Source organism: Streptomyces sp. NPDC053426, from assembly GCF_055585405.1.
On the sequence record NZ_JBVJKE010000024.1, the window covers coordinates 1 to 106,427 of the forward strand.

Consider the following 106,427-nt stretch of genomic DNA (forward strand, 5'->3'; position numbering starts at 1 on the left):
CACGATCCACGGCCGCGACTGACGTTTCCCCACGACCCAACCAACGAGCAGACAGGCCGATGGTTATTTGATCAACAACTTCTGTTAGGACCTCTAAGTCGTGACCGGTCTGATCTGTGCCCAGGTGTGACACAGTGGCCGCACGAGGGCGGCGAGTTCGCACGGGAGTGGACGGCATGCTGGAGCTGAACAAGGGCGGGAACACCACTCTGAGCCCTGGGCCGGTGACAGTGACACTTTCCGTCGAGGGCGACACGGTCGACCTCAGCGCCCTTTTGGTCACCGCGGAAGGCAGGGTCAGGTCCGATGACGATCTTGTCTTCTACAACCAGCCCTCCGCCGAATCCGGGGCCGTGCGCCACCTGGCTGCCGACGCCGGCAGTCCCGAGCGGATCGAAGTGGACCCCGCCGCCCTGCCCGCAGAGGTAGACCGTGTCGTGCTGGTCGCCAGCTGCGACCCCGACGATGCGACGCGCACGTTCCGGGACGTCAAGAATGTACAGGTCAGCGCCATACAAGCCGATGGGAAAGTGGTCCTCTTCCGCCCGCCGGCCCTCACCGACGGCGAACGCGCAGTCCTGCTGACCGAGATCTACCGCCGCGGCCCGGCCTGGAAGCTGCGGGCCATTGGCCAAGGCTACGCTGACGGACTGGCCGGCCTCGCCACCGACTTCGGCATCGAGGTCGCCGAGGACGAGACGCCCGAGCCGCCGACGGAACATCCCACGCCCTCCGCCGCTCCAGCTCCTGCCCCAACTGCGACCTCGCCCACGCCCCCTGCGAACTTCTTCAAGCCGCCACTGGGGCGCATCAGTCTCGACAAGGGCAGCCAGGTCTCTCTCAGCCTGGACAAGGCCGACCGCGAACTGGTCGTCACGGCGGCACTGGAGTGGGACGGCGGAAACGAGCGGCGCCGTAGGCAGGGCGCCGATCTGGACTTGTACGCCCTGTTTGTTCCCGCCGGCAAGGCGCTGCGCGGCACCAAGGCACCTGGGACCCTGGTCAGATCCGGCCACGTACCCCAGGGCGAGCCGCTGCGGGCCGGCGGCACGGCGGCCTCCACCGCACCAGAGGCCGCGAACGCGAAGAAGGGCAAGAAGGCCGACGTCGTCTACTACCGGCGGCTGGGCTCACTCACCGGCCGTCCCTACATCCGTCTCGACGGCGACTCCCGCGTCCCCGGCCGTGAGGCCGTGCAGATCGTGCGCCCCGACCAGCAGGGCTATGTCCTGCTGTGCGCGTATTCAGCGCTCAGCAACGGTTTCGGATCCTTCCGCAGCTTCGGGGCCAAGGTCGTTGTCGACGACGGCTGCGGCTCGACCGTCACCGTCCCGCTCTACGAGAGCACCAGGACTCGTTACTGGGTGGCAATCGCGCTCGTCGACTTCACCACCGCCGACGGAGCGGCCATCCACCACGTCGAGGCGTACAGCGCTCGTATGACCGAGCGCCGACCGGTCCTGCACACGGACGGCACCATCGAAATGAACGCGGGGCCGGTGGAGTTCAAGCGCCGCTAGGCATACCTGGCTGCGGCCCGGGCGAGTGTGACCGTGGGCGTGGTCTTGTCTTCGCCGGGCCGGCTTTCTGTATTTATGTCGAAGGAAGACGGGCGTTATCACGTCCGGTCATTTCCGGTCAGAATTGGTCAGGAATGATGGCTACCCAGTAGTCACACAGCCCAGCCTCTGCAATTTGTCACCGCCACAAGATTCGAACTTTGCGCGATGAACCGTTTATATGGCGCGAGGCGTGATGGAAGCACTACCGTCCGTTGACGCGAGGAAACCCCGGGCAGGCTCGCTACCAACTCCGGGGTCCCTCATCGACGAGACCAAGAAAGGCAGGTAAGTGCTCAGTGCTTGACCCGTTTTCGGTTGCCGTTCTCATCCGGGCGGCAACTCGCGACGACGCTAGCATTCCGCGTCTTCCCCGGACTGAAACCCGTAGTGCCAGTGCCTGGGCTGTCACGGTGCAGGCGAGCGTGTTCCTGGCGGTCCTTGTACTGCCTGTGGTTCTGATCCGCGGCTGGTGGGCTGCGCCGGCTACCACCGCGTTGGTGGCAGGTCTGATGGTGGCGATGCGCCAGTCGCGTTGCCACTACCAGCGTGTTCGGCTGAGCTGAGCCGTTTTGGGGCGTGGCGGTGGGCCTGAGGGCGTGCCGCCGCGTGTTCAGGCGTCAGCCGCCACTGCGGCATTGGGAATAGCGAGTTCCTCTTCCGGGTGCGCAAGAGTCCGCGCACCCGGGAGAGAAACCGCCACAGCACGTGGGAGGAACGATGGCGGGCACCACTTCCCGCTATGACATCTGCCGTTACTGCCAGGAACGCTTCCCCCAAGCGGGCGGCCCTGGGCGGAAGAAGGAGTACTGCAGCGTCGACTGCCGGCGCAAAGCCCAGCGTGAACGGGACGGCCGCCTGGGACAGCAGCAGGCTCGCAGTGCGCTGCCGCTGGGTCGGCGGATCGCGGAGGATCTGCAGGCGTTGTCGGCGGCCTTGCTGGAGGCCGAGTACGACGGGCGTTCTTTGACGGAGCTGCTGCGCTGTGCGGGCGATGTGGCCCGTGAGGTGGAGTACTACATGACTGCAGCCGTGCAGGATGCCCGCAATACGGGGGCGAGTTGGGACCAGGTGGCCGAGGCCGCCCAAGTCAGTGCGACGACTGCCCGGACGCGGTGGTCGGAGGGTCGGGTCAAGGAGCGTCTGCAACGGCGTTCCACTCAGCGTGCTGCGGTGCGGCAGCCGGTTGCACCGCCGGTGGAAGGGCTGGACTCGGTGGGGGAACAGCCGCTGTCGCAGGCGGCTGAGCGGGCGTCGGCCAAGCTGGCCTCGGCGCTGTCGCATCTGCACCGGGCCAGTGACCTGACGATCAGAGAGGTGGCCGAGCACCTGTCGCTGTCGCCGTCTTATGTTTCGCGCATCCTTTCGGGCGAGCGCACACCGTCCTGGCCGACGACGTGCTCGCTGGTACAGCTCTGCGGTGGGGATCCGGCTGAGCTGAGCGTGTTGTTCGAAAGTGCCCATGGGCTGGTGCCGCCGGGACGGCATGCGATCCCTGATGCGGTGGCGCGTCTGCAGGCGGCGCTGCAAGGGCTGCATCTTGCTGCCGGGCGCCCGAAGTTGGGGGTGATCCGCAAGGCTTCGCGCGGAGCGCTGAGCAGCCAGGCGATCAGCGAGATCCTGGCGGGCGAGATGATCCCGGGCTGGGAGCAGACATCGGCGCTGGTGACCGCTCTGGGCGGCTGGCCTGCGGATGTGCGGCCGCTGTGGGAGGCCGTCCACTACACGTTCTTGCTCTGTCTGGATCCCGAGGAAGGGCCCCGGCAGCTTCCTGTTGCCTATCCCGAGTCCACATAAGGCCTCCTGTCCGGGAAATGAGGTGCCATGTCCGTGACGTTACGCCGCCGCAGTGGCCTGCCGGTGCGGGCGTTGTGTCCGCAGCAAGGACCGGAGGATCGTCCGCAGCCAGGGATCGAGGTGGTCCTGCCGCTGGAGTACACGGCGTTTTGCCTGCTGCACCAGGAGGGTTATCTGCGTTACGCGCGCGAGCGGGTGCGGGATGCCTGGATGAGCCGGCAGATCGTGGAGGTGGCTTTGGGTAATCTCGCCACGATCTGGCCGACGGTCATCAGCAGTCCCCGGCCGGCGGCAGTGGCCTGGCGGTTGCTGGACGCGTTGATTTCCTCCGCGCTGCGAGACCGCAGGGTCCAGGCCGCGCAGCCGGCGGATGCCGTGTACCAGCTGTTGCCGCCGGCTCAGGCGGATGCGGTGATCTTGTGCTGCAGGCTGCGCTTGAGTGAGGCACAGGCTGCCGACTTGATGGGCGTCGAGGCGCCGGCCGTCGCCTCTCAGTTGCGGATGGCGCAGCGGGCCCTGCCCGGTGAGTTGACTGCGGCGCCCGCTGGGGCCACGGGGGTGCGGTCACCGGCGGGCAGCGTGCGCCGGTGACAGAGGCCGGAGGGGCCTTGCTGTAGCGCACTTCGGGCCACTGGCGAGTGATTCTGGGCAGAACCTCCCCCTGCTGGGTACGGTCTTCCTACCATGGGCTGCCTGCGGCATGCAGCGTGCTGCAGGTGCCAGGACGGGGTGGGGTGCCGCATTGGAGCTCGGGCGGATGCCGCAGCGGGACGCCCTTGACGTCGCGTCGCCGAACAGAGCCCGGATGAGCAACTACCTGTTGGGCGGCAAAGATCATTACGGCGCCGACCGGGAGGCGTGCGAGCGGCTGCTGGAGGTTGTGCCCTCCGCGCGGACTGTGGCTGTGGCCGCGCACCAGTTCCTGCTGCGGGTCACCAGCCACCTGGCGCGGGAGCGCGGGGTACGTCAGTTCGTTGTCTTCGGTGTCGGGCTGCCTACCGCGGTGGGAGTGCACCAGGTTGCCCAGAGCATCGATGCGCGTGCACGTGTCGTCTATGCCGACGACGACCCGCTGGCCCTCGTGCATTGCCGCGCGTTGTGGGAAGACTGGCGGCGCACTGCGGTCCAGCGGGCCGGCCCGCTGGAGGCAGGGGATCTGCTGCTCGATCCCGAGGTGCGCAGAGTGATCGACATGAGGTTGCCGGTGGCGGTGACGTTCGTGTCCGCGTTGCACTCGGTTCCCGGGCCTGTCGCTGCTGCTGGGGTGCTGGAGGAAGTGGCCGGCCTGCTGCCCTCGGGGAGTTTTCTTGTGGCCAGCCACCTGGTCAGCGAGGAGGCGCAGGTACGCCGGCGCGCTGAGGCTGTCCTTCAGCAGGCGGTCGGCGGGCCGGGCGGACAGGTGTGGGCGCGCAGTGAGGTGGTGTCGTTGTTCGGTTCGCTGCGGCTGCTCATGCCGGGGCTGGTCGATGTCTCGCGGTGGCGGCCGGGCAGTGACCGTGTGGTTGCTGCCGGCAGTTCGGCGTGGTCCGAGTACGGTGCCGTGGCCGTGGTGGCCTGACGTATCAGGGCTGCGGGTGTTGCGGGTCAGCCGAGGGTGTATTCGAGGAGGTCGCGGCTGTCCTGCGGTGACAGGGCGGCGTGGGCCAGGTTGTCCAGAACACTGCGGTAGTGCTGGGTCTCCTCGGGCTTGTCGAGGTATTCGGCGTCGCGCAGCTGCTCGAGGTAGACGATGTCGGGAAGAGCGGGGAGATCGAATCGCAGGTGGGTTATCGGGAAGCCGCCCGCGATGCAGCCGGGGCGGTTGAACGGGGCGATCTGGATCGTGATGTGCTCGAGTTGCGACATCTTGATCAGGTGCTGGAGTTGTTCACGCATGACCTGCTCGCCGCCCATGGGCCGGCGTAGTACGGCTTCGTCCAGGACGGCCCACAGGCGGGGGGCGTCCTGGCGGGCGAGTACGTCCTGGCGGATGCTGCGCAGCTCCACTCGTTCGTCGACTTCCTCCTGTGACGCCAGCGGGTAGGCCTGGCGTACGACGGCCTCGGTGTAGGTGGCCGTCTGCAGCAGTCCGGGCACCAGTTGGACCTCGTAGGTACGGATGATGGAGGCGGCTTCCTGGAGGCCGATGAGCTTGCCGGCCCAGTCCGGCAGGACACCGTCGAAGCGGTGCCACCAGCCGGGCTGGCGGGAGATGCGCACCATCTCCTCGAAGTGGGCAAGCACTTGGGGGTCCTCGACGCCGTAGAAGCCGAGCAGGTCGGTCACGTCGTTGTGCTTGCAGGTGACCTGCGCGCGTTCCATCCGGGAGATCTTGGCCTCCGAGCCGCGGATGAACCGGCCGGCCGTCTCCGCGTGGATCCCTGCGTCCTTGCGGAGGGTGCGCAGGAGGTGCCCCAGGACCAGGCGCACGGCTATCGGGCTGCGCGCGGAGACGGCGAGGTAGTACTCGAGCGTGGGTACATCGACCGGACGGGCAAAGGCGGGCATGGGGTCTCCTGAAGGACAGACGACGAGCGTCAGTCTTGCAGGATGCCACCCGGCGGTGGGGGCCAATTAGCCTGTTCCTGGCTGGCGTTACGTGGCGATCAGGTCGAACTCGCCATCCTTCACCCCCGCGATGAAGGCGGCGATCTCGGCTTGCGTGTACACCAGCGCAGGGCCATGCGGGTCCCGGGAGTTGCGTACCGCCACGTCACCTCCGGCCAGCAGCGCCACTTCGACGCAGTTGCCGTCTGCGGTGCTGTGACGGCTCTTCAGCCATGTCACGCCGCGCAGTAAACCTGCTGAGACACCGTTGATGATCTGCGTCATGCCCACCCTCTTCCAAAATCTGTCCGACCTTTCCCGTTCCTGATCGGCGCTTCCTCCTTGCCGAAGACATGCTTTCCCCGGACTTCTCGTTTGGATGCAAGTCACCGATGCAATTGCATCTGGGGCGGGAAGGCGAGGATACTGACCATTCGGGGCAGGGTTCCGCGGCCCCTGAACTGGACGTCTTCCGGGGGGATGAACAGTGGCAGCACACGCGGCGACAGTAGTACGCCGGTCCTCAGCATTCGAAAACATGCTCCCATCCGCGGAACAAAGCACCGGTAGAGGCGCGGCGCCGACGTCACCCGTCCCACTGGATTGGGGACTTGCAGTGGGTATCAGCACCGCCGACTTCGCCGCCCGTGCGTTCACCTGCAACCCGGGAAGTCTGAAAAAAATCCGGCGTTTCATCCGCGAGACCATCAGCACCTGGGGTCTGACCGTCCTCGCCGACGACCTGACCACTGCGGTTAATGAGCTCACCACCAACGCCGTGCAGCACGCGCTTGTTGCACCGGAGGGGGCACGCGGCAGGGCCTGGCTGGGGATGGCCCGCACGGGCAACACAGTGGTGTGCGCCGTGGCCGATCCCAGTCCCACTCCCCCATCGCGTCATCACCCTGTCTGTTTGGCAGACGCAGGCCGGGGGCTGGCTGTCGTGGACGCTCTTGCCGACCAGTGGGGCTATGCCACAAGTGCCTCCGGCGGGAAGACCGTTTGGGTCCGCATCGCCGCTCCTAGCCGTTGACACGCCGCTCGTCGTAATTCCACGGCCGTCCGCCGCAAGTAGGGAGGACTCTGGCCCTTCTCTGCACTGGATTTGACGTGGCCGGAGCCGGCCGGGCGTGTCCTGGCACTCATCCGCAGACAGCAGACCCGCCGGCGCGACCACCGGATTCGAGTCATCCTCCCCCGTGTTCCCGTTTCGCCTGGCGTCTTCGGCGCCAGCTCAACCCATGCGTGACGAGGAACCGGTGTGCGCTTGCCGCAACCGGAAGCAGGTAGGTCTCGGCCAAGCGCTTTCACGCATGCCACGTACATGACTGAATGTGTCTATGGTGTGACCGCTCGTGCGTTGTGGGTGGGGTTCATGGGGCCGAAGGCGCCCTGTGAAGTGCTCTGGGGAGGGCGCGTGCGGTGGTCTCAGGGTGGACTTGTTCGTGCGGTCAGACATAGTCGGCATCGGCTGATAACGGTGGGCGCGCTCGTTCTCGCGCTGGCTGCGGGGGCCGTGTCGGCCGAGGCAGTACCACCAGAGCCTCAGCCTTCCAAATCCACCACTTCTGCGAACGTAACCCCCTCTCAAGGCACGGCCGAGTCCAAGCCCACACAAGCGGACGTGAGCGATGCTGCTGAGCCCACCACGGGCAACGCCGTCTATGCCTACGACGCGGCAGGCCGCCTGGTCGGCGTGACCGATCCCAGCGGCGAGACCGCCCGGTACCGCTACGACAAGGCCGGTAACCGGCTCGGCATCGACCGGTATGCCTCCAGCACCCTGTCGGTGCTGTCGGTCGTGCCCGTGCGTGCCGCACCGGGCGCGAAGATCACCCTGTCCGGTACGGGCTTCTCCCCCACCGCCTCGAGCAACACTGTCACTGTCGGCGGCAAGGCGGCCGCCATCGACTCCGCCTCGGCCACCCGCCTTGCCGTCACCGTTCCTGCGGACGCGGCCAGCGGGAAGATCGCCGTCACCATGGGCGGCACCACCGCCCAGTCTTCGGAGTCGTTCACCGTAGCTTCGCCTGGGCCCGTCATCACTGCGGTGGAGCCGTCCTCGGGTGCGCCCGGTACCGATGTCACTCTGTCCGGGAGCGGGTTCGCGCAGACAGCGACCGACAATGTGGTGCGCTTCAACGGCCTGGTGGCCGAGGTGAAGGAGCGTACCGCCACGTCGCTGACCGTCGTGGTACCGCCGCATGCCCGTACCGGGCGGGTGGAACTGGACACCCCGGACGGCTCGATCACCGCGCCGGGCGACTTCACCGTTGCCGAGGCCGGCGAGGAAGCTCTGTACGACACGACGATGCGCGCCTCGATCGGCGATCCTGACCCCTCGCAGGTGGCGGTCGTGACCGCGGAGCACAAGGCGCGGATTCTTTTCGATGCCGAGCGGGGCGATACGGTCGGCTTCGGTCTGCAGGGTGCGTCGTTCACGTCGTCGGCGGGCATCAGCGTCATCTCGCCGCAGGGGACGACCGTGGCGTCCAGCAGCTTCTCGGGGGTGTCGGCGGACTGGGAGGTCCCGGGTCTGCCGGAGTCGGGGACCTATCAGCTGGTGATCGATCCGCGCGCCGACGACACCGGCTCGGTGGCCGTGATGCTGTCCACGCCCGCGGGCGGGTCGTTGGCCTTCGACGGGCCGACGGTGACAACTGCACTGTCGCGGATGGGGCAGGACGGCAGCTGGACCTTCACTGCGGCCAAGGGTGAGTCGCTGAGTGTGGGCGTGGACGCCACGGCGGTGGGCGGCTACCTGCGCTGCTACGTGTACCGGCCGGACGGCACGCAAGGGGATTACCTGCCCGTCCCGGATGGGGACAGCAACTCGCTGGACATCGACTCCCTGCCGCAGTCCGGCCAGTACACGCTGCGGTGTGATCCCGACTCCGGCGGCACCGGCACGGTGAAGGTCACCGTCTCCCACTACGCTGCGGGCGGCACACTCGACGCGACCGCTGGGGCGGCGTCGGTGGATATCGCCCGGCCGGGGCAGGACGGCGTGGCGACCTTCACCGCCCAGCCCGGGGACTTCGTCAGCCTGGCCGCGGCCGGCACCACGATTTCGCCGTATGCGGTCATCACGGTCACCGGGCCGGACGGCGGCTACGTCACCAGCCTCACCTCGGCACCTGGCCGCGACGCCGACTGGGACAGCGCCGCCCTGACGGCGGCGGGCACCTACACGGTGCGGGTGGCGGCCAGGAGGCTGGAGACCGGCACGGTGTCCCTGACTCTGTCCAGACCGGCCGATGTGGGTGGGCTGGCCCGAGGCGGGGCTGCGGTGAAGGCGACGGTGGCCCGACCGGGGCAGAACATTCACGCCTCGTTCTCCGCGCAGGCGGGCGACGATCTGTCGCTGGAGGTCGGGGCTAACACGTTCACCAACAGTCTGTGGGCCGATGTTCTGGCCCCCTCGGGGACTGCGGTGGTCAGCTTCCGTCTGATCTCGGCCGGCGCCTCCGGGACCATTGCGCTGACCGACCTGGCGGAGAGCGGCACCTATCGGGTGCGGCTCAATCCGCTCAACGCGGCCACCGGCTCCCTCACCCTCAGCTTGAAAACGGCGGCGGCCACGGCCGCGTCCGATCGGATGTTCACCACCGAGATACCGCGTGTGCCGGTGGGCACCGCCTGCCGGCTGGAGCGTCTGGCACGAGGCGTCTTCTCTTTGCCGGACTGGCTGGTGGTCCGTGCCGACAAGTGCGACGCGCTGAAGGCACAGGCCACGGACAAGGCGGCCAAGGCCAAGAAGGCAGCCGGTGTGGTGCCCAAGGGGCCGGATGCCTGGCAGCCTTCGGCCGCCAACCTCAAGGGCCGCGACTGGATCACCGGCCGGGGTGCGGCACCGAAGGCGCCTGCCAGGCTGCGTGCCCCGCCCGGTGAGACGGTCCTGACCGGGCATGTGCTGAAGCTGGACGGCAAGCCGCTGGCCAAAGTCACCGTCCGTGTCGGCGCGAAGCGGGCACAAACCGATAGCCGGGGACGTTTCCTGCTGGCCGGCATCAGCCCGCAGGCCACCACCTTGATCGTGGACGGCGCGAGCGCCAACACCGCAAAGCGCAGCTACGGCCGCTATGACATCCGGATCCGCCCGGTGGCGGGCCGGAGCACCGATCTGGGCTTCCCCGTCTGGATGAGCCCGCTGGACACCAAGCACACCGTCAGCTTCGACGCGCCGGCCAAGGCGGACGTCACCTTGACCACTCCGCAGATCCCGGGGCTGGAGGTGCGCATCCCCAAGGGCTCGGTGGTGCGCGACGAACACGGCAAGCCGGTCACGGAGCTGGGCATCACCGCCATTCCCGTCGACCGTCCGCCCTTCCCGCTGCCCAAGAACAGCGCCGTGCCGATCTACTTCACCGTCCAGCCGGGCGGCACGTACCTGTTCCCCGAGGGCGCGCAGATCGTCTACCCGAACTACACCGACGAGGCCCCCGGTACCCGCGTCGACTTCCTGGCCTATGACCCGGAGCGCAAGGGCTGGCACACCTACGGTCACGGCACCGTCACCCGGGACGGCAAGCAGGTCGTGCCCGACCGCAAGACCCGGGTGTGGGCCTTCCACGGTGCCATGCTCAGCGTCTCCGACGTGATCCCGTTCGACATCTCGGCCATCGCGGACCTGTTCGACTGGTTCTCCGGCGACCCGGTCGATCTGCAGACCGGTCTGCTCACCGACGCCCGCACCGACCTGGGCGTGGCCGACCCGCTCGGTCCGGCGGAGGTCACCCGTACCTACTGGCAGGGGGACAGCCGCTCCCGCGCCTTCGGGCTCGGACGTGATCTGTCCTACAACATGTACCTGCACTCCAAACGCCTGTACTCCGAGGTGGACTTGTATCTCCCGGGCGGAAAGAAGGTCCACTTCGTGCGGACCTCGCCCGGCACCGGCTACGGGGATGCGGTCTTCGAGCCGGAAGGCACTCCCACGGCTCTGAACGGAGCCAAGATCACGCAGGAGTCGGGAGGCTGGCACCTGCGGCTGCGGGACGGCACCGACTACGTCTTCCCCTGGTACGGCCCGCTGACAGAGATCCGTGATCGCCACGGCAACGCGGTGCGCCTGACCCGATCCAACGGCTCCAAGGGCGACATCACCTCCGTCACCACCCCCGGCGGGCGCTGGATCTCCTTCACCTACGACAGCGCACACCGCATCACCCAGGCCCGGGACAACACCGGCCGCACCACCTCCTACACCTACGACGAGACCGGGCGCCTGAAGACGGTCACCGACCCCGCGGGCAAGGTCAGTTCGTACACGTACGACGGCACCTCCAACCGCATCGCCACCGCCGAGGACGCCCGCGGCATCGTCTACATGACGAACACCTTCGAAGGCGGCCGGGTCAAGAAGCAGACGCTGGCCGAAGGCCAGGAGTATTCCTTCGCCTACACCCAGACCGGCACCGGCCAGATCACCTCCACCGAGGTGACCCAGCCCGGCGGCTCGATACGCAAGGTGGAGTTCGACAGCAGCGGCTTCGGCGTCACCGACACCGAGGCCTACGGGACCTCCCTGGCCCGCAAAACCGTCTACGAGCGCGGCCCCAGCCATCGCATCACCGCCGTCGTCGACCCCTACGGACGCCGCACCGAGCTGTCCTACGACACGAACGGGCACATCACCTCGGCAAAGGAGCTGGCTGGCACCGCCGATGCCCGCACCAGTGGCACCACCATCTTCGACGGCCCTTACGACCAGCCCACCACGTCCGCCGACCCTCTGGGCAACGCCACCACCTTCGGCTATGACGCCGCCGGCGACCTGAAGACGGCCACCGACCCCGAAGGCCGCACCACCTCCTTCACCTTCACCGCGGACGGCCAGGTCAAGACGGTCACCGACAACGCGAACGCCACCACCGAGTACACCTACCGGCACGGCGACCTGACCCAGGTCAAGGACGCGGAGGGCCGCACCACCCGGCAGTTCACCGACGCGGCCGGCCGGCCCAACAGCATGACCGACGAGGCCGGCTCCCAGACCACCATCGCCTACGACGAGCTCAACCAGGTTCGGGAGGTCACGGACCCGCTGGGCCACACCACCGCTTTCGGCTATGACGCCAACGGCAACCTCACCACCCTGACCGATGCCCGCGGCAACACCACCACCTGGGCCTACGACAACGCCGACCGCCCTAAGTCCGCCACCGACCCGCTCGGCGCGCAGGCCCTGTTCGAGTACGACGCGGCCGGATTCCTGAAGACGGCCACCAGCCGTTCCGGCAAGGCCGCAACCGCCGAGTACGACCTGCTCGGACGGCCCAAGACCACCAAGTACGGCGTCAATCCTCTGGGGCAGGCCGAGTCCACCGTCACCTACGACTACGACTCCCGTGATCTGCTCAAGCAGATCACGGACAGCCAGGCGGGCACCCAGTCCTTCACCTACGACGCCTACGACCGCCCGGCCACCAGCACCGGCACCACCGGCACGGTCAGCTACGACTACGACGCCGCCGACCGCCGCACCCTGATGACGGCGGCCGGAATCAGCACCACCTACGTCTACGACAAGTCCAGCATCCTGACCTCCGTCAAGACCGGCACCCAGGACGTCGTCTTCGGCCTGGACGCCGCAGGCCGGGAGAAGACCGCCTCTCTGCCCGGCGGTATCGTCCGCACAACCGGCTACGACACCACCGGCGTCATCAAGTCCATCGCCTACGCCCAAGGCACCAAGGCCATCGGTGACCTGACCTATACACGGGATGTGCGCGCCCTGCAGACGGGGCTGGCCGGCTCCCTGGCGAAGGTGGCGCTGCCCGCTTCGGAGGCGGGCACGGAGTTCGGTAAGGACAACCGGATCTCCAGCTACAACGGCCGCACGTTCACCTACGACACCGACGGCCAGCTCAAGAACGACGGCCTCCGCACCTACACCTGGAACGCCCGCGGCGAACTCACCAACCTGGCCAAGGCAGGAACAGTCTCCTCCTTCGCCTACGACCCGCTCGGCGGCAGGGCGTCGAAGACCATCGGCGGCGCTACCAGCCGGTACCTCACCGACGGCAGTAACCCGCTGGTCGAGCAGGACAGTTCCGGGACGACGCAGGCGACGGTGGCCGCCTCGGGCCTGGACGAGTTCCTCACGCGCACCGAAGCCGGCAAGACACAGATCTACCTCACTGACGCCCTCGGCACCGTGGTCGGCCTGGCCAACACGGACGGCACGGTCGCCACGAGCTACGCCTACGACCCGAACGGCTCCCCCACTGCCTCCGGCACCGCGTCGTCCAACCCCTACACCTTCACCGGCCGGGAAGACGACGGCACCGGACTGCTCTACTACCGCAACCGCTACTACGACCCCCAGACCGGCCGCTTCATCTCCCAAGACCCCATCGGCCATGCCGGCGGCACCAACCTCTACCAGTACGCCCTGTCCTCCCCCACCACCTACACCGACCCCACCGGCAACAACCCCATGATCGCCGGATGCGTCGTCGGCGGCCTCTTCGACGGCGGCATGGACTGGCTCGCCCAGCGCCTGTCCGGCCGCAAAGTCAACTGGGGACAGGTCGGAACCGCTACCGCCACCGGCTGCCTTGGCGGCATGCTCGGCGCAGGACTCGCCGCTAAAACAGGTGCTCGAGCCAGTTGCGCAGTCCGCAACAGCTTCACCGGCGACACTCCTGTCCTGATGGCTGACGGCACCCGTAAGCCCATCAGGGACGTCAAGGTCGGCGACGCTGTCATCGCCACTGACCCCACCACCGGCAAAACCGGGTCACGTAAGGTCACTGCCCTCATCAACGGATACGGCGGCAAACAGCTCGTCGACATCACCGTTGACGCCGACGGACCCGTCGGCGGGGAAAGCAGCACCCTCACCGCCACCGACGGCCACCCCTTCTGGGTCCCGGACCTCCGGCAGTGGATAGACGCCGGTGACCTAAGGACAGGGCAATGGCTGCAGACCAGCGCCGGCACCTGGGTCCAGGTCACTTCCATACGCCACCGCACGCAGTCCATGGCGGTCTACAACCTCACCGTCAACGAGCTGCATACGTACTATGCGCTGGCCGACAATACGGCGCTCCTTGTTCATAACTGCGGACAGGCCAAGCCGGGCTTTTTCGCTAGGATTTTCGGGAAAAAGCCGAACGCTACGGTAGCCGACCTCAAGGGAGTCAATCTTCCCGATATAGGAGGAACGTCGGACAGCCCTGCGAAAGCTCGCGCACTCTCCATGCTGTCCTCTTCGAAGCTTTTGAACTCCACACTCAAACCCAAGGACGGGGGGTATTTGACCATTGGCAGGAACCGAGACATGCTGAATGGAAATCACCGAGCGGCTGAGCTGATTCGGCGCGCAGAGTATCACGAGCGCACTGGGCTGGGTGGGATCTCGTGGGATACGCCGATCTATATTCGGGGGCGCTGAATGAAGAGATGCACGGCACGTAAGGTACTCAGCGAGCTGTTGACGCAAGGAATTCTGGAGATTCGCTTGATGGCTCGCCCCGGAGCTGACATCACAACTGATGACCCTGGGGAGGTAGATCATCTGAGCGAGATCTATATAATCGCGGATATCTGCCACGGGTTTGCGAGCGCTCTGGGTGGCAGCGCGTTTACCCGTGAGCGCCGTTCGCGTCATGCTCTTTCCTGGCGTTGGGGGGTGCTCGACGAGCGCGGGAGACATTGGATCAGATCGAGACTGAAAGACCTTGGGCCTGATTATCTCCGAGTGTTGGATTCTTGCGTCGAAGACGAGCCTCTTGGGCGTGTGACTGAATGATGGGTTCCTTTCGCCGACCGGATTTCGAAATCAATCCGTTCGGCACATCGGCAGAAGTCGGTTACTGCCTTCCTCCAGCAGGCCCTCCGATGGCGATGAGGGACAAGATGCACGGAAGCCTGGGACGTTGACAAGGAATTGGAGCAGGCGGGTAGTCCTGCGCGCATCTGCCGTAGCAGGCCTGGGAATAGGTGGGCTGGCGGCTGTGGGCGCCGCTGCTCTGCGCGGCCAGTCAGCGGATGCGGCTGCGGCGCCGGCCCATCTGCGAGGAGCGGCACCTTTGCCGTATGCCCAACTCATCTCTCTTGATCTGTCTGTGGGCGCGGAAGAGCGCCACAGCGCGTTGCGCGCCGCATACGATGCTGTCGCATCGATCGACAGTGGCGGGACCGCTGCTTGGCTGGCGCTGGGTGAAAGCGTGCTTCCCAAAAGTGCCGACAAGCTGCGGCAGATCAAGCACATGCCGTCCTATTCCGGCGATGTGCTGGATCCGGAACAGTCGCATGGTGACCTTCTGCTTCAGGTCACCAGCGCTTCGAGTCGAGCCGCGGACGAAGCGGCCCAGCAGGCGTTACACGCACTGCCTCAGTGGAGAGTCCGTTGGCGTATGACGGGGGTCCGCCCCGAAAACCGTACGGAGGATGGGAGAGGCCTGGCACGCAACCCGTTCCACTTCACCGAAGGTTATGGAAACCCCGCCACCGAGGCCGAAGTCACCGACCATGCGACCGTCAAACCCGATCAGGGCGAGCCGCCCTGGGCAGTGGGCGGCAGCTATCAGGTGATACGGATCATCCGGCTCGCCACCGGCTTCTGGGACCGCGACACCGTCCACGAGCAGGAGCGCATCATCGGCCGTCGCCGGGACGGACGGTGGCTGGACGGCACCCCCAGCGATGAACGACCCGTCTTTGCCGCTGACCCCCAGGGCAAGATCACCCCGCTGGATGCCCACGTCCGCAGAGCAGCACCAGATCGGCGTAATCCTCCACCAATGGTCCGGCGCAGCTACAACTACCAGCGCAACCGTGACGACCAGGGCTTGATCTTCTGCTGTTTTCAACGGGACTTGGAGAAGGGATTCGAGGCAGTTCAGCGCAGGCTGCAGGGCGAGGCGATGGCTAAGTACGCCCTCACTGTGGGAGGGGGCTACTTCTTCGTCCCGCCGCCCGGTGACGCCTGGGTTCACGCGCTGGCAGAGCTCTGAAGCCCTGGCTATGCATAGCTGCTCATTCCAGTGAGCAGCGTCAGGTCATGCGCGCGTGGCTCTCACGGCTGGGCGCACATTTGTCGGCCGGCGTGTCTGTTTGCCCGCCGAGAGATCTTTCCACGAGTCGGCGTGTCTGAATTCACCTTGCCTCAAAGGGAGTTGGCTGGCGCTGAGCGGTCAGCGCGGGCGCCAGGTACGTACTTCGAGGTGGAGGATCTGAGCGTCCGGGCGGATACGCCCGGTCTCCATCAGCCACTGGTGCACGGCCGTGGTGACGTCGCCGCCGGCGGCGTCCACGCGGCGGGCGAAGTCGGCGGCGTCGAATCCGCCGGTCTGGGCGGAGCCGTAGGAGCGTTCCTCGGTGTGGTCGGTGCGCTGGATGACGTCGCGGCGGATACCGGGTGAGTCGGTGCGGCTGCCGGAGGGGTGCAGGTAGCTGGTCTTGGCGAGGCGGACGGTGAAGGCCAGGCGCAGACCTCGGCGGGCGGCCTCGGCGATGAGAGGGCGCAGGCGGGCGGAGCCGGAGGCGATGGCCTGGGCGCCGACGCGGCCGGTGCCGGAGCCGGTGGGGGTGATGAGGAGGGCTTTGGTGCGCACGCGGGCGCGGGCGCCGGAGGCGGTGGTGCGGCGGTGGGTGTGCCGGGCGGCGATGGCGGTGAGTTCGGGCAGGTCGGTGATGCCGCCGGTTTCGACGGCCGCGAGGACTTCGCGCAGGGCGGTGACGAAGGCGGCGCCTTTGTTGCGGGTGTAGAACTGCGAGACGAGGGAGGGATCGCGGTTGATGATGCGGGCGATGTCGCGTTTGGTGTAGCCGGATTGCTGGAGTCGGTCGGCCAGGCGGGCGGCCTCGTTCAACTGGGCTTGGGGGCGTGGAGCGTTACGGCGGGACCGGGGCGGCATCAGGTCTCCTGGTCGCTGGTGAGGGCGGTGCGTCCGGCATCCCGCAGGGTGAGGAGTTCCTCTTCGGTGGTGGGTGCGGGCAGGGGGCCGGTGAGTTGGCCCTTGAGGAGGTAGTCGCCGGGCTGGTGGTGGTGGGGCCAGTTCTGGGGCTGGGTGAGGTAGAGGGCGTCGGTACGGAAGGCGATGACGCTGCCGGGCGGGGTGTGGAGGGCGCCGGCGTAGGTGTCGTCGTCGCGGTGGCGCTGGGTGAGCAGGGCGGCGCGGGCGCCGGACCAGATGGCGGCGGCCCATTCGGGGTGGGCGTTGGGGTCGCGGGCGAAGCCCGTGGGCTTTTGCCAGGTGATCGACTCGTCGTCGAAGCCGATGATCTCGGCGTCCGTGGGGACGTCGCGTTCCATGGTGCGGGGTGTGGTGCCGGTGACCATGCGGGGGCGTTGGGCGAAGGAGCCGATGCCGTAGAGCAGGATGGAGCGCACTGCGCGGGAGGCGAGGTGGGCGGCACGGCCCTGCTGCGGGTCGCCGTGGAAGTGGGCTTGGGCGGAGAGGTTGGTCCAGGTGTCTTTGAGTTTCTTGGCCCAGTCGTCGAGGGGTTTGCCGTCGTCCCACAGGATGCCGTCGAGGATTTCGATCTTCCACGGCTGCAGGGGGTTGGTCAGGGCGGCGTGGAGTTCGGGGCCGCCGGCCCAGGTGGTGAAGGTGGTGCCGGGGGTGGCGGGGTAGTGCCAGGCGCGGTCACCGGGGGCGGGGGCGGGCAGGAGGCCGACGTGGTTCCAGGCGTCGGGGACGGTCACACGTACGTGCCAGTGGCCGCATCCGTACAGGGCGCGGATCTGTTCCTTCTCGCTCCAGGCGGCGAAGGTGTGGGCGGTGATGCGGCGGGGGGTGCCGACCGGGGACTTCCAGGTGTGCTTGGCGTAGGCGAAGGTGCGGTCGTACTCGATCAGCTGGGGCAGCTGATCGGGGACGCGGGGCGGGGTGATGAGTTCGTTGCGGCCCTGGCCCGCGGTAGCGTGGAGCAGGCCGCGCAGTTCTTCGGACAGGACGGGGTAGCCGTCGGAGTACTGGCCGCGGGTGGGGATGGTGCGGGTCCACAGGTCGCGGCCGGTCTGGGACGGGGAGCCCATGATGACCGCGTCACTCCAGTGGCGGCGCAGGGTCTGCCACAGCAGCACGAAGGCGTCCCGGATGGTGGCGGGGTCGTCCCTATCGGTGTCGAACCACTCCCCCACCGAGCGGATCTCCACGTGGCTGTCGCCGCTTGTGTGCTGGTAACGGCCGACGGGGTTGCGGGCGTGGACGAAGTGCCCGGCCATCCGGTCGCGGCCGCGGCCGGTGTCGGTGCGCCAGCCCGGTGCGGGGGCGTTCAGCCAGGCGGCGACCGCGTCGCGCAGGTAGGGGTAGCGGTCGGCGTCGCGGTGCCAGGGGTCACCGGCGGTGATGTAGATCCGCTCCACTCCCTCGGGGACGGTGTGGGAGACGGCGGTGAGGATGTCGGCGGCCGACCTGCTGCCGAGGTCGAGGCGGTGGGTCTGGTTGCGGTGGACCAGGACGCCGGTGTCGGTGTCGAGGAAGACAGTGGAGCGGGCCTGCTGGGTGAAGTTCGGGCGGGTAGAGGCCAGACCGGGCGTGTGGGCGAACCAGGCATCACCCGCCTCTCCTTCGGGGATGGAGGGCAGAGTTCGCGGCGTATCCTGTGCGGCCGTCATGGCCGGGGTATCGGCTGGGACAGCCTGCGGCTGCGCGGTGCGCATGGCAGGCGCCACTGCTGCGGGCTGCGCGGCCGGTTCCGGTTCGGTGTCCTTGGAGGGCGTGTGTGTGGTGGGAGCCGGTGACTGCGCCAGGGCCTCGGTGCTTTCTTCGGTGAGGCTGTCGGGGGCCAAGGGCGGAGCGAGAGCGACGATGTCGGCCACGCTCAGCCCGGCTGCCGGGGCGATCCGCTCCGCCTTCGCCTTCTCGTAGGAGGCCAGTTGGACGATCCGCTTGTCCCGGTCGCCTTCCAGCTTCGCCAGCGCTGCCCGGGCCTTTTTGATCTGGTCCCGCACGGTGCGCAGGTCGGCGAGCGCGGTGGTGTAGCTCTGTGCGTCCATCGGAGGATTCCTTGTCCGGGCCAGGGTCAGGCGGCGGCGTGGGTGGGGACGTAGGCGATCGCCCCGCCGGAGTGGGAGGCGAGCCGGGTACCGAGGAACAGTTCGGCAAGCCTTTGGTCGTCGTCCACGCGAGAGGTGATGGCGGTCGTCGGGGTAGCCAGATCGGTGACGTAGCCGGCCAGGCGCGCGTCGGGGAATGCGTGACGGCCCTCGCCGTTCCGCTCCCAGCGCTCCAGACCGGTCAGAATGGCCACCACATAGCCGGACAGGGTCACCGGGAGCACTCCCCCGGCCGCAATGCTGGCTGGGTCGCAACGCCACCAGCCACGTAGCGCCTTCAGGAGGTCCTCGGGTGTGAGGGAGGCGGAAAAGCCGAGCCAGTTCCGGTCGGGCTCGTCGACCGGTTGCGCAGTGTCGACTCTCAGAACAGCGATCTCGTTGACGCTCAGCCGGTCCAGGGCTGCGTGCTTACGTGTGCTGAGCGCCTGCACGACGGGAAGCGGGATCATGACCCGCACGCCACGCCGGGACAGGCCCGACAGGAGTTCGGCGCGGATCAGGCGACGGAAGGTGGTGATGGCGCAGCCTAGCTCGGCGGCTGCCTGCCCCGTGGTCAGCAGCACGGCCATGCCGGTCTCCTTGGTTGTGCCTGTCGGTGCAAGGCGACGCTATCGGCGCACCTCCCTCCCGTGCAACCTCGATCAAATATCTGATCGGGCTTGTTCGTGAGGTCGCAGTGTGTTGAGACGAGCCTGGTCTGCGGCGGGGCCGACCGCTCCGATCTTGACCAGGCGGGTTTCGATGGGTCTGTTCGCTGCGGCCGAACTCTTTGCTCAGGTCGGGGTCAGTACGCCTTCGGCGCAGCGCCCGGCCAACTGCGGGACTCGTCGGCCACCGCCTCACGGGAATCACCCATGCCGCGCTTGGAGACGGGTCCGCCGGGAGGTAGGCGGCGACTGCGTGAAGAAGCCAGCAGACGAACGCCTCCACCGTGCTGCCGAGCGGGCGACGCCGCGTACCGCAGCAACCGAAGAATGAGCTCGCGTCCCCGGGCGGCTCACTGCCGCGTGCGTCGTCATGTGAGACTGCGGTTACCGTCTCACGTGTTGGTCAAAGGAGTGAGCTTCGGAGCCGTTCCAAGGCCCGTCAAAAGGCTGATCCGGGGAACTGGCTTTCCGGCACCCAGGCGTTCCTGGCGCTCTTGCCTGAGCGCTTCAACAGTCGTGTCCGACCACTGGGCTTTGCTGGTGGCCAGGATGAGACCAGCCGCCCCGACGAGTGCGCATCCTTCCATGAGCTTGCCGGCCTCGCTTCGTCGCCCGCGAGGGCTGTTGCCGAGGGAATCGTTGCTCTTGGCCTCGCCCAGCCACAGTTCCTCGGTGGTGGCGAGGGCGAAGTCCAACTCCACGAAACGGCTGCCGTCTTTAAGAAGTTCGAACTCCTCGCAGACCAGGGCCTGGCGCGCCTCGTACTGGTTGCGCAGGTACTGCGTGGCCAGCAGCGGCACGTTCCCGTTGTTCGTGACGAGTTCCAGCACTGCCGGGTGCAGGTCGTAGAACCATCTGGGCTCGTCCGCAACCGGCCTCCAGCGGTCCTTGGCGAGTTGGTTGTCTCCTCCGCATCGCCTACAACGGTAACTCTGGCTGATCTCGGCAAGGGGGTAGAACTCCAGGATGGGGCAGTGACCGCACCCCAGGATTAGTCCACGGCGCAGCACGCCCTGTGACGTCCACTGGTCGATCTGCTCTCGGCGGGTCTTCAGGTCCCAGCCGCTGTCGTCATGTGCTGCTATGACCTCCCAGGACAGCACAACCGCGGACTTCAGCTTCCACCAGCTGCCCTCCGGATAGTTGGTGTTTGGCGCATTAGAGGTGAAGTGGTGCAGCAACCGCCATCCCGGACTTGCGGCCAGCGCTTCCAAGGCGGCGCGGGATCCAAGCAGCCGTTCAGTGATGGCAGCGCGTTTGCCGGCCGGGCTGGGAAGGAGGGCGATGCCGTTGGCCGAGGCCGAAGTCTGCAGAATGCGCTTGATGCCGGGCCAGGCCAGCCTGGGAGACGCGAGTGAGCCAGCCAGCGATGCCCCGCTGGGTACGAAGTCGTAGCGGTGGGACCAGTAAGTGATGCCGCCGTCGGCGGCACGGACAAAGGTCTCCCATGGGCTTTGACCCGGTGCCGTGACGGCGGGCGACCCCAATACGACGAGGGGAGGGACAGGGTGGTTGGTGGCGGTGAGGGTGACCTGCCAGCGGTGTTTGTCGGGATCGAGGCCGCGTGGGACTTCCGCAGCCAGAGAAAGCGATGCTTGGAGCGATCCGTCCGGTTCCACAGTCGCGGGAAGGGAGCGCGGCTGGTCCCAGGCATCCTTCAAGACCACCATGAACGGGTGGGTCAGGTCGATGTCTCCGGACTCCACTACCTCAAACGAGCGCTCCTCCGGTGTCGGCCCAACCTGCCTGACCGGACGCTCCTCCCACCGCGCATCCATGCGCTGCCGTGTCTCTTCCACGCTCAACGACGCGCTCGTCACCAGCAAACGGTCCGGGGCGCCGCCGGAAAACAACCACATGTCACTGAGCCCAGGCTCGGTCCAGGGGATCCACGTCACCGCGCCGCGAATTTGCCGAAGGATCTCGGCAAGCGCGAAGTCCTCAGGCCGGTCACCCAGAACAGCAACACGCTCGCGACGCCGGAAGCCTCTTGTGATCGCCACACACCGCCCGGCCTCATGCGACCGAGCCGCGTGGGCTCCGTCAGGCGCCCCCGGGTGTATCTGGGACAGCAGTGGCGACTCGGTGCCGCGGAGAGCCGCTTCCCGCCAATGCTCGGCCGGAACCTGTCCGCCGGTGTCGGGCGCCTCGATGCCGACATGCATCGCGTAGGCCAAGGCCTCTGCGGAGGTCACAAGGTTCCTCGGAACACCGAGAACAGGCGCCGGCGTCAGCGCAGACAGCGGCGTGAGTTCACGTGCATTGACATCGTCGAACAAATGACTGCACTGAATGTGACTTTCTCGCCGATTCGTTCCTATTTGTGAACGGAGGTTGTCAGCGACCGCCTCGGCGTCGCGCACGACGCGGCCGTTCCACGGTTCCTGGCGCAGCATCTCCTCGAACTGCTCAGCACCGGTCTCGTCAGAGATCCCCTTCGCGGCCAGCAGCTGACCGATGGCACCTGGATGCAGGGCGTCATACGTGGCCCACGACGGCGTGTAGGCGAGCACGTGGTCGGGGTCCAGACGTGCCAAGCAACGATCAACTGCAGGATGCCCGACTGCGCTTGAGGGGACCACGACACTCCCGCTGCAGCCCCACACCGTCGACAACTGAGCAAGAGCTGCTGCCGTCCACTGAACCCAATGCGTGTCGTCGAGTGGCGCCACCACAACGACCCGAGGCGGCCTGGCCGCATAAGACAGCGGCAGGAAGACGAAGGACTGATCAGGCATCCGCCCAGTCTCCCACCTCGGCCGGAAAGCCAGGGACAGCCGTGAAGGGCAGCCACTGCAGCCGGTCATCATCCGCAGGCGGTAGTCCTCATTCGCCAAGCAGACCTGACGCGATCTCATTGCATCTCAAGAAAGTGCGCAGCTGGGTTCACGGCCGGGACGTCTTGAGGCTCTTGTCTGGTGAGAGCCCATTAAGGGGTTGTCCTCATCAACGGAGGAATGACGCGTGGACCCGATAATCACTCTCGCCGCTGCAGCGCAGGTGTGCGGCCTGCTGGGCCTGTGGATGCGGCTGCGCTGGCGCACCCGTCAGGCACAGGCCGAACGGCGGTACCTGGACGGGCTCACCAACGTGGCTACGGGCGGACAATCGTGGGAGGTCGACGAGCTACAGGCCGACGGCAAACGGCTCCGCATCCGAGTGACCGCGGCATTCCGTGACGAGAGCGAAGCCGCGTGAGTGACTACGAAGCCGTCGAAGGCCGGCACATCAAGGCAGCGGCCGCGCAGCCGGGTGAGCGTCTGATCCGGACCGTGGTGGATGCCCAGTTCTCGGTTTTCTACCGTGAGAACATCCGACAACTCATAGGCTTCCTTCTCAACCACGGTGCTTCACTGCATGTGGCCGCCGACATCGCGCAGGAGACGATGGTCAAGGCCTACCGCCGCTGGCAAGAGATCAAGTCACCGAGACCCTGGGTGCACACGGTGGCGTCACGGTCTCTGGTCCGGCACGTGGCAGATGTACGCGAAGAGCCCACAGAGCACGTTCCCGAGCCAACGTCGTTGTTGCCTCACCCCGACGTGGCAGTGGCCTGGGAGACAAGGCAAGACACGCTCCGCATTCTGCGGAAGCTTCCGATGCGGCAGCGTCAGGTACTGGCATGGACCCTGAGCGAGTACACCCCGGCAGAGATCGCCGAAGAGCTCGGCATGACCTCGGACGCTGTGCGCAGCAGCCTCAAGAAGGCCCGTCGAGCGGCCGCGGACTACATCAAGCAGGAGGAGGGGCAGTGACCGGCACTTCTGACTACACAGGCAACTGGCCCGGTCACCGGCACCAGAACGCCCTTGATGCGGACCTGAGCAGGCTGCTCGATGTCGAGGCCGGCCTGCGTGAGGTACTCCTGGAATCCCGGCACCGCCAGCAGAGCGAAGCCCTCGCTTCCGTACTCGACGCCGAGGCCGGCCTGGCGGGCATCCTCCCGTCAGAGCCGACGGTCACCCGCACTCACACCACGCCAGCCAGCCACGACAGCCTTACCGAACTCGCCTTCGGGGAAGTCTCCCCTGTAGAGCGCATGTCCTTCCGCAGGATTCCCAGGGTCCTTCGAGTGATGGCCTACGCCGACCGTGCGCTGCAGCTTCAACAGGTCATGGAGGAGTACATCGCCGCAATCCGCCGCGAGCCTGCAGTTCTGTGCGGAGTCCTCGGGGACCTCCTCGGCCTTGCGTTCTCCATGGCCCCTTCCGGCTGGGACCAATTCCGATCCAACCTCGATGAAGCCTCACTGGACGTGCTCATACTCAAGGATCTGACCGCAGGACCGCAGCGACAGGACGGGAACCAGGCCAAACTGGCGGATTTGGTGAGCTCAGCGGCACAGCTTGCCAGACACCTGCTGACAGTGGGGCCCTCTCAGGAACCCATCACCGCACAGGCAACGACCCTGGAGCGAGAGATCCGCCATGCACGAAATGAAATCACTCATCACGGCGCGCTTCCCCTCCGGCAAGACCCGGAAGAGATGCTGCGCACGGCCCGGAACCACATCGCCCACGTGGTCAGCGAAAGCTACACACAGGCACTGCTGGCCATCGAACTGCGGCGCGGACAGCCGATGCGCCGCTTCGGCGTGTCACGGGTGCGCGCTCTGCTCGAAGACTTCACAGCAGCCGACCTCCAGCGGGCCGACCTGACCGGGATCGACCTGACCGGGGTCTGCTGGTCACTTACCAGCACGCGGTGGCCCGAGGCAGTGGACGTCGACGATCTCCGACAGCGCTCCGAGGAGACACCCCGCGGGAGCGGAATCTACGTGGTGCGGTCGGGCACCGCGACCGTACGCGACTACGCGGAACACCTCACGTAAGGCAAGGCCGAGGATTGCGTTATCGATGGTTGCGAGGTGATGGCCCCAGCAACCGAAGTAGGTCCACTGGAACTGAACCGCTCCGGGATCGGTGAAGGCTCTGACCTCGATTCGTCTGGAGCTTGATCGGTCTTGCTGTTCCGGCGTTTTACCCTGGTTTGTCCGACCGGTCGGTGCGGGGGTCTTCGCATGCGCTGCGAGGGTGTCGGGTTCCACGGGACCGAAGGTGGTGCGTCTGCTTCCTTTCCGGTGTCGTCGGGATGGTGTCCGGCCGTCAGGTCGCGGCCGGGAGTTCGGTGGCGCGTCACCAAGCGAGGGTGAACGCCGTGACCCATGGCCAGGTGTGGTCCAGGTGCAGGGTCCTGCGCCTGGCGTGGGCGGTGAGGCGGGCGGGCAGGTGGTAGAGCTTCATCCGGGTCGGCCTTGGCCAGGTCGGGCTCGTCGTGCAGGAGGAGGAGCCGAGTCCAGGCGTCGAGGTCGGTGGCGAGGGTGGCGGCCAGTGTCCAGGCAGTGTTGAGCTGCCAGGGCTCCGAGGACGTGCTGCGTCGCCACAGCTCCCCGGAGACGGTGCTGCTCCCTCTCACCGAGCGCCTACGCACGGACCTCGGAGGCAGACCTTCCTGGAGTGAAGCCTGGACCCGCCTGGTCCTGGCCCGACCGGAGGTCGGCCCGGCACTCGTGCGCGCTCTGCCGGCCTGGTCGGCACTGCGCGCCTGGAGCAACCGCCACGGAACCACGCACCCTGTTGGTCGCCGCCGTACGCAAGGCCCTGGGCACCGACCAGGACGCCTGGGGCCGCTTCGCGGTCTCCCCCGCCACCAGCTCCGGTCCCACCGCCTGGCTGCGTCTGGGCGACCTGCTGGACGCAGCCGTCGCAGGAGGCGCGTGGCCGAAGCCGCCGGGCAGCCGATGAACCCCTGCCGCGCTTTCCCAGGACCAGGCGAGGACTGGGCCACCCACTCAGCCAGCCGGATGTGGCAGGCGGGTTTCCCCTGCCCGGAACCATTGCCCGGTCCGTTGCCGCTGGGCAGGAAGGTCGCCAGCGCCGAGACTTCCGTGCCAGGGGGTGGCGAGCCCGCGCCCGCCGATGCCCCCCGACAGTTCGCTGGCCTTCTGGCCGACTTCGTGACCCGCGCAGAGAATCTGGATCCGCAGCCGCTGCTACGACCAGCTCCCGCATGGATCCACTGGTACCACAAGGAGAACGGCGTCTGGCCGGTCCCTGACGACCGGAACGTCGACCTCAATGCTGAACGGTGCTCCGCCACGGCGTGGCTCGACGAGCTCGGCACGGCCGTACGCGAGCGGCTGGAAGAGGTCCGCGACGCTGCCTGCGTGTTCGGACACGGAGACTGGGACGGCCGCAATGTGAAGTTCCGCGACGGCCGGCCGCTCGCGGTCCACGACTGGGACAGCGTGGTCTACGAGCCCGAGGTGGTGATCATCGGCCAGGCCGCCGCCATGTTCGAGGGCGGGCCCACCGGTGCAGGCGCCTCGGTCGAACGGACGGTGGCCTTCCTGGAGGAGTACCAAACCGCGCGCGGACGGGCGCTGAGCAACAACGAACTGCAGCTGTGCTGGGCGGCGGGCCTGTGGGTGCGCGCCTTCAACGCCAAGAAGTTCCATCTCGACGGCTTCGATGCGCTGGGACGCGACGAAGCCGAGACGAGGATGAGACATGCCGGGATCTGATGACGGTTACCTCGCAGGTGACAACACGCCTGCTCATGTAACAACTATCGCACTTCGGCCCACTTCGACTCAAGCGGGAAAATTTCAGTAGTAGAACTCCAGGAAGTCAATGCGGTCGAGGCTCACGCTCTCCCTGGGGTGTGCGGGCCGGCCGCGGTGGAAGTAGCAGGTGCTGAGGGCGTCGTTGAGGATGGCTTGCAGTTCTGATTCCGGTGCTCCGATGCGCCGGGCGGTGAACAGGCGTTCCAGATAAGGGGCGTCCAGGTGCAGGCTCAAGAAGCGCAGGCGGGGGTCGTCGCTTGATCCGGCTGTTGCGGTGAATCCCAGCCATGCGCGGAAGCTGAGTGTCATCTGGCCGCCGTTGGCGAGGATGGTGGCGTGGGCGCGGCGGCGGACGCGGGGCTGCCATATCCGGACGATTTCGCGTTCCACCGCGTGATGCAGCGGGTGGTCTTCCGGTACCTGCTGTGCGCCGAGCAGGGCGTCCAGGTAGGAGGGAGTCGTCTGGAGCCGGCGGGCCAGGGCAACAGGTTCGTAGTGCTTGAGGAGATAGGTGAGCCGGGCTCGCATGGAGCGGGGCGGGTTGCGGGTCCAGTGCCGGGAGTCGGCCCGGTCGAGTGCTTCCTGGACGGTGTCGGCGCTCAGCCTCAGGGGCACGGCGGGCAGCTTTCGTGGTGGGTGGCTTGTTTGTGTGGCGCCGGCGGCGGGGGTTGTGACGATCGCTTCATGAGGATCGAGGAGCCGCTCGCGCGGTTGCCGGGACGTGTGGTGATGGTGCGGGGCGAGACGATCGCGTCGTATCTGTGGCGGCTTGCAGTGCGCAATGGGATGGCCTTCGAGGAGCTGGCTCAGTACATCGGTGCGCCGAGGACCATCCGGGCGGTTGATCCGGGTGTTGAGGAGGTGCGTCTGGGGCCTGTGGCGCGTCAGCGTCTGGCGGAGGTCAGCGGACGGCCCTTGCCGCATCTGGAACGGGCGCTGGTGTCGCTCGGCGACAGCCGTATCGGTCCCCGGGCCCGCCACCAGGTGAAGGTGGAAGCCTGGCCGGAGAGCTGGATGCCGGTGCAGGCCTGTGGATTGTGCGCGGCTGGGCTCGGTGAGCGTCCGGTGTGGCGGGTGCCCGGTGGGCAGTGGGCGGTGTGTGTGCGGCACGGACGATGGACGGCTGTGGGCCGGGGGCAGTTCCAGGTCGGCCTCGGGCGGTTGCCGGAGGTGGTGGAGGCGCACGTGCGGCGGGTGGGTCTGGAGCGTCGTACGGGTCTGTACGCGCGGGCTCTGCTGGCGGATGCGCAGCAGGTGGCGGTGTATTGGTGGCAGTGCCGTCAGATGGCCTGGCGTGGGGTGTGGCGGGCGCGGCAGGAGGTTTTGGGGGTGGATCGTTCGGCGCTGTGGGCTGTTCCCCTGGTGGTGTATCCGGAGGCGGTCGTCGTGGCGGAGGCGATGGCCGTGCGGGAGCGGCAGCGGGCGGTGGGGCGCAGTTTCGCGGGCGGTCCTGCGGGGTGGTCGACGGGGCGGTGGGTGCAGTGGGTGGGTGAACGGCTGGGGATGGGTGAGGAGATGGCGGCCGGGGGGCATCGAGGGCTGGAGGCGTGGCTGATGTCGCACCGCAATACGGTGCCGGTCGTCGAGCGTCTGGCGCGGCAGGAGGCGCGGGCGCATCCCCGGAGTGTGCCGCTGGCGTTGCTGGAGCCGCATCGTGTGGTTCCGGTGCATGGTCCGCTGGAGGAGGCGTCGTGTCTTCCGTGGCGTTTGGGAGCGCGGATGACGAGCATGCCGTGGCGGCCGACGCAGTAGGTGTGGGGCAGGTGGCATCGGCGTGGGAGGGGTCAGGCGTCGGGGTTGGCTTTGATGTAGCGGGCGGGGTTGAGGCCTTGGGTGTGCTGGTGCTGGTACCAGGCCATGGTTTGAACGCCTTCTTCTTTGACGAAGCCGGGGTTGACGCCTAGGCACAGCAGTCCCTTGATGCCGGTCTGGTCGGGGCCGGTGGGGACGACGTCGAGGGCGGTCGGCTGGTGGGCGGGGTAGATGACGCAGTCCGAGAGGACGGCAAGCGGGCTGCGGCCGGTCTCGGTGAGCATCCTGCGCATTTTGCGGTGCAGGCTGACGCGGGTGCGTGAGATGACGGCGGCACGGATGTCGGGGCGCCAGGTGGGCTGGTTCAGTGCGGGCCAGCGTGTGTAGGGGGCGGCGGGGGCACGGGGGCCTTCGCGGAGTTTCCCGAGGCCGCCTTTTCCTGTGGCTTTGATCGCTGCGAGCAGGGCGAGCAGGGCGGGGTCCGCCGTCGAGAGTCTTTTCATGGCGGCCAGGTAGTCGGCCTGGGGGATGTCCTTATGCACGCCGAGGTCGGCCATGGTGGCGAGGTAGGCGTCTCTCAGCCGCGTGTACCAGGGGTCCAGATACGAGCCGTGATCGTCGCGGACGTAGGCCTCGATAGGCCGGACCTCGATGCTGAGTTCCTTGGCGTAGGCGAGGGTGACGGTCGTGTACCAGGCGGGTTTGGTCGGGGCCTGGCCGGTGGCGGTGAAAGGCGAGGGCAGCCGCGGATCGTGCGGGGCGTGGCTGAGGTCGCAGTACCAGGCGCCGGGAGTCTTCTCGTCGAAGGCGGGTGTCGTGACATGGCGGGGCGGAGCATTGCGGCCGACGGACAGCCTGGAGGCGGCGACGATAAAGGCCATGTTGGTGTCGAGTCCAACGACGTGCGGGAAGTCGGCTGTCTCCTGCTGATCGGGCGAGCGGCTCCAGTCCCAGGCTTCCTCCTCCATGGCCTGCTCCGGCGGGCGGCCTTTAGCCAGGGGGTGGGCGTCGGGAGCTTCTGGGGGCGCTGGCTCGAACGGCTTGTGCAGGGCACCGGGGTTGGGGCCGGACACCCCTTTACCCGTGGCCGGGTCGTAGGTCGCTTTGGTGGGTGGCCGCAGGGCCGTCATCAGTCTGACGCCGCAGACCGCGGTGGAGCCGCTGGGGGTCAAGAGCCGGTCCGTGTAGGTGCCCAGCAGCCGTGCCAGGTCTGACGGCGGCAGTGGTGGGAGGTTCCACCCGTCCTGGGACAGGGCTCCCCAGGCCATGACGGCGACGTGTACCGAGGCGCGCTTGTTGTTCACGACCGGCCGGTAGATCCCGGCCCACGGGCCGAAGCCGCGGCGGGTGAGGAGAAAGCCTGCCTGCCCTAGCTGCGTCAGGACGGGATGGCCGGCGGGAAGGCGCAGGGCGGTTCGGTCCTCGAGGTGGGCGGGCAGGTGCAGTGCGGCACTGGCTGCGGGGGTCAGGACGATAAGCGGGTCACTGTCCTTGCCGTGGGGGGACAGGCTCTCCTGGTGCAGACCGCTGCGCAGCGTCCACTCCAGCAGGCCGACGAGGTCGTCCGCGTCCAGGGGCAGGCGGGTGCCGTTGGTGAAGTGGGCGACCAGGAGGATGTCGTGGTCGATAACGGCCAGCGGTCCTGTGGGCGTGACGGGTGGTTCGCTGGCCACTGGCGGGCGTGGTGATGCTTCGGCGGATGCGGGGAAGAGCGCTGGCTGCTGCGGACCGGCGGGCAACGTGGGGGCTGTGGGCCGTGCGGGCCGTGCGGGCCGTGCGGGTGATGCGGTGCTCTCGCCGGGGGCGAGTTTGTCGTCCTGTTTCGGTTTCTCCATGTGCTTGAGGCCCTTGAGAAGCCGCGCGTAAGCCGTGCGACGGACACCGATCGGTTCCCGCTTCCCGGCCTCCCATGCCTCGACGTCCTGAGCCTGGCAGACGAGGGTGTCCGCTACCTGTGCAGGGGACAGGCCCGCGGCCTCGCGCAGCCGGGTCCGTTCGCAGGGCGGTGGCAGGGGGCTGCGCCGTGCTGCCAGGTCGGCGAGGAGCCCGTCCACGCGGGCGTGGAGATCGGAGGTGTCGGGGTGGTCTTCTCGCACGCAGCCGAATCTGGCAGGCCGGCGGCGTGCGGCGTCGGCATCCGGTCATCGTGGATCTTGTGTTGGCAGGTGCGGTCCGGGACAGGACGGATATGCGGCTGGCGTGGGGCCGTCCAGGTCAGCGGTCTGCAGGGAGAGGTGAGGGTGGTCATGGTCTCGCTCTGCGGGGCGTCACGCCGGCCGTCGGCGGGACGGTCGGCGGCTTTGAGGATGACGGTATTTGACCCTTGGCCTTCTCCCCCGCACTAAAGTCAACTCGCCGTGCAATATGGGGATTTGCAGAGTCCGGACAGATGCGGGAGCGCGATGGCTGAGGCGTTGATGGCGGTCCACCGCCTTGAGGACGGCAGCAGGAGCATCACGGTCCCCGTCGCCCAGGCAGGCTCTGTTCCGCTCACCCGCCGGGGCGAGGTGTGGCGTCCGGCCCGGCATCCCTCTCAGCGCAGCATTGCTACCTGGTGGTGGGCCGCCACGACCGGCAAGCATGTGGGCTGCCGGTCCATGAACGTGCTGGCAGTGGCCATGCTGCTGGATTTCAACCCGTCGGTGACGGAGTTCACCGCATGGTCCGCGAAGATCAAGTGGCGGGCGCGGGGCCGGGAACGCAGCGTCGTGCCGGACTTCTTCGTGCGCACGGATCAGGGGGCGACGCTGGTCGTTGCCTGCCCTCCGGCGAGCGGGCCGAGTCTGCGGTGGCAGCGCCAGCAGCTGGTGTTGCGCCAGGCCTGTCAGGAGACGGGCTGGGAGCTGGGGATGCCCCGGATTCCGGAACCCATGGCGCTGGCGAACCTGCGGTGGGTGTCGCGGTACCGGCACCCGCGGTGCGGCGACCGGGAGGTCGAGCAAGCCCTGAAAGCCGCGTTCCGGACACCTCGCACGCTGGAGGAGGGGGTACGGGCGACGGGGCTGCCGCGGCTGTCGACGCTGCCGCGCCTGTATCACCTGTTGTGGCGTCAGGAGCTGGGCATGGAGTGGAACAAGGCCATGAATCCGAGCAGTGTGATCAGGCTGTCGGGCCGGATGCCGTCGGCGATGCGTCAGCCCCTTGAGACGGAGGCCGTATGAGCGTGGTGCCGGAGAGCCGGCCCCCGGCAGCAGGCCTGGCACCGCGCGGCATTCTGGCGCCGGGCGACCAGGTGCGCTGGATGGGCAACCGCTATGCCGTGTCGGCCCTTGCGGGGACGACGGTGCATTTGGAGCCTGCCCGGGGCGGGGCGGCGCCTGCGGTGGCGGTGCCGATTCAGCTCCTGGCCGCGGCCGAGGACTTCGCCGTGCTCGACCGGTCGGGCCGGCCGGTGTCGGCGGAGCCGCTGCCGAACTGGTCCATGCTGGAGGGGGTCAGCCCTGAGTGCGCCCATGAGGCACGGATGTGGCGGCGGCACGTCATCGAGGTCGACACCGGTCTGCTGCCGGAGGCCCCCGAGGGCAGCAGACCGCGGGAAGGCTACGATCCCGAGCAGTTCACGCTGGTCGAGCGCTATGAACGCAAGGCTGCCGAGCTGCAGGCCGTGCTGGGTTGGAAGGTGTCGTGGAAGACGGTCCAGCGCAAGCGGCTGGCCTTCCTGCGCGAGGACATCTGGGGGCTCATCGACAAGCGGCGCACCCGCCCGACCACGGTGAACCGGCGCACCGACGCACGGGTGGTGGACCTGCTGCTGGCGCTGCAGGAACGCCAGGCGAAAGAGGAAGCCGCCACCGACGCCCGCACCCTGTTCAAGAACCTGCGGCGCACGGCACGGGCCAGGCTGGGCCCCGGCGTGAAGGTGCCGGCCGACCCCACGCTGTACGCGCTGTTGAAGCGGCTGGGGATCAACGCGCTGCAGCTGCGGGATCCCACCCGGCGCCGCAAGGACCGTCTCAACCGTCCGGCGCCGCCGTTCGGGGTGACCACCGCCACCGCGCCGGGCGAGCTCGTGCAGATCGACTCCACCGCGCTGGATGTCAAAGTGCTGGGCGATGACGGACGGCCCACCCAGGTGGAACTCACGGCGGCCATCGACGTTTTCACGCGCAGCATCATCGCCGCCGTGCTGCGGCCCAAGACTGCGGGCCGGCGCAAGACCCGGCAGCAGACGAGGGCGCTGCTGAGCACCGGCACCAGCAAGGGGCGGGCCACCAAAGCGGTGGACGCCTCGCTGCTGCTGGCGCTGTGCATGGTGCCGGCCCCGATGCGGCCCGGCTTCGACGCGGCCGCATCCGCGGCCCGTTCGGATCTGCCGTATGAGGAACTGCTGGAGGTCGACGCGCGGATGGAGCACGCCGCGGCCCGGCCGGTGATCATGCCGGAGACGATCGTGATCGACCACGGCACGGTCTTCGCCGGGCAGACCTTCTTCGACGCCTGTTCCTTCCTCGGAATCTCCGTGCGTCCGGCGCGCAAGCGCACCCCGACCGACAAGGCGATCGTCGAGCGGACCTTCGAGTCGATCAAGTCGCTGTTCAGTCAACGCGTCAACTCCTACACCGGGCGTGACTTCAGCCGCCGCGGCAAGGAGATCGATCCGGACCGGCTGTGGACGCTGCAGGAGCTGGACGATCTGCTGCAGGAGTGGATCGCGGTCGGCTGGCAGGCGCGGCCGCACGAGGAGCTGCGCAGCCCTTACGAGCCGAACCTGCCGCCGCTGACTCCGAACCAGGTGTACGCCGCGGGCGTGCAGGCGGCCGGCTACCTGCCGATCCCGCTGGGCTTTGCGGACTACCTCCAGCTGCTGCCCACCGCCTGGGTCGGGGTGCGCGATGACGGCATCCGGTTCAAGAACCGCACTTACGACAATTTCAAAGGGGAACTCGAGGAGGTCCGCAACACGCCGTCGGGGCTCAAGGGCAAGAAGCGTGACGGGTGGGAGCTGCGCTACAACCCCTACACTCCCGAGCAGGTGTGGCTGCGCGACCACCGCTCCGGCGAGTGGATCACTGCCGTCTTCAAGCACCAGCACCTGATCGGCGCCCCGTGGACACAGCACCTGTGGGAGACGGCCACCGCGGAGTACGTGGCGCGCGGCGGCCGCCACACACAGGACGAAGCCATCGCGCAGGTCCTGGCCGACCTGCTGGAGCGGGCGGGACAGGGTCCGGACGACCCGGGTGTGGTGAGCGTGCCCGACGGCTACGCGCCCGTGCCGGGGCTGGATGGCGGATGGGCGCCGACCAGTGACGGCGTCTTCGACCCGTTCGCCGACGCGGAGACGCTGGACCTGGACGCATTGGGACCGCTGACGGTGCTGGAGCTGGACGAGCCGAGCCTGTACGCCCCCGCTCCCTCCCTCACGGAAGAAGAGATCGCCCCCGGGCCGGACGCTTCGGACGGCGCGGACGCCCAAGTGCCCTCGCTCCTGGCGGATCTGGGTGACCTGGACGACAGCCTCGACAGCGCCGCGCGTCACCTGCTGGACCTGCCCTCCGAAACCAACCCCCCGCAGGAGGACAGGCCATGACGCAGCCACCGGTCATCGAGGAGATCGAAGACGACGACATCCGTCTGCTCATCGACTCCCCCGCCCCCACGCCGGTGTTCACCGCGCCCCGGCCGGTATGGCTGAACACCCTGAGCAACTGGCGCACCTTCGCCGCCCTGGACCGCACCCGACCCGACCTGGCAGACAGCCCGCCGCCCGGCACGAAAGTCGCCGACAACGACCTGCGGCTGCGCTATCACGCCCTGATGCCGACCGTGGTCACCCCCGCTATCGGCCGGGCCCTGGTCGTCGTTCACGAGCATCTGCTGGCCAACCGGGAACGCATCCACGGCAAGACCGGGATCATCATCGAAGGCCCCCGCGGCACCGGCAAGACCGAGATCCTGCAGTACATCGGCCGCCACTACGAGAACAAGATCGCCCGTCTGTATGAGCCGGACGAGAACCGCATCCCGGTGATCGCACTGCGGGTGCCTCCCCTGGCGCGCGGTGGGCGGCGGAACTGGCCGGCCGCCTTCGCCTCCTTCCTCGGTCTCAAGCACGACGGCGGCAGCGATCCCACCCGCTCCATCTGCCATGTGATGCGCAACAGCTCTACCCTGCTGGTCCTCGTCGACGGTATCGAGCAGCTGCGGGCCGGCGCGGACGCCGAGGAGTCGTTCGCCTATCTGGAAGAGATCAGTGAAAGCACCGGCGCCACCTTCCTCTTCGGCGGACGTGCCGCCCGTTCCATTGTCGACCCCCTGACCCGAGACCGGGAGACCGCCCTGGCCGACAACGAGGAAATCTGGGGCGACTACGCCAGCCTGCGCACCAGCCGGATCGGCTACGACACAGACGGCCACAAGCTGTTCACAAAGATCGTCCGCAAGTTCGACAAGAACCTGTGCCTGCACCACCACCAGCCGGACGACCTGACCAATCTGCACGAGTACCTGCACCGCCGCAGCAAGGGCTACCTGCGGGCCCTGTCCCAGCTCGTCAGCCAGGGTGCCCAGAAAGCGATCTGGAACGGGCAGGAGCGCATCACCGAGGAGCTGCTGGAATCCCTGGCCATCGGCCGCAGCCGCACCATCTGACACCGCCCACAACCGCCCAGGCAGTCAAGCAGCCCAGGGCGCGGACTCTGGTCACAGTTCACCTAGCAGGGGAAGAACAGCCGTGGAGTACGACGACGTCGGGGAGGACGAGGACAGCGGCAAGACGAAGGTGACCGTCCGAGTGCCGCTGGGCACCCGCCTGGCCCTGACGAGCGGCCTGGAACGCCACCAGGCTTGGACACAGCAGTTGAAGGCACACCATCGGATGTAACAACTGAAGGTGCTGACACCTCCGCAGCGGGACACCCTGCGGGCCGAACAGCGCCAAGCACTGCACGTCCTGCGCAGCCGCGGCAGCCTCCTGGACAAGAGGGGCCTTCTGATCGGCTTCGGGGCACGCCAGGAACTGCAGGCCAGGGGCTGGGACCGCTCCTGGACCGGCATGGACTGGGAGGAGATACCCATGGGGCTCCTCCCTGCCGCCATCGGCAATAGTTACCCCGAAAGTCTCTCGCTGTCCCTGCTGGCGACTCTCGTGGAGCAGGCGCGTGCCGGATGCTGGTCCTCCTCGAGGGAGTCCATCCGCCGACTCCGGCAATGGCGGGCCGACCGCTCCGCCGCCGTCCTGCAGTCGCGCGACAGGCCACGGGAGCAAACCACAGCGGAGTACGAGCGCCTGGCCGCCGGTGTCACCACGGCGGGAGAGGTCTACCGGGTGGGTATCCGGCGGGGGCTGCACGCGGCGCTGCATGCCCCAACGCCGCCGTCGATCACGGCTCTTGCGCCGCGTTGACGGGCCGGTACGCCAGCCTCTGCAGGGCCTCCTGGAAGGCGGCGAAGTCGTCGATCGGGTCGCGTGGCTCCTCGTCGAGAGCGAAAGTGCGACGCACCGTGAGGAGCTGGCCCCGAAGGTCGTCGGCGTCCACGGAGTTGTCGAGACTTGCGTCGATGTCCTCGAGCAGGAGGGTGGCCTGCTCGCGGGTGGCACCGGCGGGGTGGTCCAGCAGGAAGGAATTCCTGAGCCGCTTGATCTTGGATGTGGTGCGTTCGGTGGTGATCTCGCGCAGGGCCTTGCGCTGTCGGCTGCCCAATTCGCGGAACAGGACACGGAAATTGTTGTCGAGGATGGCGATGGCGTCGGCAAGCTCGTCCTCCTCGTGGGTGAGGACGTCAAGGATGTTGCGGGCCAGGCCCACCTTGTCCAGATGGAAGCCGTCCAGCTTGCGCGCAGCAGCGTTTTCCAGCGCGTCGTGGGTTCCCTCGTCGCCGTCGAAGGCCACGTCGTCGACCTGCAGGTCGCTGAGCTTCTCGGCGTCGTCTGGGGGGAGGAAGGCGCGGGCGTACTGCTTGACCGCGGCCACGCCGACCTGAAGCGGGATGAGGTCCTCGATGGCCACCACGCCCTGCGGGCGGGGGCTGGTGAGCTGCTGGGCGGGCAGTTGGTTGAGCTGCAGCACGAAGCCGTCGTCGATCAGCGGTTTCCCGTGGGGGCCGCGGCGCAGCTTCTTGCGGGCGTCGTCACCGGAGCGGTCACCGTCGAGCAGGACGATGACGGCCGGCCGGTCGACGTCGCGTCCACGGGCGAGATACACCAGGTAGGGGACGTGGGGTGCGGACCCTGCCGGGACGAGGGTAAGTGTGTTGAGGTCGAGGTGCTCCAGTGAGGACGTCTTCAGGCGGCGCAGGCGTGTGGACATGCCGGCCAGCAGGATCTGATCGGACATCCCCTCGCACATGAGGTTGCAGTTGCTGATGAAGGTCGTCTCGCCGACGAAGCTGCCGAAGGCCGATCTCAGCGGCTCGTAGTGGTTACGGGAGGCGTTGCGTACGACGCGGGTGCCTTCGTCGCCTTCTCCCTTTTCGAGGACCCGGATGCGTTCACCGTGGTTTTTGTCGATGAGGAAGGGTGAGTGCGTCACGTACACGACCTGGCAGGCCAGGCGGTCGGGGTCGGCTGGGTCGGCGAAGTCTTCGAAGATGCGCAGCAGGTCTTGCTGGCCGCTGCCGGAAAGGTATGCGTCGGGTTCGTCCATCAACAGCACCTCGCGCTGCCCTGACGCGGGGGGCTCGTGGGCCAGGTACTGGATGAAGTAGCTGAGGAAGTACTTCAGCCCGTGGCTGCGTTCATTGGCTGAGTACTCGGTGCCGGTCCGGTCCCTGATGGTGAAGACGAGGTCCTGGTCGCGTAGGGTCATCTGGAGCTGGAACTGGTTGTCCTGGGTCCACCACTTGGGGAAGTTCAGCGACTGGGCCAGCTGCCGGTTCATGCGTTCGACGATCCCGTTGGCGAAGCCTTCCTTGCCCTCCTCTACAGCCAGGAGGAGCTCCTGGAACGCCGTACGGTCGATCTTCGCGACCTTCAGCAGGAGCTGGTCGGCCAGGGCGAGTTGCTTGTCGTGGCTTTCGTCGGGTTGGTTCGCCGTGGAGAACGCCGACGTCAGGTTCGGCACGGCCGTGGCGAGCTGCTCGGGAGAGGTGAAGAAGTCGGCGTTGTCGAAAATTGTCCGAACGAAAGCACGTCGGGCGGAGCGGGACCTGGTCCGTAGGGTGCTCTGCCGACCGGCAAGGTGCTCAACGGGCACGCTCTGGGGCAGCGCCGTGTGCGCGTCGATCTCGAACGATCGCGGCAGGATGTCCTCCAACGGTCCGCTGTCCTCGACGGGGTAACTGCTCCAGCCGCTGCCTTCGGGCAGGTAGACGACGGGCTGATGGGCGCCGATGCGGAACATCAGGAACGTGTCGAAGTCGTCGCCTCCCTCCTTCCCGCATGCCTGGAGCACCGCGTCACGGTCGCTGGGCTGCAGGCGCTCGAACCGCAGGCCGAAGTCGGGATAAGCCATGGCCTTGTTCACCGCGAAGAACTGCGAGTAACGGCAGAAGTCACCGCGTTCGATGTGCCGTCCGGTCAGCGCACGCTGGATGGCGGCCAGGAGTTGGCTTTTGCCGGATTCGTTGGCGCCGACGACGGTGGTGACGCCCTCCTCGAGGGACACCTTGACGAAGGGGTATTTGAGGTCGTCGCTGTCCAGGACATCCCAGGGGTCCGGCTTGAAGGTGTCGCTGGCCTTGCGGAGGTAGTCGAAGTTGAACGAGCGGAAGAAGCGGATGTAGACGGCGGAAATGAACATGCGGTCCCCCGGGTTGTGGCGCATGGTGCTCAACAGGCGGTCATGCTACTGCCGGGGTCCGACAGTCCCGGGCGAACCTCACCGGGGGGGCGCATAGTCCGAGCGTTCGTTCCGCGTGCGCGAACGGTCTGCCGCCCGGCACCGTTACGGCTCTTCTGTGGCCTTGGGCGTGTCCCAGGCCATGCGGAGGATGTCGAGGGCGGCGCGTTCTTCGTTGGTGAGTTCGTTGGGGGTGCGGCGGATGTGGTCGACCCAGGAGCCGAGCCGGAAGGGGCCTATCCAGTCGGTTTCGGTGTGCCGGCGGGGGACGTCGAGGTGGCCTTCGCGGGCCAGGTAGCAGGAGGCGGCGACCAGGCCGCGGCGGAAGGCCCGGCCTCGTTCGGTGCGGAATGCTTCGGGGTGGATGCTGTCGACGTGCGGGGTGATGCCGATGCCGGTCAGGAGCTGGGCCTGTTCGGCGCGGAGCGTGGGGAAGTTGTTGCGCTGGCAGCTGAGCCACTGCCCGAGCTTGAGTCCGTCCGCAGTGGTGAAGGAGCGGGGGGAGTCCGAGCTGCCGCCCGCGTCGATGTGGGCTTTGGCGTGAGTGTAGGCCCGTCGCCAGGTCAGTGGCCAGCTTGGGTTCCACCAGCGGTCGAGGGCGGCAAGCTGTGCGGCGTGGCCCGTGGGGAGGGTGTCGGCGTTGTCCTTCTTGCGGCATTCGGTCGGGGCGGCACAGATCCCGGTTGGCGTTCGACTCCCCCAACGTGGACACCAGCTTGGAGTACATGGCTTTGACGTATTCGCGGGTGAGGTCGTCGCCGGCCTCTAGTAGGACTCCGTCAGGTCTTCGGATTTGGCCTGTTCCTGGGCATGGTGGGTGGATGGACGCACATGAAGTGAACCGTGTCCGGGCGAAGTTGGCGTTGTACGTGGCTGATGTGTTCGCTTCGGTGCCGTGCAAGGGCCAGCGGGCCAAGGACGACTGCTACCTGCGGGGACTGATGCTGGACGGCCGCCGCAAGTCGGTCCAGGCCCTGGCCTCGAGGCTGCCGGACGGCAACGAACAGAACCTGCAGCAGTTCGTGAACCAGTCCACCTGGGACCCGGTGCCGGTGCGGCGGCGGATCGCAGAGCGCATGCTGCCACTCATCGCCCCGACGGCCTGGGTGATCGACGACGTGTCGCTGCCCAAGGACAGAAGAATGTCGGTCGCCGTGGCCCCGCAGTACTGCGGGGCCCGGGGCAAACGCGCCAACTGTCAGGTCGCGGTCAGCGTCCACGCCGCCAGCTACACCGCCTCCTGCCCACTGCAGTGGCGCCTGTTCCTGCCCAAGGAGTGGGACGCGGACACCGACCGCCGCACCATCGCCCGTGTTCCGTCCGAGGTCGCCCACCGTGAGAAGTGGCGGCTGGTGCTGGACATGCTCGATGAGCTGGCCGACTGGGACATGCGGCCGCCGGTCGTGGTGGCCAATGCCGCCTACGGCGCCGATGCCCACCTGCGGGCCGGCCTGGCCCAGCGGGGAATCAACTACGTGCTGGCCGTCCGCGCGGACGTGAGTGCCCACCCGTTCGACGCGAAGCCCGTGGCTCCGGACCGCAAGGGCCCCGTCGGCTGCTGGCCCCAGCCCCGCTACCGCCGGCCCGCACCCTCGGTTGCGGCCCTGGCCGCCGATCTCGGGCAGGAGGCGTTCGCCTCTCTCACCTGGCGGCAGGGCTTACGCGGCCAGTTACGGTCCCGCTTCGCCGCCGTGCGCGTCCGCCCGGCCGGCAAGGCCGTCGAGCGCCCGATCCGGGCCGCCGCCCCGTCCGGACAAGGCTGGTGGGGCGGCGTCCTGCCCGACTGCCGGCTGCTGATCGAGCGGCCCGAAGGCGCCGAGGCGCCCACCGAATACTGGCTGTCCAGCCTGCCAGCCGACACTCCGATCACCGACCTGGTTCGACTGGCCATGGTTCGCTGGCGCATCGAGCACGACTATCGCGAACTCAAGCACGGCCTGGGCCTGGACCACTTCGAAGGCCGGTCCTGGCCCGGCTGGCACCACCACGTCACCCTCGTGACCGCCGCCCACGCATTTCTCACCGAACAGCGTCTGGCCCCAAAAGCACCCACACCGGACTCACTCTCTACCAGACCCTCGACGCCCTTCAGGACATCCTGAGGTGCTGGACCGGCATCTGCACCACCTGCCACCAACCCCTGCCCGGCCAGACCACACACGACATCAAGATCGAGAGAGACCTAACGGAGTCCTATTAGTGCCATCTGGGACTGAAATGCTCAGTGGCAGTGGACGCCCCTCGGGGCGTTAGTGGTGAGGGCCCATGGTGGACCGTCCGGTGGCGGCCACACATTTACCTCGCCCCTCCTGCGGAGAACAACCGTTAGGCCTGCGCGCCCAAAGTGAAAGAACACCCCGTGCTCGACCCCGGCCTGCAGCCGGAGACACCACCCTGAGTCGCTGCACCGGCGCGATCTCGGTTCGTCACCTGTAGGTGGTCGGACTGAGCGCGCCCGTTCTGTCCGGCCTTGTTAAAAGGACAGGATGGATGGACGAGGTCACGATCGGCGTGCTGGCGTTGTTCGGTTTTCTCAGCATCGCTCTCACTCACGGCGCGAAGCTGGCACGCGACATCGAGGAGTTCATCGAAGCGTGGCGTGGGCCGGCCCGCAGTCTTCGGCAGTGGTGGCGCCGACGGCAGCACCGCCGACGGTGATGTGGCCGACGCTCATGCTGCTGCCTGCCTAGGGACGGCTGGATTGCGTGGTTACCGGAACACGGTGCTGTCGGTGTGCGAAGCCGACCCACGGGTGGTTGCGGCCCGCTGGCACGCCACTGGAGGGTCTGCTGTCACCGGGCGATCGTCTGCCGAGGCAGGAGTGCTCTGGGGGTCGAGGGGAGCTGGGCCCAGTCGTAAGACTTTCCCGGAATCCCGGCCCCTTTGAGCCCCTGCCAGCGCACGGCGACTGTCAGCCTCAGCCGCCGGCGTTGGTGGACTGCGACCAGTCAGCGAGTCGGGTGCAGCGGCTGTGGCAGTTCAAGGCGGCACAGCCTGAGCGGTGTGATGGGGTCGAGGTGTGTGCTTCGCCCCCAGTTCCAGGACCAGGTGGGGCTGGCGGCCGTACGGCCTGGCGATTCCCATCGGTCGCCCCACACCCTCGGCCCTGCGCATGCAGCCGACGCCGCGATGACCCATCCGGCATAAACTGTCGCGCTCTCCCTGGCACGCGAAGCCAACTGCCGCAGCCACCCTGAAACCGACAGCGCCGACAGCACGGTCGTGCATGGCCGGCCGCCACCGCCTTTGGGACGCCACCCTCGCCAACTACAGAGGCACCCCACTACGGGTGCACTTTGACGAACGCCGACTTGCTCCACACCTCCGCCCGCCCCTCTCGGAGCGGCTCCCTACCCTCCCAAATCAAGATCAACTTCCTTGCCCCCTCAGGACCCCAATCCCAATAAATTATCCGTAAAGTTGAGACATTCTCGATAGAGATGCGGCACTCCAGGTCACAGGCTTGCTGTCGAGAGCCTCAGGCGCCCCTGCACCCCATCAGGGAAGGTCAACCACACACACGACTCAACCTCAGTTTCTATGAGTACAGTTGAGATGTTGCAGCTCACGGCGATGAATGTGTCTCAACTGTACGAATAATCGACAGCCAGGAGCGCGTCGTCCCCCTGGTCCGACGCAGGTTCGTGCAATCGCGGAAGCAGTCCTGGCACGGTGGCAGCCCCGGATACGGGCCCGCCGACGTGCCCAGGCAGAGGCGGATGGCTTCGTCTTCCATACCCGTGCGCAATTCGGGTTCGCGGCTCCTGCAGGCTCCTCAGACGATCCGCGGGTGCGGTGGATCACCCAGGACCTGCCAGGAGAGGTAGCCAGGGAACTGTTCGCCGCTCGGGATGCCGGCGCGGGTGAGCAGCAGCAGACAGTGATCCTCGCCCGGGCGCTGGGACACGCCTACTTTCGCGATTGGGGCCACCGGGCCCACGGGCTGCACATCGTCTTCAACGACATCGAGTTCGCCGACTTCTCGATCGGCTGATCCTGCCTTGTCGAGCGCCCGCGTCAGGGGTCAGCGTCGCGAGGGCCTGCGGCGGCTGGCCAGTCCCGCTTCGTACCTTTCGGCTTCCTGCCGCTCTCGCCAGTCCCACTCCACGCGGCCGACCGGGCCTTTGCGGCGGGCTGCGGGCGGCTGGGGCGGACGCAGTCTGGCCGTCTCCGCCACGCGCAGCAGGTGCGCACGGTCACCTGGCGCGGCGAGCAGTTCTTGGTCCTCGCCGGATAGCAGCCGGGTGAAACAGGCCGCGGCCCGCAGAAAGACGCCGGCCCAGGGCGGTACGGGGTAGGCGGCGCAGCCGTCGGTGTAGCGGGCTCGGTCGTGCAGGACGAGCGTGGCCGCGGCGTCGTCGTAGTCGCGGGGGCGTGCGGTGGCGAGTTGCTGGAGGGAGGCGCCGGTGAACAGTGCGGCAGCGACGGCCGCGGCCAGGCGAGGGTGTGCGGTCGCCGCGTGCAGCCGGTGGGCGATGCGCTGGGCGGTGGGCACGGTGAGAGGCACGGGTGGTGGGCGGTGCCGCCAGGCGATCGGCGGTGGCGTGCACGGGTCGGCGCAGGGGCGGGGGCTGTCGTAGGAGACGAGGCGTTCCAGTGCGGGCAGGGTGAGCCACCGGCTGGCCGGCGCGGCGGGCTCGTCTGGGGGCGGGGGTTCAGTGACAGGCGTGCCGTAGTAGTGGCGGCGGGCGGCCTCGATGTCGGCGGTGACGGAGTGGTCGGCCGTCCGCAGGGCCTGGTGCAGAGCGGCGGGAAGGTGAGGGCGGTGGCAGACCAGGGTCAGGTGGATACCGGTGCGGGCCTGTAGCTGCAGGAGGCGCATCGTGCGGCGGGTGGTGAGGCGGTGAGCGCGCAGGACGGTCAGCCGGGTGACGGGCAGGGCGGTCATCCAGGCCGTGGCGGCTTCCCAGGCGGGCTGACGGCCGCCGGGAAAGCGGCCCGGGAGCAGGGGCGGTTTACCCAGGGCGGCGAGAAGGTCGTGGGCGAGGCCGGTTTCGCTGGTAGTGCCCGGGCCGGGGTGCAGGGTGATCCGGCCGGACGGCGGATGGTGGGCGGCCAGGGCGGCGTGCGTGTGCATCGCGTCGTCGTGACGGTCGAGAACCACGGTGACGGACGGCAGCGGCGGGATAGAAGGCATGGGCAGTGTGGTCAGGCGAGGCGGCTGAAGGCCCAGCGCAGCAGCTCCTGGTCCACGCGCGGGCGGCAGGTGCGGGCCAGGGCGGTGCGGGTGTGTGCGGTCAGCTGGGCCCAGGCGCGGAAGTTGCCGTGCGCGGCGTGGCTGTCGGCGAAGGCGATGTCCTCGGGGCCGGCGTCGGCCCAGATGGGGTGGAACAGCGGGATCACCTCGAGGACCTCGGCGGGTGTGAGTCGGGTGAACTGCTGCCAGATGAAGACACGGGAGGACAGCATCGGTTCGCGGCGCAGCACGGTGTGGCAGCCCGCGCCACCGACGAAGATGATCGCGAGCTGGGTGGAGGGCTCGTCCCACAGGTAGCGGAAGTATTCGAAGGCCTCACCGTTGAGCCACTGGGCCTCGTCGACGAGGAAGGTGCGGGGGCGTTCGGCCAGGGCCGTCTTCAGCAGACGGTCGAACTCGCTGGGGTGGCGCGGGGGCTCGCCGGCCAGGTCGAGGGCGGTGAACAGTTCGTAGCGCACTGCGCGGGCGGTGGGCCGGGCCCGGAAGGTGATCTTTCGGACGTCCTCGCGGGGTTCGAGTGCGCGCAGGCAGGTGTTGACGGCGAGGGTCTTGCCGAAGCCGGCCCCGCCGTGGATGCACATCATGGCGCGGGCGGCGACCGCGTCGGTGATGTTCTCCCGGGCGGTGAGCAGGGCCCGGGTGGTGACCACGGAGGCGTCGGGCAGATCGACGTACTGGTAGGTGGCCGCGGTCACGAGGCATCTCCGTCTTCAGCGGTCTGTGCGGTTGGGCCAGGCGGGCCGTCGGCGGCAGGTTCGGCGGGGAGGGGAGCACGCCGGCCGGGCGCGGTCCGGGTGGCGAGGGAGGGCGGGGTGCGCCAGTCGGCCGGGGGCGCGGCAGGCGGGATGAGGTCCGGCAGCGCCAGCTTCGAGGCGTCGGTGTGCTCGACGGCGGCCAGTTCGTGCCCGGCTTGAGCGGAGGTGAGGGCTCCCAGCCGTTGGGCCGGCCCGGCCGTGGTGGCCGGCGCGAAGCGCTGTCGGCGCAGCGTCTCGGCGGCTTTCACCTCGGCACGCAGACGTCGGGCACGCTCCGCCCGGGCCGTGCGCAGGGCATCGAGTTGTTCGGGGGTGGCCGCGTCCGCAAGGTGCGCAGGCCCGAGATACCCGCCGCTCGCGTCACAGATGTCGATCTCGTGATCGTGGTGCGGCATGTAGCGCACTGTGACGGTACGGTCAGCCTGGCCCGTCATCCAGGGGGCGATGTAGGTGCGCCCGCGCCACCGCACGCCGTGGCTGGTCAGCTTCCGCGGGCGGCCATCGTCCTCGAGGGTGAACGTCCACAGGTCGGCGGCGGGGACATCGGTGACGGGAGTCGGATCGGCCTGCCATGCCTCAAGCGGCGTACGGCCGGCCAGCGCCTGGGGCCGGTGCTCGGTGTTCCACCAGTGGGTCCAGGCCAGCACCTCTGCGGTGAAGTCCTGAAACGACATGGCACCGGACGTATCCGGCCTGCGGCCCGCGCCTTTGCGTCGCCGGCCGGAGCGGGGCTTGGCGGGCGTGAGGGTGTAGCCGGGCAGGGCCGCGAACAGCATCCGGTCGACAGCCCGGTTGAGATTTTCCACCGTGCCCTTGAGATGGGGGCTGTAGGCGGGAAGGTCCTTCACCGTCACGCCCATCGTGCCGAACGCGGCAGTTACGGTGGTCGACAGGAAGTCCTTGCCCCGGTCCACCCTCACCTGCTCCGGTGTCCCTCCCGCGGGGCCGTAGGGCTCCTCACGCAGCACAGCGGCGCGCAGCGCGACCAGCACGGAGGCGCGGGAAGGGACGCCAGGAGTGACCGCAGTGCCGGTGATGACTTTGGTGGCGGTGTCGATGAACCAGGTCACCCACGGGCGCACCAGGTCGCCGTCGGCATCGACCAGCAGCGGTGCCTGGACGTGATCGGCCTCCCACACGTGATTGCGCCAGGAGGCCGCCCGTTTGCCGAAGACGTCGTGCGCGCGTGCCGCGTCCGGTCCCTCGGCAAGACCGGCCCGCTCCCCCGCGGTGAGATCACGCCGCACCGCGCGCAGGAACGTCGACAGCGACGGCACCGGGTCCAGCAGCGGCACCGCAGCCGACGTGGCGCCCGCGGGAGAAGCCGCGGATTCAGACGCCGTCGTCGGCTGACCGTCACGGCCGCCGGTCTCGGCCCGGGCCACCAACTGGCGGTGGACCGCAGAAGCGTTGCCGTGCCAGTACGCCAACAGCACCCGGATCTCCCTGGTGATCTCGAACCGGTCACCACTGCGTTCCCCGGGGCGGATCGCGGCCCGGGGCGACCGTGAGGCCTCAGCCAGCCACCGCCACACCGTCCGCTCCGACACCCCCAGGCACTCCCCGGCCAGGCGCACATGCTCCCGCGACAGCCGCCGCTCGGCGCGCAGCGCCAGCAGACGACGCACCGCCGGCGCCCGCAACGCCGTCAAAGACACCTCCCCCAGCACACCAGCCGGATCCTGCGGCGGCGCCATCGGCTGCCCGTCCACGCCGTGCCCCTCCGTCCCTTCCACTTCCATGGAGCGCGCCTTCGTTCACCTCGTCGGAACGATGAAGGCCCCCGTACACGAGCCCTCCGAGCAGCCCGGACCGTCACGGATACGGGCCAAGACGCGCGCAGGCCTTCTCGATCAGCTCCCGATCCATACGCCTTGCGGGGCCACGCTCGCGGGCGGCGTAGACATGCGACGTGATCTTCGCCCACGTGCGGAAATTGCCGCGCGCCATCTGCTCGTCCGCCCGCGCCAGGTCGTCCGGATCCGCCTCCGCCCACACGGGATGAAAGAGAGTCAGCGTCTGCGGCACTTGAGACGGCTCAAGCCGGCCGACCTGATGCCAGGTCAGCACTCGCGAGCGCAGCGCCGAAGCACGGGCGAGGGCCCGCTCGCTTCCAGCCCCACACAGCACCAGCGCCGCCGCACAGCCCGGCGCGTCCCACAACTGCCGCAGATAATCCAGCAATGGCGGCGTCAGCCGCTGAGCGTCATCGATGAACAGCACACCCGGCTCGGCCAGTGCCCGCGTCAGAGCCTGGCTGGCCGGTCCGGCCCGGTGCGGCAGCGCCCCCGACAGCAGGTCGAGCGCTTCACACAGCGACGCCCGCAGCTGCGGCAGACCGGGCGCCACGTCGGCCACCGCCCGCCACACCCGCACCCGGCCGGGGAGAAGATGCAAAGCCTGCTCGACGGCGACCGTCTTCCCCAGGCCGGTATCCCCGTACACACAGCACATCCCGCGGGCCGCGACCGTATGCCCCACAGCCTCCGCCACACCGGCCACCTGCCGTGTGGACACCAGCCGGGCCCCCGCACGTACAACCGCACCCCGCCGCCCCGCACCCCCGCATCCGCGGCACCCTCCGGCACCGGCACGTCGGCGGGCGGCCCGTCGACAACAAGCGGACCACCCGCCCCGTCCACAAGCCCCAGATCCGCCAGTGCCCGGTCATACCGGCTCGGCTCCAGCCCCACCCTGGCCCCCGCCGGACGAGCCACCTCAAGAACCCGGCCCGCCCCCAGATCCCGCTTGATCACGCGGTGCAACGTCGGCAGCGAGGGCACACACTCCGCACCCCACTCCTCCAACGCCCCCTCTTCCTGGGCCTGGAGCATCCTGCGCCGCAACTCTGCTACGTTCCCACCCGCCTCAGCGAGGACCTCCCATAAGGCGTCACTCAGCGAAAACCCGTCCTGCCGCGGCCGCGCCCCGACATGGCCCCGGCGTCCATCGGCCAGCCACCGCCACACCGTCCGCTCCGACACACCCGCCAGCTCCGCCGCGATCCGCACATGCAGCGCCGACAGCGCCCCCTCCCCATCCACCGCAAGAAGCCGCCGTACCACCACACCCCGCGCCAACGGCGCACCCCCGGCCGGCACAACAGCAGCCGATCCCGCCTCGGCCCCACCCGCCGAAACCCCCTGAACCGTCATACAGCCCAGCCCACCCGCCCCCGCCAGCCCCTCACATAGGAACAGCGAAAGCCATGACAGCCAGCAACCAACCTGCTAGCCGCCCCACAACATCCGCTTGGTCACCCCATGACAGCGACCACAGCCCCATCCTGCACCCGCTACCAGGACATCCACTCCACGATCCCGCTGACGCCCACCCGCTGCCACCCCACCGCCCACTCACAGTCACCGAGGAGCCCCTGCAGGACCTCGTGCGGCTAGGCATGCGGGCCATCGAGTGCGCGAGAGCCGGCCTGTGGGAGGGTGCTCTCGCCCTGGCTACGAACGTTTTGTACTCCGCGATGGAAGAGCACGGGATCGAGTGGTACCGCCGGGAATTCCGCAGCGTCCGCGACCACAATAACCAGCCGATCCGAGGAATCAACGGCCCTGGACGGACCGTAGGATTCGTACTCAGCAACGTCCCGATGCCCGAACGCCGGGTCGGAATTTTCGACCTGAGCACGCACCTGGTGACCCGGCCCATGTCCCATGTGTTCAAAAACAGTGCACTCGTGCAGGACCAGCACAACCGTCACGCGGTGTGCCACGAGGCTTCCTACACCTCGTTGCGAGAGGTGTACGTCCTGCCTGCCATGCTCAACATGCACGCCCTACTGCGGGTACTGGACGAGAAAATGTCAGACGACAGCCCAAGCCCTTGATCCGACCGTGACAGCCGGAAGGTCGCCTCCCGCAGTGTCTCGTGAGCGAAGCTCACCCTTCGTCGGTCAGGGCCTTGGTGAACAACTCTTCGGAGTCCAGCGAACGGAGCAGGGGGCCGAGAAGCCTGCGGGTCACCGTGCCCGGTGCGTCACGCAGCTCCGCCAGCGTGGTACCAGTGCTTTCCTCGTAGGTGTCGGCGCTGTACCTGTGGTTGCTGGGCCAGTGTGACTGTCCGGAGAACCTGCGGCGGCCGCGGAGCCTGTTGGCCCCGACCGCAACGGCCCAGTTTCCGTGGTAGCCCACGTCGTCGGAGATCAGGCGCGTCAGCTCCAGCATGTGCCGGGTGAGGATGACGGCGCCGGCGTCGAAGAGGACCTGTTCCTCTTCGTCCTCCGAGGCATGGCTCTTGAGGCCGTCGGAAAGACGGGTCATGAACAGGCGCAGTCCGCCGTCCTCGAAGAGCTGGACTTCGATCACATCTTCGTCGCGCCAGCCGCCGTCTGCGACATGTGTGCGGTCGGAGCGGAGGCCGGAGGAGCTGAGAGCTACGCCCCTGGCGCGCCTGTGCCCTTGGTGAGCGTGTCTCAGGTCGGGTTTGAAGCCCTGACCTTCGAGCGCTGCTCGTAGGCGCTGGTTGTCCTGGACGCGACGGATCAGGGTGTGCAGGCGCATGTTCCAGTCCGGGGCGCCGGTGATCGGGAGGCACATGTCCCGTCGTCCGGCTGTGGGCTGGGCGACCAGGAAGAGGTGGGACTGGGCTCCCACGTCGCGCAGCGGGTCTTCGTCCATCTCCTTGCGCAGCAGGGCGAGGGTGTCGGCCTCGGTGTTGCGCCGCCGTGCGTGCAGCGCGACGACCTCTGCGTCGCCCATCTGGTACTTCGTCTTGTCGCCGCGGCCGAAGTAGCGGTTGTCGACCATGTGCGGTGCGACGGGGCTCGCCGGGATGTGCACGACGAGGTAGCCGGTCCCGTCGTCGGCCGCCGTGCTGATCTCCTCGGTGAGGATGATCAGCGGCGGGTCGGGGATCGTCCGGGCGACCTGCTCGATCTTCTCCGGCAGTCCGTTCAGCGGCTGGGGGGCGAGTTCGAAGGTGCGGCTTTCCTTGTTCTCCTGCACGCCGATGATCAGAGTGCCGCCGTCGACGGCGAACGAGGACAGGTCGCGCGCCAGTTCCTTGTTGTCGCCCTTGCTGTTCGGGGCCTTCTTGAGGTCGAGGTAGTGGCTTTCCTCGAACAGGCCACTGGTGATGGCGGCCTGGAGGTCGGCCTCGGTCTTCGGTGTCCACCGGGGGTTGTCGGATGAGAGGTAGATCGATGTCACTGTGCGGTCCCGCTTTCCATGGTCCAAGGCCCGGCGGGCCCGTAAGCCCCAGCAGTTGAGTGCCAAGGGTACGGAGGGGGACCGACAGCCCAGCGTTTGGCTACTCCGGGCCAGGATCGCGCAACGGGTTGCGGTGCCCGCAGTCCCAGCACTTCACGGTCTCCGGGAGGTGCTCGAAGCGCGTGCCGGAGATACCGAAGGAGCCGTCGATGCGGAAGCCTCCGCAGCTCTGGCATGGCGTGGCTCGGAAGGGCTTGTCACAGCGGAGGCAATCACCTTCCGCTCGGTTCTGGTCGAGGTGGACAAGTCGGGTGTCTGCGGCGCCACATCGCACGCAGAACGCTTCTTGGGTCTTCATGATTCTGGTGTACATCAGATTCGCGGGAACGTTCCCCCCGCTTTGATCCGGTCCGGCGATGGCAGGCGGAGGCGGCACCGATCGGTGAACGCAGCCCTTGAACGGCGAAGCGGAGGGTGGACTCGCGCTGGAGTACTGCCCCACTGGCTCCCTGGTCTACACGGGACGGCTCCCTCATTATCAGGGGTATGGGTGGGCTGATGGATGTGGCGGGGCTGAGAGCGCTGGTCGATGAGACAGTGGTGCAGCGGTATCAGATGGTCAGACACGAGGACATTCCGGCGCTTTGCAAGACGCTGGGGATGCCTGCGCCGCCACCTCGTATCGATCCGCAGACGCAGAAGGACAATTCAAAGCACACGCGCCTCAGGCTCAGTCTGCAGGCCCTGTGCGACGAGGAGTTACCGTCAGTGGGACGAACTGTCCTGGCGTCTCAGCCCCTCAGTGCGAGCCAGCGGAATCGCCTGCAGGATATCTTGTGGCAGAACGCCGCGTGCGCGGTAATACCCGGTCGTACCCGACGGGAGCTGGCGGCCACATACTCTCTGGAGGATCATGCGCGTCATCCCGACTCCTTCCTGAGTCTGCTCGCCTCCCTGTGGGTCCTGGACGATCACGGGCCTGGGGGGCTGGGCGGGCCCGATCGCACCCTTGCAGCGGAGATAGCTCGCCATGTGATCAGATTCCAAGATTGGGACGCGGAGCGCCTCTTCGACGAGCTCGGTTGCTTCACCGCACCGCACTACCGTTTCGGCCGGTTCCTCGAGGGGCTGGCATCGCCCACCACGCTTCCCGACGAGCCGGCCCAACGGCGCTTCGTGGCTATGGCCAACGAGCACCTGCGGCCTATCGGAGCGCAGCTCGAAGAAGTGGGCGAGGAAGAGGGATATCCGCTGTTCGAGCTGGTGGCGGCAGGCCAGGCGGGCTCCCGTCAGCCACGGCAGGTGGCCTTTGCGACCCGAAGGAAGCCGGATATCCGCATCAGCAGCGTTCTGGATGGCGACTTGGAGGTGCTGGACCAGGCAGAACGCGACGATGACGTTCTGGTCTACGACCGTGTCGTAGGCAACGAGGGGTTGCGCTGGCGCGATCTCATGGACTGGTGGCAAGCCAAACGCGGCATCAACGACGCCGTCCAGGCCAAGCAGGCCCTGCTGCAGCGCATGAGCGCCAGCGTGCCCGAAGAGGCGACCGGACAAGACAACCTCGGGAACCTGTACTACGACCTCTATGGGCACGACCTGGACGACCGGCCCGCTCTGCTGCCCGAAGTGTGGCTCCACTGGGATCACCAGACCATCAGCCAACGCCGCGGCCGCGCCCAGCACAGCATCCGCATGGACTTCCTCATGCTCCTTCCCGGACGGCAGCGCATCGTCATCGAAGTCGACGGATCACAGCACTACACCGACAACCGAGGAAGAACGCCCAGCCCTCGCAGGTACGCCGCCACAATGGCCGCAGACCGCGACCTAAAGTTCCTCGGCTACCACGTCTACCGCTTCGGCCACGAAGAACTAAAGGATCTTGAGACCGCTCGTCCGATCGTCGCGGACTTCTTTGCCAGGCTGCTCGGCATGCATCGCGCTGCTCCGCAGTAGATGCGGTTCCACACACTCAGGCTGCCCGCCGCCTACGACCCTCCCTGGCGCATTGAGCAGCCCGGGGCTTCCGCAGCCCGGAATTGGCGGCGTCGTCTTCAAAGTTGCTTCCCTGTGGGTTACGAGGCGGCTGGGAGAGGTTCGGTGAGGCGGTCCAGCCGCGTGTAGAGGGCCCGTACGAGGCGGGCGCGGTTCTGGACGCAGCGGGCGGTGCCCCTGAACAGGGCGGACAGGCGGCCGTCGGCTTCGCGGAGGACGACTTCGGCGAGGGCGCCGCAGCCGTCGCTCTTGGGCAGGGCGGCGGCGAGACGCCGGACGTCGGCGGCGACCGCGCGGGTGTGCCCGGTGAGCTGGAGGGCGTTCTGCTCGTAGTCGCGGGGTGCGAGGTCCGGGTCCTTCCACGCGAGGACGGCGGTGACGAGTGCCTCGTGCGGGGCGCGGTCCAGCAGGAGTTCAGCGTCGACCAGGCCATGGACGTGGGTGTCACTCACCGGTGCCTCATCGCGTCGTCGGTCGAGATCATCAGGGGCTCTGTGCAGCAACGCGGCTACCCTGTCGATGCGCGAGATTGGCCAGACCGTCAGCCGCTCTCGCATCTCCTCCGTCGCGCATCAGCTGATGGCGCTGGCGCGCAAGGGCTTCCTGCGCCGCGCCCCCGTGCCGCCCACGCGCGTACAAGCTGCGCGGCTCACAGTGGCTAACACAACGAGATGGATCGGTACTCCTCGTCGTGTCCGTGGTAGGAGTTGAGCGTTCGATCCTGTGTGGGAACGCCTCGATCCACTGCTGCCACAGCGCGAGCACCTCTTCCGCCCCTAGGGCCAAAGTACTCACACAGCCCCAGCCCGGCACTGAAACTTGTACAGGCCCGTGTGGCCGGTTCTTTGCACAGGCGGGGCCGTGGCCACTGTGTAAAGGGGAGGGGTTATCGTCTGCACGTCACCCGCATATGTGGGCTGACCTGTGAAAATGCGCGTGGGAGGGGCGAGTCGTCGATGGGCAAGAAGATCGAGGAACTCAACGTGGAGGTCGACGAGCTGGCTCTGTCACTCGTCGGATGGCAGGTCGAGAACGTGCGGGCGCGGCTTGTTACGGACAGTTTCGACGACACCCACTTCCAGGAGATCGTCGTATCGGGAACGGCACGGTTCCTGCGGGAGGACTGGGCCGACCGCTTCTCGGGGGACGAGGACGACAACTACCCGCCCACGCTTCTGCTGGGGCTGAGCCCGGTGGACCGGCCCGAGTTGGCCATCTACACGCACGCCCTGCTGGAGACGATCAAGAAGGCCGGCAAGCGGCCCGTGCGGTTTTCCCAGTCCAGCAGCTCCTGGGAGTGTTCCAAGCCCGTCAGGCCCGAAAAGATCAAGCTCCAGGTAACCTCCTTCGACATCAGCGAGACCGACCTCGACCTGGCCTGGCCCTCGGCGAAGACCAAGCCTCTGCCTGTCGAGCTGATCGACGAGACGGCCCATGAGGCCGTACGGCTGAAGCTCACCGCCTGTGACGCCACGATCGTCGGCAAGAAGCGCGATGCCTCGCTGCAGATGCGTCTCGGTGGGTTTTTCGAGTTCGGATCGGCCAAGGAGTTGCTGGCTGACCTTTTCGCCATGGATTCGTGGCGGGGCGATGCCCCCGAGGACGAGCACGAGGTCAAGGCTGAGTGCCCCTTCGAGGTTTCCTTGCCTGGACTGGCTGTCGAGGTGCTGGACGGAAGCGACTTCTTGCTCGACAAGCGGGAGGTATTGCTGTACGGGAGGATCCCTGTCGGGGAGGGTGCCGCGTTGCCGTCACGGCAGCCGCGTTGGATCGCTCAGTTCCCGTTCGACCTGGACGAGCTGTCCGGCGAGCCGACCCGCGTCGTGGTCCGCGTACTGGACGCGGAGGACCTGTGATGGGCCCGATGGCGGCCGTCGCAGCCCTGCGGGATGTCCTTGTACGGGAACATGTGCAGGCTCCGGGTCTCTTCCGCGAGATCGCGCGGATGGAGAAGCTGCTCGCCGATACCTACCGCGACCGGGTGCCGTACGAGTTGCTCCAGAACTCCGACGACGCCGGCTCTCAGTCCGTGCTCGTCGAGGACTTGGGAGGGAACCGGTTCCGCTGGAGCAACGACGGTCGGCCCCTGAACGCGGCGGACATCGAGGCGCTGTGCCGCAGCGCCAGCTCCACCAAGTCGCGCGGTGGTGACTCGATCGGGTACCGGGGTATCGGTTTCAAGTCGCTCGCGGCGATCGCCCACCGGATCGACGTCCGGTCGGCGGGCGTGCGTTTCGCGTTCGACAGGGCGGCCGCCGCAGTGCTGCTCGGTGAGCCGGACACCAAGGCGGTGCCGCTGATCCGGATACCCGCCGAGGTGCACGCGGACGCGCCCGTCGACGGTGTGGCCTTCACCGTCACGTGCCGGCCGGACACCGCGGGAGCCCTCAGGGCGATCGACCCGCTCAGCGCGCTGTTCCTGCGGAATGTGACGCGGATCCGGACGTCAACTGCGATGGCACATCAGGACATCCTCGTCGAACGGGACACCTCGCGGGTCGTGCTGCGTCTCGACGGGGACGAAGCGGCGTTCGGTCTGCTGCGGCACGGTGCAGCGACGGTGGCGGTGCCGCTCGACGCACGCGCTCTCGCCATGACCGGCGTACGCGGCCGTCTGGCCTGCTTCCTGCCGCTCCAGGACGAAGTGGGGCTACCCGTCATCGTCTCGGGCGACATCCTCACCGATCCTTCCCGCACCCATGCGGTGACGGCGGACGAGTCGACCCGCCGGGTCCTCGGCGACGCGGCCCGGGCGATCGCGGAGCGACTGCGTTCACCCGGCGACCCGGTGTTCGAGCGGCTGTGGCAGTTGCTCCTGGAAGGCGAGGACCTGCGCGGCGTCATGGTCTCGGCCACTGCATCCGCTGGCAAACTGCTCGCGGTCTCGCTGAGGGACGAGATGACCGCTCAGCGGCCTTCATTCGCTCACTCGCCAATTCCGTTGGAGCCGCAGGACGTGGCTGTCGTCTTTCCCGGCGGTGCCCCTGCAGCCCTGTACGAGCCTCGCAATCAGGCCGCCGCCCGGGCGTTGAAGGCGGTACTGGGCCTACGCAGCGTCGACTTCACCGTCACCCTGGCCGAGATGGACCCCGCCGTGTTGTCCGACGCACTGCGTTCGCGGCTCAGCGAGCATTTCAAGGAGCTCGCCCGCACGCACGGCCGTAAGCTCACCGAGGCGGAGAGCCGGCTCGTGCATGAGGCCTCTCCCCAGGAGGAGACGCCCGCTGTCCCGGACACGGCCCAAGGAATCCGTGCGACGAAGGCGACCCCTCGCCCGGACACCTCCCTGGCGTCCGTGCTGAAACGGTGGAGGGCGGCGGAGCTGGCGGCGAAGGAGTACCTCAACCAGCTCGGTTGGACCCTGCGCGACGTCAGTGGACAAAACGTCGGCTACGACCTCGAAGGAACGGACCCGCAAGGAAAGTCCGTACGGATCGAGGTCAAGAAGGTGGACCGACCCGACGCACGGTTCGCCATGACCAACAACGAGATGTCTCTCATGCTGATGGAGCCGGGCGGTTATCTGCTCGCCATCGTGGTCGGTGACGGCCGGCACGCCCAGCTGATGTTGCTCGATCCCTCGAAGGATGACCTTCCCAAAGAGCGCGTCTGCCGCCGCTGGGACTGGGAGTTCACCGACTGGTCACGGTTCGCCGAGACGGTTGCCAACGTGTGAGGCATCCTGGACCGGTGCACACCGTGCCCTGTGCGGTGAGGCAGGTGTGGTCGAGGACACCTGCCTCACCACACCCCGGCCGAGGTTCGAAATGTCGTGATGGACGAGTTGCTGGCACGTCTCTGCCCGGACTGCGGCACGCATCTCCCCGCATGATGACGGCCCCGCTCGACACTTCGGTGCGGGGCCTTCTGTACATACGGGCACGACAGTCGCACGGGGAAGCAGGCACAGTTCAGCGCCGGACGCCACTGTTACACACCTGGCTTCACGGAACCTCCACGGTCGAGCTTGGTGCGTATTACAGTTTCCTCCGCGCGACTCGTCATTTTGTGTCGCGCATGAGGCAGATGGGGCGGGATCTTCCGCATGCCCAGGGTGCGCCGTTGGGGGGCTTTGTGCAGGAAATGATCATGGGTTCGAATGTGGCCCTGGCGGACCTGAGCGATGACGTCGGTTCAGTGATCGTCAGTCTGGGCTGGGTCAGCCCTACCGGCGAGGGCGACGCGGATGTGTCGGTCCTGCTGCTGGACGCGAACGGCAAGGTGCGCAGCGACGGCGACTTCTACTTTTACAACCATCCGGTGGCCGCTGACGGGAGCGTGCAGCTTCTGGGCAAAACGCCGACGGCGGACGGCAGTGAGGACCGGATCAGCTTCGACCTCACCGCCGTGCCGTCCGGGATCGACCGGATCGTCGTCGCCGCGAGCAGGTACGGCGAAGCCGGTTTCGGGGAGCTGGAGGATGTGAGGATCACGCTGGCCGACGCGGCCGGTGAAAGTCTCCTGCGGTTCGCCGTCGACGATGCCGGCTCGGTGACGGCGGTCATCTTCGGTGAGCTGTACCGGCGGGGCGAGGGATGGAAGTTCCGTGCCGTCGGACAGGGCTACGAAACCGGGCTTGCGGGGCTGGCGACGGACTTCGGAGTAGACATCGAAGACGACGCGGCCACGGAAGCCGAAGCAGCGCTCGACGGCGCGGAAGCCGACGAGCAGGCGGATGGGGCGGCTCCGGCGCCGGCCGAGGAGCCGGCCGGGCAGGCGCCGCTGGAGGCCATCCCCGCTCCTCGCCGGCCCGAGGGCGAGGCCGGCGAGCCGAGGAAGCCGGCCGCGCGCCCTCGTACCGCGAAGAAGAAGGTCACCCTTCCCAAGACGGTCAAGAAGACCCTGGCGGAGAACGACTCCTGGAGGCAGGCCAGGCTTTTCCCAGTCTCGGTGCTCAAGAGCGACCGGGACCGCGAGATGCGTGCCACCTCGGTGCTGCTGTCGGTGATGGCGCAGGTGCCGGAGTTCAGCAGGAGACTCACCGCGGGGTTCGGGGCTCCGGCGGGCCGCATGGAGACGTTCACGGAGGTCTCCCTGCCCCATGGGGACAGTCCGCGGCGCCCGGACGGGGTGATCCGGGTGGAGCGGGCCGGCAAGCTGTGGACCGCGCTGGTCGAGACGAAGACCAACGGCAACGCGCTCAAGGCCGACCAGGTGCAGGCGTACATGGACATCGCCGCGCGCCGCGGTTACGAGGCCGTGATCACGCTGACGAACGACGTCGCGCTGGAGGGCAGCCCGCTCGTCGACGTCAAGATCGACAAGCGGCGCAAGCACAAGGTCGCCCTCTGGCACCTGTCCTGGGCCGAAGTCGCCCACCAGGCGCAGATGCTGATCAGGCACGAGGGCGTGGGCAACGCCGCGCACGCCTGGCTTCTGCAGGAACTGCTGCACTACCTGCAGCACGAGAACTCCGGCTGCCACGGCTTCCAGAACATGGGGCCGGCCTGGGTTCCCGTTCGCACCGGCATCGACGACGAAACCCTCTGTCAGGGCGATGCCCGGGCACTGGAAGTGGTCGAGAACTGGGAGCGGCTCATCCGCCAGGTCTGCCTCAGGCTGGGCGGTGAACTCGGGCAAAAGGTCCTGCCCGTCCAGCGCGCCAAGCGCGGAACGGACCCCAAGGAGCGCCGAGACCGCCTCGCCGACCAGCTCTGCCTCGACGGGCGGCTCCATGCGGAACTGCGCATCGACGGCACTCCTGGCGTCCTGACCATCAGTGCCGACCTGCGCACCGGCAAGCTGCGCACCGGCATCGACATCCCGGCCCCCGAGCAGGGCTACCCCCTGAGCTGGGCCAAGCGACTCATCCGGCGTCTGGCCGAGGCACCGGCGGACCTGCATGTCGAGACCCTCGTCGACAGCGAAGCCGCAGGCCCGCGCGGAACCCTGGAGCGGCTGCGCCCCGAACCGGCGGACCTGCTCCCCAAGGACAACGCCAAGATCACCGGGTTCCGCCTGTCGCTGCTCAAGAGCATGGGAAGCGGCCGCGGCAACGCCGAGACCGGCTTCATCCGCAGCGTCGACGACGCCGTGCACCGCTTCTACACCACCGTCGTCGTCCACCTGGACACCCCGACAACACGCCGGACACCGTCCAAGGAACGCGCGGCAGCCGAATGACACCCGGGTGCGGGCGGCGGCAACGCCGTCTGCACCCGCCGCGCAACCGTCCCCTTGCACAGGCCCGTACTCGGGCTGAGTCCTGCAAGGGGACGCTCGCACCATCCGGCGCCCTACCTGCCCGTTACCGCCCGGTCATTCAGTCCGAACCGTACTGTCCGCAGCCGAAGAGGCAACCGCCCGCCGGTACCTGCTGGGAAGCGGGGCGCCGCCATGGAGGGGTGATCCCGACTGCGGCTGACCGAGTCTGGGGTGGGCACGTACCTGAGGCGGTGGGGGATGTCCTTCCAGCGGCCGGACAAGCAGGCTGTCGAGCAGGTTCCAAGGCCGTGCGCCGCTGGCACGAGGAGACCTGGCCGACGATCCGGGCAAAGGTGAGGAAGGACGGGGGTGAGGTTCTGTTCGCCGACCAGGTCACCGGCCGTGCCTGGGGTAAGAGGGGGAGGACACCCGTGGTGCGGCGGGGCGGGAACCGGTTCTCGGTGAACGCAATGTCGGAGATCAGCACCAAGGGCCGGATGCACTTCATGGTCTTCCCACCGAAAGCTTCACCGCCGAGGTGATGTGCCGCTTCCTGGCCCGGATCGTCGGCCACTTCGACCACAAGGTCCACCTCGGGGTCGACGGACACTCCGCCCACCCCGACGACATCGAGCTGCACTTCCTCCCGCCTACTCGCCCGAGCTGAACCACCCTGACGAACTGGTAAACGCTGACCTCAAGCACAGCCTGCCCAGACAGCATCGGGCCAGGAACCAGGCCGAACTCGCCGCTTCTTCCGCAGACGCCAGCGACAACCACACATCGTCTGCGGCTACTTCGGCGGCCCGCACGTCCGCTACATCCTGGACGAGAACCCTCATGAGTTTCTGATCAATATGATCAAGGTGATCGTCTGGAACTTAATCATATGAGACCAAGGAGAACAACGATGAGTGTCAAGGCAACGCGGACGGTGCCGCGTCCTCAGCCGCGCCCGATCTCAGACTGGGAGGAGGCCGAGGAGAACGCTTTGGAGTGGATCAGGTGGCTCGGATTTACTGGAGCGCAGCGGACGTCAGGCGGAGCCGATCGAGGGCTCGATATCAAGGGGAAGGAAGTGTTCGGCCAGGTTAAATTTCACGGAAAAGCCATCGCGCCGAATTTCATTCAACAACTGTTCGGCGCGCGAGGGCATCGTGAAGGTGAAATGTTCTTCTTCTCCAACTCCGGATACACTGAGGCGGCTTTGGAGTGCGCCGATGAGCTTGGCGTCAATTGCTTCAGATACTCACCCGCCGATGGCCGAATATCCTCCTGCAATGTTTACGCTGAAAAGGTACTGCAGGCCACGCAAACAATTAGAGCGGTGCGTGAGGGTAAAGCCCTCCAGACATTTGACGAATCAATACTCATAGATGGATCCTACGCAGAATTCAGCCCGGACGGCTCAATGATAGCCTACAGGAGTTCACCTACATCTACACAAGTAGAGGACTTCTCAAGTCGCGCGAATATCGCTTCCTTCGATACAGATAGCATGATTCTGGGCCTCGACTTCATCGATCCTGAACTGTTGGCTATCCATCTTCCTCTCGTCAATGAAACGAGAATTATAGACGTTCGAAGCAACGCCACTGTGCGAACCATTGGAGAACGCCCTCAGATAAAGAATAGTATGGCCTACATGCGTCGGGTCGAGTGTGGCGGGAAAGCGCTCCTAGAGAGAACCGGCGATAGCGGGTTGAACGTTTGGTCTACGCTCACTGGTGATCGAGAGGAGTTTTCAGGGTTGCCTCGTATGACAAACGCGAGCAGCACTCTGGTCTCCTGGAGTCTGTCACCTAAGCGCACGCTTGTGACTTGTGTCTGTAAAGATTCAGGGAAGTCACGCAGCTGGTACCTCCGAATCGCTGATCGCTCTTACCTAATTTGCCCTGGGGATCGCGATGGGGTGCTGCATCACTTCGCATTCACCTCTGATGGGAGCTTGATGGCCGCAGTAGGAGAAACCCCCCAGATCGACCTGTGGGATATGAATAAAGCTGATCGGATTGACATCCTGCGTACAGGCAGCCCCCTTCTGGAGGAGGAGGAGGATTCTCTAACGGCAGTAAAATTCAGTGCAGACAACTCTCTCCTGGCTGTCGGAGGATACGATAAAACCGTTCACCTTTGGAGCGTGCCGCTCCGTGAGGAGATTGCTGTACTGAAAGGCTGCGGAGGGAATATCGAGAAGATTAGTTTCAGTCCAGATGGGCGATATTTGCTAGCGTCGGGTGACGATGAGACTGCTCGACTGTGGGATATTTCTAGTCTGGCTCATAACAGCTACTGAATTTGAACTCATGATGTCGTGTCGTTGTTCAGGTGGCGCTGATGGTCAGGCCGGTCTCGGTGAGGCAGCCGTCTGTGCGATGGCTGCGGTCTAGAATGTTCCGTAGACCGCTTCGAATGCGCTGGACGAGGTGTTCGAGCATGCTGAACCCGGCGTTGGAAAGCCATCCGGGTCACAGGAACGACGATATTCCTTCGACGGGACCGAGGACGGGTACGTAAGGCAGCAGATATTGATGGGAAACTCAAGGTTCTCCGTCTCGCCTGGTGTGTCGCCGCAGGCCAGCAGCTTGACGGCGAGAACCGCAAAAGTTTCCCACCAATACCCTTACGAAGGCGAGGGCTCTTGGCGCAATCGCCAGAGCCCAGAACGCGCTGCGCCAAAGAGTCGGGCAAGGCTGTGCACTTGGTAGTGCTCAGATCCCATGGAGATCAGCAATCCGGCATCAACCAAACTCTCCAGCAGGTTGCCTGTCTCCGGGAGGCCCCGATTAAGGAGGCTTGCGGCTTCCGGAAGAGATATGAATGGGAGAGTAGCGCCACTCAGCAGGCAGAAGGCGCGGGCTTGTTCCGTTTCTAAAGCTTGTCCCGTAAACGATCTCCGTATCTTCCGCGCCCAGTAGCCCTGTCCGCTGGTTCGGATGTGCGGCAGACTTCGGGCAACAGACACGACCGAGGGAATGGGGAGGGCGCATAGAACACGTCAGTGAGTCGTTGATGGGCTGTGGCCCATCGGTGCTGGAGGCGCTTGGTGCTGCTGGGTGGACAGCAGGACGCAAGATCGCCACTGGAGACTGGACACAGCAACTGGCAGCCGCTGGGTTCGAGCTCAATGAGGCGGCGGTCGGGGTCTGGGCCGAGTTCGGCGGGTTGACGATCAGGAGCTGCCCCGCTCGTGTTCCTGCCTCGTCGCTGCACGTAGACCCCGTGGACGCCTGCGTCGACACCGCCGCGGAGGCGTCCAGGCTGAGGCGCCGATACGCGGAGAACTACAGTCCTCTGGGTATGTGGTCGGTCCAGTTCAGGTCGTATATCGCGGCCAGCGGGCGCGTCGTGGCCGTCGGCCCGAACGTCCTTTGGCCTCTGGGGTCGACCTTCGCGGAGGCGCTGACCTACGTGGTGGACGGCGATGCCGGCGTCAATCGTGCGGAACAAGCAGACTGGCTTGCCAACTGCCTCCCTGGCAGGTGAGACGATCTTGCGGTGGCTGGTGTGATCACGGCGTCGGAGCCTTCCTGGATAGCCCCGTTCACCGGGCTGAGCCCGCGGCAGTTCGGCAAGTTGGTCACCGCACTGCGGCGCGAGGGTGCTGATCCAGTCCGCAAGGGCCGGCCCTGGAGCCTGCCGCTGGAGGACCGCGTGCTGCTGGTCGCCGCGTACTGGCGCACGAACCTCACGTTGCGACAACTGGCGCCGCTGTTCGGGGTGTCGAAGTCGGCCGCGGACCGCATCATCGACCACCTCGGCTCTTCGCTCGCGTTTCAGCAACGCAGACGGTTCCGCAAGGACGCTGTGCTGATCGTGGACGGCACCCTGGTTCCCACCCGCGACCACACCGTCGCCGAGCAGTCGAAGAACTACCGGTACTCCACCAACCATCAGGTCGTCATCGACGCCGACACCCGGCTCGTCGTCGCCGTCGGTCGGCCGGTCCCGGGGAACCGCAACGACTGCAAGGCATGGGAACTGTCCGGCGCCAAGGATGCCGTCGGCCGCACCACCGTGATCGCGGACGGCGGCTACCGGGGCACCGGCCTGGTTATCCCGCACCGTCGCGGCCCCGGACAGGCCGAACTCCCGGGCTGGAAGGAAGAGCACAACCGCTCGCACCGCAAGGTCCGCGCCCGCGTCGAGCACGCCTTCGCCCGTATGAAGACCTGGAAGATCCTCCGCGACTGCCGCCTCAAAGGCGACGGCGTCCACCACGCCATGCTCGGCATCGCTCGCCTGCACAACCTCACGCTGGCCGGATGAGAGGTAACGGTGCTGGTCAACCGGCATGTTGGAGATCATTTGCGGGACAACGCTTAGCTGGCTGTAGCTGAACTCGAGGACAGACTCCACGGCTAGAGCGTGTCTCCTTGATCCGCTTGTTGGTTGATCGGATATGTCCGTCCGGCTAGTGATCACTGATGCGATGTGGGACCGGATCAAGCCGTTGATGCCGGCCGATCCGGTCCGCGGCCGACGGTGGGCCAACCATCGTCGAACCCTGGAGGCCATCGCGTGGAAGTACCGCACCGGCTCGCCTTGGCGGGACCTGCCGGACGAGCTGGGCTCATTCCAGACCGCTCACAAACGGCTGCTCAGGTGGGCTGCTGACGGTACCTGGGAACGTATCCTCGCCGCGCTCCTGGCAGCGGCCGACGGTGTTGACGACATCGGCTGGACTGTGTCGGTGGACTCCACCGTATGCCGGGCCCACCAGCACGTCGCCGGAGCCAGGAAAAAGGGGCACCACTTCAGGCTGAGCCCGATGACCATGCGCTCGGACGTTCCCGCGGCGGCCTGAGTACGAAAGTCCATCTCGTCAGCGATGGACACGCACGGCCGTTGGCCCTCCGCGTCACGGCGGGACAGGCGGGCGACGCGCCGGCCTTCGAGGTGGTCATGGCGGGCATCCGTGTTCCGCGAAGCGGGACAGGAAGACCGCGAACCCGGCCGGACGCCGTCCTGGCGGACCGCGCGTATTCATCCCGCGCGATCCGTGAGCATCTCCGGCGGCGAGGCATCCGTGCCGTGATCCCGCAGCCCGCCGACCAGGTCGGTCACCGTCTGCGGCGAGGTCGCGCCGGTGGCCGGCCGCCCGGCTTCGATGCGGAGGCGTACAAGCAGCGCAACGCGGTCGAGCGGTGTATCAATCGGTTCAAGCAGTGGCGTGGTCTGGCCATGCGAACGGACAAGCTCGCCATCGCCTACCGGGCAGCGCTCCACTTCGCTGCCATCCTCATCTGGGCCCGGACGTAAGGACGTTGGGCCGCACTATTTGGAGAGGCACGTCCTCAGCCCAGCATGGCAGCATGCGGCAATGGTCTTTCGACACCCCGACGGCGACTATGCGATCACCGCAATCTACTCCGTGCCCGATGACGCCTGGTATCTGGAACTGGATCTCGTGGCCGGGCAACGGAATCTCGTGACCGCGATTGTCCCCGACGAGGATCCGGCACGGGAGCCGACGGTGTGCTTCAACCCGAGCGCAGAACACACTGACGTCCCGTACGAGGTCATGCGCTGGTTCATGCACCAGGTTGATGAAGAGATCCGTAGCTCCCGTGCCTGGATGCGGCTGAGACCGGAGCTCGTCGAGATCGTCTATCAACTACGTCAGGAGCACATGGGCGTCATCGACGATGACGACTTTCCCCGGGTTCTGGCGGACGTGCGCACCACGGTCCCTGAGGAGGACCTCCCCGCCGTTCTAGAGGCCGCCTTCGGGCGGAACCCTGACGGCACCACCATGAACCACCCGTAAACGCCCCAGCCTATAGGCGATCAAGGAGACACGCTCTAGTCGATGTACGAGGGCGCAGTGAGCTCTTTCCAACTTCACGCTGAGCTGGTCAGATGTAGGGCGAGGACGGCTTGGACGAGTGCGGTGATGCGGACCGGACGGCGGCGTGCACGAGCGCCGAGTTGGTCACGGGTGGACGCCTGCCTGCGCAGCCAGATACTCGACGCCGCGGTGGCCGGACTCCTTGGACACGTGGACGTGGACCGCGTGCCGGCCGGACGGCAGTGCAGGGTCGGAGTGGTCGCTGCGGAAGGCGACCTGTACCGCGTCGTGGCGGAAGCCGTGCAGGCCGTGCTCGGGTCTGTCCGGCCAGCGGCCCGGCCATACGAGGAAGACCGCGTTGCCGTTGTCGCCCAGTGCCGCGATGACCCGGTCCTCGGCCGTCCCCGGTGCGAACCGTGCCGACATCTCAAGCGGCAGGTGTGCCTCCAGTTCACGGTCGTCCATGACCGGCACGTCCGGTTCGCAGCCGCCGGCGCCGCAAGAGGGTCGGGCGCCAGGGTAAGGGCGGTGCACAAAGCGGGAGTTCGGCAGCGCCCCCGCCATTCGGCGGACCTCGTCGACGCTCTCCAGGTGCGCCAGCAGTTCCGCCTCCTCGCCGCGGTGTTCCATCAGCGCGTACAGCCGCATGGCCTGGCGGTACACGTCGGCGGCGTCAGCGGTGACGTGGACACAGCGTGTGTAGCCGACCAGGCAGTCTTCCCACATGGCCGAATGGTGCCACCCGCTGGTCCGGACTGTCGCCCGGAATGATCGGCGGACTCCGATGCCGAGGGGCGGCCGTCGGCATAGCTCCCACGATGCTTTGACGAGCAGGGCGTACAAGCGATGCAGGCCGATGGTGTCGAGGTGGAGAAAGTCCGTCGCGAGCAGACCGCCGATCTGGGTCTTGAGGGACTGAGTCGACTCCAACCCGGCAGATGCGTAGGCCAGTTGGGCTGACAGGCAGGTGAAGCCCCTGCTAGACGGGTCTTCGACCAAGAAATCCGTCTCCTCCAGAGGCTTCGTGTGCTCGTGTACCCGTCCGGCGTCGACGTGTCCAGCTCTGCCCTGCGCTTCCTGTCCGCCAAGCTCCGCCAACACCGCCGGGAGCTCGGTAGTCGGTGGAGGCGCCTGACTCCGCGCCGGCAGGCTCTGCTCACACTCGCCCACCTCCGCAACGGCCACCCCTACGCCCAGCTCGCGGCCGGGTTCGGTGTCGGCACCACCACCGCCTACCGATACGTCGCCGAGGCTGTCGACCTCTTGGCCGCACTCGCCCCGACCCTCGAGGAGGCTGCCCGTACGGCATCGACCAAGGCGCTTGTACTGCTGGACGGCACCTTGCTGCCCATCGACCGGATCGCCGCGGACCGCCCTTTCTACTCCGGGAAGCACAAGAAGCACGGGATGAACGTGCAGGTTCTGGCTGATCCGTCCGGTCGGCTGCTGTGGGCATCGCCGGCTCTTCCCGGCGCTGTCCATGACGTCCGGGCCGCCCGTGAACACGGCATCGTCGGCATGCTCACGGGCGCCGGCATCACGTGCTGGGCGGACAAGGGATACCGAGGTGCCGGAGGCACAGTCCGCGTTCCGTACTGGGGACGCTGGGAGACGCTCTCCGACGGTCAGAAGACCGTCAACCGGTCCCACGCCAAGATCCGGGCCCTGGTCGAGCAGGCCGTCGCCACCCTCAAGTCCTGGCGACTCCTCCGCAAACTACGGTGCTCGACCACCCGCATCACAAGCCTGGTCCAAGCCGTCCTGACCATACATCTGGCGAGCTCAGGCCGATGATGGAAAGAGCTCAGTGTCCGACCACATGTGGCTCTTTCGAACGGCGTTCGACAAGGGCAGGGGCGGCGAGCGACGCGTCACGGGCGCCTGGGACCGGCCGTGCCGCGGTCACCGGCCGAACGAAGACACCAGGATCGCCCTGAACCGGAAGGACCGGGAACGGGGAGCGGCGACAGCGGCACGATCGCGCACGGCCGGGCTCCCTTCACTGGTCTCGATGTCGTGGTGAGTACAGGGAAGCCGGGGCGGGCGGGGCGCCAGATTCTTCCTGCAGCCCCAACGCGTCTTGCAGCACCTGGCGCAGGCTCCTGACCGCGCGTTCCAGGCGGGCGGCCGTGGTCCTCACCGCCGCGCTCGGTGCCTGTGCCTGGAGCTGTCCGGTCAGGTCGTGTGCCTGCGTCTCGGCGTCGGACAACAGGGTGGATAGCTGCGCCAGCAGATCGGTCGCGGTTCCGGTGCGCAATAAGGCCGCCTGTTTGCGCAGTTGCACGTTCTTCTGGTGCAGGTCGACGAAGACGGCCGCCTTGGCGCGCAGTACCCAGGGATCGTATGGCCGCGACACATGGTCCACGGCACCGGCCGCATACCCTCGGAAGGTGGCGTGGGGACTCATTTCGTACGCGCTGACGAAGATGATTGGGGTGTCGCGAGTCCGCAAACGGCGCTTGATATGTGCAGCGGTCTCATAGCCATCCATTCCCGACATCTGGATGGCGAGTAGAACGAGGGCGAATTCGTTGTCGTTCAGTGTCTTGAGCGCTTCCTCCCCTGACGAGGCGCGGACGAGTGTCTGGTCGAGCGCGGACAGGGCGGCCTCCATGGCCAGCAGGTTCTCCGGCTGGTCGTCAACCAGAAGGATCTTGTCCTTCGTGTCCTCCACGGAGGACGGTGCAGGGGGCCTGGTGTCCGTCCGCTGAGCCACAGGTGACTGTGGCCGGTCCCGTTCCCGAGGTTCCAGGGGTTCCGGGGCCAGGGAAGGCCGGTCGGCGGGTGGGGCGTCGGTGTGCGTGGCGACGCCGAGGCGTTTCAGCAGCCGCTCCTCCAGTTGGGCGAAGGCCCGTTCGGGTACGCCGACGGCGGCGGCACCTCCCGGGTGCGCCACCCAGGCGGTAAAGCTTGGTGAGTGCCGGACACGCGCTGCCAGGCGGTCGGCGATCAGTCGTGTGGTGCGCAGCAGCTCGCGGGCAGGGAGCGTGCCGAGGAGGATGCGTCGTGCGTCGTCGGAGAAGTCGAAGAACTCCGGCTGCGGCAACCGACCGGCGGTATCTGCGGCGGCGTTGTGCATGAGGCCGCCGAGAAAGACCTCCACGAGGTGCCCGGTGTTTGTCGGAGGGCCCAGGGCCTCCTGCACCATGCGCATGACGGGTGGAGTGACAGGCGCCACGGCCGCGAGGTGGGCGGCGAGCCGATACGCCTCCGGGCTGGCCGCGCCACGGAAGTGCAGGACGGCTTCGGCGTCCGGACCCTGCCGGGTCTCGGCGCGCTGGGGCTGGGTGACGGACCGTCCAATGTCCCACAGCGGCAGCACCGCCGTCGCGCTCGGTGAGGCGACCAGCTGGGCCCATTCGCCGACGGCGGCCAGTGTGGGTTCGAGCACCGGGACGGGGACGGAGTCGAAGCCGACCAGATCCGCTGGCAATCTCGGGTCGGTGACGTGCCAGGCGGTGGTGGGACCGCCCCTGCGGACACTGGTGACGTGCCACGGCCGAGTCGTGATACCCGAGTTTGCCCAGAGCCGGGCGGGTAGCGCCTGCAGGATTGCGGTGGGTTGCCGTCGGGCCCACAGGGCCGCCGCCTCGCTCATCCGGCCGTCCCACCAGGCGTCGCCGACGCCGTCGCTGACCACGAGGACAAGGGTGCCGCCGGTGGGGTCGCAGAGCGCGGCCGGCGGAAAGTAGGAACCTTGCTGCCGGTAGGGACGGTTGCTCAGCAACGGGGCGTGGGGACCTCGGGTGTTCAGTCCGAGCACGCGGACGTCACGGAAGGCTCCGGCCCGTTCCATCAGTGTGCGGATCTCGGAGGCCAGACGCTTCCACAGGACCATGGACACGCCGTCGTCGATCAGCAGGGCGAGGGAGAGCCAGCGGCTACGGGCGGGGCTCGTCACGGTCTCAGGCAGACCCGTCTCGGCCATGGCGTCCACCGTCCGTGCCACGTCCAGTACCTGACGGCGCCGATCGGGGAGCCGCTGCCGCAACGGCCGTAACGCCTTGCCGAGCGTGAGATGACGGCTGGGCAGGACATGAGGGCCCGGGGTGCGTACGGCGTGCGCCCGGTGCGGGGCCGGCTCCGGCCTGCCACTCTCTTTCCCCCGCGGGGCCGCGTGCAGGGGGAACAGGTAGTGCGGGGCGTTGTCCAGTGGCGGGTGCACGCCCAGTTGCGCGGGATCGTCCGCGCCGGGGGCTCGGGGCTCACCCTGCTCGGCGGCCTGCCGTAAAAGGGCGGCCAAGGCCGGACGTCGCGCCAACGGAGCGACGTCGCTCGGCAGGCTCCTGGCCAGCCACAGGACGTCGAGGAGTTCTTCGTTGGCAAGGTTGACGCCGCTCCTGGCCAGGATCTCTCTCAGACGTGTGAGCATGCCCTCATACCGCCCCGCTGAGTTGGTGCAGAACGGCGTCGAGCAGTCGGCCGGCGTCCAGATCGATGCCGCCCTTGCGCAAGTAGACCGCGTTGAGGAGCTGATCGGTCGCGAGTTCTCCGGGCGCGCGGCGGCCGAGGAACTCCTCCAGCAGGTCGTCGATGTCGTGGAGCGCCTCGTGGCCGAGGTGCGCGGCAACAATGTCCCGCAGCCGCCCCTCGTCAGGCTCGGGCAGGTCGAGGCGGACGCACCGTCGGAGGAAGGCGGGCGGGAACTCGCGTTCACCGTTGCTGGTGATGACCACGACGGGGAACTCACGGCAGCGGACGCGGCCGCGGACGACCGGGGCTGGCGTGTCCGGGTCGTCGGTCTGGACGTGGACCGTGGAGTGTGCCTCGGGGAGGCGGCTGAGCTCCGGAATCTCGAACTCGCCCTCCTCGAACACGGTGAGCAGGTCGTTGGGCAGGTCAACGTCCCCCTTGTCCAGTTCGTCGATGAGCAGGACCCTGGGCCGGTCCCGGGTCAACAGTGCGTTGCCCAGAGGTCCGAGCCGGACGTACTGGCCGATGCCGGGTTCGGAGTCGTCCGTGTCCCGGCGGAGGTTGGCTTCCCGCAGTCGGCCGATCGCGTCGTAGTGGTAGAGAGCGTCCTGCAGGGTCGAGCGGCTGTTGACTGGCCAGTGCAGGATGCGGCCGAGGGCGAGTTCGTGGGCGATCGCGTGGGCCAGGGAGGACTTTCCGGTACCGGGGTGTCCCGTGACCAGCAGAGGCCGGCGCAGGTGGAGGGCGGCGTTGACGATGTCCGCGTCGTCGGGGTCGATCAGGTACGGGCGGGGGCGTGCGGTCCGCGAGCTGTCGGGCTCCTCCGGGTGGAGCCGACGCCATGGCGGGGCGGGCGGGAAGGTGACTGTGCGGGGCGCTCCATCGCCCCGGAAGAGCCGCCAGTCCCCGTCGCCGGGCGGGGTGGGGTGGCCGGTGGCAGCGGATTCTGCGGCGGTCATGACGCGTGGGCTCCTTCTGGGGGGTCCTGCAGGGTCAGCGATTCGGGCCGCGGCCGCCGGCCATGTTCCTCCCATACGAGTGCGGGGCGCGCCGGGAGCGTTTCCGGCTCGTCAAACGCCGTCCCGCGGAAGACGCGGACCCGCTCGGGCAGATCGGCGAGCGGGCCGGTGGGGTCCAGTTGTTGCAGCCCGGCCGCGTCCGCAAGGCAGTCAGCACGCCGGTCCCAGAGGACGACCGGGACGCCGAGCGCCAGGCAGAGCTCGAGCAGTGTGTCCCGCTGTTCCGGGGAACCGTGGAGCACGACCTGGGTGGTGTCACGGTGAGTGGTCTGCAGCAGCCGCCTAAGCCGTGGCCGAGTGACACGTTCGTCGTCGACCACCAAGGGGGCCGCGTGTCCGTTCTCCCAGCGCCGCCGGTGCTCACGTTCTCTGCCGCGCACCAGGTCGCTCATTTCTGGGCAGCTCAGGGTGATGCAGAACTCGGCGCCGATCGGCTGGTCGGGCACGAACTCGTTGGGTGCTCCGGGATTCCATTCGTCGATGGGCAGATGGAGGCTGTCGCGGGCCACCAGAACCGTCGCGTGGGGCGCGGCCGTCGGGCCGAGCTCGTCCGCGACGACCTCGACGGCGTCGCGTACCCGCCGGGCCACTTCCTCGGGTGTCCTCGGTGCGCTCTCCGCCTCGTGGAGGGAGGTGTGCGTGCCGTCGGCGCGGGCGAGCAGGATGCGGCAGTAGTAGCTCTCGTGCGGTTCGGTCTGCGCGCGGGAAACTTCGACGACGACGCGGGAGAAGGGGGGCGACTGCCGGGCGGCCCAGCGGCCGGCGTCGGTGCGACGCTCGGCAAGCGCTGCCGGATGGATGCCGGTCCGGGTGGCCACTTGATCGGACCAGCTGCGCAGCTCCGCGCCCGCTTCCCTTCCCAGGGCGGCGGCCACGCATTCGGCCAGGCGGAGCAAGGCCGGTACGGGCGGTGTGCCGTCCGGTACGCGCTCGCTGTCGGAGACGGACTCCAGGTGCTCGACGACGTGTTCGAGGTCGTCGGCGCAGAGATGCGTGCGGTTCAGCGGGTCGGGCAGCCAGGCGTAGCGCAGGGCTTCGCGGGCGGCGCGAGGTATCAGCGTGGGCTGCTCCTTGCAGATGCCGCGGAACAGTTCCAGTAAGTGCTCGCACTCGTCCTGGGACAGGAGCAGGCACAGTCCGCCGGCACGGGCGCGGGTGAGGACGTCCGTCAGGCGGGTGCGCTCGGCCTCGCCGGTGAGGGCCGGGGCCAAGGTGCTGCTCAGGGAGGGCAGTGCGCGGGGATGGGCCGCCACGAGTGCCGCGAGGTCGGGCATAGTCGGTTCATGGCTGTCAGGGACGGTATATCCGAGCCGCCGTGCGAGGACGCGGGCATGTTCCGCGTAGGTGATCCGGCCGCCGAGCACCGACCACAGGAGCCGCTCGGTCTCCTGCTCGGCCGGGCTGCGTTCCGCCGCGGGCTGGGCCGTCGGGAGGGCGGCGCCAATCTCAGTCAGGCGGAGTGGGCCATCGGCGTACCGCCGCAGGAGTGCCTCGAAGTCGTCGTCCTGGACGAAGCAATGCGCCGGGAGGGCCCGCAGGCGGCGGTTGCCGTAGGACCGGTCGTCGCGGATCACCACACCCACTAGGTGGTCCTCGCAGAACACTGCGGTTCCCGAGGCGCCTCCCCAGGCCTTGCGGCCGTCGTCGCGGAGGTTAGGTGCGGGCTCCTGGTCGAGCACGTAGAGGCCGCGAGCCCCGGAGGACAGCGGAGGCAGGACGCCTCGGAGGTGTTCGGCGTCACGACCGTCTTCCGCGGATGCCAGCGGAAAGCCCAGTCCCTCGTAGCGCAGCGGGGCCGTGCCCACGGGGTGACCCCATCGAACCGACCCCGGTACGTCGATCTCGTCGTGTGTGAGCAGCAGGGCGACGTCCAGGTTCTGCGGATGGGTCCAGATCAGCTCCGCGCCGGTGCGTAGCGTCTCGCCGCGGCCCGGGTGTCCCACTCTGACCTGGTTCTCCTCCCAGTAGGCGCCGCTTTCGCCATCCCGGAGGATGTGTCCGGCGGTGAGCACCAGGCGGGGTGCGACGAGATAGCCGGAGCCGACGCGATGGCGTAGCCGCGTGGTCCCGCTGCGGATCAGCACCAGTCTGTGTGGGTCCATCACTCCTCGTCCCAGGACCCGGTTTCGGTGTCGCTGATCTCGGGGCTGGAGCCGCCGCGGGCCCGGTCCCGGACCGAAAGTTTCAGCGTCAGTCTGTGGGTGCGGACGGTGGAGTGCTCACCGCCCGCACCGACGGTCGCCACACCGAAGCTGACCTTGCCGTCCCCCTTGCCGCTGTTGCGCAGCTCCAACTGCAGCTCCAGTTCGGCCTCCTCGATGCCGAACGCGAATTGCTGGTCCGCCCCCAGATCCTGCGCCTGATAGAGCTCCTGCCGCAGTTCCTCGATCGCCGCGGCAAGACCGATCCCCTCCATCCGCACCCCCAATGCGCACTGTGCCTGCGGAGTAGTCTGCCAAGGTTTTGGGGCCGGGCCAGGGTCTTTGAGAAGTGATCTTGTGTCCGGGTTCGTCAGGTGAGTCCGAGGGTGGTGAGGGACCGCAGGTGGGTTCGGCCGGTGTGGCGGAGGGCGGCGGCAATGTTGGTGCGGCCGTCCTGGCGGTGGATGCCGATGGCGAGGTTGCGCAGGCCGGCCATGATGCGGGGCAGGTGGCGGGTACGGATGTGCGAGGCGTCTTCGTGGAAGGTGCGGTCGCGGACGTGGTGCAGCTGGTTCTCAATGCGCCAGTGGCCGCGGATCCAGGCCGCGAGTTCTGCGCCGGGCGGCAGGCTCGTGACCAGATGGATCCGTTCGACCGTCAGCTTGCCCGTGCTCAGGTCACGTCTCCGGCGCACGACTTGAACCTCGTAGAGAAAATCTGAACGCACAGCCCTGACCAGCGTCCCGGCACGACGAGTCAGCGGCCCGGCCCGCCGCCGCCCGCCTCCAGGGCCTCGACGCGGGCGCGGAGGTCGGCCAGCTGCTCGACGGCGTCGGCCAGTTCCCGTTTCAGCGTCTCGACGCGGGCCGTCGTGCCGTCGGCGGGTGCAGTCGCCTCCGGGCCGTCGAGGTCATCGGCGCCGTCGGGGTGGTCCTGGTGGGCGACGAAGGCACCCTTGCCGGGGCGGGAGACCGCCCACCCCTCCTGCTTCAGCAGGGCCATGGCCTTCTGCACGGTCAGGCTCGACGCCCTGAACTCCCGCATCAGCACGGCCTGCGTCGGCAGCGGATCCCCCGCGCCAAGTCCACCCGCGCGGATCCGCTCCCGCAGGGTCTCGGCGATCACCTCGAACGTCAGCCGCACCCCACTGCCCGCCGGCCTGCGCCCGCGCCGTCCCACCACCACGCCGGTCACCCCCGCTTTCCACGCCCTCTACCAGCACAATCCGGCCCGTCCAAACCGGGAAACCGGCCCCACACTATCCGCGTCCCACCACCCACAAGAAAGGAAACAGGAGGGATGCACTTGAATGCGCCAGTGGGCCGATGTTAACGTCACGCACCCGCCGGTGATCACCACCGCGCCCCGCCGACCAGGCCCCCTGGTCCGGCCCCCGCGCCCAACTTCGAGGCGCCCTGTTCCCCTGTGGCCGATCACTTCGGCCTGCCCACGTCGCGCCGCGCCGTACCGCTTCCGCACTCCTGCCGAAAGGCCCCTTCCGGCATGCCCGCGCAGCTCCAACTCACCTACTCCACAACCGTTCCAGCCGCCTCGCGTCCGTTGTCGGCGTTCACGACGCCGACCTGCCCGGCGGACGCTACCGCCTCACCGGCAGGGCGGTCGGCGCTGGAGCGCCGCGCGAGGCTGACCGGCAGGCTGGCGAAGCTCGCCGCCGCCGGCCAACTCGCGCCCTTCGCACGACAGATCAGCACGCTCGGCGGCTGCGCGCACCCGGTCCGCCTGACCGGGCACCGCACCCGACTCGACAGCGCAACCGGCGAGGTCCTCGACCACTTCGATGCCGGCCAACTCCCGGCGGGCGAACTGCTGGTCCGCTGCGGCAACCGTCGCGTCACCCGCTGTCCCGCCTGCTCCACCGTCTACCGCTACGACACCTACCAGCTCATAGCCGCCGGACTACGTGGCGGCAAGACGGTCCCCACCAGCGTCGCCGCGCACCCGCGCGTCTTCGCCACCCTCACCGCACCCGGCTTCGGTCCCGTCCACAACCAGCCCGACACCGGCCGCTGTCACTGCGGCCAAGTCCACTCCGACGACGACCGGTTGCTGGGCACCCCGCTCGACCCCGACCGCTACGACTACACCGGCGCGATCCTGTGGAACGCGCACGCCCCGGCGCTGTGGGCCCGCTTCACCACCCACCTACGCCGTGAGATCGCAAAGGCGGCGGGGCTGACGCAGCGGGCCCTGCGCCACCACGCCACCCTCTCCTACGCCAAGGTCGCCGAGTACCAAAAACGCGGCCAGGTCCACTTCCACGCCGTCATCCGCCTCGACGGACCCACCGGCCCCACCAGCACCCCGCCCGCCTGGGCCACCACCCAGCTCCTCGACCACGCCGTCCGCGCCGCCGCCACACGCACCCGCGTCACGCATGAAGGCCAGCAGCAGCCCGCCGGTGACGCGCCCGGGGTCCGGCAGGCCAGCGAGGGCGATCAATCGGTGTTCCGGTTTGGGCGGCAGATCGACGTCCGCGCGATCCGCGGCACGGACTTCACCGGTGGTGGCCCGGTCACCGAGCGGCACGTCGCCGCCTACATCGCCAAATACGCCACCAAGGGAGCCGAGACCACCACCGGCACCCTCGACCGCCGCCTCCGCCTACTCGCCGAACTCGCCACCTACGACATCACCGACCACGCCCGCCGCATGATCCATACCGCCTGGCACCTCGCCACCAGGCCCCAGCACGCCCACCTCCGCCTGCGCCGATGGGCCCACATGCTCGGCTTCCGAGGCCACTTCTCCACCCGCACGCCACCACTCCACCGCCCTCGCCCACCTCCGAGCCGAACGCGCCGCCTGGCGAACCGGCCGACCCGACGCCCAGACCCCCACCCCGGCGTCGACTCAGACGCAGGCCGGTCGGACGGGCGGCAGTCCGGTCAGTGACCAGGCTGGACACTCCACTGACCTGGCCCCCGGTCACCGCAACATCAGCGGTCAGCGCGTGGACTCGGACACAACGCTGGTCATCTCCCACTGGCAGTACGCCGGAGCCGGCCTCCTGCCCGAACTCGAACACCTCGCCGACCTCCTGGCCGCAACGCGGCAGACCCAACCCGAGCAACCGGCCCGAACCCGACGCCCGGAACGCTCCGGTGACCGCGCCGGTCACCCGGTCGGTCACTCCACTGACCGGCCGACCAGTGCTGTCCGGGCGGGGCCGTCGCGTGAGCGCCGGCACGGAACTCCTCACCGTCCCCCAGGTCATGGAACGCCTCCAACTCGGCCGCACCGCCGTCTACGACCTCATCCGCACCCGGCAACTCGCCTCCATCACCCTCGGCCGCGCCCGCCGCATCCCCACCCACGCCCTCACCGACTTCATCCGCACCCGCCTCGACCAGGAAGCCGCTTCCTGATGACCACACCCCGCGCCACCAGCCCCTCCCGCCGCACCCGCGCCAACGGCGACGGCACCGTCTACCAGCGCAAGGACAGCCGCTGGGAAGCCGCCGGATACGTCCTCGCCCCCAGCAACACCCGTAAACGCATCCGCGTCTACGGCACCACCCGCACCGAAGCCCTCGCCAAGCTCACCGAGAAGATCGCCGCCAGCAACCGCGGCCTCCCCATCCCCTCCACACAAGGCAGCCTCGGGGCCTACCTGACGTACTGGCTGGAGAACGTCGCCGTCCACCACCTCCGCGAGACCACCCACACCCGATACGTGTCCTGCGTCAACCGCTACATCACCCCCGGCCTCGGCAAAAAGAAGCTCACCCGGCTCACCGCCAAGGACGTCCGCGCCTGGCTCGACCAGCTCCGCACCCAGTGCCAGTGCTGTGCAGGCGGCCTCGACACCCGGCGCAACCAGCCCCGCTGCTGCGCGGCCGGCCACTGCTGCCGGAAGGTGCTGTCGCCGCTGACGCTGACCTACGTGCACTCCGTCCTCAAGTCCGCGCTCGAGCACGCCGTCAGGGAGGAAGAGATCCCACGCAACGTCGCCCGCAACGTCCGCACCGGCACACCCCGGCCCCGCCGCTTCGAACCCCTCACCGCCGACGAAGCCCGCCAACTCCTCAACGCCGCCCAGGGCCACCGGCTGTCCGCACTGTTCGAACTCGCCCTCCACGCCGGGCTCCGCAAGGGCGAACTCCTCGGCCTGCGCTGGAACGACCTCGACCTCCACAACGGCACCGCCGCCATCCGCCGCACCCTCCAGCGCACCAGCACCCACGGACTGGCCACCCTGCCCACCAAGACCCGGGCCTCCGAACGGCGCATCGCCCTCCCCATCCGCTGCCTGCACTCGCTCAAACTCCACCACGAACAGCAGGAAGCCGAGCGAGAAGCCGCCGACGACGAGTGGCAGGACAGCAGGTACGTCTTCACAACACCGACCGGGAAGCCGATCGACCCTTCCAACATCACCCGCGCCTTCACCACCCTCCTTCGCAAGGCTGGCCTCCGCCGCATCCGGTTTCACGACCTCCGCCATACCACGGCGACGCTCCTCCTGGAACAGGGCGTCGAACTCGTCGTGATCAAGGAGCTGCTCGGGCATGCCCACATCGGCGTGACCGCCACCGTGTACGCCCACGTCCGACTCCGCCTCCAACACGACGCCATCAACACCCTCAGCACCGCACTCGGCAGCCCGAAGACCACGGGGACCCTTGGCTATGGGGAATCTGCCGGCTTTGGCGCCAACGAACCACCGCCCCGAGCCGCCGCCATCCGCTGACGTTGCCGTCAACTACTGCCGTCACTCCACGCAGAAGCCCCGTCAGGCGTAGCCTGACGGGGCTTCAACTTTGCGAGCGATACGAATATATATCGCTCGCCCAGCCAGTTCCCACAACACCATTCGGAGGATTCAAATCCACCGAAGTAAATCCCAACATCGGTGCAGCCTAACCCGACCTCAGGATTCCGGACAGCGAAGAACCGGGGGCCTTAATTACTCCACCCCTTCTTCCGGATACCTTTCTGCTTGAACCTTGATGGATTCACCGCTGTACACCTCATCTGGATCGATGTAGCGCCCGGTCGACACGAGGACAGACTCTGGGAGCATGGTCGTTTCATCCCCGATGAGGACAGCGTAGATCCTCTCGTCGACTCCTTGACTCTTGCCCAAAATCGCCCCTGTGGCGCCAGCAACTCCGAGTTCTACGGTGTGGCTGGTTTCAAGAACGGTGACGACTTCATCGAAATCGAACTCCCTCATCTATGGGTCACCTCCCCAAAGGGGTCTACATTGACGTGGCGATTATCGCGAGAGAGCCAACCGATCTTCTCGCGCCCTTGACGCGACAACTGAACATCCCACTCGAAAGGATGCCCCTCGGTGCGCGATGGACCCACCGTCCACTCGTTACCGAATCGGTCAACGTATCCACCGTTACGACCTCGCGGCAAGGGGTTCGCGGGATTGTAGCCCTTCGGAGGCACATATCGAATGCGACCTTGGTTCGGCAGACCGAATTCCTCCCCCGGACCGGCTGCACGCATTCTTGCTTTGACACTCCAACAGTTGCTGTTGTGAACGAGTACCGGAGTCTCGCCCGCCAGCACATAGTACGTGTGGAGGTCGTCGACAGTGAGGTTGTACGTGCGAGCGTGCTGTGTGAAGGGCTTGTTAGCTGTGACGATGACGGTCCGGTCGTCATCGGTGAGCAGGGTCATGCCCGACGTGAGGTCGCCGGCTGCTATCCAGCTCTGCTCTGAGGGTGACCAGAATGGGTGCTCGTGTGTCGCCGTGAGCTCTTCTATACCGTCGTCGGTGGTGATGGAGAGTGTGTTGAAGTGTTTGTCGTCTTCGGTGCGGATGAGACGAGTTACCTTGCGAGGGCCCAGCTCTCCGGTTTCCGGGTTGGCTGCCAGTACCTCATCGCCCAGCTCTACATCTTCGATGTCTTTTGTGGAGCCGTCTGCCATGAGGACGTCAGTCCCGGCGAGGAAGCACCTGTTGCATGAGATTCCGCGAGATTCCTTCCACGGTCCGCTCGCCGGGGGGTTCCCCTTGCCCCGGAGGCTGTACGGGGTTCCTCCGATACTTCCGACCATGGGGCCCATTGACTCGATGTATTCCGGCGAGTAGCGAAGGTCCCAGACGAAGTAGTTGTACAGCTCCTTGGAGCATTCGATGTATTCCTCGCAGACCGACGCGCCGGCCAGTGCCATGATTTCATTGATCGGCAGATAGTTGGTCATCCGGTCGGACTGCAGGTTCGCGAGGGCCGTGGAGAAGGCTTTCTCGAACTGGTCGGGTTCGGGTCCCGGTGCGGCAACGACTTCGAAGTAGGTCGGCGGCGGTGGCGTCCATGGCGACGAATGACGTACCTGCGAGGGACCGTATCCGACGTCGTGGTATCCGCCGATCGCGCCGCCGTACGGCTTCTTGCTGCCGGAGTTTCCGGGGCTGCCGGGGTTGCCTCCGCTGACTGCGTTGTTGACTCCCGAATTTCCAGGGATATTGCCGCAGGAACTGACGGCGTAGGTGGCGCCGCAGCCTTCTTTGAGACCGGTGGGGTCGGAGGCTGTGGCGGGGTGTTGGTTGGCGTAGCTGTAGCCGTTGAGGGACTGTGGCTGGTCGAGGCTGAGGAGGGGGTCGACGCTGATGAACTGGCCGATGGCCGGGTCGTATTCGCGGGCGCCGATGTGGGTGAGACCGGTGGTTTCGTCGTTGGTTTTGCCGAGGAATCCCTTGTCGTCGGGCCAGGGTGTGCCGGTGGGCTTGCCGCGTTCGGCGCCGAAGGGGCTGGTGTAGCGCTTGCTGTAGGTCTGGGTGGCGTCGGCGTTGATGGCCAGGGACATCGTGCCGTGGTGGTCGCCGGCCAGGTAGGTGAGCTTGTTGCTGAGGGTTTCGTTGGAGCGGGTGGCGATGGTCTGGCCACCGGCGGTGTAGTAGCGCTGGGCCCAGGTGGTGCTGTCGGCGCGCAGGTGGAGTTCGGTGGCGCCGGCGTACAGGACCCTCTCGCCTCCGGCGGTGCTGCGGATCAGCAGTTCGCCTGAGGCGTCGTAGAGGTAGTCGGTGGCTTTGCCGTTCTCGGTGAGCTTGGCGAGCTTGCCTTCTTCGGACCACGCAAGGTCTTGGATCGCCGTTGCGCCGGGGCGCTTGGTGGTGTTCCCGGTCGCGTCGGGGGTGTAGGTCTTCTCCGGGCTGGTGCAGTCGCCCTTGGTGGTGGTGCCGGTCAAGAAGTGTGGCTGATCGGGTTTGGTGTAGCAGTAGGTGGTCTTGGTGTCACCGGCGGTCTTGTGGGTGGTTTCCGTGGTGCGCTGGCCCGCCTTGTTGTAGGTGTAGCTGGTCCAGTACGGAGCCGGGCCGGACAGGTTGCTGGTGCTGCGGGTGTCGGAGCACTTCTGGGAGCTGGGTGTCCAGGCTTCGATGAGGCGGCGGTGGCCGTCGTAGGCGAAGCACTGGGTCTCGGCGCTGCTGGTGCCGCCCAGTGTCGTGGGGTCGGCGATGGAGGTGACGTTGCCGGCCTGGTCGTAGGTGTAGTTGAGGTTCTGCAGCTGGTAGCCGTGGGTGTCGTCGGTGACGTAGCTGCTGATCAGGCGATCGGTGCCCTGCTCGTAGCGGTTGTTGATGTAGGACTTCTTGTGGTCGTCCGTGTTGGCGGTGCCCAGCGTGAGCTGGGTGGGCTGGCCGATCGGCGAGTACTCGGCGTCCAGGAGGTAGCCGGTGGAACCGCCGACCGAGGTGACCTGCCCGAGCTTGTTGTAGTCGTACTCGACGATTTCGGAGGGCAGGCCCCCCAGAGCCGGCTCCTTGGTCTGCTTGAGGGTGCCGTCAGGGTTGTAGGCGGTCTCGAATTCCAGCGTCGCCGGTGCACCGGCCTTCACGAACGGATCGTCGGAGGGGAGTTCCAGCTTGCTGACCGCCGGGCGGGACAGCGTGTCGTATTCGGTGATCGTGTTGGTGTACGCCTGGCCGCTCTTCCCGCCCACGTAGCGGGTGCTGCTGTCCGGCAGGCCCTTGAGCAGGTTGTCGTAGCTGGTGGCGGTGAGCTGGTTGGCGTCGTTCTTGGACCCGGCCCAGGTCCCGGTTGAACGGCCGAGGACGTCGTAGGCGGTCAGGATTGCCTTGCCGCGGGAGTCGGTGGACTTGACGGCCTGGTCGAGCGCGTCGTACTCGGTGGTGCTCTTGCCCTGGTCCGGGTCGACGGCTGTGATCTGGCGGCCGAACAGGTCGTAGGTGTAGGACCACTTGGCGTCGTCCGGGCCGGTGATCTGCGTCTGCAGGCCGTCCCGGGTGTAGTGGAACTTCGTGGACGCGTAGCTGGTGCCGGGGCTGTCACCGTACTGGGGGTCGGCCGGGGCGCCACCAGCGTATTCACGGGTCTCGAGGGTACGGCCGCGGATGTCGGTGATGGTGCGGGTGGCGGTGCCACCGTCCAGGGCGGTGATGGCGGTGGAGTCACCGGTGTAGCTGGTGGTGGTGGACCACTTCTCGACCCCGAAGACGTGCAGGGTGGTCTTGGTAGCCCGGCCGATCCCGTCGAAGACCGTTCCGGTCTGCTTAGGTGCCTCACCGTATTCGGCGCGGGTGTAGGTGCCGTTGGGAGTGCTGGTGGTATCGAAAATGTCCGCGTAGGACTCGTACGGGAGACCACGGGTGTCGTAGCGGGTGTCGGTCAGCAGGCGGCCACCCTGAGGTGTCTCCGACTGGGTCTGCAGGGGGCGCAGCAGCGAGTCGAAGATGGCGTAGCTGGTGGTGTAGGTCTCGCCGTCCTTCTTCAGGGTTGAGGAGGACACCCAGGACGGGTTCTTGTTGTCCATGTGGTAGGCGAACTTGGAGCTGGGGCTCTGGCTGGCGCTCGAGCGGTTGGGGAGCCACACGGAGGTGAGCCGGCCGAGTGCGTCGTAGGCGAGTTCGGTCTTCTTCAGGTTCGCGTCGTACGTGCGCAGCGCCTGGCCCCGGCGCGGGTCGAGGAAGCTTGTGTTCCTGTGCCCTAGTGGGTTGGTGGTGATGGTCTTGGTGAGCGGGCCGGCGGTGGCCGGGGTGTAGGCGGTGGTGGTCGGCTGACCGTCCGCGTCGGTCACCTTGGTGAGGCGGCCGAGAGTGTCGAAGTCCGTAGTGGCGCTGCTGGTGATCGTCTGCCAGCTCGGGCTGCCGGAGGCATAGCTCTTGGCGCGGCCGGTCCAGGTGACCAGTCCCTTGGTCGGCTTCATCGACTCCGACCATGTGCTCGCACCGTCATAGCCGACCGCTGCGTCCGCAAGGACGTCACCGCGGCGCTTGTCGTCGGCGGGCAGGTCGAGTGCGGTGTCGGCGGTGGAGCATTGCTTGCCGACGGTCCGGGTGCGCGAGACCAGGCTGTTGATGCCGGTATCCAGGTTGCGGGCGTACCAGGTGCGGGTGCAGGTCTCGTCACCTCCCAGGCCCTTCTGCCCGTAGTCGTCGACTTCTCTGACCATGCCCAGGTCGTCGTAGCGGTTGGTGATGACGTGGGTGCGCCAGGACTTCGACGCGGTCAGGTAGGTGCTCGCGTAGGAGGTGTTGGGTCGTGTCCAGCGCGCGGTGTGAGCGGCCGCGTCGGGCACCGTCTGCGTGGCGGTGTTCTTGGAGGTGTAGTTGGTGTAGGAGGTCGAGATGGGCTGGCTGCCGTTGTAGGCGACCTTCTGCAGCATCTGGCCCGAGTACTGGTCGCTGTCGGTCAGGGCGGCGAAGTCGGCGTCGGTGTCCATCAGCGGTTCGACGCTGACGGTCCTGGTGGTGCCGTCCTTCTTCTTGTCCCCGTGCATGCCCTGCAGGTAGCGGGAGACCGTTTTGGAACGGGTGGTGCCCAGCGCGCCGGCGTACACGGTGACGTCGCGGTAACCACGCCACTCGGACCAGGTCCGCTCGTCCTTCGGCGTGAACGGGTCATCGGCGTAGTGCCATGCGGCGCCCGAGTAGTCGTAGGCGTTCTCGACCGTCTCGTTCTGCCCGGTCGGATCGGCAACTCCGACCGCGAGTACACGGTACTTGTGGAACCAGTCCACCGACGCTTCCGTGGCACCGTTGATGTTCCAGTACTGCGGGTAGCAGGAGCGGGTGTTGGAGTCCTGCGCGGCTTCGAGGACCTCGCTGCGCTTGCACTCTGGCGCCGACAGCGTCACCGTCGTGATCGCTCCCGTCTCCGAGGTGATCGTCTCGATGCGGTGGCGCTTGAGGGGCAGGATGTCATCCGTACCGTCGACCCGGTTGGGGCGCAGCTGGTAGGTGAACACCACCGGGTTGACGTCGATCGCGGTGCCGGCCTTGCCCGTCCGCTTGATCGATTTGAGGACCAGGACATGGTCGGTGGTGTCCCCGATGTCGCCGGCGTCCTGGTATTCCTGGGTCAGCGCCCATGAGTCGACCGGGTCGTGCTTGCTGGTGGTGGCGTTCCACGAAAAGGTGTGGATTCCGGTGAGGCGCTTACGGGTGAAGAAGGTCGGGCCTGCGGCATTGCAGTCGGTGTCGCCGCTGGTGCAGATGCTGTCGAAGGGGACGTCGGGCCAGTGCTTGGCCGTGTCCTCGGTCAGCTCCGCGCAGTCCGTGACAGTGCAACGTTCGGCGTACGAGAAGGTCACCTTCGCATCGGCGTCATCCGTGAACAGTGCCTCCTTGCGCAGCCCGTACTTGATCTCGTTCAGGTAACCACCGCGGACATAAGAGGTGTTGGCGGTAGCGGCCTTGTTCTTGGGGTAGTGGTTGGATTCCTTCGTGTACCAGTAGGTCGAGGCGTTGCCGCGGGTGTCCTCGACGTAGTCGAGGTTCCACCGCCAGGCCTGGGTCAGCGAGCGGTCGGCGAAGGTGCTGCCCTTGTCGTAGCCGGGCTCGCCGGAGTCGTCACCGAAGACCGGTGCCGTCCAGGTGGAGTTAGTACGCTGGTCGGCTGCCCCCTCGAGCTTGTTCAGGCCGAACACGTACTTCGTGCCGTCGCCGGTGATGACGGTCCAGTACTCACCGTTGTCGTCCCCGTTGTCCGCGCCGGTCGAGCGCTTCACCGTGGAGGCGTCGTCGTTCTCCAGACGATGGGCACCGGTGGTGTTGTCCTTGATGATGCGGCTGGAATTGCCGTTCAGGACGAGGCGGGCGTTGTCGTACTTCCAGCAGCGGTCGAAGACCTTGTCGTGGCCGTCGTCGTCGCAGCTGCTGTAAGTGCGCTCGATGTAGGACTCGGTGAGGGCGAACCCTTCACCGACTGAAGTGCCTTGGTTGTTGGTGGAGGCGGTGCGTCCGTCGATGCTGCCCGAGTCGTACGACAGGCCCAGGCTCGGTGCGGGGCCGGCCGCGGCCGGGGGCAAAGTCAGGTCGTAATTCCAGGTGAACGAACCCGAACTGCCGCCGGCCTCCCACGACGACGACGGCGCGAGTCCGGTTGCGGAGTAGTCGCCGGTCCCCTTGGGTGACGCCCCCGCTCCCGCAGCCATAGCGGTCACCGCGAACACGGTGACACCGGTGAGTCCGTTCGCCGAGGCAAGCTGCGTGGAGGCGCCGGACGTGGTCTCGGCAAGCGGGACCTGCGCAGAGACGGTCTGCTGTGCGGAGTCGTTGGCTGAGGAGAGCGGGGTCTGCTTGCGGCACTCCGTCTTTGACGGAGTCGTCAACGCGCAGGCAGGCAGCTGCACGAGACGCAGGCGCTCCGACCAGCCGCCACCGATCATGGATGCGAAGTCGCTGTAGTCGACGCTGACTTCCGCCGTACCGGCGGTGTCGGCGCTGGCCGTGAAGAGCACACCGGTGATGCCGGTCTTGCGGGCGGCCTTCTGGTCGAGGACCGTGAAGTCCACGGACCCTGCGGCCGCCGACATGCTCCGGCTTTTCACCGGCTGCGCGGCAACAGGCGTTCCCGCGAGGTCCACCTTGGTCGCTTTGTTCGCGGAGAGTGTCGTGGTGGCCGTGTCGGGCTTGGGCCAGGCAGCTGTCTGCTCTTCCTTGGCCTTGCGGGCTCGCTGTTCGCCGGCCTTCCTGCCCTCGGAGACCTTCTGGCGTGCCTTCTTCGCGCCCAGGCCCTTGACTTCTTCGACCTTGCTCACGCGGGGTTTGGGCACATCAGGGCGCCCCAGTCCCTGCTCGCCGGCCACCGCGGCCGGCAGCTGACCGACTGGGGCCAGCAGCGCCAACGCCACTGTGGGCACGACGAGGCGTCGCCCCCACCGCCGCACACCCCCAGCACCCCGTTTTGAGGTGCCTATGCCAAACATCATGAGTTTTGTACCCATCCGGTTCACGAGAATTGGAAGATCAATCAAGTTACGGAAGCAGCCGGAGAATCCGGCCGCACGGTGGTTGGGCAGCCCTAAGGACTGCCCAACCACCCACTGCAGGTCAGTCGCCCACCGTGACCTCGACCTGCTCGGCACTGGCCATCGCGCCGGCCCACAGGCGCACATCAGAGATCCGAGCAGGCAGGAAGTGCTTCCAGCCGCCGCTCGCGTATGCCTTGCCGACGGCGAACTCACCACTGCCGATCTGTGCCGTGTACGCCTTGGCGTCACCGTTCTGGCTGTAGCCGATGTAGAGGCTGATCGTGCCGTCCACCGAATCGTGCACGCCGGTCAGCCGCGCGCCGCTGTCCACACTCGCGGTCTCTTCGGAGGTGACGGAGGAAAACGTGCCGTCGGACTCGAGACGACCGAAGTGCCACTTGCCCTCCGGCACTGTGATCTCCTCCATGGTCTCCTCGTCCAGCACGGTCTTCTTGCCGGTGAGCTCGAACCACAGGCCCCATGCGGAACCGTCCGCGGTGCGCTGGCCCGCGACCTGCCCGATGTAGCCGATGTCCTTAGCCGCCAGCTTCGCCGCATCCAATTGCACCCGTGTTGTGGCGGTGAACGAACCGGTGCCGTCCACCAACGGACCCGCGACCGTGGCGGCATCGTCCACGCCGTCCAGCACGATCTCCTCGTTGGTGACTGTCGCACCGCCGGCCAAGGCGAGGCTCCTCCCGTAGCCGGATACGGTGTCGACGATGGAGGTACCGTCAACGCCTCGGGTCGGGTTCCAATCCGCGATCAGTTCCACTCCAGCGAACCGGCCCGAGAGCATGAGCCGAGCCTCGTCACGGATTTCCTCCGCAGTCAATGTGCGCTGCCATACGGCAGGCTCGTCAATGGACCCATGAAGCGGTTGATGCCATTTTCCGCTGGACTGGACGAGCCCCATCCTGAGCGGCCCCGCCTCTTCGATGGCCACTTCGAAACCTGTCGTACGGGTAGCTTTCAGAACGCCGTTGACATAGAGCCTGATGCCATTGGCTGGGGCGTCATAAACTGCTGCCACGTGTGTCCAGACTCCTTGCTGAGCCTTGTCCTCGGACATAACGCCGTTGTAGAGGCCATCAGTGCTTTTGACGCCGAAGAACCAGCCGTTGTAGCCCTGTGCTATCTGGTACGACAGCATGAATGCGGCGTTGTCCTTGCCGTCCTGTGCGAGGATCGCCTGACTCTTGTCGAGGCTGTCGAGACGCACCCACGCAGCAACGGTGTAACTCGAGCGTGGCTCCAGCACCGCGGCACTGGTCGCGGCATAGGCGCTCTGTCCGTTTAGTACCAGACCGCGGTCCGTGAGGGGAGTCTCCAGTGGCACACCCTGCGCATCGTGGGAAATCACTCCTCGTCGGCCGCGCTCGTCGCGCACCGCACCCCCGGCCAAGGTGACCTCGTGCTTGGGCACCCCTTGTGCCGTGGCGGTGTCCTGGGCGACACCGCTTGCCTCATCGAAGTGCCAGCGCCCCACCGATCCCTGACCAGCGGCAACGAGGAAGTCGACGGCGTTCCAGGCTCCGTATCGGCCCAGGTTGTCTTTGGCCCGAGCCCACAGTGTGTATGTGCCCGATCGCTCTGGAGTGATCGGGACACTCACCGTGGCGCCGGTGGCCGTCGGCCAATTCGACATGCCCGACAGGGTGTACTGGTAGGACACGATGCCCGTGTCACCGTCCGCGGGGGCGAATTTGAACGTGGCCTTCTGCCCCGGGCCACCCTGTGCCGCACAGGCGTTGGGCAGGCATTCCGTGTACGGACTGCCGATGGTGATCTTCGGTGCCTTTGGGGCGGTCGGGTCGACCTTGAAGTAGCAGAAACCGGTGGTGGAGCCGTTCGACGGACTCGACAGGTGACTCTTGTAATCGTTGTAGAATGACTGTGTCCATGCCCGATAACGGTGTACGGGTCCCTCGGTGAGGGTGGACCAGGTGATGGTCTGCTTCTTCTCATCCCCCGCATACCCCGTCGAGGGCCGCGAGTCATTCGTCCCGGCGTTGGTGTCCGTCCATGTGCCGTCGGTGTTCTTGCGGTCGACGTCGAAGGCGACCCGCAGCTGCGCGTCCTCCTCACCGCCTGCCTTGGTCTGCGTCGTCGCCGTCAGCGCCGGTGTCGGGTCGGAGACGATCGTCGGGTTCGACTCATTGGTCGAGCACACTGTGCCCGAACCGGTCACGAGCCCGATGCCGCTTGGCTTGTCCGGGATACCCACGAAGGAGACCTCGAGGACGGCATCGTTCTTGAACCGCTTCCATGCTGAGGTGTCCGACTCGTCGTGCGCCCGGATCTCCAGCGTGAGCCGGGAGAACTTGCCCGCCGCGAAGTCCTTCACGGTCGGGGTGAGGTTCTCGTTCGTCTCCTCCGGGTTGTCGTTGAACTCGATCGCCGCATCCGGCAGTCCCGGGCTGCACAAGTCGCCCCGGCCCGCCGAGACATGCCGATCGCCCATCCAGTCCAGTTCCTTGGGACGCGAGGACCAAGTGGTGGAGGAGGAGATGTTGTTGGTGCGGACCAGGTCCACCCAGCGCGGATCGCACTGGAACGCCCACGGCTCGGTGACCCGGAACGTCGCGTCCAGGACGTGCTTGCCCTTCAGACTCGCAGGCGAGAACTCGAAGTACAGCTTCTGCACATAGCCCGGTCCGCAGTAGTAGCCGTTCCAGGTACCGCACTTGCCGGCACCCTTGCCCATGCCGTCGTCACCATTGCCCCAGCCGTAGGACTCATAGCCGTCCGACCGCAGCAGCGTCCGCTCCGACTCACCCCACGTCACCGAAGGATCAATGAACAACGGAAACACCGAAGCGTCCCTCTCGGCAAGGAGCTCGGGGTCGGGGACGATCGACAGGGATTCCTTGCCGACCTCCACATCCATCGTCGCCACCTCATCGCCCTGCCCCGGCTCCACACCGGACCCGGACGGGGCCGACTCTGCCGGATCAGACGGGGCAGAACCGGCCAGGGTCGTCTCTTCCGCCGCCGCGCGTGCCGCCTGAGGCGCAGGCGGCTGGGCAAGCGTCTTGCCGGCCGAGTTCCACATACGCGCGGGCGGGGCCTTGAACACCGTCTGGCCATTCGGGTCGACCGCGGCCAAACTCCCTGATGCACCTTCCTGGACCGCAAGCCCTGTCGTCTTCAGGCCGAAGGTGAGCTTCTTCAGCTTCTCGTCGGCTGCAGCCTCAGGTGTCTTGACCACCAGGACGTGCTGGAAGCTCTCCACCGTCGCGGTGACCTTCAAGTCCACATCCGGCAGCACGTTTGCATACACGGCGCTCGCGCCGTCCAGCTCGGGCTCGGGCAGGCTGCCCGGCCAGCTCAGCTCGATCGAGCGGCCCTGGCTGGCGATCCGCGCCAGCGGATCCTTCCCTCCACCACTGGAGAACACGATCTGCGGGGCCGCAGCCTTCGGAGCGATCGAACCGTCCGCACGCTTCTCCAACGTTGCGTCCGGCGTCTCCCAGCCGCCCCCCGGCTTGGAGACGCGTACGGGAACCGACGACTCCTGCAAAGTGAAGGTGTAGCCGTCCGGATTGGCGAAGACGGTTGTGCGTTCGGAGCGCTGCCCCGTCACCTCGACCCGACTACCGGACTCCTGAGCCTCCGCGAGTGCCTTCTGCCCTTCCGACAGCTCTTCGGAGTCCGCCGCCGACGCTGCGGCCTGGGCCGCGGACGGCTGCACCAACGCCGTGGTCAACAGCGCCGCAATCGCCGCGCCTACCACAGACACCCCACGGTACGTCCGGCTCCCACGATGACGTTTGGGCATGACTGTGCCCCCCGCCCCAAAATCCACAGCCCCTACCCCAAAGTTTCAAAAGTTTTACAAGTCGCGCAGAGTTAAAGCTGTTTACCCGGCGGAGTCAAGTGCACTGTGCATCCAGAGGCGTCAACACTCAGTCCTCAGGCGGGCAGTTTCACTTGGATTTGCACAGTTTGACGCCACCCCCGCATACGCCCACAAGGCAAAGCCCTGAGTGACCAGTAGGCCGGAATTGGAACAAGCAAAGCCCTCACTGGCTGGATTTCATCCCCGAAATAGAGTCGCAAATCTGGACTGAACCCTTCCGCGACTGCGCTAAACGTGACCCTCCCCACTTGCTGAAGTAACGCTGAGTGAACAAGAGTTGAGGCTCTGCCAAGTAAACGACTCTGTCTCACATTCGTTGGTGTCAGAGCACACCACTATCCGAGGAGGATGCGGTAACGAAGAAGGGTGAAGCCTGTTCGTCCGCGTACCTGACACGCGATCCGCTTGGTCTCGGTGCTGACACCCCCGGTGGAGCCGCTACTGCACGAAACCGTGAGCGCGACGACCGCTGCGCCCCGATCTCGGCCAAGCCTGGGCAAAGGAATACAACTGCGGCTGAACACCCCGGCGAGTGAACCTTTCTCATCCTGATCGCCAGGCAGTCTCGATGGCGTGAATGGCAGCAACGGTCCGGCTGATCCGGTTGGTGCTGCAGCGGGCCCTGCGGAGGATCCGCCATTGCTTGAGGCGAGCGAAGGCTCGTTCTCCTGGCGCTCGCAGCCGGGCGTGGTCGCGATTGAACTGGACGTACCTCTCGGGAAGATCTTGGCCGTAGTAGGGAGTGCGGACGGTGGCCCCGACTCCGCGGTAGGCCCGGTCAGCAAGGACAAGAAGTTGCCCGGTCAGGCATGCCTGGATCACTCCGTGCGCGCGGGCGGCGGTCAAGTCGTGAGTGCGGCCGGGCAGTGCGCGGGAGAACCACAGTGGTGTCCCGTCCGAGGCGGCCACGACTTACACGTTCATCCCATGGCGGCGGTGCTTCATCGAGTAGTACGGCCCGTCCGCCGTGATGCGGTCGGTGGCGATCAGGGTGCCGTCAAGGATGACGAACCCCTCCAGCGGTAGCTCGCGCAGGGCCTCGTGCAGGCTCGGCGCGTGTTCGGCGAGGAGGTCGACCGTCTCGGTCACGTACCGGCCGGCGGTCGCCGTGGAGACACCGAACCCGGCAGCTACCTGGGCCAGCATCTCGTTCTTGCGCAGGTGCACCAGGACCAGCAGGGCCTGCCGGAAGTAGCCCAGCCTGCGCCAGCGGGAGCTCAGCTCACACCTTCGGGCGTAGATGAGCCAGGAAACGTGCTCAACGACCTCGTGCGGGACGTCGAGCATGGCACGATACGGGACCAACAGGGCTCCTGTGTCGAGACGTTGGCGAGTGAGATCACCAGCCGCAACGACCAGGAGCCCTGCCACGTCACGGGCCCCGACCGCCAGCCGTCATCACTCTCGAACCACAGGATGAGAAAGGTTCAGTGGACACAAAAAAGGGACTCCCACCCTGAAACAGCAGGGCGGGGGTCTTCCTCATGGAGCGCCGGGCAGGCCTTGCACCTGCATTTCCCCGCAGGAAGCGGGGCGTCTTTCCTTGGACCACCAACGCACAGCCCATCACCGGCAAACCCGGCGGCGTGCTCAAGATCCACTCTGCCGCAGTCCCAGCACGCCCCACACATCACGTACGGCTTCCGCCAACCCGCCAGTCAACACCCGGGGATGGGAGCCGTCCTTGTCCTTCCATCCGTGCGGCACTCTCCAGGGGGAACGGTCTGGACGCTCCGGCCGCTTGCGGCGCCGGGCAAGCCGGCGGCTCACAAGGTCATCGTGCGGCCCGCCGGCAAGGAGCATTTGCGCTCTTGACCCAGCACGCCGCCGAAACGACCCTCCTGCGGCCGCCCGCCCGGATCATCTCAGCGTCATGACGCGTGCGAGGGTGGCGCGTACTCACCACAGGTATGCGCCGCCCTTGCGCTCCACTCCCCAGTCGATCAGCCGTCTACCCGCCACCGGACCGCTCACACCGTCCCGGCCGAGTACGGAAACTCATGAAGCCGCGCGCCCCGTAGGGCCAGCTGGTTGTTCGGGACCGCCCTGGCGGGCGCTGTCGGGCGGGGCACGGCAGGCCGGCGGTGGTTTCGGGTGTCAGCCGTGGTAGCCGATATACCCCTCGCCGACACGGGCACTGCTCTCGGCTGCGATGAGCGTCGGCCTCTGTGTGCCGTCGTTACCCATTGGCCGTCACTTCGGATCGCCGACATCCGTACCGCCGCCCCAGCGGAAGGACGCGCAGAACCTTTGGCCACCGGTATTCTTCGGCGATGTCGAATCAGTCGGTGGCGGCGGGAGTCGGTCTCGCTGGTGTGATGGCGCACTGCGGCAAAAGCCCGGCCGGCGCCGTGGAGCTTCTGGTGGGGGCGATAGTCTCGGCGCCGGCAGCACCGGAGCCCTACGATGCGCTCGCCGAGTTGTGGCGGGACCAGCGCCCGGAACTGCAGGAGAGCCTCGAAGAGGACGGCTCCATGAGCGCCGTGGTGACGCAGGCGTACTTCCTGTTCCTCGAAGGGCACATGGACGACGCGGTGATGGCCCTCAGTTCGGTCACGGGCGCACGACCCGACGTGGCATGGGGCGCCGCACCCTGGTTCGGCGATGTGCGCTTTCTCGGTGCGGTGAGTGCCGAGGCGCTGGCCGAGGCGTGTCTGCGAACGCTGGACTACGGCCACGACCTGGACACCGACGAGATGCGTGAGCGGTTCGCGCCCTGGTTCCACGCCCTCGAGGTGGTGTCCGCGCGCAGTCCCGTCCCGGAGTCGCTGGCCGCCATGGCCCGGCTGCCCCGGGCCTGCGGCCGCTACGAGCTGGCTTTCGCGCTGTGCGACCGCGCCGATGCCGTCGAACAGGTCATGTGGACCGCAGTCGCACGAGTGGCTTTGTTCACGAGTTGCGAGAGCGTCTGTAGCTCAGCGGCGAGAGCGGCCTCTTCCACGGGAGAGTGATGTCGTCGAGTTTTGAGAGCACCTGGATGCTTGCGTCGGGACCATGGTTGTGCTCTGCACGACGAGGGGGCCCAGGTGCTGCCGAAGTCCAAGGTCGATCTGTACGCGGCGATCCGCCGTGATGCGCGTCAGGGGCTGTCGAACCGTGCTCTCCAGCGGAAATACGGCGTCGGGTTCCTGACGGTGCAGAAGGCTCTGTCGTCGGCCTGGCCGGAGCCGCGGAAGCCGCTTCCGCCGAGGGCGACTCGGCTGGATCCGTTCAAGCCGTTGATCGACGAGATGCTGCGGGCGGACCTGGACGCGCCGCGCAAACAGCGCCACACGGTGAAGCGGATCTTCGAGCGGCTCGTGGATGAGCACGACGCGAACGACATTTCCTACCAGATGGTCCGCGGCTACGTCGCTGGCCGTCGTGAGGAGATCCGGGTTCAAACCGGCCGGGGTGTGGTGGAGGCGTTCGTCCCGCAGACCCACAAACCCGGGACAGAGGCAGAGGTCGACTTCGGGGATGTGACCGTACGGTTGGGCGGCGAGGTGGTGACCTGCTACCTGTTCGCGTTCCGCATGTCCTACTCGGGCAAGGCGGTGCATCGGATCTTCGCCTCGGCCGGGCAGGAGGCGTTCTTCGAGGGCCACGTCCACGCTCTCAACGTGCTGGGCGGAGTGCCGACCGGGAAGATCCGCTACGACAACCTTAGGGCCGCGGTCGCCCGGGTTCTGGGCTTCTCGCGGCAGCGGGTTGAGGCCAAGCGGTGGACCGCGTTCCGCTCGCACTACGGCCTGGAGGCTCTCTACTGCCAGCCGGGAATCCGCGAGGCACACGAGAAGGGCGGGGTCGAGGGCCAGATCGGCTGGTTCCGCCGAAACCACCTCGTTCCCGTCCCTGAAGTCGCCACACTCGCCGAGCTCAACGCGATGATCGAACGCTGGGACGAAGCGGATGACGCCCGGCGGATCCGGTCCCGTCCTCGCACGATCGGCGAGTACTTCGCGGTCGAGCAGTCGTTGCTGGCACCGCTGCCGGAGGAGCCGTTCGAGACGGGCCGGCTGTTCACCCTGCGGGTCGACCGCTACAGCCAGATCAGCGTCCGAACGAACCGCTACTCGGTGCCGGTGCGGCTCATCGGCCGGAATGTCCGCGCGATGCTGCACGCCTCCGAGCTGGTCGTTTACGACGGCCGCGAGGAGGTTGCCCGGCATGAACGCCTGATCGCCAAGGGCGGCACCCGGCTGGAGCTCGACCACTACCTGGAGGCGCTCGTGCGCAAGCCCGGCGCTCTGCCCGGGGCAACCGCGCTGGACCAGGCACGCTCGGCGGGCAGGTTCACCCCAGTCCACGACGCGTGGTGGGCGGCGGCCGTCAAGGCCCACGGCGAACGGGACGGCACCCGCGCGCTGATCGAAGTCCTCCTTCTCGGTCGCCATCTGCCCCACGAACACCTGGTCAGCGGCCTCGCGGCTGCCTTGAAGACGGGTGCGCTGACCGCGGACGCGGTCGCGCTTGAGGCCCGCAAGGCCGCAGACGAAGACAACGGCGACACGGAACTCTCGCTGCCCCCGGCCAGCCGGTCGAAGGTCACGTCCCTGACGTCGCGCCGCCTGTCCCACCTGCCTCCCGACAAGCGGCCGCTTCCCTCGGTCGCTCACTACGACCAGCTGCTGCGACTGCGTCGGCCGGACCGCCCCACCCCTTGAAGGAGAACGATCATGACCATTCCCCGCCAGCGCGGACTCACCGAGCAGGCTGCCACCGCGGCGGTCGACCAGGCCTGCCGGATGCTGCGGCTCCCGACTATCCGGTCCCAGTTCCCGGAGCTCGCCGAGACTGCCGGCCGCGAGCAGATGTCCTATCTCGGCTTTCTCTCGGAGCTCTTCCTGGCCGAGTGCGATGACCGGGCTCGCCGCCGTTCGGAACGACGGATCAAGGCCGCTGGCTTCTCTCGCGACAAGTCACTTCGCAAGTTCGACTTCGACGCCAACCCGAACATCGACGCAGCCTTGATCCACACCCTCGCCAAGTGCGAATGGATCAAGAAGAGCCTGCCCCTCTGCCTCATCGGAGACTCCGGCACCGGAAAATCCCACCTGCTGATCGCACTCGGCACCGAAGCCGCGATGGCCGGCCACCGGGTCAAGTACGTCCTCGCGACCAAGCTGGTCAACGAACTCGTCGAAGCCGCGGACGAGAAGCAGCTGACCAAGACCATCGCCCGCTACGGCCGCGTCGATCTCCTCTGCATCGACGAGCTCGGCTACATGGAACTCGACCGCCGCGGCGCTGAACTGCTGTTCCAGGTCCTGACCGAACGAGAGGAGAAGAACAGCGTCGCCAACGCCTCCAACGAGTCCTTCTCCGGCTGGACCAAGACCTTCACCGACCCCCGCCTCTGCGCGGCCATCGTCGACCGCCTCACCTTCGGAGGCAACATCATCGAAACGGGCACCGACTCCTACCGCCTCGCCACCACCCGAGCACGCGCCGAACAACAGCTGGCCACGAGCTGACCTGGGCGCACGAGGCTTCGTGAGCATCCTCAGTGCTCACGGATCCTTGACCACCACCAGCCGCCCAACGTGAAGGCGTTCACCGGCCCAGGATTCGGCAAGGTGCGACGCTCGAACTCATCGTCGATACGAGCAACCAGCCGGCCGAGATCGCGCTGGGCACCGCGAGGGAGGTGAAGCATGACCTCTTCCAGATCATCGCGGGCATACTCCACCTCCAGTCCGGGCTGCCAGACCTGGGATGCGTTCAGATAACGGCCGGGTTGCCTGAACGCCCACTCGAAACGGGCGAGCGCGTCAGCAACTGCACCAGGCCACATCCGCTCATCCTCGACGCGACGGACAGCTGCACGAGTCCTCGCGGAAACGCCCCGGATCCGCCGAACTGCAACGTGTCTGCGAGGCCGCCACCGCTCAGCACGGACGGCCTTCGGGCGCCTACGCGGCATTGGCCTTTCTGATCAACATGCCGTCATCCTGCCACGAACGCAGCTGGCTCCGCACGCACGATCGAGCCCCTGCCACCCGGGGTGCTCTTACTTCTCACCAACATTCACGCGCTCTTCGGTCACGGCGTGATGCCGAAACCCACTGACAAGTGCTCTCGCTTGCAACCTACGCAGCCAGTCTGCGACGCTGCCGGGCGACAGTGCCGGTGATCCTGCGAGCAGCAGATCAAGTAACCGGCCAGGGCGTGCGCGTGCTCCACGAGCACCAGAATGTCGTCCGGCCCCTCATGGGCTGGTGGCAGTTCACCAACCGGACGGCGCAGGCTCTGATGTCGCTCTACGACCAGGGGTACACCGTGGAGGCGGCACCGCTGATGCGGAATCTGCTGGGGCACTCCTACGCAATGGACTGGCTGGCCGACAGCGGTGAGCCAGCCGTCGTGGCACTCACCGACTACTGGAACGAGCACCGGCGCAAGCTCGCCCAGAACGTGAACGAGACCTGGAACCTGCCGGAGCCGGCCCCACGCCTTCAGCTGAGCCAATCCCGTTCGCCAACCCTGAGAGCGAGCAGATCCACAAGCGGCTGGTCGGCGAGCTCAAGAACTTCGACACCATGGTCAAGGCCTACGGCACCGCCGACGTCTATCCGGTCTACCGGCACCAGTCGGCCTACTCGCGCGCCACGGGCGCGACCGCCGACGCCTTCCTGATCATGGATGGCGACACGCTGAAGTTCACCACAGAACCCAGCGGCTGTGGATCCCCGTGGTCCTGCTGCAAGCGGCCGCCGCCATCAGCCCCCTCCTGGTGGGCGACCCCATGGAGCCGACCGTCGACAGGGCAATGGGAGACCTTGGCCTGCCAGCCTCGTTGCTGAACCTTCGGCGTACGCGGCCGCTCATGTGACGCCGCCGCGGTAGCCGCACAGGCAAATAGCCCGAGCCCACCGTGTCCGTGCGGCTTCATGCTCCAGCGCGGGCCTGGTCGCGGCGTTGTTGGCGTGCCACAGGGAGGGCAGCACGCTGTTCGGGCTGGACGTAGAGGCCGTCGTCACCGAACTGCGACGGGAGACCGCCACACTGGGCTTCCTCACGTCTACAGCGGGGCCCTGAAGCGGTGGGATGCAGTGATGCGGCTGCAGAGGCTCACCAGCAGACCTTCTGACGGGTGAGTCGCCGTCGGCGGGAAGCAGCGGGCCTCCCGCTGCGTCGGTCACTGCACGCCCAGGCCATCGGTGCCGATCGGCCGACGGAGGTCACGGGCTGCCCGGTCGCGTGGCTCCTCCAGCGGCCCGCTGCCCTCGTCGGCGGGCCGCCGAGGACGTCGGCGCTGATGGCTATGCGATGGTCCTGCACCGCCTCGTCGTCGCCGACCCGGCCGCCTGGATTGCCGACGTGCCCGCCGTCTTGCAGAACCTGGCAAAGCCCTACTGGGCATGGGGCGGGACAGCGCCTCACCGAGCGGAGCACCCCCGCGTCGGCGGGGAGGACGGGCTGCGGGTGGGCCCGGGCGGGCTGGGTCGAGTTCCGGCATTGAGTGCCAAGGAGTTGATCAGGGGGCGAGGTGTGGAGCACGCAGGGCGGATGCTTGTCCGTTCTTCGGTGGCTGGGTGCTGAAGACGGCTGGTGTCTGAACTACGGGCTCCGGGGTTCTGTGCGCCGGGCGGTCGTCCAAGGCTTCGCCCACCAGTGATGTGAGCAGGCAGTAGGCGGCCTGGACGAAGTTGTTGCGCAGGGAGGGGGTGGTGTTGGCGAGCGCGGCCAGGCCTGTTTCCGCCTGCGGGGAGAAGCCGACGAAGGCGGTGAAGCCGCTGGTCCCGCCGCAGTGGAAGTACAGGTCGTGGCCGGGGAACGTACGCACGTTCCACACCAGGGCGATCCGGTCGCCGCCGGCGGGCTTGGCCAGACGGGGCCGTCGGACCTCGTGCAGGGCGGCGGCCAGTGGGGTGGCGCTGGGGTGCAGGTGGGCGTCGAGGTAGCGCAGCAGGTCCCGGGCGCAGGAGCGCACCGCCCCGGCGCCCGGCAGGCCGGGCATGCTCATGGGCGGCACCGGCCTGCCGCGGCGGTGTCCGACGGCCAGGTCCGCCGGGCCTGCCTCCGGCGTCCGCCCGCTGTCGGGCGGGGAAGGAACGACGGCGGTGTCGGCCAGTGCGAGCGGGGCGCAGATCCGGGTGGCGAGCAGGTGCTCGTAGGTTTCACCGGCGGCCTCGGCGAGCAGACGACCCAGCAGGCCGACCCCGAAGTTGGAGTAGCGCACGCGTGTGCCCGGCGCGGGCCGCGGCCGGATGCGCGCGGCGGCGCCGAGCAGGTGGTCCGGGGTGTAGCCGGCGTAGGGCTCGGTGGTCCAGCGGGGCAGGGCAACGGGGTAGAGGTTGGCGGGCAGCCGCGGCAATCCGGAGGTGTGCGTGGCCAGGTGCAGCAGGGTGACCCGGTCGGCCGCGGCGTGGCGCGGGCGGGCGTGCGGCGGCAGGTACTCGGTGATCGGGTCTTCCAGGCGGACCTCTCCCCGCGCGCACATCTGGGCCAGCAGCAGCGCGGTCATGGTTTTGGTCACCGAGCCGAGCTCGAACACGGTTCGAGGGCCGGTCGCCGTGCCGGGCGAGGCGGAGGGGTGTCCGTGGCAGCTGACGGAGTGCCTGGTGCCCTGGACGGTGGCTGTCACGACGGCGGTGGCGCCCGGCGCCGTCGGGGCCAGCCGGTCCGCGAGGGACGGCGAGAACCCGGCGGGCGGGGCGGCGGTAGCGGTCATCGGGCAGGGGTGGGGGTGTTCAGCGCGCGGGACAGGGCGATGGTGCCGGCCATCACGGCCACCACGGTCGGATGGTGGTGTTCGGTGAACGCCTCGACCGGGTCCTCCGGCACGGGGTCGGCGTCCCGGGGCAGCAGGCCGTCGGGGCGCTGCACCTCGGCCAGCTCCTCCCAGGGCCCGGCGCCGCAGACCGGCTCATCGAGGCAGGCGTCGACGAACAGCAGCTCGCCGACCAGGTCCCACTGCGCGACCTCCCTCCAGACCTCCACCCAGACCGGCAACCAGGTGCGCAGATACGCCTGGAGGGGGGCGGGCAGCCCGCCGGGGCTGGCGCCCCAGTCGGTGAGGTGGAAGACGGTGTGAGTGACCGCGTAGGCGGTCATCCAGTCGATCGCCCAGGGCTCGGGGGTGGCACCCAGCCAGGTGGCCGAGGAGAGCGCCGGCCAGTCCTCGTGGTCGACGAGGCCGGTGATACGGGCGGCGTTCGCCACCGCCAGGCGGCGGTTGGGCAGCAGCTCGGCCGCATGCGTGGAGCGCAGCGAATGGAGTTGGGCAAGGAGCTGCTCCAGGTCGGTGTGGCGGTATCCGGTCCGGGCGAAGTGGGCGTAGAGCTCCAGCGGGTCGGTCATCAGGGGGTGACGCAGCTGGCGTTCGTAGAGCAGGTCGCCCTTGCGGAACTGGTCCCAGGCGAAGTCGAGCAGTTCCCGGGCGGTGTGTGCCTGGCGCGGCCCGGCCACGCCCTCGCGCAGGACCAGGGAGGCGACAAGTGCGGTCTCGCCCAGCGGCTTGTAGGTGCTGTCCGGATCGGCCAGCTCGGCCGTGGTGCCGGCGGGGAATGTCGCCAGCGTGTGGAACCGTCCCAGCCAGTCCAGGGCGCGGGAGGCCACGCGGTGAGCGCTGCGGGCGACGGGTGCCGTCACGTGTGGCTCCCCTTCAGGAGATGTCGGGCGATTTCGGCCTCCAGTACGGTCCGGGCCTCGACGCCGCCGAACAGCAGGAGGTGGTCGAGCAGCGGGGCGGGGTCCAGCGGCACCGCCGCCCCCTGGCCGTGGACGAGGGCCAGCCAGCGGCCCAGGCGGGCCGCGAGGGCGTAGTCACGGCGCAGTATCGCCCAGCACGCGCCCCGGGCCAGGGGGACGGCCCCCTGACGGGCCGCCTCGTGCACGGTGCTGTCCAGCCCGGGCAGGGCGAGGGTGGACAGCTGGGCCATCGTCACGGACCAGGAGCGCCACGCACAGGCGCCCGCAGGAGCGGCCGGGCCGGCGTGGTCCGGCCGCGGCGGGTCCGGGGCGGGCGGGCTGCACCGCGCGGTGGCCTGCGCGGTGGCCCAGTCGCGCCACCTGGTGATGTGCGCGGTGTCGGGATCGCAGGCGGCGGTCAGCGGGAACACATGGGCGGCTTCCGCCACCGTCTCGGCCTCCGCCTGTGTCAGGGGCCGTCCGGTCAGGACGTGGGCCGCGAGCGCGTCGGCGCCGAGCACGCGTACCGCCGCCAGGGCCGCCTTCGGATCAGCCGCGGCGTCGACGTAACCGGCGAGCGGATCCGGGTCCCCCGCGCCGTCCAGGGCGCGCAGGACCCGGAGCGCGAGCTCCGCGGCCGCCTGGGCGTAATCCGTTAGCGCGGCGCCGCCGGCGTGCAGCATGGTCTCACCTCCATCATGGGCGGGCGGAGCCCGTCCGCGACGTCCTGCGCGAGCAGGAGGGCCGGGGACTCAGACCTTCTTCGGCTTCTTCGGCTCCGTGGGTTCCTTCGGCGAGAGCAGGAGCAGAAACTGGTCCAGGGCTTGTGGGGCGTGGAGGGGGGCGTCGCTGCGGGGCGCCTCCTGCTGAATCGCGAGTTCCAGAACGGCACTCTGCTCGACCAGGTCGGCCAGTGCGGCTCCGGCCGGACGGGACAACTCACGAATGCTCATTGGACTCTCCTTCGGACGTGGGCCGCGCGAAACGGCACTTCACGCCCGACCGTAGATTAAATGTGATGAAAGGTGCGAAAGGTAATCACCTGTCCGTGGACGTGGCGAAGCCCGTCGGGGCCATCCCCGGGCGATCACTCGATCCCACACCCGAACCGCTATGCACTCCCCGCAGCGACGCTCCGCTGTGACGCTGCCCGTGCCCGGCAGGCTCTACCAGCGTCGTTCCAGGAGAGCCAGAGGCGGTCGAAGGTGTCGGAGACGGCGATGTCGCGCTGGTCGTCGGGGAAGACCTGGGCGTAGGGCGCGTAGTCGTACGCTCCCGCCCACCACGACACCCGCCGCTATGCCTGGAACATCCTGCGCACCACCGTCATGGCCGACGCGTACGGCGAACGCCTGCAGCTGATCATCGCCGACAATGCCCCCCGCCTCTCACCAGTGAAGCCTTCGGCAAGGTGGAATTCGACTACAACAGCCCCCTGGTGCCCGGCGTCGACCACCCCGGCCCCGACCACGCCGGCCGTCTCGAAACCGAAGCGGACGACTGACCCCATCGTCACTCTGCCTCACCCTCAGGACGAGCCGGGGCCGATCAGGGCGGCGGGCACGGCCACGCCTGGCGCTTCAGCGCTGTCGTCGCAGTCCTCGCCGAACTCCGGCGGAAGCCCGCCCCCAGTACGAGCAAAGCCACGGCGGCGCAGTCGGGGCGGCCTCTGACAGCACCGCCCGACAGCCCTCCGCCGAGGGCACGCGCGCCACCTCCCACAAGGCGACTCGACCTGGGGCTGCCACCGGGGGCACCGGAACTTCCGGCCCCGAAGCGGGCGGAGCAGCTGTCCGCTATTGCCGAGTACGCACAGCGCCCGTGAAGCGCACATATCGCGTACATGGGCCGCCGCACGCCGGTTCGCTTGCCGTAGCTGCTGGTCTTCTGCTGCCGCGAAGCGCTTCCCGTGAGGGCGCACAGCGCTGGTGATCACGCCACCCTCATGATCTTCTTCATGACCGGTCCCAACGGTCAAGAGTCCAAGGCGTACGTACTTCGTATGCCTTGCGTACGCCTTGCGAGGCATCAGGGCGCAGCGCGCGAACGGACTGATACGGTGCGCTGCGCCGGCCCAGCGGGCCGTCGCGGCCTGGAGACACCTCCCTAGCCTCTGCCACTTGACCGAACGGCTATCCGCCGAGGCACCCGGCCGCCACCGCGGCAGTCCAGGCCACAGAAGACCTGGCCGCGACCGTGTGCACATGGTGCGCAGGCGGGCCGCCGGTCAGATCCACGCCTCATCGCCCGCGCCCCGCATCCTGAGAACCTCGACCTGGAAGCTCCGCCCGCGCTGACCGCGCTCGCCGCCACGGTGTCGGCACTCAGCCGTGCCCTCGGCGCACCGGAACGGGTATGACCCGCTCGGCGGGGCGCGTCAGTCCACACCACGTCAGCGATCCGTAATGTGTCAATGACAGACTGTTACCGTTCGCCGGGTTGACGCAATGCGGAGCCGGTGACGCGGCTCCACGTACCGAGAGGAACGCAGAGTGCTTCTTTACAGTGACGTCCTTACTGGTGACGAACTCTTCAGCGACGCTTTCCCGGTGAAGTTCGTCGATGGCATCGTCTATGAGGTCGATTGCCCGCCGGACGAGGAGGGAGACGAGTCGGACAACAGCGTCGTACGCGCCTTCGGGCTGAAGCCGACCACGTTCGACAAGAAGGGCTACCTGGCGTACCTCAAGGGCTACATGAAGGCGGTGAAGAACAGCCTTGAGGAATCGGGCGCCGACGCAACTGAGATTGCCGCGTTCGAGAAGGGCGCCTCGAACTACACCAAGAAGATCGTCGCCGCTCTGAACGACTACGAGTTCTACACCGGCTCGAGCATGAGGCCGGACGGCATGGTGTGCCTCCTGAACTACCGTGAGGACAGCGTCACTCCGTACTTCACTTTCTGGAAGCACGGGTTGAGGGAACAAGCAGTCTAGATCTGCCCGGGCGGGTCGACCGAGCCCCGCACTCCTGGTACTCCGGCGCTCCCGTGACCGGTGCGTGGACCGCAGGGGTTGCAAGTGGCGAAGCGAAGCCCATGACCGTTTGCCGGTCGTGACCATGCGTAAGACAGCCACCGCATTCGTTCTCACCGCGACAGCCGCGGGAACGATCCTCGCCACGACTTCGCCGGCATCGGCTGGGGAGGGGGTGACTTCCTGTTCCCAGCCTCCGGCACCAGCTGCGCCAATCGACCCGGCGCGACAAGCTCACGGCGGAGCAGCTGGGCGCGCTGCGGCGAGGTGCGCGCACGGTGCCGCCTCTGCGTTCCGGCCGGGCCTGCCGCCCTGTTCCTTGGGGCGGGTTGATCGCGTGCCCGTGTCGATACTGCCCATATATCCCGAATGTATACCTGGCCGGGGTAGTGTGCTCACATGGTGACTGACCCGAGGGCCGGATGCGGGCGCAGCCCGCGCGGACGGCAGGTGCCGTCCGGTGCCCTGCCGCTCGGGATATCCGCACGGCCGCACTGAGCTGCGTTCCGGGCACCGGCGAGGGGCACTCGCCGATCTCCGCAACAGTTGGTTCCGCCGCCCACCGGATGTGCTCACCGTCCCGTCGGTGCCTCGTGAGGAAGAGCGCCTCTGGCCGTCCGGTCCTGTCCGGGTGGTGGCAGGCCCACGCATTCACCTGCCTTTTCCCGACCAGCGAGGGACACCCAGTCATGCGCACGGACCGCACCAGTCAGACCTCCCCCACACGTCGCTCCGTACTCGGCGCCGGTATCGCGGCCGCGGGTTCCGGACTGCTCGCCGCCTGCTCCTCTTCCGGCTCGCGGGACGGCGGCCACCCGGGCGCGCCCGCGCCGGCCGGATCCGCTCCGAACGGCAGAGAGGTCGGCGGGGCACATCCGACCCCCGCCGAAACGCTCCGTAAGCACACATTGAGGGCCACCCCGTCGCCGGTCGAGTTGGGCGCCGGACGTACCTTCAGGTCGTGGACGTACGAGGGGTTGCTGCCGGGCCGGGAGGTGCGGGTCACCGCAGGTGACACCGTGGCGTTGACGCTGGCCAACCGCCTGCCGGAGGCGACGACCGTGCACTGGCACGGTATTGCGCTGCGCAACGACATGGACGGTGTGCCCGGTGTGACGCAGCGGCCGGTCGAACCCGGTGAGACATTCGACTACCGCTTCACCGCGACGCATCCCGGCACCTACTGGTTCCACCCTCACATGGGGGTGCAGGTTGACCGTGGCCTGTACGCGCCACTCATCGTCGACGACCCGAAGGAGCCAATCGGGTACGACCACGAGTGGATCGTCGTACTGGACGACTGGATCGACGGAGTGGACGGCTCTACCCCCGACGATGTTCTCTACCAGCTCCGTAAGGGCAAGCCCCCGGTGGGGCACGGCGACAGGCCGGAGGGACCCGTGGGGGCCGGTGGCGGGGCGTTGGCGGACGCCGCGTCCGGGGGAGCAGACGACGGGAAGGGCTCCGGACGGGCGCCCTCGCCGCCGCCGTACCGACGGAAAGGGCCGAAGCGACTGATGACGGGAGCCACCAGCAAGCTGCTCGGCGGTCACGCGGGACACATCGCCTACCCCTACTACCTGATCAACGGGCGCACAGCGGACGACCCCACGCAGTTCACGGCCAAGCCCGGCGACCGGATCAGGCTGCGCATCATCAACGCCGGCGGGGAGTCGGCCTTCCGGGTGGCGCTCGGCGGACACCGGATGACCATTACCCACAGCGACGGCTTTCCCGTGCAGCCGTACAAGACGGACGCACTGGTCATCGGCATGGCCGAGCGGTACGACGTGCTGATCACCGCGCAGTCGGGTGTCTTCCCGCTTGTCGCGCTCGCCGAGGGGAAGGGGGGCCGGGCCATGGCCGTCCTGCGCACGGGCGCCGGAGCGGCCCCCAAGCCGTCCGCGCACCCTGCGGAGCTGGACCGTGAGGTGCTGGTGTCCGCCCGCCGGCTCGAGCCGGATGAATCGGTGGCGATGCCCCGCCGCAGGTACGACCGGCTGCTCCGGGTCAAGCTGACCGGTGGCATGAAGGAGTACGACTGGGGAATCGACCACGAGCCCTACAACCCGGATACGCTCCACAAGGTCGAACGGGGCGAGCGGGTGCGGCTGGTGGTCATCAACGCCACCCACATGTGGCACCCCGTGCATCTGCACGGCCACACGTTCTCCCTCGCCGGCGCGGACTCGAACGGTGCCCGCAAGGACACGTCGATCGTGCTGCCGCACAACAAGCTGGTGGCGGACTTCGACGCGGACAACCCCGGACTGTGGATGCTGCACTGCCACAACATCTACCACTCGGAGTCCGGGATGATGACGACCCTTGCATACCAGGGGTAAGACGTTGCGCTTGCCGATGACCTCATCCGCCCTGGTCGGAGCTGATGCGCGGGGTGTACGGGATGTCGAGTGCGGCCGGCCGGGTCGGTGCCGTCGCGCGGCTGCCGATCAACGCGGCGTGATGACCAACCGTGCTGCTGCGACTGGCCCACTTGGGCCTGGCGAACGCGTTCGCCGGGCTGCGTCTGCTACCGATGAGCGATCGGGACAAGGACATGGAGATCCTCGCCCTGCGTCACCAACTGTCGGTGCTGGAGCGCCGACTCGGTAAGGGGAAGGTGCGCTTCAGCCCGAGTGACCGGGCTTTCCTCGCGGCCCTGCTGTACCGGCTGCCGCGGGACGTGCCGCGCAGGCTGCTGGTGCGGCCGGACACGGTGCTCCGTCGGCACCGCGACCCGGTCGCCCGCCGCCATGCCGCCGAGTCCGAGCCGAAGCGCCCGGGTCGACCCCGCACCGTGCTCTCCATCCGCGCCTTGGTGCTGCGCCTGGCACGGGAAAATCCCACATGGGGCCACCGGCGCCTCCACGGTCCGGGAGATCCTGCGGGAGGCCGGGATCGACCCGGCGCCCGAGCGGACCTCCCGCACGTGGGCCGACTCCCTGCGCTCCCAGGCCGACGCGCTGCCGGCCTGCGACTTCTTCGAGACGGCCCCCTGACCGGGGCACGACTGTACGTGTTCGCCGTGATCGAGCACGCCGGCCGACGGATCCGGATCCTGGGCACGACCGCACACCCGACGGCCTCGTGAGTGCCGCAGGCCACAAGGAATCTCGTCATGGACCTGAAAGATGTCAACTGCCGGGCGCGGTTCCTGATCCGAGACCGGGACGGAAAGTTCCCCGCCCCGCATCGACGCGGTCCTCGCCGATGCGGGGACCGAGGTCGTGCTCAGCGGTGTCCGGATGCCGCGGATGAACGCGGTCATGGAACGCCGGGTGCAGACCCGTAGGCGCGAGCTGTGGGACCGGACCTCGATCCAGGATCAGCGGCATCTGCTCCACGCCCTGCGGGAATTCGAGCGTTCCTACAATGCGCACCGGCCCCATCAGGGCATCGCGAACGCCCGCCAGTCGAACCCGTCACCCCCGCCAATCGTCGATCCGGACCAGATCGCCTGCCTCGAGACACGACGACGCGATCGCCTCGGCGGCCTTCTCCACGAGTACGAGCACGCCGCCTGACCTGACCGGACAAGGATTTCGGCAAGGGCAGGGCCGGCCTCGGCGCCACGAGCAGGACCGCTCATCTCCAGGGAGCGTACACGGGGGCGCGTTTTGCTCACTCCGATGCTCCCGAAGCGCTCACCCCAACCGGGTGAACCGCACGGTCCGCCGGGGTTGTCGGCGGAAGGGCCGCAGCGATCGGGACACATGCTGCTGGCAGGCCGAACACCTACGAGAAGGGCCGCTCTTTCCTCGGGCGGCCGACGTCGATGCCCGCCTGGGCGAGGAGGAGAACGTTGTGGCTGTTCCCGTGACACTCGATCACCGTTCCACCGGCTACAGCCTCGAGCGCGCCTACTGGCTCGCGCTGGCCTCAAACCTGGCCTACAAGGACGAAGCCACCATCGAGCAGCAGGCCCGGGACTGGGGCTTCGGCACCGTCCGCCACCACGAGACACGGTTCACCCCGCCGTTCCCGCTGCAGGACACCCAGGCCTACACCATGGCCAGCGACGACGTGATCGTCACCGCGTTCCGCGGCACCGAACCGCAGCAGATCAAGGACTGGCTCTCCGACGCCACGACCCCGCCCCGTGAAGGCCCGGCCGGCACTGGTCACATCCATGACGGCTTCGGCGAAGCCCTCGAGTCGATCTGGCCGGACGTCAAGAACACGCACGGCGAGCTGCGCACCAACGGGCAGACCGTGTGGTTCACCGGGCACAGCCTGGGCGGGGCACTCGCCATGCTCGCCGGCGCCCGCATGTACCTGGAAGAGCCGCGCCTGGCCGCCGACGGCGTCTACACCTACGGCCAGCCCCGCACCTGCGACGGCAAGCTGGCCAAGGCCTACAACAAGGGCTACAGAAACCGGATGTACCGGTTCGTGAACAACAACGACGTCGTGCCGCAACTACCGCCAGAGCCCTACTACACGCACGTCGACGCGCTGCGCTACATCGACTCCCACGGCAAGGTCCGCGACACGATGCCGGTCGTGGGCGGACTCCTCGACCGCGCGGCAGGCTTCACCGCCGACCCGCTCGCTCCCGCCAGCGACGGCGTCCGAGACCACTTCATGCACAGCTATCTCACCGCGCTGGAGAAGAACCTCAGCTGACCCGCTGCCCTCGCCCGACGCGAACACCGCACCACCGACCGCGCCCGAAGGGAGCCGCCCCGTGGCGAGCAGTACGACAGTGAACGTCTTCTTCAGCCTCCGCGTCCCCGCTGATCTCGTGCAGACCGTGGTCGATCTGCAGAAGGAGCAGCGCGATCGCGTCAATCCGCAGGCTCGTGAGCACCTCCACATCACGCTGGGCTTCCTCCACCAGGCCGACGCCGGGCGCCTGGCGGACGCCGCCGCCGTCATCAGTTCAACAACGTGGCCCACCCCCACCATCCGGCTGACCGGTGAGGTACGGCACGGCAGCTGGGCGCTGCAGAAGAACCCGGACTACCGCTACCGCGACGACCTCGTGCAAAAGGGCGAGCAGGTACGCCTCGGCGTCGAGCTCACCTCGGAGCTCCGCGAGGTCCAGACCGGCATCACCCAGCGCCTGGACATCACCGAGGACGGTTACTGGCCCCACGTCACTCTCGGCCTGGCCCGCTGCGACTTCCCCCGCTCAGAGGCCGAAGCCATGCGCCTGCCCACACTCAGCGCCCCCTCGGCGGGCCTGGACATGCAGCAGGAAATCACCGCCACCGACTTCCGCATCCTCATCAACCGTCCCCTCGCCTGACACAGCAAAAGGCCTGCCCCTGGGTATCTCACACGCCCCCGGCGGGGCTGCAGACGGCCGGGCGCGGTGTGGGGTCGAACGATGACACCGTTGGCCACCACGGCGGAGAGCGGCTCGAACCGCCGGCGGAGCAGCGGTGTCGAGTCCGTTCGCGAGCCGGCTTGTCTGATACGACCTCGAACGCCCGTGAGCCGTCCATCCAGACGGCTCGGTAGCGACGGTCTGATGACCGGTTGTGCCGTTGGCAGGACGTCGTCTGCTGCCGTGCACCGCGGTCTCAGGGCTGTCGATGGTTCGGCTCGTGCTGGTTGAGGGCCTGGTGGGCTTGCTCGAGGGTGAAGGTGCCACCGAGTAGTGCGCGGCCGACCACGGCGCCGTGGACGCCGAGTCCGGCGACAGCAGTCAGGTGCTCCACGGTGGCGATGCCTCCTGCGGCCAGGACAGGCGCGTCGGTTCTTTCGGTGACCTGGCGCAGCAGAGTGAGGTTGGGTCCGGTGAGGGCGCCCTCGGCGGAGATGTCGGTGACGGTGTAGCTGGTGCAGCCTGCTTCGTCGAGGAGTTCGATCAGGGGCCACACGTCTCCCCCGTCGGCGTAGCGGCCGTGGAGGGCAAGACGGGGGCCGTGATCGGTTACCCATACCGGCAGGCTGACCCCGGGGCGCGAGCCGTGCTCTGCGATGGCCGAGGCGGTCCAGGCGGGGTTGCGCAGCACGGGTGTGCCCAGGTTCAGTCGCGCACAGCCGGTGTCCAGTACCCGCTTCAGGCTGGCGTCGTCAGTGACGGCCGGTGCGCAGACGAGCTGGACGCGCAGTCCGGCGGCATTGACGCGGCCGATGAGACGGGTGACCTGGTCCGGGTCGAAGTGGTACTGCTGGCTGCTGGTGGAAGACGAACAGATGCAGCCAGGTTGCACCGTGCCGGGCGAAGGACGACGCGAGTTCGACTGGATTCAGTCCGGCGGGTTCGCAGACGAGCTCGCCCCGTACCAGGTGCATAATCCGGCCATTGCCCAGATGCAGGGACGGCACCACGGTGAAGCCCACCGTCATCCCTTCCGTCCTTTCGGTTGCGTTTTCTCACGGTGACAGATGGTGGTCAGGGTCGCCAGTACACCCCGACCTGGCAGCGGAGGGTTGGGTTTGCTGCACCAGGACGTGTTGCGGAAGTGTGGACCGCGCCGCACAACGATGTCTGATTGCCGCCAGCAGGATCCGCCTGTAGTGATCATGCTGGCGGCATGACGATGTCATCCACTACGGAATCAGTAACAGTCCTCACCGCCATGTATGCGGCTGAGGCGGAGTATTTGGCGGCCGGAGGCCCTGGCACAGCTTCGTTCGATCTGCTGGCCCCCTTCTTTGCGCCCGATGTCGAGTTGCATCAAGCAGACGCTCTGCCCTACGGAGGCACGTGGCGTGGGCACAATGGCATGACGCAGTTCTTCCTCAGGATGGGGCAGGTGTGGGAGTCGTTCGAGATGGTGGAGCAGGAGTTTCTTGCCACCGATGAGACTGCGGTCGTACTCACACAGGTCCGTGCTCGCGCTCGTGCGACCGGCCGTGAACTCAGCTTCCCGATCCTGCAAGCGATCAAGGTCAAGGACGGGCGGATCACCGAGGTCCGTCCGTTCTACTGGGACACGCGGGCTATCGCCGATGCCTGCGCCGTGCCGACACCGACAGACTGAGGTCGACCGCAAACCTGCTGGTCACAGCCACTCGTTGAGGACTGCCACCAGCACGGTCGCCTCGTAGCGGACGGCAAGCTTGTCGTACCTCGTGGCCACGGCCCGGTGACGCTTGAGGCGATTAATCCCGCACTCGACCGCGTGGCGTTCGCGGTAGTCGGTCTTGTCGAACTTTGGCGGCCGACCGCCTCGGGAGCCGAGTTTCTGGCGGTTGCGAACCCGGTCCGCCGGGACCGGAATGGTCGCCTTGATACCGCGTCTTCGCAGGCAGGCCCGGTTGCGGCGGGAGTCGTACGCCTTGTCGGCCCGCACCCGGTCCGGTCTCCTGCGGGGCCGACCAGAACCGATCCGCGGCACCCGGATCGCGTCCAGGACAGGCTCGAACTGCGGGGAGTCGCCTCGCTGACCGGCCGTGATCAGCACCGAAAGAGGCTTCTGCCCCTGCTCGACGGCAAGGTGGATCTTGGTGGTCAGCCCACCTCGGGAGCGTCCGAGGCCATGGTCGGCCGGCTCGACGGCAATGCCGCCGGGCGGCTCCTTTTGCAGATCCCCGTTACCTTTTCCGTGGCTCCGCTATCGGGGCTCCGGTCTCCTGGCCCGGTATGACTTGGTCCCCTCGTCGACATGATTGAAAAGGTGGTG

At 67.6% G+C, this 106,427-nt stretch carries 79 protein-coding genes and 6 pseudogenes; 49 read left to right on the forward strand and 36 right to left on the reverse strand.

Features of this window, described 5'->3' with window-relative positions:
• Positions 1 to 176 precede the first annotated feature (176 nt).
• The 4 genes from ACZ62B_RS34235 (at position 177) to ACZ62B_RS34250 (ending at position 4,914) form a co-directional block, all read left to right on the forward strand.
• A complete protein-coding gene (locus tag ACZ62B_RS34235; protein ID WP_469693303.1) occupies positions 177 to 1,520 on the forward strand; it encodes a TerD family protein in 1,344 nt (447 codons plus the stop codon).
• 759 nt (positions 1,521 to 2,279) lie between these two features.
• Complete coding sequence (locus ACZ62B_RS34240; protein WP_469693305.1) at positions 2,280 to 3,356, forward strand: helix-turn-helix domain-containing protein; 1,077 nt, start codon at positions 2,280 to 2,282, stop codon at positions 3,354 to 3,356.
• Between the two features lie 27 nt (positions 3,357 to 3,383).
• A complete protein-coding gene (locus tag ACZ62B_RS34245; protein ID WP_469693307.1) occupies positions 3,384 to 3,947 on the forward strand; it encodes a hypothetical protein in 564 nt (187 codons plus the stop codon).
• A gap of 166 nt (positions 3,948 to 4,113) precedes the next feature.
• Complete coding sequence (locus ACZ62B_RS34250; protein WP_469693308.1) at positions 4,114 to 4,914, forward strand: SAM-dependent methyltransferase; 801 nt, start codon at positions 4,114 to 4,116, stop codon at positions 4,912 to 4,914.
• Positions 4,915 to 4,940: 26 nt separating this feature from the next.
• Here ACZ62B_RS34250 and ACZ62B_RS34255 read toward each other — a convergent pair whose 3' ends face one another.
• Together ACZ62B_RS34255 and ACZ62B_RS34260 are read right to left on the reverse strand one after the other, a co-directional pair.
• Positions 4,941 to 5,843, reverse strand: coding sequence for a helix-turn-helix domain-containing protein (locus ACZ62B_RS34255; RefSeq protein WP_469693310.1), 903 nt, complete (start codon positions 5,841 to 5,843; stop codon positions 4,941 to 4,943).
• 87 nt (positions 5,844 to 5,930) lie between these two features.
• Positions 5,931 to 6,167 (reverse strand): DUF397 domain-containing protein, encoded by a 237-nt coding sequence (locus ACZ62B_RS34260; protein WP_469693312.1) that lies wholly within the window; start codon positions 6,165 to 6,167, stop codon positions 5,931 to 5,933.
• Between the two features lie 331 nt (positions 6,168 to 6,498).
• Here ACZ62B_RS34260 and ACZ62B_RS34265 point away from each other — a divergent pair, with 331 nt between their 5' ends.
• The 3 genes from ACZ62B_RS34265 (at position 6,499) to ACZ62B_RS34275 (ending at position 15,847) form a co-directional block, all read left to right on the forward strand.
• Complete coding sequence (locus ACZ62B_RS34265; protein WP_469693314.1) at positions 6,499 to 6,915, forward strand: ATP-binding protein; 417 nt, start codon at positions 6,499 to 6,501, stop codon at positions 6,913 to 6,915.
• Positions 6,916 to 7,506: 591 nt separating this feature from the next.
• Positions 7,507 to 14,283 (forward strand): RHS repeat-associated core domain-containing protein, encoded by a 6,777-nt coding sequence (locus tag ACZ62B_RS34270; RefSeq protein WP_469693315.1) that lies wholly within the window; start codon positions 7,507 to 7,509, stop codon positions 14,281 to 14,283.
• 637 nt (positions 14,284 to 14,920) lie between these two features.
• Entirely contained in the window at positions 14,921 to 15,847 is a 927-nt protein-coding gene (locus tag ACZ62B_RS34275) for a Dyp-type peroxidase (protein ID WP_469693316.1), read from the forward strand.
• 180 nt (positions 15,848 to 16,027) lie between these two features.
• On the opposite strand, the gene ACZ62B_RS34280 is transcribed toward ACZ62B_RS34275, so the two are convergent.
• The 4 genes from ACZ62B_RS34280 to ACZ62B_RS34295 all read right to left on the reverse strand — a co-directional run bounded on the left by ACZ62B_RS34280 (position 16,028) and on the right by ACZ62B_RS34295 (position 22,081).
• A complete protein-coding gene (locus tag ACZ62B_RS34280; RefSeq protein WP_469693317.1) occupies positions 16,028 to 16,750 on the reverse strand; it encodes a helix-turn-helix domain containing protein in 723 nt (240 codons plus the stop codon).
• Positions 16,750 to 18,837 carry a hypothetical protein gene (locus ACZ62B_RS34285; RefSeq protein WP_469693319.1) on the reverse strand — a complete coding sequence of 696 codons (2,088 nt, stop codon included), beginning with the start codon at positions 18,835 to 18,837 and terminating at the stop codon, positions 16,750 to 16,752. The genes ACZ62B_RS34280 and ACZ62B_RS34285 overlap by 1 nt, the downstream gene beginning before the upstream one ends.
• 26 nt (positions 18,838 to 18,863) lie before the next feature.
• Positions 18,864 to 19,466, reverse strand: a complete 603-nt coding sequence (locus ACZ62B_RS34290) for a DNA-binding protein (RefSeq protein ID WP_469693321.1) — start codon at positions 19,464 to 19,466, stop codon at positions 18,864 to 18,866.
• Between the two features lie 470 nt (positions 19,467 to 19,936).
• Positions 19,937 to 22,081, reverse strand: a complete 2,145-nt coding sequence (locus ACZ62B_RS34295) for a hypothetical protein (RefSeq protein WP_469693323.1) — start codon at positions 22,079 to 22,081, stop codon at positions 19,937 to 19,939.
• Between the two features lie 427 nt (positions 22,082 to 22,508).
• Between ACZ62B_RS34295 and ACZ62B_RS34300 the strand changes: the two genes are divergently transcribed.
• From ACZ62B_RS34300 to ACZ62B_RS34320, 5 genes are all read left to right on the forward strand, one after another.
• On the forward strand, positions 22,509 to 22,742 hold the full coding sequence (locus ACZ62B_RS34300) for a hypothetical protein (RefSeq protein ID WP_469693324.1): 234 nt from the start codon (positions 22,509 to 22,511) through the stop codon (positions 22,740 to 22,742).
• The gene (locus ACZ62B_RS34305) at positions 22,739 to 23,299 is read left to right on the forward strand and encodes an RNA polymerase sigma factor (protein ID WP_469693326.1); all 561 of its coding nucleotides are present in this window, start codon (positions 22,739 to 22,741) and stop codon (positions 23,297 to 23,299) included. Before ACZ62B_RS34300 ends, ACZ62B_RS34305 begins: the two co-directional genes overlap by 4 nt.
• Positions 23,296 to 24,375 carry a hypothetical protein gene (locus ACZ62B_RS34310; RefSeq protein ID WP_469693328.1) on the forward strand — a complete coding sequence of 360 codons (1,080 nt, stop codon included), beginning with the start codon at positions 23,296 to 23,298 and terminating at the stop codon, positions 24,373 to 24,375. Before ACZ62B_RS34305 ends, ACZ62B_RS34310 begins: the two co-directional genes overlap by 4 nt.
• 745 nt (positions 24,376 to 25,120) lie before the next feature.
• Entirely contained in the window at positions 25,121 to 25,288 is a 168-nt protein-coding gene (locus tag ACZ62B_RS34315; RefSeq protein ID WP_469693329.1) for a hypothetical protein, read from the forward strand.
• A complete protein-coding gene (locus ACZ62B_RS34320) occupies positions 25,261 to 26,067 on the forward strand; it encodes a hypothetical protein (protein ID WP_469693330.1) in 807 nt (268 codons plus the stop codon). Before ACZ62B_RS34315 ends, ACZ62B_RS34320 begins: the two co-directional genes overlap by 28 nt.
• Positions 26,068 to 26,151: 84 nt before the next feature.
• Here ACZ62B_RS34320 and tpg (ACZ62B_RS34325) read toward each other — a convergent pair whose 3' ends face one another.
• Complete coding sequence (gene tpg / locus ACZ62B_RS34325) at positions 26,152 to 26,724, reverse strand: telomere-protecting terminal protein Tpg (protein WP_469693332.1); 573 nt, start codon at positions 26,722 to 26,724, stop codon at positions 26,152 to 26,154.
• A 69-nt stretch (positions 26,725 to 26,793) separates the two neighbouring features.
• On the opposite strand from tpg (ACZ62B_RS34325), the gene ACZ62B_RS34330 reads away from it, so the two are divergent.
• Positions 26,794 to 27,861 carry a TniQ family protein gene (locus ACZ62B_RS34330; protein WP_469693334.1) on the forward strand — a complete coding sequence of 356 codons (1,068 nt, stop codon included), beginning with the start codon at positions 26,794 to 26,796 and terminating at the stop codon, positions 27,859 to 27,861.
• A 32-nt stretch (positions 27,862 to 27,893) separates the two neighbouring features.
• Here ACZ62B_RS34330 and tap read toward each other — a convergent pair whose 3' ends face one another.
• Positions 27,894 to 29,957 (reverse strand): telomere-associated protein Tap, encoded by a 2,064-nt coding sequence (tap, locus tag ACZ62B_RS34335; RefSeq protein WP_469693335.1) that lies wholly within the window; start codon positions 29,955 to 29,957, stop codon positions 27,894 to 27,896.
• A gap of 306 nt (positions 29,958 to 30,263) precedes the next feature.
• Here tap and ACZ62B_RS34340 point away from each other — a divergent pair, with 306 nt between their 5' ends.
• From ACZ62B_RS34340 to ACZ62B_RS34360, 5 genes are all read left to right on the forward strand, one after another.
• On the forward strand, positions 30,264 to 31,022 hold the full coding sequence (locus ACZ62B_RS34340; RefSeq protein ID WP_469693337.1) for a TnsA-like heteromeric transposase endonuclease subunit: 759 nt from the start codon (positions 30,264 to 30,266) through the stop codon (positions 31,020 to 31,022).
• Positions 31,019 to 33,391: a transposase family protein gene (locus ACZ62B_RS34345; protein ID WP_469693338.1), complete on the forward strand. Its 2,373-nt coding sequence runs from the start codon at positions 31,019 to 31,021 to the stop codon at positions 33,389 to 33,391. Before ACZ62B_RS34340 ends, ACZ62B_RS34345 begins: the two co-directional genes overlap by 4 nt.
• Positions 33,388 to 34,452, forward strand: coding sequence for an AAA family ATPase (locus tag ACZ62B_RS34350; protein WP_469693339.1), 1,065 nt, complete (start codon positions 33,388 to 33,390; stop codon positions 34,450 to 34,452). The genes ACZ62B_RS34345 and ACZ62B_RS34350 overlap by 4 nt, the downstream gene beginning before the upstream one ends.
• 82 nt (positions 34,453 to 34,534) lie before the next feature.
• Positions 34,535 to 34,684 (forward strand): hypothetical protein, encoded by a 150-nt coding sequence (locus tag ACZ62B_RS34355; protein WP_469693340.1) that lies wholly within the window; start codon positions 34,535 to 34,537, stop codon positions 34,682 to 34,684.
• A gap of 9 nt (positions 34,685 to 34,693) precedes the next feature.
• Complete coding sequence (locus ACZ62B_RS34360; RefSeq protein ID WP_469693342.1) at positions 34,694 to 35,206, forward strand: hypothetical protein; 513 nt, start codon at positions 34,694 to 34,696, stop codon at positions 35,204 to 35,206.
• On the opposite strand, the gene ACZ62B_RS34365 is transcribed toward ACZ62B_RS34360, so the two are convergent.
• Positions 35,184 to 37,565, reverse strand: coding sequence for an AAA family ATPase (locus ACZ62B_RS34365; RefSeq protein ID WP_469693415.1), 2,382 nt, complete (start codon positions 37,563 to 37,565; stop codon positions 35,184 to 35,186). The two genes, ACZ62B_RS34360 and ACZ62B_RS34365, sit on opposite strands and share 23 nt — an antisense overlap.
• 120 nt (positions 37,566 to 37,685) lie before the next feature.
• The gene (locus ACZ62B_RS34370) at positions 37,686 to 38,258 is read right to left on the reverse strand and encodes a helicase associated domain-containing protein (protein WP_469693417.1); all 573 of its coding nucleotides are present in this window, start codon (positions 38,256 to 38,258) and stop codon (positions 37,686 to 37,688) included.
• Positions 38,259 to 38,401: 143 nt separating this feature from the next.
• Here ACZ62B_RS34370 and ACZ62B_RS34375 point away from each other — a divergent pair, with 143 nt between their 5' ends.
• The 3 genes from ACZ62B_RS34375 to tpg (ACZ62B_RS34385) all read left to right on the forward strand — a co-directional run bounded on the left by ACZ62B_RS34375 (position 38,402) and on the right by tpg (ACZ62B_RS34385) (position 41,574).
• Entirely contained in the window at positions 38,402 to 39,682 is a 1,281-nt protein-coding gene (locus ACZ62B_RS34375; RefSeq protein ID WP_469693344.1) for an IS701 family transposase, read from the forward strand.
• Between the two features lie 388 nt (positions 39,683 to 40,070).
• Positions 40,071 to 40,238 carry a hypothetical protein gene (locus tag ACZ62B_RS34380; protein ID WP_469693345.1) on the forward strand — a complete coding sequence of 56 codons (168 nt, stop codon included), beginning with the start codon at positions 40,071 to 40,073 and terminating at the stop codon, positions 40,236 to 40,238.
• A gap of 919 nt (positions 40,239 to 41,157) precedes the next feature.
• Positions 41,158 to 41,574 carry a telomere-protecting terminal protein Tpg gene (gene tpg / locus ACZ62B_RS34385; protein WP_469693347.1) on the forward strand — a complete coding sequence of 139 codons (417 nt, stop codon included), beginning with the start codon at positions 41,158 to 41,160 and terminating at the stop codon, positions 41,572 to 41,574.
• 30 nt (positions 41,575 to 41,604) lie between these two features.
• Here tpg (ACZ62B_RS34385) and ACZ62B_RS34390 read toward each other — a convergent pair whose 3' ends face one another.
• The 4 genes from ACZ62B_RS34390 to ACZ62B_RS34405 form a co-directional block, all read right to left on the reverse strand.
• Positions 41,605 to 42,717: a hypothetical protein gene (locus ACZ62B_RS34390; RefSeq protein WP_469693349.1), complete on the reverse strand. Its 1,113-nt coding sequence runs from the start codon at positions 42,715 to 42,717 to the stop codon at positions 41,605 to 41,607.
• 11 nt (positions 42,718 to 42,728) lie between these two features.
• A complete protein-coding gene (locus ACZ62B_RS34395; RefSeq protein ID WP_469693351.1) occupies positions 42,729 to 43,472 on the reverse strand; it encodes an AAA family ATPase in 744 nt (247 codons plus the stop codon).
• Positions 43,469 to 45,160: a transposase gene (locus ACZ62B_RS34400; protein ID WP_469693419.1), complete on the reverse strand. Its 1,692-nt coding sequence runs from the start codon at positions 45,158 to 45,160 to the stop codon at positions 43,469 to 43,471. Before ACZ62B_RS34400 ends, ACZ62B_RS34395 begins: the two co-directional genes overlap by 4 nt.
• 187 nt (positions 45,161 to 45,347) lie before the next feature.
• A complete protein-coding gene (locus ACZ62B_RS34405) occupies positions 45,348 to 46,025 on the reverse strand; it encodes an AAA family ATPase (RefSeq protein ID WP_469693353.1) in 678 nt (225 codons plus the stop codon).
• Positions 46,026 to 47,010: 985 nt separating this feature from the next.
• Between ACZ62B_RS34405 and ACZ62B_RS34410 the strand changes: the two genes are divergently transcribed.
• On the forward strand, positions 47,011 to 47,373 hold the full coding sequence (locus tag ACZ62B_RS34410) for a hypothetical protein (protein ID WP_469693354.1): 363 nt from the start codon (positions 47,011 to 47,013) through the stop codon (positions 47,371 to 47,373).
• 52 nt (positions 47,374 to 47,425) lie between these two features.
• Here the strand turns inward: ACZ62B_RS34410 and ACZ62B_RS34415 are convergent, their stop codons facing one another.
• The gene (locus tag ACZ62B_RS34415; protein WP_469693356.1) at positions 47,426 to 48,694 is read right to left on the reverse strand and encodes an AlbA family DNA-binding domain-containing protein; all 1,269 of its coding nucleotides are present in this window, start codon (positions 48,692 to 48,694) and stop codon (positions 47,426 to 47,428) included.
• Positions 48,695 to 49,240: 546 nt separating this feature from the next.
• Between ACZ62B_RS34415 and ACZ62B_RS34420 the strand changes: the two genes are divergently transcribed.
• Positions 49,241 to 50,653, forward strand: a complete 1,413-nt coding sequence (locus ACZ62B_RS34420; protein WP_469693358.1) for an AbiJ-related protein — start codon at positions 49,241 to 49,243, stop codon at positions 50,651 to 50,653.
• A 119-nt stretch (positions 50,654 to 50,772) separates the two neighbouring features.
• Here ACZ62B_RS34420 and ACZ62B_RS34425 read toward each other — a convergent pair whose 3' ends face one another.
• Positions 50,773 to 51,144 carry a restriction endonuclease gene (locus ACZ62B_RS34425; RefSeq protein WP_469693360.1) on the reverse strand — a complete coding sequence of 124 codons (372 nt, stop codon included), beginning with the start codon at positions 51,142 to 51,144 and terminating at the stop codon, positions 50,773 to 50,775.
• Positions 51,145 to 51,165: 21 nt separating this feature from the next.
• On the opposite strand from ACZ62B_RS34425, the pseudogene ACZ62B_RS34430 reads away from it, so the two are divergent.
• From ACZ62B_RS34430 to ACZ62B_RS34460, 7 genes and pseudogenes are all read left to right on the forward strand, one after another.
• A pseudogene (locus tag ACZ62B_RS34430) lies at positions 51,166 to 51,344 on the forward strand (LexA family protein); the annotation flags it as partial.
• 304 nt (positions 51,345 to 51,648) lie between these two features.
• Positions 51,649 to 52,548, forward strand: coding sequence for a hypothetical protein (locus tag ACZ62B_RS34435; RefSeq protein ID WP_469693362.1), 900 nt, complete (start codon positions 51,649 to 51,651; stop codon positions 52,546 to 52,548).
• Positions 52,549 to 52,637: 89 nt separating this feature from the next.
• Positions 52,638 to 54,368, forward strand: a complete 1,731-nt coding sequence (locus tag ACZ62B_RS34440) for a protein NO VEIN domain-containing protein (RefSeq protein WP_469693363.1) — start codon at positions 52,638 to 52,640, stop codon at positions 54,366 to 54,368.
• 407 nt (positions 54,369 to 54,775) lie between these two features.
• Positions 54,776 to 56,815, forward strand: coding sequence for a TerD family protein (locus tag ACZ62B_RS34445; protein WP_469693420.1), 2,040 nt, complete (start codon positions 54,776 to 54,778; stop codon positions 56,813 to 56,815).
• Between the two features lie 252 nt (positions 56,816 to 57,067).
• Complete coding sequence (locus tag ACZ62B_RS34450; RefSeq protein WP_469693365.1) at positions 57,068 to 57,193, forward strand: hypothetical protein; 126 nt, start codon at positions 57,068 to 57,070, stop codon at positions 57,191 to 57,193.
• A 184-nt stretch (positions 57,194 to 57,377) separates the two neighbouring features.
• The gene (locus ACZ62B_RS34455) at positions 57,378 to 57,503 is read left to right on the forward strand and encodes a hypothetical protein (RefSeq protein ID WP_469693367.1); all 126 of its coding nucleotides are present in this window, start codon (positions 57,378 to 57,380) and stop codon (positions 57,501 to 57,503) included.
• 243 nt (positions 57,504 to 57,746) lie between these two features.
• On the forward strand, positions 57,747 to 59,132 hold the full coding sequence (locus tag ACZ62B_RS34460) for a restriction endonuclease (RefSeq protein WP_469693369.1): 1,386 nt from the start codon (positions 57,747 to 57,749) through the stop codon (positions 59,130 to 59,132).
• Between the two features lie 28 nt (positions 59,133 to 59,160).
• On the opposite strand, the pseudogene ACZ62B_RS34465 reads toward ACZ62B_RS34460, so the two are convergent.
• Positions 59,161 to 59,364: pseudogene (locus tag ACZ62B_RS34465) on the reverse strand (IS630 family transposase); the annotation flags it as partial.
• Positions 59,365 to 59,866: 502 nt separating this feature from the next.
• Between ACZ62B_RS34465 and ACZ62B_RS34470 the strand changes: the two are divergent.
• From ACZ62B_RS34470 to ACZ62B_RS34485, 4 genes are all read left to right on the forward strand, one after another.
• On the forward strand, positions 59,867 to 60,322 hold the full coding sequence (locus ACZ62B_RS34470) for an SUKH-3 domain-containing protein (protein WP_469693370.1): 456 nt from the start codon (positions 59,867 to 59,869) through the stop codon (positions 60,320 to 60,322).
• Between the two features lie 12 nt (positions 60,323 to 60,334).
• On the forward strand, positions 60,335 to 61,105 hold the full coding sequence (locus ACZ62B_RS34475) for a transposase (protein ID WP_469693372.1): 771 nt from the start codon (positions 60,335 to 60,337) through the stop codon (positions 61,103 to 61,105).
• Positions 61,106 to 61,238: 133 nt separating this feature from the next.
• Positions 61,239 to 62,098, forward strand: a protein-coding gene (locus ACZ62B_RS34480; RefSeq protein WP_469693373.1) for an IS5 family transposase whose coding sequence is annotated in 2 segments (ribosomal slippage) — positions 61,239 to 61,581 and positions 61,581 to 62,098 — 861 coding nt in all. Because the reading frame shifts where the segments join, the coding sequence is not laid out codon by codon here.
• 61 nt (positions 62,099 to 62,159) lie between these two features.
• Positions 62,160 to 62,606, forward strand: a complete 447-nt coding sequence (locus ACZ62B_RS34485) for a hypothetical protein (protein WP_469693374.1) — start codon at positions 62,160 to 62,162, stop codon at positions 62,604 to 62,606.
• A 165-nt stretch (positions 62,607 to 62,771) separates the two neighbouring features.
• Here the strand turns inward: ACZ62B_RS34485 and ACZ62B_RS34490 are convergent, their stop codons facing one another.
• On the reverse strand, positions 62,772 to 63,353 hold the full coding sequence (locus tag ACZ62B_RS34490; protein WP_469693375.1) for a hypothetical protein: 582 nt from the start codon (positions 63,351 to 63,353) through the stop codon (positions 62,772 to 62,774).
• A gap of 300 nt (positions 63,354 to 63,653) precedes the next feature.
• Between ACZ62B_RS34490 and ACZ62B_RS34495 the strand changes: the two genes are divergently transcribed.
• The gene (locus ACZ62B_RS34495; protein WP_469693376.1) at positions 63,654 to 64,421 is read left to right on the forward strand and encodes an IS5 family transposase; all 768 of its coding nucleotides are present in this window, start codon (positions 63,654 to 63,656) and stop codon (positions 64,419 to 64,421) included.
• Positions 64,422 to 64,626: 205 nt separating this feature from the next.
• Here ACZ62B_RS34495 and ACZ62B_RS34500 read toward each other — a convergent pair whose 3' ends face one another.
• From ACZ62B_RS34500 to ACZ62B_RS34530, 7 genes and pseudogenes are all read right to left on the reverse strand, one after another.
• Positions 64,627 to 65,301: a response regulator gene (locus ACZ62B_RS34500; RefSeq protein WP_469693422.1), complete on the reverse strand. Its 675-nt coding sequence runs from the start codon at positions 65,299 to 65,301 to the stop codon at positions 64,627 to 64,629.
• A 258-nt stretch (positions 65,302 to 65,559) separates the two neighbouring features.
• Positions 65,560 to 66,999: pseudogene (locus tag ACZ62B_RS34505) on the reverse strand (SAV_2336 N-terminal domain-related protein); the annotation flags it as partial.
• A gap of 4 nt (positions 67,000 to 67,003) precedes the next feature.
• The gene (locus ACZ62B_RS34510) at positions 67,004 to 67,999 is read right to left on the reverse strand and encodes an AAA family ATPase (protein WP_469693377.1); all 996 of its coding nucleotides are present in this window, start codon (positions 67,997 to 67,999) and stop codon (positions 67,004 to 67,006) included.
• A complete protein-coding gene (locus ACZ62B_RS34515) occupies positions 67,996 to 70,161 on the reverse strand; it encodes a VMAP-C domain-containing protein (RefSeq protein WP_469693378.1) in 2,166 nt (721 codons plus the stop codon). The genes ACZ62B_RS34510 and ACZ62B_RS34515 overlap by 4 nt, the downstream gene beginning before the upstream one ends.
• On the reverse strand, positions 70,161 to 70,475 hold the full coding sequence (locus ACZ62B_RS34520) for a trypco2 family protein (protein WP_469693380.1): 315 nt from the start codon (positions 70,473 to 70,475) through the stop codon (positions 70,161 to 70,163). The genes ACZ62B_RS34515 and ACZ62B_RS34520 overlap by 1 nt, the downstream gene beginning before the upstream one ends.
• A gap of 95 nt (positions 70,476 to 70,570) precedes the next feature.
• Positions 70,571 to 70,894 (reverse strand): hypothetical protein, encoded by a 324-nt coding sequence (locus ACZ62B_RS34525; RefSeq protein ID WP_469693382.1) that lies wholly within the window; start codon positions 70,892 to 70,894, stop codon positions 70,571 to 70,573.
• 62 nt (positions 70,895 to 70,956) lie between these two features.
• Entirely contained in the window at positions 70,957 to 71,394 is a 438-nt protein-coding gene (locus ACZ62B_RS34530) for a GntR family transcriptional regulator (RefSeq protein WP_469693383.1), read from the reverse strand.
• Between the two features lie 309 nt (positions 71,395 to 71,703).
• On the opposite strand from ACZ62B_RS34530, the gene ACZ62B_RS34535 reads away from it, so the two are divergent.
• The 3 genes from ACZ62B_RS34535 to ACZ62B_RS34545 all read left to right on the forward strand — a co-directional run bounded on the left by ACZ62B_RS34535 (position 71,704) and on the right by ACZ62B_RS34545 (position 74,911).
• On the forward strand, positions 71,704 to 73,113 hold the full coding sequence (locus ACZ62B_RS34535; protein ID WP_469693385.1) for a replication initiator: 1,410 nt from the start codon (positions 71,704 to 71,706) through the stop codon (positions 73,111 to 73,113).
• Between the two features lie 281 nt (positions 73,114 to 73,394).
• Positions 73,395 to 73,586 (forward strand): helix-turn-helix domain-containing protein, encoded by a 192-nt coding sequence (locus ACZ62B_RS34540; RefSeq protein ID WP_469693387.1) that lies wholly within the window; start codon positions 73,395 to 73,397, stop codon positions 73,584 to 73,586.
• Positions 73,586 to 74,911 (forward strand): tyrosine-type recombinase/integrase, encoded by a 1,326-nt coding sequence (locus ACZ62B_RS34545; RefSeq protein ID WP_469693389.1) that lies wholly within the window; start codon positions 73,586 to 73,588, stop codon positions 74,909 to 74,911. Before ACZ62B_RS34540 ends, ACZ62B_RS34545 begins: the two co-directional genes overlap by 1 nt.
• Positions 74,912 to 75,127: 216 nt before the next feature.
• Here the strand turns inward: ACZ62B_RS34545 and ACZ62B_RS34550 are convergent, their stop codons facing one another.
• The 4 genes and pseudogenes from ACZ62B_RS34550 to ACZ62B_RS34565 all read right to left on the reverse strand — a co-directional run bounded on the left by ACZ62B_RS34550 (position 75,128) and on the right by ACZ62B_RS34565 (position 87,541).
• Positions 75,128 to 75,397, reverse strand: coding sequence for a hypothetical protein (locus ACZ62B_RS34550; protein ID WP_469693391.1), 270 nt, complete (start codon positions 75,395 to 75,397; stop codon positions 75,128 to 75,130).
• The gene (locus tag ACZ62B_RS34555) at positions 75,394 to 82,281 is read right to left on the reverse strand and encodes a polymorphic toxin type 17 domain-containing protein (RefSeq protein WP_469693393.1); all 6,888 of its coding nucleotides are present in this window, start codon (positions 82,279 to 82,281) and stop codon (positions 75,394 to 75,396) included. The genes ACZ62B_RS34550 and ACZ62B_RS34555 overlap by 4 nt, the downstream gene beginning before the upstream one ends.
• A 190-nt stretch (positions 82,282 to 82,471) precedes the next feature.
• Complete coding sequence (locus ACZ62B_RS34560; RefSeq protein WP_469693395.1) at positions 82,472 to 86,173, reverse strand: laminin G domain-containing protein; 3,702 nt, start codon at positions 86,171 to 86,173, stop codon at positions 82,472 to 82,474.
• 624 nt (positions 86,174 to 86,797) lie between these two features.
• Positions 86,798 to 87,541 (reverse strand): annotated as a pseudogene (locus ACZ62B_RS34565) (transposase family protein).
• A 986-nt stretch (positions 87,542 to 88,527) separates the two neighbouring features.
• Between ACZ62B_RS34565 and ACZ62B_RS34570 the strand changes: the two are divergent.
• From ACZ62B_RS34570 to istB, 3 genes are all read left to right on the forward strand, one after another.
• Complete coding sequence (locus tag ACZ62B_RS34570) at positions 88,528 to 89,205, forward strand: hypothetical protein (protein WP_469693397.1); 678 nt, start codon at positions 88,528 to 88,530, stop codon at positions 89,203 to 89,205.
• 78 nt (positions 89,206 to 89,283) lie between these two features.
• On the forward strand, positions 89,284 to 90,900 hold the full coding sequence (gene istA / locus ACZ62B_RS34575) for an IS21 family transposase (RefSeq protein WP_469693424.1): 1,617 nt from the start codon (positions 89,284 to 89,286) through the stop codon (positions 90,898 to 90,900).
• A 12-nt stretch (positions 90,901 to 90,912) separates the two neighbouring features.
• Positions 90,913 to 91,710, forward strand: a complete 798-nt coding sequence (gene istB / locus ACZ62B_RS34580; protein WP_469693399.1) for an IS21-like element helper ATPase IstB — start codon at positions 90,913 to 90,915, stop codon at positions 91,708 to 91,710.
• Positions 91,711 to 91,739: 29 nt separating this feature from the next.
• Here istB and ACZ62B_RS34585 read toward each other — a convergent pair whose 3' ends face one another.
• On the reverse strand, positions 91,740 to 92,030 hold the full coding sequence (locus ACZ62B_RS34585) for a hypothetical protein (RefSeq protein ID WP_469693401.1): 291 nt from the start codon (positions 92,028 to 92,030) through the stop codon (positions 91,740 to 91,742).
• Between the two features lie 416 nt (positions 92,031 to 92,446).
• On the opposite strand from ACZ62B_RS34585, the gene ACZ62B_RS34590 reads away from it, so the two are divergent.
• Complete coding sequence (locus ACZ62B_RS34590; RefSeq protein WP_469693425.1) at positions 92,447 to 92,872, forward strand: DUF5677 domain-containing protein; 426 nt, start codon at positions 92,447 to 92,449, stop codon at positions 92,870 to 92,872.
• Positions 92,776 to 93,039, forward strand: a complete 264-nt coding sequence (locus ACZ62B_RS34595) for a hypothetical protein (RefSeq protein ID WP_469693427.1) — start codon at positions 92,776 to 92,778, stop codon at positions 93,037 to 93,039. Before ACZ62B_RS34590 ends, ACZ62B_RS34595 begins: the two co-directional genes overlap by 97 nt.
• Before the next feature lie 674 nt (positions 93,040 to 93,713).
• On the opposite strand, the gene ACZ62B_RS34600 is transcribed toward ACZ62B_RS34595, so the two are convergent.
• From ACZ62B_RS34600 to ACZ62B_RS34615, 4 genes are all read right to left on the reverse strand, one after another.
• On the reverse strand, positions 93,714 to 94,910 hold the full coding sequence (locus ACZ62B_RS34600) for a serine hydrolase domain-containing protein (protein ID WP_469693403.1): 1,197 nt from the start codon (positions 94,908 to 94,910) through the stop codon (positions 93,714 to 93,716).
• On the reverse strand, positions 94,907 to 95,830 hold the full coding sequence (locus ACZ62B_RS34605) for a DUF6895 family protein (RefSeq protein WP_469693404.1): 924 nt from the start codon (positions 95,828 to 95,830) through the stop codon (positions 94,907 to 94,909). The genes ACZ62B_RS34600 and ACZ62B_RS34605 overlap by 4 nt, the downstream gene beginning before the upstream one ends.
• Positions 95,827 to 96,552 (reverse strand): hypothetical protein, encoded by a 726-nt coding sequence (locus tag ACZ62B_RS34610; RefSeq protein WP_469693406.1) that lies wholly within the window; start codon positions 96,550 to 96,552, stop codon positions 95,827 to 95,829. Before ACZ62B_RS34610 ends, ACZ62B_RS34605 begins: the two co-directional genes overlap by 4 nt.
• 69 nt (positions 96,553 to 96,621) lie before the next feature.
• Positions 96,622 to 96,822: a hypothetical protein gene (locus tag ACZ62B_RS34615; RefSeq protein ID WP_344566356.1), complete on the reverse strand. Its 201-nt coding sequence runs from the start codon at positions 96,820 to 96,822 to the stop codon at positions 96,622 to 96,624.
• A gap of 1,539 nt (positions 96,823 to 98,361) precedes the next feature.
• On the opposite strand from ACZ62B_RS34615, the gene ACZ62B_RS34620 reads away from it, so the two are divergent.
• The 5 genes and pseudogenes from ACZ62B_RS34620 (at position 98,362) to ACZ62B_RS34640 (ending at position 104,098) form a co-directional block, all read left to right on the forward strand.
• On the forward strand, positions 98,362 to 98,805 hold the full coding sequence (locus ACZ62B_RS34620) for a translationally-controlled tumor protein (protein WP_469693408.1): 444 nt from the start codon (positions 98,362 to 98,364) through the stop codon (positions 98,803 to 98,805).
• Positions 98,806 to 99,533: 728 nt separating this feature from the next.
• Complete coding sequence (locus ACZ62B_RS34625) at positions 99,534 to 101,189, forward strand: multicopper oxidase family protein (RefSeq protein WP_344566359.1); 1,656 nt, start codon at positions 99,534 to 99,536, stop codon at positions 101,187 to 101,189.
• 131 nt (positions 101,190 to 101,320) lie between these two features.
• Positions 101,321 to 102,371 (forward strand): annotated as a pseudogene (locus ACZ62B_RS34630) (integrase core domain-containing protein).
• A 280-nt stretch (positions 102,372 to 102,651) separates the two neighbouring features.
• Positions 102,652 to 103,473, forward strand: a complete 822-nt coding sequence (locus ACZ62B_RS34635) for a lipase family protein (protein ID WP_469693410.1) — start codon at positions 102,652 to 102,654, stop codon at positions 103,471 to 103,473.
• A gap of 61 nt (positions 103,474 to 103,534) precedes the next feature.
• Positions 103,535 to 104,098: a 2'-5' RNA ligase family protein gene (locus ACZ62B_RS34640; protein WP_344566363.1), complete on the forward strand. Its 564-nt coding sequence runs from the start codon at positions 103,535 to 103,537 to the stop codon at positions 104,096 to 104,098.
• A 277-nt stretch (positions 104,099 to 104,375) separates the two neighbouring features.
• Here the strand turns inward: ACZ62B_RS34640 and ACZ62B_RS34645 are convergent, their stop codons facing one another.
• On the reverse strand, positions 104,376 to 105,011 hold the full coding sequence (locus tag ACZ62B_RS34645; protein ID WP_469693413.1) for a HisA/HisF-related TIM barrel protein: 636 nt from the start codon (positions 105,009 to 105,011) through the stop codon (positions 104,376 to 104,378).
• A gap of 324 nt (positions 105,012 to 105,335) precedes the next feature.
• Between ACZ62B_RS34645 and ACZ62B_RS34650 the strand changes: the two genes are divergently transcribed.
• A complete protein-coding gene (locus ACZ62B_RS34650; RefSeq protein WP_468722444.1) occupies positions 105,336 to 105,785 on the forward strand; it encodes a nuclear transport factor 2 family protein in 450 nt (149 codons plus the stop codon).
• A 21-nt stretch (positions 105,786 to 105,806) separates the two neighbouring features.
• Here the strand turns inward: ACZ62B_RS34650 and ACZ62B_RS34655 are convergent.
• Positions 105,807 to 106,289 (reverse strand): annotated as a pseudogene (locus ACZ62B_RS34655) (IS5 family transposase); the annotation flags it as partial.
• Positions 106,290 to 106,427: the final 138 nt, after the last annotated feature.

Coding starts and splice junctions, on each gene's coding strand:
- ACZ62B_RS34235 (WP_469693303.1), top strand. CDS start 177: ATGCTGGAGCTGAACAAGGGCGGGAACACCACTCTGAGCCCTGGGCCG.
- ACZ62B_RS34240 (WP_469693305.1), top strand. CDS start 2,280: ATGGCGGGCACCACTTCCCGCTATGACATCTGCCGTTACTGCCAGGAA.
- ACZ62B_RS34245 (WP_469693307.1), top strand. CDS start 3,384: ATGTCCGTGACGTTACGCCGCCGCAGTGGCCTGCCGGTGCGGGCGTTG.
- ACZ62B_RS34250 (WP_469693308.1), top strand. CDS start 4,114: ATGCCGCAGCGGGACGCCCTTGACGTCGCGTCGCCGAACAGAGCCCGG.
- ACZ62B_RS34255 (WP_469693310.1), bottom strand. CDS start 5,843: ATGCCCGCCTTTGCCCGTCCGGTCGATGTACCCACGCTCGAGTACTAC.
- ACZ62B_RS34260 (WP_469693312.1), bottom strand. CDS start 6,167: ATGACGCAGATCATCAACGGTGTCTCAGCAGGTTTACTGCGCGGCGTG.
- ACZ62B_RS34280 (WP_469693317.1), bottom strand. CDS start 16,750: ATGCCGCCCCGGTCCCGCCGTAACGCTCCACGCCCCCAAGCCCAGTTG.
- ACZ62B_RS34285 (WP_469693319.1), bottom strand. CDS start 18,837: ATGGACGCACAGAGCTACACCACCGCGCTCGCCGACCTGCGCACCGTG.
- ACZ62B_RS34290 (WP_469693321.1), bottom strand. CDS start 19,466: ATGGCCGTGCTGCTGACCACGGGGCAGGCAGCCGCCGAGCTAGGCTGC.
- ACZ62B_RS34330 (WP_469693334.1), top strand. CDS start 26,794: ATGAGGATCGAGGAGCCGCTCGCGCGGTTGCCGGGACGTGTGGTGATG.
- ACZ62B_RS34340 (WP_469693337.1), top strand. CDS start 30,264: ATGGCTGAGGCGTTGATGGCGGTCCACCGCCTTGAGGACGGCAGCAGG.
- ACZ62B_RS34345 (WP_469693338.1), top strand. CDS start 31,019: ATGAGCGTGGTGCCGGAGAGCCGGCCCCCGGCAGCAGGCCTGGCACCG.
- ACZ62B_RS34350 (WP_469693339.1), top strand. CDS start 33,388: ATGACGCAGCCACCGGTCATCGAGGAGATCGAAGACGACGACATCCGT.
- ACZ62B_RS34365 (WP_469693415.1), bottom strand. CDS start 37,565: ATGCGCCACAACCCGGGGGACCGCATGTTCATTTCCGCCGTCTACATC.
- ACZ62B_RS34375 (WP_469693344.1), top strand. CDS start 38,402: ATGGACGCACATGAAGTGAACCGTGTCCGGGCGAAGTTGGCGTTGTAC.
- ACZ62B_RS34380 (WP_469693345.1), top strand. CDS start 40,071: ATGGACGAGGTCACGATCGGCGTGCTGGCGTTGTTCGGTTTTCTCAGC.
- tpg (WP_469693347.1), top strand. CDS start 41,158: ATGTGTCTCAACTGTACGAATAATCGACAGCCAGGAGCGCGTCGTCCC.
- ACZ62B_RS34390 (WP_469693349.1), bottom strand. CDS start 42,717: ATGCCTTCTATCCCGCCGCTGCCGTCCGTCACCGTGGTTCTCGACCGT.
- ACZ62B_RS34410 (WP_469693354.1), top strand. CDS start 47,011: ATGGAAGAGCACGGGATCGAGTGGTACCGCCGGGAATTCCGCAGCGTC.
- ACZ62B_RS34420 (WP_469693358.1), top strand. CDS start 49,241: ATGGGTGGGCTGATGGATGTGGCGGGGCTGAGAGCGCTGGTCGATGAG.
- ACZ62B_RS34435 (WP_469693362.1), top strand. CDS start 51,649: ATGGGCAAGAAGATCGAGGAACTCAACGTGGAGGTCGACGAGCTGGCT.
- ACZ62B_RS34440 (WP_469693363.1), top strand. CDS start 52,638: ATGGAGAAGCTGCTCGCCGATACCTACCGCGACCGGGTGCCGTACGAG.
- ACZ62B_RS34445 (WP_469693420.1), top strand. CDS start 54,776: ATGATCATGGGTTCGAATGTGGCCCTGGCGGACCTGAGCGATGACGTC.
- ACZ62B_RS34455 (WP_469693367.1), top strand. CDS start 57,378: ATGTGCCGCTTCCTGGCCCGGATCGTCGGCCACTTCGACCACAAGGTC.
- ACZ62B_RS34460 (WP_469693369.1), top strand. CDS start 57,747: ATGAGTGTCAAGGCAACGCGGACGGTGCCGCGTCCTCAGCCGCGCCCG.
- ACZ62B_RS34485 (WP_469693374.1), top strand. CDS start 62,160: ATGGTCTTTCGACACCCCGACGGCGACTATGCGATCACCGCAATCTAC.
- ACZ62B_RS34490 (WP_469693375.1), bottom strand. CDS start 63,353: ATGTGGGAAGACTGCCTGGTCGGCTACACACGCTGTGTCCACGTCACC.
- ACZ62B_RS34510 (WP_469693377.1), bottom strand. CDS start 67,999: ATGACCGCCGCAGAATCCGCTGCCACCGGCCACCCCACCCCGCCCGGC.
- ACZ62B_RS34515 (WP_469693378.1), bottom strand. CDS start 70,161: ATGGACCCACACAGACTGGTGCTGATCCGCAGCGGGACCACGCGGCTA.
- ACZ62B_RS34520 (WP_469693380.1), bottom strand. CDS start 70,475: ATGGAGGGGATCGGTCTTGCCGCGGCGATCGAGGAACTGCGGCAGGAG.
- ACZ62B_RS34535 (WP_469693385.1), top strand. CDS start 71,704: ATGCCCGCGCAGCTCCAACTCACCTACTCCACAACCGTTCCAGCCGCC.
- ACZ62B_RS34545 (WP_469693389.1), top strand. CDS start 73,586: ATGACCACACCCCGCGCCACCAGCCCCTCCCGCCGCACCCGCGCCAAC.
- ACZ62B_RS34550 (WP_469693391.1), bottom strand. CDS start 75,397: ATGAGGGAGTTCGATTTCGATGAAGTCGTCACCGTTCTTGAAACCAGC.
- ACZ62B_RS34560 (WP_469693395.1), bottom strand. CDS start 86,173: ATGCCCAAACGTCATCGTGGGAGCCGGACGTACCGTGGGGTGTCTGTG.
- ACZ62B_RS34570 (WP_469693397.1), top strand. CDS start 88,528: ATGTCGAATCAGTCGGTGGCGGCGGGAGTCGGTCTCGCTGGTGTGATG.
- istB (WP_469693399.1), top strand. CDS start 90,913: ATGACCATTCCCCGCCAGCGCGGACTCACCGAGCAGGCTGCCACCGCG.
- ACZ62B_RS34585 (WP_469693401.1), bottom strand. CDS start 92,030: ATGTGGCCTGGTGCAGTTGCTGACGCGCTCGCCCGTTTCGAGTGGGCG.
- ACZ62B_RS34590 (WP_469693425.1), top strand. CDS start 92,447: ATGGGCTGGTGGCAGTTCACCAACCGGACGGCGCAGGCTCTGATGTCG.
- ACZ62B_RS34595 (WP_469693427.1), top strand. CDS start 92,776: ATGGTCAAGGCCTACGGCACCGCCGACGTCTATCCGGTCTACCGGCAC.
- ACZ62B_RS34600 (WP_469693403.1), bottom strand. CDS start 94,910: ATGACCGCTACCGCCGCCCCGCCCGCCGGGTTCTCGCCGTCCCTCGCG.
- ACZ62B_RS34610 (WP_469693406.1), bottom strand. CDS start 96,552: ATGCTGCACGCCGGCGGCGCCGCGCTAACGGATTACGCCCAGGCGGCC.
- ACZ62B_RS34615 (WP_344566356.1), bottom strand. CDS start 96,822: ATGAGCATTCGTGAGTTGTCCCGTCCGGCCGGAGCCGCACTGGCCGAC.
- ACZ62B_RS34625 (WP_344566359.1), top strand. CDS start 99,534: ATGCGCACGGACCGCACCAGTCAGACCTCCCCCACACGTCGCTCCGTA.
- ACZ62B_RS34650 (WP_468722444.1), top strand. CDS start 105,336: ATGACGATGTCATCCACTACGGAATCAGTAACAGTCCTCACCGCCATG.